This window comes from Allobosea sp. GW822-FHT03F07, from assembly GCF_058801345.1.
The window spans coordinates 1-111,282 of sequence record NZ_JBXAND010000009.1 but is presented as its reverse complement, the minus strand read 5'-3'; the positions used below and the strand labels follow the sequence as shown (position 1 = coordinate 111,282).

110 protein-coding genes and 1 tRNA gene (1 of these 111 only partly in view) are annotated in these 111,282 nt (G+C 66.3%); 63 read left to right on the top strand and 48 right to left on the bottom strand.

Annotation, left to right across the window (positions count from 1 at the left end; translation table 11 throughout):
• A protein-coding gene (locus AC1RMY_RS21735) for a metal-dependent hydrolase family protein (protein WP_492868068.1) crosses the window boundary here: on the top strand, positions 1-167 show its end. The gene continues 1,069 nt to the left of window position 1, outside the view; the window shows 167 of its 1,236 coding nt (coding positions 1,070-1,236); the start codon falls outside the window, past its left edge; it ends in the stop codon at positions 165-167.
• A gap of 90 nt (positions 168-257) precedes the next feature.
• Here AC1RMY_RS21735 and AC1RMY_RS21730 read toward each other — a convergent pair whose 3' ends face one another.
• Genes AC1RMY_RS21730 through gloB form a run of 3 tightly spaced genes read right to left on the bottom strand, consistent with a single transcriptional unit; the run spans position 258 to position 2,291 of the window.
• Positions 258-1,055, bottom strand: coding sequence for a GNAT family N-acetyltransferase (locus AC1RMY_RS21730; protein ID WP_492868066.1), 798 nt, complete (start codon positions 1,053-1,055; stop codon positions 258-260).
• Positions 1,055-1,519, bottom strand: coding sequence for a cupin domain-containing protein (locus tag AC1RMY_RS21725; protein WP_492868064.1), 465 nt, complete (start codon positions 1,517-1,519; stop codon positions 1,055-1,057). The genes AC1RMY_RS21730 and AC1RMY_RS21725 overlap by 1 nt, the downstream gene beginning before the upstream one ends.
• A gap of 7 nt (positions 1,520-1,526) precedes the next feature.
• On the bottom strand, positions 1,527-2,291 hold the full coding sequence (gene gloB, locus AC1RMY_RS21720; RefSeq protein ID WP_492868062.1) for a hydroxyacylglutathione hydrolase: 765 nt from the start codon (positions 2,289-2,291) through the stop codon (positions 1,527-1,529).
• A gap of 129 nt (positions 2,292-2,420) precedes the next feature.
• Between gloB and AC1RMY_RS21715 the strand changes: the two genes are divergently transcribed.
• From AC1RMY_RS21715 to AC1RMY_RS21700, 4 genes are all read left to right on the top strand, one after another.
• Positions 2,421-3,176 carry a class I SAM-dependent methyltransferase gene (locus AC1RMY_RS21715; protein ID WP_492868061.1) on the top strand — a complete coding sequence of 252 codons (756 nt, stop codon included), beginning with the start codon at positions 2,421-2,423 and terminating at the stop codon, positions 3,174-3,176.
• Positions 3,177-3,283: 107 nt separating this feature from the next.
• On the top strand, positions 3,284-4,237 hold the full coding sequence (locus tag AC1RMY_RS21710; protein ID WP_492868059.1) for an acetyl-CoA carboxylase carboxyltransferase subunit alpha: 954 nt from the start codon (positions 3,284-3,286) through the stop codon (positions 4,235-4,237).
• A gap of 201 nt (positions 4,238-4,438) precedes the next feature.
• Positions 4,439-5,857, top strand: coding sequence for a L,D-transpeptidase family protein (locus AC1RMY_RS21705; protein ID WP_492868058.1), 1,419 nt, complete (start codon positions 4,439-4,441; stop codon positions 5,855-5,857).
• A 221-nt stretch (positions 5,858-6,078) separates the two neighbouring features.
• Entirely contained in the window at positions 6,079-6,996 is a 918-nt protein-coding gene (locus AC1RMY_RS21700) for a TorF family putative porin (protein ID WP_492868056.1), read from the top strand.
• A 114-nt stretch (positions 6,997-7,110) separates the two neighbouring features.
• Here AC1RMY_RS21700 and AC1RMY_RS21695 read toward each other — a convergent pair whose 3' ends face one another.
• Entirely contained in the window at positions 7,111-7,590 is a 480-nt protein-coding gene (locus AC1RMY_RS21695) for a MarR family winged helix-turn-helix transcriptional regulator (protein ID WP_492868055.1), read from the bottom strand.
• Between the two features lie 45 nt (positions 7,591-7,635).
• Between AC1RMY_RS21695 and AC1RMY_RS21690 the strand changes: the two genes are divergently transcribed.
• Positions 7,636-8,628, top strand: coding sequence for an alpha/beta fold hydrolase (locus AC1RMY_RS21690; RefSeq protein ID WP_492868054.1), 993 nt, complete (start codon positions 7,636-7,638; stop codon positions 8,626-8,628).
• On the opposite strand, the gene hemH is transcribed toward AC1RMY_RS21690, so the two are convergent.
• The gene (gene hemH, locus AC1RMY_RS21685) at positions 8,544-9,608 is read right to left on the bottom strand and encodes a ferrochelatase (RefSeq protein WP_492868203.1); all 1,065 of its coding nucleotides are present in this window, start codon (positions 9,606-9,608) and stop codon (positions 8,544-8,546) included. The genes AC1RMY_RS21690 and hemH overlap by 85 nt on opposite strands.
• 157 nt (positions 9,609-9,765) lie before the next feature.
• On the opposite strand from hemH, the gene AC1RMY_RS21680 reads away from it, so the two are divergent.
• The 3 genes from AC1RMY_RS21680 (at position 9,766) to ung (ending at position 12,783) form a co-directional block, all read left to right on the top strand.
• Positions 9,766-10,476: a hypothetical protein gene (locus AC1RMY_RS21680; protein ID WP_492868052.1), complete on the top strand. Its 711-nt coding sequence runs from the start codon at positions 9,766-9,768 to the stop codon at positions 10,474-10,476.
• A gap of 91 nt (positions 10,477-10,567) precedes the next feature.
• Positions 10,568-12,088 carry a bifunctional metallophosphatase/5'-nucleotidase gene (locus tag AC1RMY_RS21675; RefSeq protein ID WP_492868051.1) on the top strand — a complete coding sequence of 507 codons (1,521 nt, stop codon included), beginning with the start codon at positions 10,568-10,570 and terminating at the stop codon, positions 12,086-12,088.
• A complete protein-coding gene (gene ung, locus AC1RMY_RS21670) occupies positions 12,085-12,783 on the top strand; it encodes a uracil-DNA glycosylase (RefSeq protein WP_492868050.1) in 699 nt (232 codons plus the stop codon). The genes AC1RMY_RS21675 and ung overlap by 4 nt, the downstream gene beginning before the upstream one ends.
• A gap of 186 nt (positions 12,784-12,969) precedes the next feature.
• On the opposite strand, the gene AC1RMY_RS21665 is transcribed toward ung, so the two are convergent.
• The 8 genes from AC1RMY_RS21665 to AC1RMY_RS21630 all read right to left on the bottom strand — a co-directional run bounded on the left by AC1RMY_RS21665 (position 12,970) and on the right by AC1RMY_RS21630 (position 22,716).
• On the bottom strand, positions 12,970-14,202 hold the full coding sequence (locus AC1RMY_RS21665; protein WP_492868049.1) for a phenylacetate--CoA ligase family protein: 1,233 nt from the start codon (positions 14,200-14,202) through the stop codon (positions 12,970-12,972).
• 45 nt (positions 14,203-14,247) lie between these two features.
• Positions 14,248-15,096, bottom strand: a complete 849-nt coding sequence (locus AC1RMY_RS21660; RefSeq protein ID WP_492868047.1) for an ABC transporter ATP-binding protein — start codon at positions 15,094-15,096, stop codon at positions 14,248-14,250.
• Between the two features lie 149 nt (positions 15,097-15,245).
• Positions 15,246-16,571, bottom strand: coding sequence for an ABC transporter substrate-binding protein (locus AC1RMY_RS21655; RefSeq protein WP_492868045.1), 1,326 nt, complete (start codon positions 16,569-16,571; stop codon positions 15,246-15,248).
• A 115-nt stretch (positions 16,572-16,686) separates the two neighbouring features.
• Entirely contained in the window at positions 16,687-17,766 is a 1,080-nt protein-coding gene (locus AC1RMY_RS21650) for a branched-chain amino acid ABC transporter permease (protein WP_492868044.1), read from the bottom strand.
• Positions 17,767-17,776: 10 nt separating this feature from the next.
• Positions 17,777-18,691 (bottom strand): branched-chain amino acid ABC transporter permease, encoded by a 915-nt coding sequence (locus AC1RMY_RS21645; RefSeq protein WP_492868201.1) that lies wholly within the window; start codon positions 18,689-18,691, stop codon positions 17,777-17,779.
• 340 nt (positions 18,692-19,031) lie between these two features.
• A complete protein-coding gene (locus AC1RMY_RS21640) occupies positions 19,032-19,847 on the bottom strand; it encodes an ABC transporter ATP-binding protein (RefSeq protein ID WP_492868042.1) in 816 nt (271 codons plus the stop codon).
• A complete protein-coding gene (locus AC1RMY_RS21635; RefSeq protein ID WP_492868040.1) occupies positions 19,844-21,829 on the bottom strand; it encodes an AMP-dependent synthetase/ligase in 1,986 nt (661 codons plus the stop codon). The genes AC1RMY_RS21640 and AC1RMY_RS21635 overlap by 4 nt, the downstream gene beginning before the upstream one ends.
• 212 nt (positions 21,830-22,041) lie before the next feature.
• Complete coding sequence (locus AC1RMY_RS21630) at positions 22,042-22,716, bottom strand: Crp/Fnr family transcriptional regulator (RefSeq protein WP_492868038.1); 675 nt, start codon at positions 22,714-22,716, stop codon at positions 22,042-22,044.
• 386 nt (positions 22,717-23,102) lie between these two features.
• Here AC1RMY_RS21630 and AC1RMY_RS21625 point away from each other — a divergent pair, with 386 nt between their 5' ends.
• The 4 genes from AC1RMY_RS21625 (at position 23,103) to AC1RMY_RS21610 (ending at position 28,118) form a co-directional block, all read left to right on the top strand.
• Positions 23,103-23,756, top strand: coding sequence for a DUF1007 family protein (locus AC1RMY_RS21625; RefSeq protein ID WP_492868037.1), 654 nt, complete (start codon positions 23,103-23,105; stop codon positions 23,754-23,756).
• A 7-nt stretch (positions 23,757-23,763) separates the two neighbouring features.
• Complete coding sequence (locus AC1RMY_RS21620) at positions 23,764-24,786, top strand: nickel/cobalt transporter (protein ID WP_492868035.1); 1,023 nt, start codon at positions 23,764-23,766, stop codon at positions 24,784-24,786.
• Positions 24,787-24,929: 143 nt separating this feature from the next.
• Positions 24,930-26,423: an amidase gene (locus AC1RMY_RS21615; protein WP_492868034.1), complete on the top strand. Its 1,494-nt coding sequence runs from the start codon at positions 24,930-24,932 to the stop codon at positions 26,421-26,423.
• A 114-nt stretch (positions 26,424-26,537) separates the two neighbouring features.
• Complete coding sequence (locus AC1RMY_RS21610) at positions 26,538-28,118, top strand: ABC transporter substrate-binding protein (protein WP_492868032.1); 1,581 nt, start codon at positions 26,538-26,540, stop codon at positions 28,116-28,118.
• Positions 28,119-28,276: 158 nt separating this feature from the next.
• Here the strand turns inward: AC1RMY_RS21610 and AC1RMY_RS21605 are convergent, their stop codons facing one another.
• The 7 genes from AC1RMY_RS21605 to AC1RMY_RS21575 all read right to left on the bottom strand — a co-directional run bounded on the left by AC1RMY_RS21605 (position 28,277) and on the right by AC1RMY_RS21575 (position 36,966).
• Positions 28,277-29,875 carry a gamma-glutamyltransferase gene (locus AC1RMY_RS21605; RefSeq protein ID WP_492868030.1) on the bottom strand — a complete coding sequence of 533 codons (1,599 nt, stop codon included), beginning with the start codon at positions 29,873-29,875 and terminating at the stop codon, positions 28,277-28,279.
• Positions 29,876-30,053: 178 nt separating this feature from the next.
• Positions 30,054-30,185, bottom strand: coding sequence for a cytochrome bd-I oxidase subunit CydX (gene cydX / locus AC1RMY_RS21600; RefSeq protein ID WP_492868028.1), 132 nt, complete (start codon positions 30,183-30,185; stop codon positions 30,054-30,056).
• Positions 30,186-30,205: 20 nt separating this feature from the next.
• Positions 30,206-31,363, bottom strand: a complete 1,158-nt coding sequence (gene cydB, locus AC1RMY_RS21595; protein ID WP_492868026.1) for a cytochrome d ubiquinol oxidase subunit II — start codon at positions 31,361-31,363, stop codon at positions 30,206-30,208.
• Positions 31,364-31,370: 7 nt separating this feature from the next.
• Positions 31,371-32,948 carry a cytochrome ubiquinol oxidase subunit I gene (locus AC1RMY_RS21590; protein ID WP_492868024.1) on the bottom strand — a complete coding sequence of 526 codons (1,578 nt, stop codon included), beginning with the start codon at positions 32,946-32,948 and terminating at the stop codon, positions 31,371-31,373.
• Between the two features lie 69 nt (positions 32,949-33,017).
• Positions 33,018-34,712, bottom strand: coding sequence for an amino acid ABC transporter ATP-binding/permease protein (locus AC1RMY_RS21585; protein WP_492868022.1), 1,695 nt, complete (start codon positions 34,710-34,712; stop codon positions 33,018-33,020).
• Positions 34,709-36,388 (bottom strand): thiol reductant ABC exporter subunit CydD, encoded by a 1,680-nt coding sequence (gene cydD, locus AC1RMY_RS21580; RefSeq protein WP_492868021.1) that lies wholly within the window; start codon positions 36,386-36,388, stop codon positions 34,709-34,711. Before cydD ends, AC1RMY_RS21585 begins: the two co-directional genes overlap by 4 nt.
• Positions 36,385-36,966, bottom strand: coding sequence for a GbsR/MarR family transcriptional regulator (locus AC1RMY_RS21575; RefSeq protein WP_492868019.1), 582 nt, complete (start codon positions 36,964-36,966; stop codon positions 36,385-36,387). Before AC1RMY_RS21575 ends, cydD begins: the two co-directional genes overlap by 4 nt.
• 251 nt (positions 36,967-37,217) lie before the next feature.
• Here AC1RMY_RS21575 and AC1RMY_RS21570 point away from each other — a divergent pair, with 251 nt between their 5' ends.
• Positions 37,218-38,474 carry an aminopeptidase gene (locus tag AC1RMY_RS21570; RefSeq protein WP_492868017.1) on the top strand — a complete coding sequence of 419 codons (1,257 nt, stop codon included), beginning with the start codon at positions 37,218-37,220 and terminating at the stop codon, positions 38,472-38,474.
• 76 nt (positions 38,475-38,550) lie between these two features.
• Here the strand turns inward: AC1RMY_RS21570 and fliP are convergent, their stop codons facing one another.
• The 11 genes from fliP to AC1RMY_RS21515 all read right to left on the bottom strand — a co-directional run bounded on the left by fliP (position 38,551) and on the right by AC1RMY_RS21515 (position 45,574).
• Positions 38,551-39,273 (bottom strand): flagellar type III secretion system pore protein FliP, encoded by a 723-nt coding sequence (gene fliP, locus AC1RMY_RS21565; protein ID WP_492868016.1) that lies wholly within the window; start codon positions 39,271-39,273, stop codon positions 38,551-38,553.
• Between the two features lie 11 nt (positions 39,274-39,284).
• Positions 39,285-39,794, bottom strand: a complete 510-nt coding sequence (locus AC1RMY_RS21560) for a flagellar basal body-associated FliL family protein (protein WP_492868015.1) — start codon at positions 39,792-39,794, stop codon at positions 39,285-39,287.
• Entirely contained in the window at positions 39,794-40,498 is a 705-nt protein-coding gene (flgH, locus tag AC1RMY_RS21555) for a flagellar basal body L-ring protein FlgH (protein ID WP_492868013.1), read from the bottom strand. Before flgH ends, AC1RMY_RS21560 begins: the two co-directional genes overlap by 1 nt.
• On the bottom strand, positions 40,495-41,040 hold the full coding sequence (locus AC1RMY_RS21550; protein WP_492868011.1) for a MotE family protein: 546 nt from the start codon (positions 41,038-41,040) through the stop codon (positions 40,495-40,497). The genes flgH and AC1RMY_RS21550 overlap by 4 nt, the downstream gene beginning before the upstream one ends.
• A gap of 111 nt (positions 41,041-41,151) precedes the next feature.
• A complete protein-coding gene (flgI, locus tag AC1RMY_RS21545) occupies positions 41,152-42,270 on the bottom strand; it encodes a flagellar basal body P-ring protein FlgI (RefSeq protein ID WP_492868010.1) in 1,119 nt (372 codons plus the stop codon).
• Positions 42,270-42,707, bottom strand: a complete 438-nt coding sequence (gene flgA / locus AC1RMY_RS21540; RefSeq protein ID WP_492868008.1) for a flagellar basal body P-ring formation chaperone FlgA — start codon at positions 42,705-42,707, stop codon at positions 42,270-42,272. Before flgA ends, flgI begins: the two co-directional genes overlap by 1 nt.
• A 38-nt stretch (positions 42,708-42,745) precedes the next feature.
• Positions 42,746-43,534, bottom strand: coding sequence for a flagellar basal-body rod protein FlgG (flgG, locus tag AC1RMY_RS21535; protein WP_492868007.1), 789 nt, complete (start codon positions 43,532-43,534; stop codon positions 42,746-42,748).
• Positions 43,535-43,546: 12 nt separating this feature from the next.
• Positions 43,547-43,858, bottom strand: coding sequence for a flagellar hook-basal body complex protein FliE (gene fliE, locus AC1RMY_RS21530; protein ID WP_492868006.1), 312 nt, complete (start codon positions 43,856-43,858; stop codon positions 43,547-43,549).
• Positions 43,858-44,277 carry a flagellar basal body rod protein FlgC gene (flgC, locus tag AC1RMY_RS21525; protein ID WP_492868004.1) on the bottom strand — a complete coding sequence of 140 codons (420 nt, stop codon included), beginning with the start codon at positions 44,275-44,277 and terminating at the stop codon, positions 43,858-43,860. Before flgC ends, fliE begins: the two co-directional genes overlap by 1 nt.
• 55 nt (positions 44,278-44,332) lie before the next feature.
• The gene (gene flgB / locus AC1RMY_RS21520; RefSeq protein WP_492868003.1) at positions 44,333-44,713 is read right to left on the bottom strand and encodes a flagellar basal body rod protein FlgB; all 381 of its coding nucleotides are present in this window, start codon (positions 44,711-44,713) and stop codon (positions 44,333-44,335) included.
• Between the two features lie 171 nt (positions 44,714-44,884).
• Complete coding sequence (locus AC1RMY_RS21515; RefSeq protein WP_492868002.1) at positions 44,885-45,574, bottom strand: response regulator transcription factor; 690 nt, start codon at positions 45,572-45,574, stop codon at positions 44,885-44,887.
• A 430-nt stretch (positions 45,575-46,004) separates the two neighbouring features.
• On the opposite strand from AC1RMY_RS21515, the gene AC1RMY_RS21510 reads away from it, so the two are divergent.
• The 13 genes from AC1RMY_RS21510 (at position 46,005) to AC1RMY_RS21450 (ending at position 56,407) form a co-directional block, all read left to right on the top strand.
• A complete protein-coding gene (locus AC1RMY_RS21510) occupies positions 46,005-47,270 on the top strand; it encodes a flagellar hook protein FlgE (RefSeq protein ID WP_492868000.1) in 1,266 nt (421 codons plus the stop codon).
• Positions 47,271-47,301: 31 nt separating this feature from the next.
• Complete coding sequence (gene flgK / locus AC1RMY_RS21505; RefSeq protein WP_492867999.1) at positions 47,302-48,783, top strand: flagellar hook-associated protein FlgK; 1,482 nt, start codon at positions 47,302-47,304, stop codon at positions 48,781-48,783.
• 4 nt (positions 48,784-48,787) lie between these two features.
• Entirely contained in the window at positions 48,788-49,840 is a 1,053-nt protein-coding gene (locus AC1RMY_RS21500; RefSeq protein ID WP_492867998.1) for a flagellar hook-associated family protein, read from the top strand.
• 139 nt (positions 49,841-49,979) lie between these two features.
• Positions 49,980-50,327, top strand: coding sequence for a flagellar biosynthesis regulator FlaF (gene flaF, locus AC1RMY_RS21495; RefSeq protein WP_492867997.1), 348 nt, complete (start codon positions 49,980-49,982; stop codon positions 50,325-50,327).
• A 21-nt stretch (positions 50,328-50,348) separates the two neighbouring features.
• Positions 50,349-50,816 carry a flagellar biosynthesis repressor FlbT gene (flbT, locus tag AC1RMY_RS21490; RefSeq protein ID WP_492867996.1) on the top strand — a complete coding sequence of 156 codons (468 nt, stop codon included), beginning with the start codon at positions 50,349-50,351 and terminating at the stop codon, positions 50,814-50,816.
• Between the two features lie 35 nt (positions 50,817-50,851).
• Complete coding sequence (locus AC1RMY_RS21485; protein WP_492867994.1) at positions 50,852-51,124, top strand: flagellar hook capping FlgD N-terminal domain-containing protein; 273 nt, start codon at positions 50,852-50,854, stop codon at positions 51,122-51,124.
• A gap of 10 nt (positions 51,125-51,134) precedes the next feature.
• Positions 51,135-51,401, top strand: coding sequence for a flagellar biosynthesis protein FliQ (gene fliQ / locus AC1RMY_RS21480; protein ID WP_492867993.1), 267 nt, complete (start codon positions 51,135-51,137; stop codon positions 51,399-51,401).
• 51 nt (positions 51,402-51,452) lie between these two features.
• Positions 51,453-53,558 carry a flagellar biosynthesis protein FlhA gene (flhA, locus tag AC1RMY_RS21475; RefSeq protein WP_492867991.1) on the top strand — a complete coding sequence of 702 codons (2,106 nt, stop codon included), beginning with the start codon at positions 51,453-51,455 and terminating at the stop codon, positions 53,556-53,558.
• Positions 53,558-54,307, top strand: a complete 750-nt coding sequence (gene fliR / locus AC1RMY_RS21470; RefSeq protein ID WP_492867990.1) for a flagellar biosynthesis protein FliR — start codon at positions 53,558-53,560, stop codon at positions 54,305-54,307. The genes flhA and fliR overlap by 1 nt, the downstream gene beginning before the upstream one ends.
• Before the next feature lie 6 nt (positions 54,308-54,313).
• Positions 54,314-54,727: a hypothetical protein gene (locus tag AC1RMY_RS21465; RefSeq protein WP_492867988.1), complete on the top strand. Its 414-nt coding sequence runs from the start codon at positions 54,314-54,316 to the stop codon at positions 54,725-54,727.
• 85 nt (positions 54,728-54,812) lie between these two features.
• Entirely contained in the window at positions 54,813-55,454 is a 642-nt protein-coding gene (locus AC1RMY_RS21460) for a rod-binding protein (RefSeq protein WP_492867987.1), read from the top strand.
• A gap of 6 nt (positions 55,455-55,460) precedes the next feature.
• Positions 55,461-55,955: a hypothetical protein gene (locus AC1RMY_RS21455; protein WP_492867986.1), complete on the top strand. Its 495-nt coding sequence runs from the start codon at positions 55,461-55,463 to the stop codon at positions 55,953-55,955.
• Positions 55,952-56,407, top strand: coding sequence for a hypothetical protein (locus AC1RMY_RS21450; protein WP_492867985.1), 456 nt, complete (start codon positions 55,952-55,954; stop codon positions 56,405-56,407). The genes AC1RMY_RS21455 and AC1RMY_RS21450 overlap by 4 nt, the downstream gene beginning before the upstream one ends.
• 219 nt (positions 56,408-56,626) lie before the next feature.
• Here AC1RMY_RS21450 and fliI read toward each other — a convergent pair whose 3' ends face one another.
• Genes fliI through AC1RMY_RS21435 form a run of 3 tightly spaced genes read right to left on the bottom strand, consistent with a single transcriptional unit; the run spans position 56,627 to position 59,823 of the window.
• Positions 56,627-57,949 (bottom strand): flagellar protein export ATPase FliI, encoded by a 1,323-nt coding sequence (gene fliI / locus AC1RMY_RS21445; RefSeq protein WP_492867983.1) that lies wholly within the window; start codon positions 57,947-57,949, stop codon positions 56,627-56,629.
• 57 nt (positions 57,950-58,006) lie between these two features.
• Positions 58,007-58,729 carry a flagellar basal-body rod protein FlgF gene (flgF, locus tag AC1RMY_RS21440; protein ID WP_492867981.1) on the bottom strand — a complete coding sequence of 241 codons (723 nt, stop codon included), beginning with the start codon at positions 58,727-58,729 and terminating at the stop codon, positions 58,007-58,009.
• 2 nt (positions 58,730-58,731) lie between these two features.
• The gene (locus AC1RMY_RS21435; RefSeq protein ID WP_492867979.1) at positions 58,732-59,823 is read right to left on the bottom strand and encodes a DUF1217 domain-containing protein; all 1,092 of its coding nucleotides are present in this window, start codon (positions 59,821-59,823) and stop codon (positions 58,732-58,734) included.
• Between the two features lie 192 nt (positions 59,824-60,015).
• Here AC1RMY_RS21435 and motA point away from each other — a divergent pair, with 192 nt between their 5' ends.
• The 6 genes from motA (at position 60,016) to flhB (ending at position 64,836) form a co-directional block, all read left to right on the top strand.
• Positions 60,016-60,915 carry a flagellar motor stator protein MotA gene (gene motA, locus AC1RMY_RS21430; RefSeq protein WP_492867978.1) on the top strand — a complete coding sequence of 300 codons (900 nt, stop codon included), beginning with the start codon at positions 60,016-60,018 and terminating at the stop codon, positions 60,913-60,915.
• Positions 60,915-61,862 (top strand): flagellar motor switch protein FliM, encoded by a 948-nt coding sequence (locus AC1RMY_RS21425; RefSeq protein WP_492867976.1) that lies wholly within the window; start codon positions 60,915-60,917, stop codon positions 61,860-61,862. Before motA ends, AC1RMY_RS21425 begins: the two co-directional genes overlap by 1 nt.
• Positions 61,843-62,157, top strand: a complete 315-nt coding sequence (locus tag AC1RMY_RS21420) for a hypothetical protein (RefSeq protein ID WP_492867974.1) — start codon at positions 61,843-61,845, stop codon at positions 62,155-62,157. Before AC1RMY_RS21425 ends, AC1RMY_RS21420 begins: the two co-directional genes overlap by 20 nt.
• Positions 62,158-62,267: 110 nt before the next feature.
• Complete coding sequence (gene fliN / locus AC1RMY_RS21415) at positions 62,268-62,600, top strand: flagellar motor switch protein FliN (protein ID WP_492868199.1); 333 nt, start codon at positions 62,268-62,270, stop codon at positions 62,598-62,600.
• A 14-nt stretch (positions 62,601-62,614) separates the two neighbouring features.
• Positions 62,615-63,676, top strand: coding sequence for a flagellar motor switch protein FliG (locus AC1RMY_RS21410; RefSeq protein WP_492867973.1), 1,062 nt, complete (start codon positions 62,615-62,617; stop codon positions 63,674-63,676).
• Between the two features lie 95 nt (positions 63,677-63,771).
• Positions 63,772-64,836 (top strand): flagellar biosynthesis protein FlhB, encoded by a 1,065-nt coding sequence (gene flhB / locus AC1RMY_RS21405; protein ID WP_492867972.1) that lies wholly within the window; start codon positions 63,772-63,774, stop codon positions 64,834-64,836.
• A gap of 24 nt (positions 64,837-64,860) precedes the next feature.
• Here flhB and AC1RMY_RS21400 read toward each other — a convergent pair whose 3' ends face one another.
• Complete coding sequence (locus AC1RMY_RS21400; protein WP_492867970.1) at positions 64,861-65,253, bottom strand: VOC family protein; 393 nt, start codon at positions 65,251-65,253, stop codon at positions 64,861-64,863.
• Between the two features lie 178 nt (positions 65,254-65,431).
• Between AC1RMY_RS21400 and AC1RMY_RS21395 the strand changes: the two genes are divergently transcribed.
• The 7 genes from AC1RMY_RS21395 (at position 65,432) to AC1RMY_RS21365 (ending at position 73,533) form a co-directional block, all read left to right on the top strand.
• Positions 65,432-66,685: a flagellin N-terminal helical domain-containing protein gene (locus AC1RMY_RS21395; RefSeq protein ID WP_492867969.1), complete on the top strand. Its 1,254-nt coding sequence runs from the start codon at positions 65,432-65,434 to the stop codon at positions 66,683-66,685.
• Between the two features lie 184 nt (positions 66,686-66,869).
• The gene (gene fliF, locus AC1RMY_RS21390) at positions 66,870-68,498 is read left to right on the top strand and encodes a flagellar basal-body MS-ring/collar protein FliF (protein WP_492867967.1); all 1,629 of its coding nucleotides are present in this window, start codon (positions 66,870-66,872) and stop codon (positions 68,496-68,498) included.
• Entirely contained in the window at positions 68,495-69,163 is a 669-nt protein-coding gene (locus AC1RMY_RS21385; RefSeq protein ID WP_492867966.1) for a hypothetical protein, read from the top strand. Before fliF ends, AC1RMY_RS21385 begins: the two co-directional genes overlap by 4 nt.
• Before the next feature lie 36 nt (positions 69,164-69,199).
• Positions 69,200-70,480 carry a MotB family protein gene (locus tag AC1RMY_RS21380; protein WP_492867964.1) on the top strand — a complete coding sequence of 427 codons (1,281 nt, stop codon included), beginning with the start codon at positions 69,200-69,202 and terminating at the stop codon, positions 70,478-70,480.
• The gene (locus AC1RMY_RS21375) at positions 70,477-71,724 is read left to right on the top strand and encodes a chemotaxis protein (RefSeq protein WP_492867963.1); all 1,248 of its coding nucleotides are present in this window, start codon (positions 70,477-70,479) and stop codon (positions 71,722-71,724) included. The genes AC1RMY_RS21380 and AC1RMY_RS21375 overlap by 4 nt, the downstream gene beginning before the upstream one ends.
• Positions 71,721-72,980 carry a flagellar hook-length control protein FliK gene (locus AC1RMY_RS21370; RefSeq protein WP_492867961.1) on the top strand — a complete coding sequence of 420 codons (1,260 nt, stop codon included), beginning with the start codon at positions 71,721-71,723 and terminating at the stop codon, positions 72,978-72,980. Before AC1RMY_RS21375 ends, AC1RMY_RS21370 begins: the two co-directional genes overlap by 4 nt.
• Positions 72,928-73,533, top strand: coding sequence for a transglycosylase SLT domain-containing protein (locus AC1RMY_RS21365; RefSeq protein WP_492867959.1), 606 nt, complete (start codon positions 72,928-72,930; stop codon positions 73,531-73,533). The genes AC1RMY_RS21370 and AC1RMY_RS21365 overlap by 53 nt, the downstream gene beginning before the upstream one ends.
• Before the next feature lie 114 nt (positions 73,534-73,647).
• Here the strand turns inward: AC1RMY_RS21365 and aptA are convergent, their stop codons facing one another.
• On the bottom strand, positions 73,648-74,997 hold the full coding sequence (aptA, locus tag AC1RMY_RS21360) for an omega-aminotransferase AptA (RefSeq protein ID WP_492867958.1): 1,350 nt from the start codon (positions 74,995-74,997) through the stop codon (positions 73,648-73,650).
• Between the two features lie 138 nt (positions 74,998-75,135).
• Here aptA and AC1RMY_RS21355 point away from each other — a divergent pair, with 138 nt between their 5' ends.
• From AC1RMY_RS21355 to AC1RMY_RS21325, 7 genes are all read left to right on the top strand, one after another.
• Entirely contained in the window at positions 75,136-75,687 is a 552-nt protein-coding gene (locus AC1RMY_RS21355) for a cupin domain-containing protein (protein ID WP_492867956.1), read from the top strand.
• 79 nt (positions 75,688-75,766) lie between these two features.
• The gene (locus tag AC1RMY_RS21350; protein ID WP_492867955.1) at positions 75,767-76,213 is read left to right on the top strand and encodes a MerR family transcriptional regulator; all 447 of its coding nucleotides are present in this window, start codon (positions 75,767-75,769) and stop codon (positions 76,211-76,213) included.
• A gap of 130 nt (positions 76,214-76,343) precedes the next feature.
• The gene (locus tag AC1RMY_RS21345) at positions 76,344-77,231 is read left to right on the top strand and encodes an alpha/beta fold hydrolase (protein ID WP_492867953.1); all 888 of its coding nucleotides are present in this window, start codon (positions 76,344-76,346) and stop codon (positions 77,229-77,231) included.
• A 417-nt stretch (positions 77,232-77,648) separates the two neighbouring features.
• On the top strand, positions 77,649-81,032 hold the full coding sequence (locus AC1RMY_RS21340) for a helicase-related protein (protein ID WP_492868197.1): 3,384 nt from the start codon (positions 77,649-77,651) through the stop codon (positions 81,030-81,032).
• A gap of 92 nt (positions 81,033-81,124) precedes the next feature.
• Positions 81,125-81,436: an RNA-binding S4 domain-containing protein gene (locus AC1RMY_RS21335; RefSeq protein WP_492867951.1), complete on the top strand. Its 312-nt coding sequence runs from the start codon at positions 81,125-81,127 to the stop codon at positions 81,434-81,436.
• Positions 81,437-81,609: 173 nt separating this feature from the next.
• A complete protein-coding gene (gene fdxA / locus AC1RMY_RS21330) occupies positions 81,610-81,948 on the top strand; it encodes a ferredoxin FdxA (RefSeq protein ID WP_492867949.1) in 339 nt (112 codons plus the stop codon).
• A gap of 387 nt (positions 81,949-82,335) precedes the next feature.
• On the top strand, positions 82,336-82,938 hold the full coding sequence (locus AC1RMY_RS21325) for a CarD family transcriptional regulator (protein WP_492867947.1): 603 nt from the start codon (positions 82,336-82,338) through the stop codon (positions 82,936-82,938).
• 81 nt (positions 82,939-83,019) lie between these two features.
• Here the strand turns inward: AC1RMY_RS21325 and AC1RMY_RS21320 are convergent, their stop codons facing one another.
• The 3 genes from AC1RMY_RS21320 to AC1RMY_RS21310 form a co-directional block, all read right to left on the bottom strand.
• Entirely contained in the window at positions 83,020-83,244 is a 225-nt protein-coding gene (locus tag AC1RMY_RS21320; protein WP_492867945.1) for a dienelactone hydrolase family protein, read from the bottom strand.
• 81 nt (positions 83,245-83,325) lie between these two features.
• The gene (locus tag AC1RMY_RS21315; RefSeq protein ID WP_492867943.1) at positions 83,326-84,765 is read right to left on the bottom strand and encodes a M48 family metalloprotease; all 1,440 of its coding nucleotides are present in this window, start codon (positions 84,763-84,765) and stop codon (positions 83,326-83,328) included.
• Positions 84,766-84,814: 49 nt separating this feature from the next.
• The gene (locus AC1RMY_RS21310; RefSeq protein WP_492867941.1) at positions 84,815-85,618 is read right to left on the bottom strand and encodes a hypothetical protein; all 804 of its coding nucleotides are present in this window, start codon (positions 85,616-85,618) and stop codon (positions 84,815-84,817) included.
• A gap of 28 nt (positions 85,619-85,646) precedes the next feature.
• Between AC1RMY_RS21310 and AC1RMY_RS21305 the strand changes: the two genes are divergently transcribed.
• Positions 85,647-85,723 (top strand) — tRNA-Arg (locus AC1RMY_RS21305).
• A 425-nt stretch (positions 85,724-86,148) separates the two neighbouring features.
• Here AC1RMY_RS21305 and AC1RMY_RS21300 read toward each other — a convergent pair.
• Entirely contained in the window at positions 86,149-87,450 is a 1,302-nt protein-coding gene (locus tag AC1RMY_RS21300) for a calcium-binding protein (protein ID WP_492867939.1), read from the bottom strand.
• Between the two features lie 831 nt (positions 87,451-88,281).
• On the opposite strand from AC1RMY_RS21300, the gene AC1RMY_RS21295 reads away from it, so the two are divergent.
• From AC1RMY_RS21295 to AC1RMY_RS21280, 4 genes are all read left to right on the top strand, one after another.
• Positions 88,282-90,021 carry a type I secretion system permease/ATPase gene (locus AC1RMY_RS21295; protein WP_492867937.1) on the top strand — a complete coding sequence of 580 codons (1,740 nt, stop codon included), beginning with the start codon at positions 88,282-88,284 and terminating at the stop codon, positions 90,019-90,021.
• Positions 90,021-91,424, top strand: coding sequence for an HlyD family type I secretion periplasmic adaptor subunit (locus AC1RMY_RS21290; RefSeq protein ID WP_492867935.1), 1,404 nt, complete (start codon positions 90,021-90,023; stop codon positions 91,422-91,424). The genes AC1RMY_RS21295 and AC1RMY_RS21290 overlap by 1 nt, the downstream gene beginning before the upstream one ends.
• 126 nt (positions 91,425-91,550) lie before the next feature.
• Positions 91,551-92,603, top strand: coding sequence for a helix-turn-helix transcriptional regulator (locus AC1RMY_RS21285; RefSeq protein WP_492867933.1), 1,053 nt, complete (start codon positions 91,551-91,553; stop codon positions 92,601-92,603).
• On the top strand, positions 92,551-93,612 hold the full coding sequence (locus tag AC1RMY_RS21280; protein WP_492867931.1) for a M23 family metallopeptidase: 1,062 nt from the start codon (positions 92,551-92,553) through the stop codon (positions 93,610-93,612). The genes AC1RMY_RS21285 and AC1RMY_RS21280 overlap by 53 nt, the downstream gene beginning before the upstream one ends.
• Positions 93,613-93,671: 59 nt before the next feature.
• Here AC1RMY_RS21280 and AC1RMY_RS21275 read toward each other — a convergent pair whose 3' ends face one another.
• The 4 genes from AC1RMY_RS21275 to AC1RMY_RS21260 all read right to left on the bottom strand — a co-directional run bounded on the left by AC1RMY_RS21275 (position 93,672) and on the right by AC1RMY_RS21260 (position 98,095).
• Positions 93,672-94,550: a metallophosphoesterase family protein gene (locus AC1RMY_RS21275; protein WP_492867930.1), complete on the bottom strand. Its 879-nt coding sequence runs from the start codon at positions 94,548-94,550 to the stop codon at positions 93,672-93,674.
• A gap of 88 nt (positions 94,551-94,638) precedes the next feature.
• On the bottom strand, positions 94,639-96,207 hold the full coding sequence (locus AC1RMY_RS21270; protein ID WP_492867928.1) for an ABC transporter substrate-binding protein: 1,569 nt from the start codon (positions 96,205-96,207) through the stop codon (positions 94,639-94,641).
• A 56-nt stretch (positions 96,208-96,263) separates the two neighbouring features.
• Positions 96,264-97,166 carry an ABC transporter permease gene (locus tag AC1RMY_RS21265; protein WP_492867926.1) on the bottom strand — a complete coding sequence of 301 codons (903 nt, stop codon included), beginning with the start codon at positions 97,164-97,166 and terminating at the stop codon, positions 96,264-96,266.
• Between the two features lie 5 nt (positions 97,167-97,171).
• Positions 97,172-98,095, bottom strand: a complete 924-nt coding sequence (locus AC1RMY_RS21260; RefSeq protein WP_492867924.1) for an ABC transporter permease — start codon at positions 98,093-98,095, stop codon at positions 97,172-97,174.
• A gap of 192 nt (positions 98,096-98,287) precedes the next feature.
• On the opposite strand from AC1RMY_RS21260, the gene AC1RMY_RS21255 reads away from it, so the two are divergent.
• The 4 genes from AC1RMY_RS21255 (at position 98,288) to ppk2 (ending at position 101,244) form a co-directional block, all read left to right on the top strand.
• The gene (locus AC1RMY_RS21255) at positions 98,288-99,046 is read left to right on the top strand and encodes an HAD-IIA family hydrolase (RefSeq protein ID WP_492867923.1); all 759 of its coding nucleotides are present in this window, start codon (positions 98,288-98,290) and stop codon (positions 99,044-99,046) included.
• Complete coding sequence (locus AC1RMY_RS21250; RefSeq protein ID WP_492867921.1) at positions 99,043-99,969, top strand: MurR/RpiR family transcriptional regulator; 927 nt, start codon at positions 99,043-99,045, stop codon at positions 99,967-99,969. Before AC1RMY_RS21255 ends, AC1RMY_RS21250 begins: the two co-directional genes overlap by 4 nt.
• A 137-nt stretch (positions 99,970-100,106) precedes the next feature.
• On the top strand, positions 100,107-100,286 hold the full coding sequence (locus AC1RMY_RS21245; protein WP_492867919.1) for a hypothetical protein: 180 nt from the start codon (positions 100,107-100,109) through the stop codon (positions 100,284-100,286).
• A gap of 43 nt (positions 100,287-100,329) precedes the next feature.
• Positions 100,330-101,244: a polyphosphate kinase 2 gene (ppk2, locus tag AC1RMY_RS21240; RefSeq protein ID WP_492867917.1), complete on the top strand. Its 915-nt coding sequence runs from the start codon at positions 100,330-100,332 to the stop codon at positions 101,242-101,244.
• A 274-nt stretch (positions 101,245-101,518) separates the two neighbouring features.
• Here ppk2 and AC1RMY_RS21235 read toward each other — a convergent pair whose 3' ends face one another.
• The 3 genes from AC1RMY_RS21235 to AC1RMY_RS21225 all read right to left on the bottom strand — a co-directional run bounded on the left by AC1RMY_RS21235 (position 101,519) and on the right by AC1RMY_RS21225 (position 104,175).
• Positions 101,519-102,349 (bottom strand): ABC transporter substrate-binding protein, encoded by an 831-nt coding sequence (locus tag AC1RMY_RS21235; protein WP_492867916.1) that lies wholly within the window; start codon positions 102,347-102,349, stop codon positions 101,519-101,521.
• 107 nt (positions 102,350-102,456) lie between these two features.
• Complete coding sequence (locus AC1RMY_RS21230; RefSeq protein WP_492867914.1) at positions 102,457-103,359, bottom strand: polysaccharide deacetylase family protein; 903 nt, start codon at positions 103,357-103,359, stop codon at positions 102,457-102,459.
• 204 nt (positions 103,360-103,563) lie between these two features.
• Positions 103,564-104,175: a cupin domain-containing protein gene (locus AC1RMY_RS21225; protein WP_492867912.1), complete on the bottom strand. Its 612-nt coding sequence runs from the start codon at positions 104,173-104,175 to the stop codon at positions 103,564-103,566.
• 231 nt (positions 104,176-104,406) lie between these two features.
• On the opposite strand from AC1RMY_RS21225, the gene AC1RMY_RS21220 reads away from it, so the two are divergent.
• From AC1RMY_RS21220 to AC1RMY_RS21190, 7 genes are all read left to right on the top strand, one after another.
• The gene (locus AC1RMY_RS21220) at positions 104,407-105,306 is read left to right on the top strand and encodes a polysaccharide deacetylase family protein (protein WP_492867910.1); all 900 of its coding nucleotides are present in this window, start codon (positions 104,407-104,409) and stop codon (positions 105,304-105,306) included.
• A gap of 5 nt (positions 105,307-105,311) precedes the next feature.
• Complete coding sequence (dctP, locus tag AC1RMY_RS21215; RefSeq protein WP_492867908.1) at positions 105,312-106,274, top strand: TRAP transporter substrate-binding protein DctP; 963 nt, start codon at positions 105,312-105,314, stop codon at positions 106,272-106,274.
• A gap of 2 nt (positions 106,275-106,276) precedes the next feature.
• Positions 106,277-107,344 (top strand): arginase family protein, encoded by a 1,068-nt coding sequence (locus AC1RMY_RS21210; RefSeq protein ID WP_492867907.1) that lies wholly within the window; start codon positions 106,277-106,279, stop codon positions 107,342-107,344.
• A 54-nt stretch (positions 107,345-107,398) separates the two neighbouring features.
• Entirely contained in the window at positions 107,399-107,587 is a 189-nt protein-coding gene (locus AC1RMY_RS21205; protein ID WP_492867905.1) for a hypothetical protein, read from the top strand.
• 142 nt (positions 107,588-107,729) lie between these two features.
• Complete coding sequence (locus tag AC1RMY_RS21200) at positions 107,730-108,563, top strand: amino acid ABC transporter permease (protein WP_492867903.1); 834 nt, start codon at positions 107,730-107,732, stop codon at positions 108,561-108,563.
• Positions 108,564-108,574: 11 nt separating this feature from the next.
• On the top strand, positions 108,575-109,393 hold the full coding sequence (locus AC1RMY_RS21195) for an amino acid ABC transporter ATP-binding protein (RefSeq protein ID WP_492867901.1): 819 nt from the start codon (positions 108,575-108,577) through the stop codon (positions 109,391-109,393).
• A gap of 84 nt (positions 109,394-109,477) precedes the next feature.
• Positions 109,478-110,353, top strand: a complete 876-nt coding sequence (locus AC1RMY_RS21190; RefSeq protein WP_492867900.1) for a polysaccharide deacetylase family protein — start codon at positions 109,478-109,480, stop codon at positions 110,351-110,353.
• A 69-nt stretch (positions 110,354-110,422) separates the two neighbouring features.
• Here AC1RMY_RS21190 and AC1RMY_RS21185 read toward each other — a convergent pair whose 3' ends face one another.
• On the bottom strand, positions 110,423-111,172 hold the full coding sequence (locus tag AC1RMY_RS21185; RefSeq protein ID WP_492867898.1) for an SDR family NAD(P)-dependent oxidoreductase: 750 nt from the start codon (positions 111,170-111,172) through the stop codon (positions 110,423-110,425).
• Between the last annotated feature and the right edge of the window lie 110 nt (positions 111,173-111,282).

The window sequence follows — 111,282 nt, the reverse complement described above, 5'->3', positions numbered from 1 at the left end:
TGAAGCTGGAAGGCAAGATCGGCACGGTCGCAGCCGGCGCCCATGCCGACCTCATCGTCGTCGATGGCGACCCGCTCAAGGACCTCTCGCTCTTGACCCGCCAGGGCAAGCACATGCCGCTGATCATGAAGGGCGGCGCCTTCATGAAGCGCGCCAGCCTGGGTTGAGGCAGAAGGCCTTCGACCGCACTGCACGCGGGAACCGCATCGTCATTCCGGGCTCAGGCCTACGGCCTGCCCGGGAATGACCAAAAAGGCTCACGCCGTGATGTCGAGCACCCGCGTCTCATAGGCGTAGAGTTGGCGGAAGCCGAGGCTGCGATAGAGCCCGATCGCGACCTCGTTCGTCTGGTCGACCTGGAGATAGGCGCTGTCGCACTCCATCGCCCGCGCCCAGCCCATCAGCCCGACGATGAGCCGCCGGCCGAAGCCATGGCCGCGATGGGCGGGATCGACCACGACGCTGCCGATCTCGGCCATGCCGCGCTCGGCCACGCTCATGCCGAAGGCGACCGGCTCGCCCGCAACCAGCCAGGTCGCGAAGGCCGCCGGCAGGCGCACCGCGTCGACGATAGCCGCAAGCTTGTCCGGATCGGCCTTGATCCCGGTCTGGCGGGACGCGACGCCTGCAATCCACTCCTGGCTCGGGCGCGCCTCGATCTGGAGATCGGGCTCGACCTCCGGCACGATATCGGCCAGCGGCCTAATCAGTCCGAACGAGGCGTCCTTGACCCTGTAGCCGCGCGCCAGGACCATTTCACGCGTCGAAGCGGCGACGAGCGGCGTCAGCCGGATGCAGGGTGGTAGCCCGTCAGCCCGATAAAGTTCCTCGACCAGCGCCAGCGTTGCCTCGTCCAGCGCAGCGTCCTGCCTCAGCGGCGAGGCCGAGTTCGCGCGGCCGGAATAGCCGCTGGCGAAGCGCACAACCCAGTCGCCGATCAGCAGAGTCGCCGGCGACGGCCAGGCATTGACGATGCGCCGCTCGCAATCGAGCACCAGGTCGAGACCATCCTGCTCGACGGCATCCTGGCCTAGCCCCTTCTGTAACTCCGCCATCAAGCTGATCCCCCAGGTTTGCGCGGCGTCGGCCGCCAGTTCGGCGGCGCCATTTCAAAGGCCTCGAAGACGAAGCCCGGCGCCACCGTGCAGCCGACCAGCGTCCAGGCGCCGAGCGAGGTCGCGCTTTGCCACCAGCCCGCCGGCACGACGAATTGCGGCCGCTGCCCCGCGGCCAGATCAGTCCCGAGATGATGCGCCGAGGCGTCGTGGCCATTGGGAGAGACGCTGATCACCAGCGGCGCCCCGGCATAATGGTGCCAGATCTCGGCCGCATCGACACGGTGCCACTCCGAGGTCTCGCCGGTGTCCAGCAGATAGTAGATCGCCGTCGAGACGCTGCGGCCGTCAGTTTCCCGCGGATCGCGGAACGTCTCGCGGTAATGCCCGCCTTCGGGATGGGGCTTCAGTTCGAGCAGCCGGATCACCTCGGCAGCGGTCAGGCCGTTCAGCGACTGCGTCATGGCGCCCTCAGAACCTGTTCTTGGCTTCGCGCAGCGCAGCGAAGACATCGCCCGCCAGCGCCCCGACGAGCCCGACGGCAGCCGCCAGTGCGCCCTCTCCGGCTCGGAAGAACGGATTGGTCGCCGCCTCATCCGCCACCGTGGTCAGGGCCCAGAAGCGTCCCTCGGCCTTGGCCGCCTCCGCTTCGGCCAGCCGCGCGACCAGTGCCGCATTGGCCGGATCGACCGAGACGGCGAAGCGCGCATCGGAGAGGGTGTAGTCATGGCCGCCGAGCAGGCGGGTGTCCCCGGGCAGCGCCATCAGCCGCGACAGCGAGGTCCACATCGCCGCCATCTGGCCGGGCTGCACACGCCCGCAGCCCATCACGAAGACCACATCGCCGACGAGAGCGAGCTTCGCCCCGCGCGAGACGAAGCTGAGATGTCCGTCGGAATGCCCCGGCGTATGCCAGATCTCGAAGCTCTCGCCTCCGAGCGAAACCCTATCGCCCTCGCCGACGATGCGATCGAGCGGCGCCGAGGCCACCGCATCGGCCGGGCCGCAGACCTTGGCCCCGGTCGCCCGCTTTACCTCGGCCACGCCTTGCGTGTGGTCGTGATGGGCATGGGTGACGAAGATGTCGGTAATCGCCCAGCCCTTCGCTTTCGCGGCAGCCAGGACCTGCCCGGCATCGGGCACGTCGACGGCCGCGCAGGCCCCGGTCACGGGGTCATGGAGCAGGGCGCCCGCATTGTCGCTGAGCGTGCGGAAGACATGGAGATCGAGCGGCATGGGAAGCTCCGGAACGCGGCTGTTCCCTCGCGCATAGCGAAAGGCGCCGGCCAAGGCCAGTCTGGCGGGGGCGGCTCCGCCCTATCCGGCCCTTGCGCGTATCGGCGCAGCACCACATCTTGCGGCTCCATGTCCCTCGACGTCGCCGATCTGCGAGCCTTCTATGCCAGCCCGCTCGGCCATGTGGCGCGGCGCTTCATCGGCACGGCGATGCTGCGCTTCTGGCCTGATTGCGCGCGCCAACGGGTGCTCGGCCTCGGCTTCTCGACCCCCTATCTCTCGGTTCTCGGCGTCAATGCCGAGCGGGTGATCGCCTTCATGCCGGCAGCGCAAGGCGTCGTGAACTGGCCGTCCGACGGGCTGTCGGCCTCCGCGCTCGTCGAGCCGACGCTGCTGCCGCTGCCGACCGCCTCGATCGACCGCGTCGTGCTCGTCCACGCGCTGGAGGAGACCGAAAGCCCCGACGACCTGATCGAGGAGGTCGGGCGCGTGCTCTCGCCCGGCGGCCGGATGATTCTGGTGGTGCCGAACCGGCGCGGGCTCTGGGCTCGGATGGACGGAACGCCCTTCGGCCAAGGTCGCCCGTTCAGCCGCACGCAGCTCGAGGCGCTGATGCGCGCCGGCGAGTTCGCCCCGGAGAACTGGACCGAGGCGCTCTATGTGCCGCCGTTGCGTCGCCGCCTGCTGATGCGCTCGGCTGCCGCATGGGAACGCGCCGGGGCCGGGCTCGCGCTGCCCTTTGCCGGCGTGCATGTGATCGATGCGACCAAGCAGGTCTATCGCCGCATTCCGTTGCGCGCGACGCGCCGCAGCTTCGCCTTCCGGCCGATCCTGCTGCCGCAGCCAACCCCGTCCCCGCGCACCGACGCCTCGCCTCCGGGTTGACAAAAAAGCCGGGGCGCGACCAAGGTCCGCCGCTTTTCGCAAGCCCGGTTCCATAGACGCTCTCGCGCGCAGGGACCAGCCCGGCGCGGAACCTGAACTGGATCACGATGCGTAGCTATCTGGATTTCGAGAAACCGGTCGCCGAACTGGAGGCGAAGGCGGATGAATTGCGGGCCCTGGACGCCAAGGGCGACGGCTACGCGCTGTCCGACGAGATCGACAGGCTCGAGGCCAAGGCCGGCCAGGCGCTGAAGGAACTCTATGCCGCGCTGACGCCCTGGCAGAAGACCCTGGTCGCGCGCCACCCACAGCGTCCGCATTTCAAGGACTACTGCGCCGCGCTGATCGAGGAGTTCACCCCGCTGGCGGGCGACCGCACCTTCGGCGAGGACGAGGCTGTCGTCGGCGGCTTCGGCCGCTTCCGCGGCGAGCCGATCTGCATCATCGGACAGGAGAAGGGCGATTCGACCGAGACCCGCATCCGGCACAATTTCGGCATGGCCAAGCCCGAGGGCTACCGCAAGGCGGTCCGGCTGATCGAACTGGCCGACCGTTTCGGCCTGCCGGTGCTGAGCTTCGTCGATACCGCCGGCGCCTATCCGGGCATCGAGGCCGAGGAGCGCGGCCAGGCCGAGGCCATCGCCCGCTCGACCGAGGCCTGGCTCGGCCTGCGCACGCCCAGCGTCGCCCTGGTGATCGGCGAGGGCGGCTCGGGCGGCGCCATCGCGATCGCAGCCGCGAGCCGTGTCATGATGATGGAGCATGCGATCTATTCGGTGATTTCGCCGGAAGGCGCGGCCTCGATCCTCTGGCGCGACACCGGCCGGGCGCAGGATGCCGCCACCGGCATGAAGATCACCGCGCAGGACCTGCTGAAGTTCGGCATCATCGACCGGATCGTGAACGAGCCCACCGGCGGCGCGCATCGTGACCGTCAGACTGCGATCGGACGCGCCGGCGATGCGATTTCGGCGTCGCTGTCGGAGCTGGCAGGGTTGTCGAAGGATGAGATCGTGGATCGGCGAGCCGAGAAGTTCCTGGCGATCGGGCGCAGCCTGTGAAGGTAGGCGCGAAGGCGCCTGCCGGCGTGGCGAAGGTGCGAGAATTTAACCCGCCCTTGACCATGTGGCCATAAGCGCGGCGCCTGTGGTAAGGAAGCTTCAAGGCTAACGCTTCCAGAATATGACGGCGGGCACAATTTGGCCGCCTTGCGAAGTCACAGGTCGCGCTCCTCCGGCCGACCCATCGATGGGATTGACGACGTGGCAATCAAGCAACTCGCGCTCCTGGCTTTTGTTGCATTGTCCCTGGGCGCCTGCGAGGAGGACCGTTATCGCGGCTCCGCCCGCCACAACATCCCGATCCCCTCGGCAACCTACGCCCTGATGTCGAGCAAGGGCATGACCAAGGATCAGCCGATCCTGATCCGCTCCTACAAGAAGGAGTCGGAGCTCGAGATCTGGAAGCGCAAGGCCGACGGCCAGTATGCCCTGCTCAAGACTTATCCGATGTGCCGCTGGTCCGGCCAGCTCGGCCCGAAGGTCCGCGAGGGCGACCGCATGGCCCCCGAGGGCTTCTACGCCATCACCCCGGCGCAGATGAATCCCAACTCGTCCTATTACGTTTCGTTCAACATGGGCTACCCTAACGCCTATGACCGCTCCCATGGCCGCACCGGCGCGCATCTGATGGTGCATGGCGCCTGCTCCTCGGCCGGCTGCTACTCGATGACCGACGACCAGATGGGCGAGATCTACGCACTCGTCCGCGAGGCCCATAGCGGCGGCCAGCGTGCCGTCCAGATGCAGGCACTGCCCTTCCGGATGACGCCGGAGAACCTCGCCAAGCACCGGCTCGATTCGAACATCGCCTTCTGGAAGAACCTGAAGGAAGGCACCGACTATTTCGACGTCACCGGGGCCGAGCCGCAGGTCAGCGTCGCGGGCGGCCGCTATGTCATCAACGGCGGCAGCGGCGGATCGGCGATCCCCGCCGTGCAGCAGAAGCGCCAGCAGGACGAGGCGCAGGTCGCCGCGCTGGTTGCCAAGGGCACGCCCGCCGTCAAGCTGGTCTATGACGACGGCGACCAGCACTCTTCCTTCAAGAGCATCCTCGTCGCCAGCGGCTCCGAGTCGCTGAACCGCTCGGTTTCGTGGGCCTCGCGCGACGTCGGCGTCAGCCGGTCGGAAGCCCTGACCACCGGCCCGCGCGTCGCCGTCCTCGACGACAGCGGCAAGATCAAGGCGACGGTGCGGGCCAGTTCGGCCGACAACGACGCCGTGCTCGCCGCCGTCTCCTCCGCCGCTGCGGAGCCGGCCGCAAAGCCGGAGCCGGCCAAGGCACAGGCCGCGCCGAAGCCGGCAATGGCCCCGGCCGCGACCCGGGTCGCCAAGGTCCTGCCCGGCAACGCCGCGCCGCTCTCAGCCTCTGCCGCCGCTTCAACGGGCTTCGCCACGGCGTCCGAGGAAAGCGTGCCGTTCTATCGCCGCGCCCTCAGCTTCGTGCCGCTGATCGGCGGGTCCGCTGCGCCGGAGCCCCAGGCCTCCGCGCCGGTCGCCTCGGTCGTCCCCTCGGCGCCGACCAATGTGCGTGCGCCCCTGCCCCCGCGCCGCGCGGAGAAGCTGCGCACGACGCAGCTAGACCAGCCCACCGCCTCCGCGAGCCAGCCGGTCACCCGCTAGGATCGTCTGAGAGACGGCGCGCGACGTGATGGAAATACAACATCGCATCGCTTTGTCGGCTTAGACCATTTCTGAGGCGCAAAGGCTCCGCTCCGCGGGGTCTTTTGCTTAAAGACTGAGCATGCTGCCAAAAAGCTCGCCTTGCCGAGAATCGAAAACACCCGCCTAGATTGTGGCGGAAACGCGCCGAAATGCGCGGCTTGATTGGCATGGAGCAACTAATGGCTTTCGATTTCGTCCGCTCTTCGGTCACTGGCATCGCCCTGTCGCTCGCTGCCTTTGCCGGCTCCGCGCAGGCTGCCGATCTTCCCAGCCGCAAAGACGCTCCGGTCGCCCCGATCCCGCCCAGCATCACCTGGATCGACGTCGCCGTCAGCATCAAGGGCATGACGGACTACAATTTCCGCGGCATCTCGCAGACCGACCGCAAGCCCGCCATCCAGGGCGGCGCTGAGCTGCAGATCTACGACAACCTGTTCTATCTCGGCGTCTACGCCTCGAACGTCGATCTCGCGACCCGTCCGGATGCCGAGATCGACTTCTACGGCGGTATCCGTCCGAAGTTCGGCAACCTCACCGTCGATCTCGGCATCTGGCAGTACTACTACCCGGGCGAGCGCGCCTTCATCGACACGACCGGCGTGTTCTGGACGCCGAAGAATACCGACTACACGGAAGTCTACGGCAAGCTCTCCTACACCTTCAACGAAAGCCTGACGGTCGGCGCCAACGTCTTCTACGCGTGGGACTGGCTCGGCACCGGCGCGCAGGGCACCTACGGTTCGATCACCGCGAAATACGCCCTGCCCTTCCTCGAAGGCCTGTCGGTCTCCGGCGAACTCGGCCGCTACTGGCTCGGCACCACCAACCTGGCAATCTGGTCGACCAATCCGCCGACCAACCTGCCCGACTACACCTACTGGAACGCCGGCGTCTCCTACACCTGGAAGAACATCACCGCGGATGTTCGCTACCACGACACCGACCTCTCCAAGGCCGATTGTTTCCTCCTGACGGCCGATCCGCGCGGCGTCAACGCAGGCACGGGCCGATCGAAGTGGTGCGGCGCGACCGTCGTCGGCACGCTGTCCTTCGACATCACGGCGAGCAGCCTCGGCATCTTCGCCCCGGCCAAGTAAGCCGCGTACAAGCAGGCTGCGTACAAGTAACACGCACTCGGCCACGCCGAAGTAGAACTCAGAAGGCCGCTCGCAAGAGCGGCCTTTTTGCTGTCTGGACCGGCGCTCCCTGGCTTATTTCTCCAGCGAAGCCGCGATCCGGCGCATCATCTCGCCGATCGAATCGCATTCGGCGTCGCTCAGCACCGTCATCATCGCTTCCAGCCGGGCGACATGGATGGCCATGGCCTTCTCGGTGAGCGCGTCGCCTTCCGGCGTCAGCCAGAGCCGGCGGAGGCGACGGTCGGTCTCGTCGCTGCGCCGCTCGATCAGCCCGCGACGCTCGAGTTCAGGCAGGAGCATGCTCATGGCGCTGCGTCCGACCAGAAGCTTCTCGGCGAGCGCCTGTTGGGTCAACCCCGGCACATGCGCGATGTTGGCGAGCACGTCGTAATGCGCGAGCTGGATTCCCAACGGGGCCAAAGCCTCGCCGAAAACCTTCTTCCAGAGCTGATGGACGCGCGCCACCGCGATCCAATTGCGAAAGCGCGGCAAGTCCCAGGGCAGCATGCGGGCCTTCCCTTCCGGCAGCGAAGTCTCTTGCTTTCTGTTCATGAATGAACATACTCGTTCAAGGCTGAACAAATCAGGATTGGCGCCATGGCCACCTCGCTCCTCCGCCTGCTCAGACCGGTCGTCCGCGTCTCCGGCCTGATCGCACCGGGCCTGACCGGCCGACTCGCCTTCAGGGCCTTCTGCACGCCGCCCCGCCGCAAGCAGGGAACCAATCGCGCGCCCGCGGTCAAGTCCGTCGCGTCCCGTCTGGACCGGGCGACCCGGATCTCGGTGCCGTATCCCTGCGGCTCCGTCGCGGCCCATCTCTTCGAGTCGATGGCCGATGGCAGGGGCGAACCTGCCCCAAGCGTGATCCTGCTGCATGGCTGGACCGGCGAGGCGGCCTTCATGAGCGCCTTCGTCGCGCCCCTGCAGCGGGCCGGCTTCCGCGTCATCGCCTTCGATCTGCCCGCCCATGGCCAATCGACCGGGGTCGAGCTCAACCTGCCGATCGGGGTCGCGAGCCTGGCCGCGGTTGCGCGCGCCTTTGCGCCCGTTCATGCGATCGTCGCCCACTCCTTCGGCGGCTCGATCGCGCTCGCGGGGCTCGCCGGTACGGTCCCGGCGCAGCCGCGCGTGACTGCGGAGCGGCTGGCGCTGATCTCGCCGCCTTCGTCGATGGCGGAGGTCACGCGCTGGTTCGGCACGACGATCGGACTCGGCCGGAGCGGGCAGAGAGCGCTGGAGGCGCGCATCCACAACGTCGCCGGCGTGCCCGTCACCGCCTTCGAGGGGGCCGATCAGCTCGCACGCTTCGGCAAACCGACCCTGCTGCTTCACTGCCGCGACGACCGGGAAGTGCCCTTCGCCCATGCCGAGGAACTCGCAGGTGCCGGCCCCTTCGTGCGGCTCGAAGCCCTGCAGGGTCTCGGCCATCGCCGCATCCTGCAATCACGCCAGGTCGCAGCGGCCGTCGCGGATTTCGTCGCCGGACGGGCGGATCGAAGATCGGCTCAGATCCAGCCCATCAGCTCGCGCCTGACGACCGCCTCGATCGTGTCGATGCCCTCGGACGAAGCGTTGAGGCAGGGCAGATAGGCGAACTGCTCGCCGCCATTATGCAGGAAGATCTCGCGGTTCTCGACATCGAGTTCCTCGAGCGTCTCCAGGCAATCGGCCGAGAAGCCCGGCGCGACGATCGCCATCGATTTGGTGCCGGACTGGGCCAGCGCCTTCACCGTCTCGTCGGTATAGGGCTGCAGCCATTCATCGGGCCCGAAGCGCGACTGGAAGGTCATCTTGAAGCGCTCGGGGCTGAAGCCGAGCTCCTCGCGCAGCAGCCGCCAGGTCTTGGCGCATTGACAGTAATAGGGATCGCCCTTGAGCAGATACTCCTTCGGCATGCCATGGAAGGAGCACAGGACTACCTCCGGCTCGAAATCGAGCTTCGCCAGCGACGCCCGCATCGAAGCCGCCAGCGCCTTGATATGCGCAGGATCGTCGTAATAGGGCGGCGCGACCCGAACCGCCGGCTGCCAGCGCATCTCCATCAGGGCGCGGAAGGCCTGATCGCAAGCCGTGGCGGAGGTCGGAGCCGCATATTGCGGATAGAGCGGCACCATCAGGATGCGGTCGCAGCCCTGCTCGAGCAGCGCCTTCAGCCGGCTCTTCACATCGGGGAAACCGTAGCGCATCGCCCAGTCGAAGACGACGCGCTCGCCCAGTTCGGGAGAGAGCCGCGCCTCGAGTTGCTCGGTCTGCGAGCGCGTGATCGTCTTCAGCGGGCCCTCGTCACGCTCGGTGTTCCAGATCGAGGCATAGTCCTTGCCCTTGCGGCCCGGACGCGTCGTCAGGATGATCAGGTTGAGGATCGGCCACCATTTCCAGCGCGGCTCCTCGATGACGCGCCGGTCAGAGAGGAACTCCTTCAGATAGGCCCGCATCGGCCAATAGCTGGTGCCCTCGGGCGTACCGAGATTCATCAAGAGGACGCCGATGCGCCCCATCCGGATCACTGGGTGATCGGCAGGCTTCGCCAACTCGGGTTGCGGAACGGCCGGCTTGGCCTCGAAGGGCATATCTGGAGCTTTCATGGAGCTGTGATTTAGACGAGTTCCGGGCTCCGTCCAATGCCGGCGCGGCGGGTGCGACACTGGCGTTCCGTCTTGCGCAGCGGCCGGAACCGGCAGAGCATCGACCGGCCAGCACGACACCCGATGCAAAGGGAGGGATGCCATGCCGCCGCCCACAGCCAAGGGTCCCGCTTTCGAGATCAAGAGCCGGATCATCCACGCGAATTCGGTGGTCGTGCCGAAGGGGCGCTATGCCATCAAGCCGCCGAAGGGCCTGACCGCCAGCGACCTGCGCCTGCCGAAATTCGTTCGGCGCGAGGATATGATGAAGCTGCTGAGCGGCTCGCAGAAGAATAATCCAGGGAAACTCGCCTCGGTCCATGGCCTGGTCACTTCGGAGCTCGCAGTGGTCTTTCCCGATATCGACAAGCAATGGCAGCGCAGCGCCGATGTCCAGAACCGCGTGTCATGGCGCTTCCTGGGCGGAGACGTCGTTCTGGAGGTGACGATCACGGTCCATGTGCTCGAAGATGATCGCCCCCTCGAGAAGGACCGCCTGAGCCAGAAGCTGTTCACCGTCATCTGGGAACACGAACTTCTCCATGTCCTCGACGACATCGAGATCATCAGAGACTGGTTACCCGCCCAGGTGCGCGAGGACGAGTGGACTCGCAAATACGTGGTCGAGGCGCGGGAAATGCCCGATCCGACCTTCGACCACTACATCCGGAAAGGTCATCTCACCGCCTGGTTCAGGGATGGGCCCTGGCTCACCGAGCGCAATCGTCGCGCCGGTATCCGCGATTCGGCCGCGAACTACGCCCATCTCAGCGACGAGATCAACGGCATCCGCGCCGAGATGACCAATCGCTAGGACGCGGCTGCGAGCCGCTTGATTGGAACGCATCGACACTGCGATATTGCAGCGAAGGCTCATCGCCGCCAGCCCTTCGAGGAAAGCACCCATGACCAAGCTGACCCGCCGCAACGCCCTGGGTGTCATCGCCGCGCCGGCCGCGCTCGCCGCGACCGCGCCGGCCGCCGTCGCCCAGACGCCGGCGCCCGCGTTCACGCTTCTGCTGGTCAACGACATCTACAAGATGAGCGACGACAAGGGCCGCGGCGGCTTCGCGCGCGCCGCCGGCATCGCCAGGGCCGAACGAGCCAAGGGCGTGCCGGTGCTGTTCTGCCATGCCGGCGACTGCTTCTCGCCCTCGCTGATGTCGGGCTTCGACCAGGGCGCCCATATCGTCGCGATGCAGAACAAGATGGGCCTCGACGTCTTCGTCCCCGGCAACCACGAATTCGACTTCGGCAAGGAGAACTACCTCAAGCTGACCGCCGCCCAGACCTATCCGACCTTTGCGGCCAATCTGCGCGACGCCGCCGGCCAGCCCCTGCCCGGCCACAAGGACAGCCAGATCTTCGAACTCGGCGGCTTCAAGGTCGGCGTCATCGGCACGGCCTATGACCCGACGCCGCAGATCTCCAATCCCGGCGACCTGAAATTTTCCTCGACCATGGAGGCGCTGCGCCGCGAGGCCCGCGCGCTGAAGAGCCAGGGCGCCGACATCCTCGTCGCCGTCGTCCATGCCGACCGCGCCATGGACAACGAAATCGTGCGCTCGCGCGTCGTCGACATCCTGCTCACTGGTCACGACCACGATCTCGCCATCGCCTATGACGGCAAGGTCGTGATGGTCGAGTCGAACGAGGAGGGCAATTACGTCACGGCGATCGACATCGCCGTCAGCGTGCGCGGCGAGGGCGCCGCACGGCAGGTCTCCTGGACGCCGACCTTCCGCGTCAACGATTCGCGCGCCGCCACGCCCGACCCCGAGGTCGCGGCGCTGGTGAAGGGGTATGAGGGCGAGCTGTCGAAGGAACTCGACATCGACGTCGCGGTGCTCGCCGCTCCGCTCGACTCGCGCACCGGCGTCATCCGCACGCAGGAAGCGGCGATCGGCAACCTGATCGCCGATGCGATCCGCTCCGCCACCGGCGCGCAGCTCGCCATCACCAATGCCGGCGGCATCCGCGCCAACAAGCAGTACCCGATCGGTCACAAGCTGACCCGCCGCGACGTGCTGAGCGAACTGCCCTTCGGCAACGCCACCGTGATGGTCGAGATCACCGGCAAGGACGTGAAGGACGCGCTCGAGAACGGCCTGCGCGACGCGCCCCAGGGCGCCGGGCGCTTCCCGGTCGTCTCGGGCCTGAAGTTCGAGGCCGATTTGAAGCAGCCACAGGGCTCGCGCGTCACCGCCGTGACGGTCGACGGCAAGCCCATCGACCCGGCCGCCAAATACACCGTCGCCTCGAACAACTTCATGCTGGAGGGCGGCGACGGCTATACTGCGCTGGCCCGCGGCAAGACCCTGATCGGCCTCACCGACGGCAAGCTGATGGCCAATGAGGTCATGGTCTATCTGCGCAGGCTGGGCACGATCGACGCCAAGGTCGAGGGCCGGGCCGTCCTGAAGTGAGCAGTCGGAAGGCGCTCGCCGCCTTTCTCGCGGGCGATCAGCCAGGTGGCTGGCGAAACCTCTCGGTCTTCACACCCAATGCGCAGGCCGAACGCGCCTGCGCCGCCGTCGATGCCGAACGCGAGGCCGGCCATGTCGTCGCGCCCGCGCCCGAGCGCATCTTCGCGGCACTGGCGCTGACGCCGCTGGACACGGTCCGCGTCGTCATCCTTGGCCAGGACCCCTATCCGACGCCGGGCCACGCCAACGGCCTCGCCTTCTCCTATGTCGGCCCGCCGCCGCTGCCGCGCTCGCTGGTAAACATCCATCGCGAACGCGGCGACGATCTCGGCCTCACCGCGCCCGCCGACGGCGACCTGACGCCTTGGGCGAAGCAGGGCGTGCTCTTGCTCAACACCGCGCTCACCGTGCGCGAGGGCGCCTCGAAAGCGGGCTCGCATCTGCTGCTGGGCTGGGGCGCCGTGACCGACGCGATCATCGCCGCGGTCTCGCGCGAGCGGCCGCATGTCGTCTTCCTGCTCTGGGGCAATCCGGCGCAGGCCAAGCGGCCGCTGATCGACGAGACCCGCCATCTGGTGCTCGCCAGCGCCCATCCCTCGCCGCTCTCGGCGCGGCGCGGCTTCTTCGGCTCAAAACCGTTCTCGAAGGCGAATGCGTGGCTAGAGGCGAAGGGGCAGCAGGCGATCGATTGGTAAAGGGCGCGGGGAACCCCTCTCCTGTAAGGAGAGGGGCAGGGGTGAGGTGTGGGTCCTTAGACCAGTTCGTATTGCCCTTACGGCAGCGGCGGGCAGGTCTCGGCTACGGTGTCCAACGGCCTACCCCTCACCCTGCCCTCTCCCTCCGGGAGAGGGTTCCCCGCGCCTTTTCTTGACGGGACAGCTTCAACCGACAGGCCGCTCGTCGGCGATGACCTTTCCATCGTTCGGCAAGGCCCCCAGCGGCAGTATCTCGACGGCGCCGCGCAGCTTGGTGATCTGCTGCAGGCTGGCCGACACGGCATCGACCAGCCCGGCCGGCTCGGCATAGATCTCCGCCTTCAGCGTCATCGTATCGACCTCGTCGGCACGGCCGACCACGAGCCTGAGCTTGTGGATCTCGCTATGGCGCCTCGCGATCTCCGCGACCTGCTCGGGTCGCACGAACATGCCCTTGATCTTGGCGGTCTGGTCGGCGCGGCCCATCCAGCCGCGGATGCGGGCATTGGTCCGCCCGCAGGCGCTGGCGCCGGCCATCACCGCCGTGAGATCGCCGACCGCGAGGCGGATCTGCGGGTGATGCGGGTCGAGATTGGTGACGACGATCTCGCCGACCTCGCCCTGCTCCACCGGATCGCCGGTGCCCGGCCGGACGATCTCGACGATCAGGTTCTCGTTCAGGACCATGCCCTCGCGGGCAGATGTCTCATAGGCGATGATGCCGACATCGGCGGTGGCATAGAGCTGATAGGCATCGACGCCGCGCTCGCGCACCCAGGCCTGCAGCGAAGGCGGGAAGGCCGCGCCCGACACCACCGCCCGCTTGATGCAGGAGATGTCGACGCCGCGGCTCTCGGCCGCCTCGATCAGGATCTTCAGGAAATCGGGCGTACCGGCATAGGCGCTCGGCCGATAGGCGGAAATCACCTCCATCTGCTGCTCGGTATTGCCCGGCCCGGCCGGAATCACCGCGCAGCCGAGCGCGCGCGCGCCCGAATCCATGATGAAGCCGCCGGGCGTCAGATGGTAGCCGAAGGTGTTGAGCACGATGTCGCCGGCCCGGAAGCCCGCCGCGAACAGGCCGCGCGCCGCGCCCCAGGGATCGGCATCCGTGCCTTCGGGCTCGAAGATCGGCCCGGGCGAGGTGAAGAGCCGTCCGAAGGCCCCGGGCTCGCCCGGAACGAAGCCGCCGAAGGGCAGAGCCTGCTTCTGCAGGGCCGGCAGATCGGCCTTGCGCAGCACCGGCAAGGTCGAAAGCGCGTTGCGGTCGGTGATCTCGGCCGGATCGATCCCGGCCAGCCGCCCGGCATAGGCGGGAGTCTTCAGCGCGGCGGCGAGCACCGCCGGCAGCCTCGCGAAGAGATCGGCCTCGCGGGCATCCGGCGAGCGGGTCTCGAGAGCGTCGTGATGCTCGGTCATCGGTCTCGTCCTCGGATCACGCATTCACGTCGTTGCGCTCGGGCATCACGACAGCCACCGCTTGCGGCGCTTATAGCTCTTGACCTCGCGGAACGACTTCTTGTTGCCCTCGGCGACGCCGAGATAGAACTCCTTCACATCCTCGTTCTCGCGCAGCATCTTCGCCTCGCCGTCCATCACCACGCGGCCGGTTTCCATGATGTAGCCATAGGTCGCGTAGCGCAGGGCCATGTTGGTGTTCTGCTCGGCGACGAGGAAGGACACGCCCTCCTCCGCATTGAGCCTGCGGACGATCTCGAAGATCTCCTCGACGATCTGCGGTGCCAGCCCCATCGAGGGCTCGTCGAGCAGGATCATCTTCGGCTTCGACATCATGGCGCGGCCGACCGCGCACATCTGCTGCTCGCCGCCCGAGGTGTAGCCGGCCTGCGAATTGCGGCGCTGCTTCAACCGCGGGAAGAGTTCGTAGATCTTTTCGAGATCGCGCTTGATCGCGGCATTGCCGTCCCGGCGGGTGAAGGCGCCGGTCAGCAGGTTCTCCTCGATCGAGAGATGGCCGAAGCAGTGCCGGCCTTCCATGACCTGGATGCAGCCGCGCCGGACCAGCTCGTTCGGCGACATCTTGTCGACGCGCTCGCCCTCGAACACGATCGAGCCCTTGGTGACCTCGCCGCGCTCGGCCTTGAGCAGGTTCGAGATAGCCTTCAGCGTCGTCGTCTTGCCGGCCCCGTTGGCGCCGAGGATCGCGACGATGCCCTTGCGGGGAACGTGCAGCGAGACGCCCTTGAGCACGAGGATGACGTGATCGTAGATCACCTCGATGTTGTTCAGCGACAGGATGTTGTCGCTGGCAGGCGTGGTGGCGGTCGGCTGGTCGAGTGTTGCGGTGGACATCTCGCGCTCCTTCCTTCTCCCCTCCGGGGGGAGAAGGTGGCCCGGCGTCAGCCGGGTCGGATGAGGGAAGGACGGATGAGGGGAGTGCGAGACTTCCCTCATCCGTCTGCTTCGCAGACACCTTCTCCCCCGAGGGGAGAAGGGTCAGATCACGACGACTTCTCGCAGGCTTCCGTCCGCTTCGGCCAGTTGCCGGCCTTATCGGCATAGTCCTTGGCGTTGGCTTCGATCAGCGGCCGGACCTCGTCCTTCAGCGGATCGAGCCAGTCGCCCTTCTTGGTCCATTTCGTGCCGTCCCACTCGGCGACAAAGGCCTTGTGGTGGCCGTTGTGATCGCCGCAGGCGACCTTCACCGGCGCGGCGAAGCCCTCCATGCCAAGCTCCTTGAGCCGCGCATCGGTGATGTTGAGCGTCTCGAGACCACGCCGGACGTCCTCGCCGGTGACGACCTTCTTGCCGCTGATCGTCTGCGCGTTGCGGATCGCCTCGGCGACCAGCATCGAGTTGTAGACGCCGCGATTGTAGAGGTTCTCGCCGACCTTCTCCTTCGGCGCCAGGCTCTTCCCCTTGTCCACGACATGCTTGATGATGTCCTGGATGACGGGGAAGTTCGCTCCGGCCTGATGGAAGTTGAGCGACTTGTAACCCTTCGCCTCGGCACCGCCTGCGCGGGCGTCGTCATCGCCGCCAGCCCACCAGACGCCGACCAGCTTGTTGATCGGGAAGTTGTTCTTGATCGCCTCCTTGACCGCGGTCGGGTTCATCGCGCCCCAGCCCTGATTGTAGAGGAAATCAGGCCGGTCGCGGCGGATCGAGAGCCAGAGCGAACCCTGGTTCTGCATGTCGGCGGCCGCGACGGGGTAGAGCTTGACCTCGAAGCCGTACTTCTTGGCAAGGTTCTCGAGCACCGGGATCGGCTCCTTGCCGAAGGGTGCGTCGAGATGGATCAGGCCGAGCTTCTTGCCCTTGAGCTTGTCCATGCCGCCGAGCTCGTTGGCCATGTGGCGGACCATGATCGAGGCGCCGTCCCAATAGGTCAGCGGCGGATTGAACACCCACGGGAAGGTGTTGCCGTCGGCCGAGGCCGAGAGGCCATAGGCCATCGACAGGATCGGGATCTTGTCGATATGGGCGCGCGGGATCGCGGCGAGCGTCGCGCCCGTCGACCACGGCGAGTAGATCACCGTGTTCTTCGACTTGGCCTGCTCGTAGCACTCGATCGACTTCTTGGTGTCATAGCCGGTCTCGCATTCCTCGAAGACGATCTTGACGCCGCCAATGCCGCCGTCACGCTCGTTGATCATCGCGAAATAGTCGCGCATGCCGTCGCCGATCGGCGTGCCGGAGCCCGAGAACGGGCCGGTGCGATAGGCGTTGTTGGCGACATAGATCGAGTCCTGCGCGTTCGCCGGAACGCTCGCCGCTGCGAGCAGTGCCCCGAGAGCCGCGCCCTTCATCAGATGGCTTGTCTTCATGGGTGTCATCCTCCGTTCGTTTCCCCCGGTGGTGGCGTCAAGGCCCCTCCGGTCTGCTCTTGTCCGCGTCCTTGAAGGCTGACGCGGATCGTTTCTTGGGCGCGTTCCCCTAGCCTCAATAGGGAAACGGCCACGTCCGCAATTTCTGCTTCCCGATCTGCCAGAGCCGCGCCAGACCATGCGGCTCGACGATCAGGAAGATGATGATCAGCGCGCCGACCAGCATGAAGGTGACATGTTCGGCGGTGGCGCCCGACATCGGCACGCCCAGCGCGGGCAAGCCGAATTTCATGATCGTCGGCAGGCTGGCAATGAAGGCCGCGCCGAAGAAGGAGCCGATCAGCGAGCCGAGCCCCCCGATGATGACCATGAACAGGATGTTGAAGGAGAGGCGGATGGTGAAGACATCGTTGGCTTCGCCGCCGCCATACCAGAGGAAGATCATCATCGCCCCGGCGACGCCGGCATAGAAGGACGAGACCGCGAAGGCGAGCAGCTTGGCGTTGAGCAGCTTGATGCCCATCAGTTCGGCCGCGATGTCCATGTCGCGCACCGCCATCCAGGAGCGGCCGATCTTGCCGTGGACGAGGTTCGAGGCGAACCAGGTCATCACGATGACCAGGCACAGGCAGACGAAATAGCGTGTCTCAGGCGCGGCCGAGGCGCCTGTCACGGGAATGCCGAACAGCAGGCGCTGCGGCACCTCGATCGCGCCCGAGGCGTTGTAGTTGAACAGCCAGGGCACGCGCACGAAGGCCCATTGCAGGAAGAACTGCGCGGCCAGCGTCGCGACCGCGAGATAGAAGCCCTTGATGCGCAGCGACGGCAGGCCGAACAGCACGCCGATCGCTGCCGAGAACAGGCCCGATACCAGGATCAGCACGATGATGTTCACGCCGGGGAAGGCCGTCGTCATCTTGTAGCAGGCATAGGCGCCGACCCCCATGAAGGCAGCCGTGCCCAGCGAGATCAGCCCGGTATAGCCGGTCAGGATGTTGAGCCCGATCGCCGCCAGCGAGAAGACGAGGAAGGGGATCATCACCGAGGTGATGAAGAAGTCGTTGCCGATCAGTGGGATGCCGATGAAAGCGATCAGCAGGATCACGGCGATGCCGATCCGGTCCTGCCGGATCGGGAACACTGCCATGTCGGCCTGGTAGGTGGATTTGAACTGGCCGGCCTCGCGGTAGAACATGTCCCGGCCCTCAAATCCGCTCGATGATCTTGTCGCCGAACAGACCCTGCGGCCGGAACAGCAGGAAGCCCAGCGCGATGAAATAGGCCAGCCAGCTCTCGATGCCGCCGCCGACCAGCGGTCCCCAGTAGAACTCGCCCATCTTCTCGCCGATGCCGATGATCAACCCGCCGATGATCGCGCCGGGAATCGAGGTGAAGCCGCCGAGGATCAGCACGGGCAGCGCCTTCAGGGCGACGATCTCGAGCGCGAAGGAGACGTCCGAGCGCGCCCCCCACATGATGCCGGTGATCAGCGCGACGATGCCTGCGGTGAACCAGACGATGACCCAGATCTGGTTCAGCGAGATGCCGACCGAGAGCGCCGCCTTGTGGCTGTCGGCGACCGCGCGCAGCGCCCGCCCGATGCGGGTGTACTGGAAGAAGGCCGCGAGCACCGCGATCATCACCGAGGCGATGATGGCCGCCGCAATGTCGATCTTCTGCAGGGAGACGAGCCCGCCGAGGATCTTCAGGTCGACGGCGCCCTTCGGCAGCCAGAGCTGGTCGGCGATCATCTGCTTCGGGTTGCCGCCGAAAACGGATTCGCCGAACCCGATCAGGAAATAGGTGATGCCGAAGGTCGCCATGAACAGGATGATGTCGGGCTGGTTGACCAGCGGCCTTAAGACCACGCGCTCGATCGCCACCGCCAGCAGGAACATCACGCCCAGCGTCAGGATCACCGCCAGGAAGGCCGGCACACCCTTTTCGTAGAGCCCGACCAGCGTCAGCGCCGCGAACACCACCATGATGCCCTGGGCGAAGTTGAAGACGCCGGACGCCTTGAAGATCAGCACGAAGCCGAGCGCGATCAGCGCGTAGAGCACGCCCGAAACCAGCCCTTCCCAGACCGTCTGGGCGAGGAGATCGGGGGCGGCGACCATCTGGTCGAACGGATCGATGAAGATCTTGTGGAGCGTACCTGAGCCGTCGAGCCGCGCGCCGAGGGTCGCTGCGACGACGATGGCGGCGAGGATCAGCCCGGCCTTGATCCAGCCGTTGGCGAGGAGGTTCGGCACGGGCCGCACGGCGACGTCGCTCATGGCTGAAAGCCCTCACCTGGAATGAAGCCCCCAGCGTCATTCCGGACAAGCGGCGAAGCCGCGCCGATCCGGAATCCATCGAAGGGCGCCAGCGCTCTCGGATGGATTCCCGGTCTCCGCTGCGCTGCGCCCGGAATGACGGCGGGCATTTGCAAGGTACGCGGGAATGGGAGGGTCGCCATCAATGCGCCACTCCCAGATAGGCATCGATCACCTTCTGGTCGGCCTTCACCTCGCTGGGCGTGCCGTCGGCGATCTTGCGGCCGTATTCGAGCACGACGACGCGGTCAGAGAGGTCCATGACCACGCCCATATCGTGCTCGATCAGGGCGATCGTCGTGCCGAACTGCTGGTTCACGTCGAGGATGAAGCGGCACATGTCCTCTTTTTCCTCGAGGTTCATGCCGGCCATCGGCTCGTCGAGCAAAAGCAGTTCCGGCTCCATCGCCAGCGCCCGGCCGAGCTCGACGCGCTTCTGCAGGCCATAGGGCAGCTTGCCCACCGGCAGCTTGCGGATGTGCTCGATCTGCAGGAAGTCGATGATGTCCTCGACGACCTTGCGATGCTCGATCTCCTCGTTCATCGCCGGGCCATGGCGCAGCGCCTGCCAGAAGAAACCGCGCTTCATCTTGAGGGTGCGCCCGGTCATGATGTTGTCGAGCGTCGACATGCCCTTGAACAGCGCGACGTTCTGGAAGGTCCGGGCGATGCCGGCGGCAGCGGCGCGATGCGGCCTCATCTTGTGACGGCGCTCACCCTTGAAGGTGATCTGGCCTTCCTGCGGCTGGTAGAAGCCGTTGATGCAGTTCAGCATCGAGGTCTTGCCGGCTCCGTTGGGTCCGATGATGGCCCGCACCTCGCCCTTGCGGATGTCGAAGGAGACGTCCGAGATCGCCTTCACGCCGCCGAAGCGCAGCGAGACGTTCTGGACGGCGAGCAGCACCTCGCCCTTCTCGCGGATCGGCTCGCCGGTCACGTTCATCGGTTCCGCGTTCATGCCGCCCTCGCTGGAATCGGGCGCTCGGGCGCGTTCACTGGATAGGTCTTGGCGTCGCGCACTTTGACGCGCGCCGAGATCACGCCCTTGCGGCCGTCCTCGAAGGTGACTTCGGTCGAGATGTCGGCGGCGTCCGAGCCGTCATAGAGGGCGTTCACCAGCGGCGCGTAGCGTTCGGCGATGAAGCCGCGCCGGACCTTCTGGGTCCGCGTCAGCTCGCCGTCATCGGCGTCGAGTTCCTTGTGCAGGATCAGAAAGCGCTTGATCTGCGCCCCGCCCATCAGGGGCTCGGCGGCGAGCGAACGGTTCACCTCGTCGACATGGCCAGCGATCATGTCGTAGACGAGATCGTGCCCGGCGAGCTCCTGGTAGGAGGCATAGACGACGTTGTTGCGCTCGGCCCAGTTGCCTACGGCCGTCAGGTCGATGTTGATCGCCACCGTCGCGAAGTCGCGACCCTGCCCGAAGGCCACGACCTCCTTGATGTTCGGATAGAACTTCAGCTTGTTCTCGATGTATTTCGGCGGGAACAAGTCGCCGTTGTTGAGCTTGCCGACATCCTTGGCGCGGTCGATGATCTTGAGGTGGCCCTCCTCGTCGAAGAAGCCGGCATCGCCGGAGCGGACATAGCCGTCGGCCGTCATCGTCTCGGCGGTCTTCTCGGGGTCCTTGTAATAGCCGCCGAAAATCGAGGGCGAGCGGTAGAGCACCTCGCCATTGTCGTCGATCCGGATCTCGACCAGCGGCGCCGGGCGCCCGACCGTATCGGCCCTGATCTCGCCGTTCGGCTGCATCGTGATGTAGACGCCGGCTTCGGTCTGACCGTAGAGCTGCTTCAGGTTGACGCCGATCGAGCGGTAGAACCGGAAGAGCTCGGGCCCGATCGCCTCGCCGGCGGTGTAGCCGACCTTGATGTTGGTCAGGCCGAAACGGTTGCGCAAGGGTCCGTAGACCAGCACGTCACCGAGCATGTAGAGCAGCCGCCCGCCGAGCGGGACGCTCTCGCCGTTCAGGATCTTCTCGCCGTATTTCTTCGCCACGCCGAGGAAGTAGTGGAACATCTTCCGCTTCAGCGCGCCGGCATCCTCCATGCGGACCATGGTCAGCGTCAGCATGGTCTCGAAGACGCGCGGCGGGGCGAAGGCGTAGGTCGTGCCGACCTCGCGCCGATCGTCGATCACCGTCTCCGGCCCCTCGGGGCAATTGACGCAGAAGCCCGCGACGATCGCCTGCGCATAGGAGAAGACATGGTCACCGACCCAGGCGATCGGCAGATAGGCGATGATCTCGTCGCTCTCGTTCAGCCCGTCGAACTGGCAGCCGATCTCGGCGGCCGTGATGACGTTGTAGTGGCTGAGCATGACGCCCTTGGGCCGGCCGGTCGTGCCCGAGGTGTAGAGGATGATGCCGAGATCGGAACCTTGGCCCGCCTCCATCTCACGCTCCAGCGCAGCCGCGGCGCCGGGATCCGTTGCGAGGTCCTTCCGGCCGGTGGCGATGACCTCGTCGATCGCATGCAGCTTGCCGTGGTCGTAGTCGCGTAGGCCCCGCGGCTCGTCATAGAGCATGTGGCGGAGCTTCGGCAGGCGCTCGGCAATCGAGAGGATCTTGTCGACCTGCTCCTGGTCCTGCACCACGGCGAAGACCGCCTCGGCATGATCCAGCACATAGGCCATCTCGTCGGCGACGCTGTCGGCATAGACGGGCACCGGCACGGCGCCGAGCCACTGCGCCGCCGCCATCGACCAATACAGGCGCGGACGGTTGTAGCCGATGATCGCGACCTTCTCGCCGCGCTTCAGCCCGAGCTTCTGCAGACCGCGTGCGAAGCTGCGGATCTGCTCCGCGACCTCCGCCCAGTTCCAGGATTGCCAGATGCCGAGGTCCTTGTGGCGGAACGCCACGCGGTCTCCCCGCTCTCGTGCATTGCGCAGCAGCAACCTCGGAAAGGTATCCGCCTGGCCGGCGCTTCCGCTTGCCATCGTCCGTCTCCACCCTGAGCGGCCGGCGTACATCGCACCGGCCTTCGTTCGGGCCATTCGGCCCTTGTCGTTGATGCAAGCCTCGCAGCCACGCATGAGCTTTGCAAGGGTGGGCTTGACAGACAATTCGCCTTTTGACGACTATCGTCTTGCGGAGGTGTGCTTGGCGGAATGTCGCACCGAATCGTGATCGTGCCCTGCGGCCCTCGCTGTCATCCCTCGTAGCGCGCCAGCCTCTCGACATCGAGGATCGTCACGCTGCCATGCCCGATCTCGAGCAGGCCGAGATCGGCGAGCTTTTGCAGCCCCTGATTGGCGATCTGGCGCGACATGCCGGCGAGCAGGCCGAGTTCCTCCTGGCTGACCTCGAGCGTGCGGCCCTCATCGGGATAGAGCGTCGGGTTAAACAGCCAGGCCAGGTTGCGCGCCAGCCGCCCGGTCGAGTCGAGCGTGCGCTCGGTTTCGGCGAGTGCGATGAACTGGGCGAGGCGCTCGTTGAACTGGTGGACGAGGAAGCGGTTGAACGCAGCCGAATGCTCGAACAGCCACAGAAAGGTCGAACGCCGCATCAGCGCGAGCTTCGTCTCGCGCAGCGCCACCAACTCGTAGCGGCGTAGCTCGCCCTTGATGACCGTCCCCTCGCCGAACCAGGCGCCGGCGCGCATCCCGGCGAGCGTCGCCGATTTGCCGGTCTTCGAGGTCGTCGACATCTTGACCAAGCCTTCGGCGACCCCGGTCCAGGCCTCCATCCGATCGCCGACATGGCAGATATTGGCGCCCTTGCCATAGCTCCTGAACGAGATGCCGCGCCGGGCCTCTTCGAACTCCTCCTCGGTCAGGCCTCGTGACCAGGCGGCGATGCGTCGCAATTCCTCGGGCGAGATCACAAGCTGCTCATTACCAATTGGCGGGGCCGTGCGGCGGAAGTGAGAGGACACCATGCCGGGCTGCCGGGGCAAGAGCGACTTTTGCCGACGGTTAGCCTGAAGCCGGCGACGCGGTGGCCTGCCGCACCTTACCGTCATGGTCGGGCTTGTCCCCACCATCCACGTCTTCCTCCGACGAAACCTGAATTCGCGACGTGGATGCTCGCCACAAGGGCCAGCACGACGGTGCCGCTTCGCCCTGGCATTGCAACGCGCCGGCTCACGCCGCGATTTGGCCTCGTTTTCGGGCGACGCAGGGCCGCCCGATGGCGCACCGGGACGGCTTGGTTCACCATCCGTTAACCACGTCGCATCAGCTTCGATACATGCAAAGGATGTCTGTCTCCATGCAGCGGCTCGTCCGTCACGCTCTGCTCGGGCTCGCCGGCTGCCTCGGCCTCGCGGGTTTTTCAGCGCCGGCCGCCGCGCACCCGCATGTCTTCGTAACCGCCCGCGCCGAGATCCTCTACGCGCCGGACGGCACGGTGCGGGCGCTGAAGCACATCTGGAGTTTCGACGAGGCCTATTCGGCCTATATCACGCAGGGCCTCGACAAGAACGGCGACGGCAAGCTGACCCCGGACGAACTCGCCGAGCTCGCCAAGGTCAATGTCGAATCCCTGCCCGATGTCGGCTTCTTCACTACGGCCAAGGCCAATGGCAAGACGCAGGAATTCGGGACACCCGCCGAGGCCGGCCTCGTCTTCGAGAACAAGACCCTGACCTTGACCTACACGCTGCCGCTCAAGGTGCCGGCCCATGCCAACCGCTCCTTCGGCATCGAGATCGGCGACCCCAGCTATTTCGTCGCCTTCGACATCGTCGATGCGCCCGACGCCGTGATCACGCGCGACGCCCCGAAGGGTTGTATCGTGCGCGTCGCCCGCCCGCCCAAGCTCGATCCCACCATCCAGCAGAAGCTGGCGCAGGAGGACGTCACCGCCACCCCCGACACCAGCGGGCTGCAGGTGACGACCCGCGCGCTCGTCGCATGTCCTTGAGCTGAAGATGTCGCTGAGCGCGCCGCGTAACGCCATGATGCCCTGGCCCGCATTGTCGCGCCGGCTGATCATCATGGCGCTCGCTATCGCCGTCGTGGCCGGCGGTTTCGCGCTCCTTGCTGCCGCGATCGCCGCCTGGAGCCCGCCACCGCCCCCACCGCCGCGCAACCCCTTCGGCGTTCCGCTGCCGCGCGAAGCCGCACCCGCGACGACCGGCATCGCCGGAATGATCCTCGCCTGGCAATCGGCCTTTTACCGCGAGCTGACAGCGACCCTGAAGGCGGTGACCGCGAATCCCGCCGCGCTCTGGGGCCTGCTCGGCCTCGCCTTCGGCTATGGCGTCTTCCATGCCGCCGGCCCCGGCCACGGCAAGGCGGTGATTTCCGGCTACATCGTCGCGGACGACCGCAGCCTGCGGCGTGGGCTCGCCTTGAGCTTCGCCGCCGCCATTCTGCAGGCGCTGGTCGCGATCGCGCTGGTCGGCACACTGACGATCCTGCTGCGCCAGACCGCCCAGACGATGGCCGTCGCCACCGACATCGTCGAGCGCGCGAGCTTCGCCCTGGTCGCACTCGTCGGCGCCTTCGTGCTCTGGCGCAAGGCCGGCGCATTGCTGGCGCTGGGCCATGGCGCGCAGGTGCATGACGCCTCCTGCGACCATGTCCATATGCCAGGTCCGGACGAGATCGCTGGCTTGCGGAACTGGCGCGAAATGGCCGGCGTCGTCGTTGCGGCCGGTCTGCGCCCCTGCGCCGGCGCCCTCATCATCCTGGTCTTCGCAGCATCGCAGGGTCTGCTCTGGGCCGGCATCACCGCCACCTTCGCCATGGCGCTCGGCACGGCCCTGACCACGGGAGCACTGGCTGCGTTCGCCGTCTTCTTCAAATTCGCGGCGCTCAGGCTGGCGGGAGGCTCCTCGCTCAGCGCCGCAAGGATCATCGCCGGTCTGGAACTCCTCGCCGCCGCTTTCGTCGCCGTGCTCGGCGCGGCCCTTTTCCTCGGCCTGGCGCTGAGCGGGCAGGGAAGCTGAGCCTCCCTGCGTCAGGCGCACTGCGCAGGCGCGATGCCCGCGCCGCCGGCACTTCACGGCGGCCGCCTTTTGCTTAGACTGCCCCGCGCCGGATCGAGGCACGCCTCTTGCGTCGCGCGGCCGTCAACGAAAGGCCTACCCACTTGACCGAACCCTGCGAACTCAGCGCCGTCGAGGCTCGCGCCTTGATCGGCACCAAGAAGCTTTCCGCCACCGAACTGCTCGAAAGCTGCATCCGACGCATCGATGCCGTCGATCCCGCCGTCAACGCCATGGTCGCCCGCGACGACGAACGCGCCCGCGCCGCTGCGAAGGCGGCCGACGCTGCGACCATGCGCGGCGATCCGCTGCCCGCCCTCCACGGCCTGCCGCTGGGCGTCAAGGATCTGGAGAACGTCGCCGGCCTGCGCACCACCTATGGCAGCCAGCTCTACGCCGACCATATCCCGGCCGAGGACCAGCTCATCGTCGCCAAGACCCGCGCCGCCGGCGCGATCGTCATCGGCAAGACCAACACGCCCGAATGGGGCGCCGGCGCGAACACCCGTAACGCCGTCTATGGCGCGACCGGCAACCCGTTCGACCCGATGAAATGCGCCGCCGGCTCGTCCGGCGGCTCGGGCGTTGCGCTGGCGACGGGCATGGTGCCGATCGCGACCGGCTCCGACACCGGCGGCTCGCTGCGCAACCCTGCCGCCTATAACGGCATCGTCGGCTTCCGGCCGACGCCGGGGCTGGTGCCGAGCGACAAGCGTCCGCTCGGCTGGAACCCGCTCTCGGTGCTCGGCCCCATGGCCCGCACCGTGCCGGATCTCTGCCTGCTGCTCTCGACCATGGTGGGCGACGACGCGGCCGATCCGCTCTCGACCACGATCCACGGCAAGACCGTCCGCCGTGCCGAGGATTTCGCGCGGCCCGCGGCGATCGACCTCGCTTCGCTCAAGGTCGCGGTGACGCCGGATTTCGGCTTCGCCCCGACCGAAAAGCACATCCGCAAGGTCTTCGCGCAGAAGGTCGGCGCCTTCTCCGCGCTCTTTGCCGCCGCGGAGGAAGCCACCCCCGACTGCTCAGGCACCGACGAGACCTTCGAGGTGCTGCGCTCGGTCTCCTTCCTCGCCGGCATGTATGAGCGGGTGCGCGACACGCCCGAGCTGGTCGGCCCCAATGTCCGCGCCAATGTCGAGGAAGGCCTGCGTTACGGCGCGCTCGACATCACCCGCGCCCTGAAGCAGCAGACCGCGATCTACCTGAAATGGCAGAGCTTCTTCGAGGACTACGACGTCGTCCTGTCGCCAGCCGTCACGCTGAGCCCGCGCCCCTGGTCCGAGCTCTATCCCGCCGAGATCGACGGCAAGCCGACCCGGACCTATTTCCATTGGCTCGCTTTGGCCTATGCGCCGACGACGGTCGGCCATCCCGCGATCTCGCTGCCCGTCGGGCTCGACGATCACGGCATGCCCTTCGGTCTGCAGATCGTCGGGCCGCGCGGCGGCGACGCCAAGGTGCTGGCGGTTGCGGCTGCTCTGGAGCAGGCTCTCGCCGGCGATCCGCTGACCGCGAGGCCCGTGCCCGACATCGCCAAGCTCGTGGCCGGGCCGCGCATCAGCGACACGCCGGGTTTCATGGGCTTCGACTGAGCCGATTGCGCCGCGCGCAGGGGCCGCAGGCCCGGACGACAGAAACGTCCAAGACAGGCGTCGCTGCGCGCGCGTCCCATGCCGTCATCATGCAGAACACAGGGGGTTAAGTCGATGAAGCGTCGTACATTTCTGAAGGGGGCGACTGCCTTGGCCCTGGCCGGGCCGGCCGCGATCGGGCGCGCCTCCGCACAATCGGCGACCACGCTGAAATTCGTGCCGCAGGCCAATCTGACCGCGCTCGATCCGGTCTGGACGACGGCGACCGTGACCAGCAATCACGGCTACTACGTCTACGACACGCTCTATGGGCTCGACCTCGCCGGCAAGCCGCAGCCGCAGATGGTCGAGAGCCATCTCGTCGCCGCCGACGGCAAGAGCTGGCGCTTCAAGCTGCGCGACGGGCTCGCCTTCCATGACGGCGCCCCCGTGAAGGCCTCCGACGCCTTGCAGAGCCTGAAGCGCTGGGTCCAGCGCGACCCCTATGGCCAGCTTCTCGCCAAGGTCATCGAGTCCTCGGCCGCCGTCGATGACAAGACCCTCGAGATCAAGCTGACGCGCGCCTTCCCGATGATGCTCGATGTGCTCGCGAAGGCGGATTCGCCGCTCTTCATCATGCCGGAGCGCCTGGCGCAAACCGAGGCGACCAAGCAGATCACCGAGGTCATCGGCTCGGGCCCCTATCGCTTCATTCCGGCCGAATACGTCTCGGGCAGCAAGGTCGCCTATGAAAAGTTCGAGGACTACAAGCCTCGCAGCGAGCCCCCCAGCCGCAATGCTGGCGGCAAGGTCGCGAACTTCAAGCGCATCGAGTGGCAGATCCTGCCCGACCCGGCGACGGCCGCCAACGCCCTGATCAAGGGCGAGGTCGACTGGTGGGAGCGCCCGCTCAGCGACCTCCAGCCGATGCTGGCCAAGAGCCCCGACATCACCCGCGAGGTCACCGACGAATCCGGCCGCGGCGCGATCATGCGGCTCAACCACCTGCACCCGCCCTTCAACAATCCGAAGGTGCGCGCCGCGGTCCGCATGGCGGTGAACCAGGAGGACTACATGCGCGCCACCCAGGGCGACGACACCTCGATCTGGAAGACCTCGCGCAATCTCTGGTTCCGGGGCACGCCCTATTACGACGGCGAGCTTGAGGACCTGATGCCGCAGAGTGTCGACAAGGCCAAGGCGGCCTTGAAAGAGTCCGGCTACAACGGCGAGAAGGTCGTCATCATCAGCCCGACCGATTTCCCCGATATCGGCCCGCTCGGCGACGTCACCTACGAGCTGCTCAAGAGCATCGGCATGAATGTCGACTTCGTCGCGAGCGACTGGGGCACGGTGATCCAGCGCCGCAACAGCCGCGAGCCGGTCGAGAAGGGCGGCTGGAGCATCTTCCACACCACCGGCTCGGCGATGGGCTGGAGCAACCCGGCCCTGTCCTATCTGGTGCGCGGCCAGGGCGCCAAGGGCTGGTTCGGCTGGTATGACAGCGCCAAGGCGGAGGCGTTGGCCGAGGAGTGGCTCTACGCCCCCGACGAGGCCTCGCAGAAGAAGGCCGCCGCAGCGCTGGGCCGTCTGGCGCTCGAGGACACCGCGACGATCCCGCTCGGCGTCTTCATGATCCGCACGGCCTATCGCAAGAGCCTGACCGGCATGCAGAAGGGCTCCGCGCCCTATCCGTGGGGCCTGAAGCGGGTGTGAGGAACATCGCCTGAGTTCGGAACCGCGCCGTCATCCCGGATGGAGCGCAGCGGAACTCCGGGATCCATCGTAGAGAACTGAGCTCTATGATGGATCCCGGGCCGACCGATGGCCGCCCGGGATGACGGCGCGTTCACGCGCTCGATGTTGAGACGCTCTCACCCCTTCGCCGCCACCGCCGCCGACCAGGGCGAGATCACGTCGCTGATGCCCTCGGCGCCATCGGCATCGACGCGGATCAGGTTGGGGCAGGCGAAATTGATCGGCAGCACGCCATGCTCGACGACGACGAGCGGGCCGGCCGCCTCCAGCGCAGCCAGAGTCTGCGCCGGTAGCCGCAGATCGGCGCTGGTCTGGTCCGGGCCAGATACATCGATCCGCGGCAGATGCGCCGCCTGTTCGAGACCGAACTCGCAATCCACGGTCCAGGCCAGCATCTGGTAGACGCTCGCGAGGATGCGCCGCCCGCCGGAGGAGCCGCCGGCATAGCGCGGCCAGCTTCCATCCTTCGGGGTCACGATCACCGGGCACATATTGCAGAGCGGCCGGGCGCCGGGCGCGATCGCATTGGCGCTGCCGGGCCGCGGATCGAACCACATCATGCCGTTGTTCATCAGCACGCCGGTGTCGGGCAGCACGACGCGGCTGCCCATCGAGGAGAGCAGCGTCGTCGTGACGCTGACGAGATTGCCTTCGCCGTCGACGACGGTCAGATGGGTGGTACAGGTGTCGCCCGGCTCCTTCGCGGCCTGAGCCGCACCCAGACCTTCGAGGCGGCTGGCATAGGCCTCGCGCATCACCCGCGAAAGCGTCGCGAACCACTCGGCATCGGGGCCCGCGGGGCCGGGCTTGTCCGACGCCATGCCGGCGACCACCGCCTCCAGCGTCGGCGCGGCGGTCAAACCGCCGGCGGTGTGGACAAGGTGAGTGCCGCGCCAGTCGATCGTCGGCGCGTCTCGAACGATAGCCCGGCAAGCGGCGAGATCCTCGGCATCGACCACGCCGCCCATCGCCTTGATGTCGGCCGCAAGCCGCCCGGCCAGTTCGCCGCGATAGAAATCGTCGAGCCCGGCCGAGGCGAGGCGCTCCAGCGTCGCGGCGAGATTGCCCAGGCGGAAGAAGCCGGGCTTGCCCTGATAGGGCGGCACCGGCGGCAGGCCGTTCGGCAGATAGATCCGCGCGCTCTCCTCATAGAGCCGCAGCACCGATGCCGAGGAGGCGATCTTCAGCGTCGTATACCAGTCCTGCGCGAGGCCCCGCCTGGCCAGCGCGATCGCCGGCGCCAGCAGATCGGCGACAGGCATGGCCGTGCCGAAGCTCTCCTTCAGCGCGGCGTAGCCCGCGACTGAGGACGGTATGACGAAGGAGAGCGGGCCGTGGATGTTCACGTCGCCGACGACCTCGGGCCAGGTGAACAGGTCCTTCTTCATCTCGCCGGTCAGCGGATAGTCGGCCGGGTTTGCCCGACGCGGCGCGACCGGCCCGAAATCCACCACCTTGGCCTGCGTCTCGTTCGCCTTGAGCACGACCGCGAAACCAATACCACCGATGCCGCTGTTCCAGGGCTCGACAGCGGCGAGTGCGAAACAGGCAGCGACGGCAGCGTCCGCCGCATTGCCCCCGGCCTCGAGGATCGCTGCGCCGGCCTCGGCCGCCTCACGGTTCTGCGACACGACGATGCCGTTGCGCCCGCTCGCCATCGGCTTGCCGAGGTTCCAGTTCTGCGTTCGGTAAGGCACCTCTTTGACAACGCTCATCGGCGACAGCTCCCCATTAGGCCCGAGCGCGCCGCGACGCCGCCGGACATCGGCGGGGCCGCGACGCGATTTCGAAGATATATGACAGAGACCAAGGACGATTGCGCCCGCCGGATTGGCCGGGGGGCATGTCGAAGTGGCATGTCGGCACGGCGCTGGTTAGGCGCGGCGCGCTGCCTCAGCGCCGGTTCTGAGCCGCCGCCTCCTGTTTGCGCTTCGCCTCATCGTCCATCAGCTCGTACCACATCGCGTTCAGCACCGCGAAAGCGGCGGCGAGCGGCAGGCCGAGCAGCCAGGAAAAATACCACATAGCGTTCGTCCCTTCCGGTTTCAGTAAGCGTGGCCGGATTCGTCGCGGATCGCCTGCTCCTCGACCTTGCCCCACAGCACCCGGTAGACCCAGCTCGTGTAGGCCACGACGATCGGCAGGAATATCGCGGTCGCGACCAGCATGATGAACAGCGTCAGATGGCTGGAGGATGCGTCCCACACCGTCAGGCTCGCCTTCGGCTGGGCCGAGGAGGGCAGGATGAAGGGGAACATCGAGACGCCGACGGTCGAAATGATCCCAAAGATCGAGATCTTGCTGGCCATCAGTGTCGCAACCTCGCCGCGCCCGCTGCGCTGGCCGAGATAGGCCCCGGCCGCGCCCAGGAAGCCCAGCGCGGGCGCGATCAGCAGCCAGGGCCGGGCGGCGTAATTGGCGAACCACGCCTTGCCATCGAGCGCGACGGACTTCAGCAGCGGGTTGGAGGGCCCCGTTGTGGTGACGGGGCTGGTGATCCTGTAGCCGTCGACACCGAGCCAGAGCCACAGGCCGCCCAGCGCGAAGAGCACGATCGTCGCCAGCGCCGCCAGGCTGCCATAGCGCCGGGCGCGCACCGAGATCTCACCCGAGGTCTTCAGCATCAGCCAGCCGGCGCCATGCATCGTCAGCATCGCCACCGACAGCAGCCCGCAGAGCAGCGCGAAGGGATTGAGCAGGCCGAAGAACGTGCCGTCATAGAAGATCCGCAGATCGTCATCGAGCCGGAACGGCACGCCCTGCAGGACATTGCCGACCGCGACGCCGAAGATCAGCGCCGGCACGAAACCGCCGATGAACAGCGCCCAGTCCCAGTTCCTGCGCCAGGCCGCGCTCTCGCGCTTGGAGCGATACTTGAAACCGACCGGCCGCAGGATCAGCGCGGCGAGGATCGCGAACATCGCGAGATAGAAGCCCGAGAACGACACCGCATAGAGCGGCGGCCAGGCGGCGAAGATCGCCCCGCCCCCGAGGATGAGCCAGACCTGATTGCCCTCCCAGACCGGGCCGATCGTGTTGATCACCACGCGCCTTTGCACGTCGCCCTCGCCGACAAAGGGCAGGAGGATGCCGACGCCGAGATCGAACCCGTCTGTCACGGCGAAGCCGATCAGCAGGATGCCGAGCAGCAGCCACCAGATCAGGCGCAGCGTATCGTAGTCGATGAGCTGATGAAGGATCATGATGACATCACTCCGCCGCGACGAGGTTTGCGGGAACGAGGGCTGCTTCCGGCTCGTGGTCAGGTTCCGGCCCCTTGCGGATGGCGGCCAGCATCAGCTTCATCTCGATGATCAGCAGCACGGTGTAGATCGCGACATAGCCGATGATGGTGGCGAGCACCGTGCCGGCGCCGAGGCTGGAGACGGCCGCCGCCGTCGGCAGCACGCCCTCGATGACCCAGGGTTGGCGCCCCACCTCCGCGACGAACCAGCCGCATTCGATCGCGATCCAGGGCAGCGGGATCGACCAGACCGCGATCCGCAGCAGCATGGGATAGCGGTCGAGCATGCGCCGCGCCGAGAGCACGAAGAACACGGCCGTCAGCAGGATGAAGAACATCCCGAGGCCGACCATGATGCGGAAGGTCCAGAACAGCGGCGCGACCATTGGCACCGTATCCCAGGCGGCCTTGTCGATCTGCTCCGGCGTCGCCTTGCGGGGATCGTCGACATAGCGCTTGAGCAGCAGCCCGTAGCCGAGCTGCGCGCCGTTGTCCTCGAAAGCCTTGCGGACATCATTGGGAACCGCCGCCGTGCTGCCTGCCGCCCTGATCTTCTGGAGCGCGTCGAAAGCGGTCACGCCTTGACCGATCCGGACCTTGGCGAGTTCGACCAGTTCCTTGATGCCCGGCAGTTCCTGCGTCAGCGAGCGCGTCCCGATCAGCCCCATCACGGCGGGGATGCGCACGGCGAAATGCGTCTCGCGCGCCTTGTCGTCGGGGAAGCCGAATAGCGTGAAGGCAGCGGGAGCAGGCTCGGTGTGCCACATCGCCTCGATTGCGGCGAGCTTCATCTTCTGATGCTCGGAGGAGAGATAGCCGCTCTCGTCGCCGAGCACGACGACGGACAGTGAAGCCGCCAGCCCGAAGGAGGCAGCGACCGTCATCGAGCGCTTGGCGAGTTCGAGATGGCGCCCCTTCAGCAGGTACCAGGCGGAGATGCCGAGCACGAAGAGCGAGGCCGCGACATAGCCGGCCGAGACGGTATGGACGAACTTGGCCTGCGCGACGGGGTTGAACAGCACCGCGGCGAAATCGGTGATCTCCATCCGCATCGTCTGTGGGTTGAAGGCCGCGCCGACCGGGTTCTGCATCCAGCCATTGGCGATCAGGATCCACAGCGCCGAGAAGTTCGAGCCCAGCGCCACGGCCCAGGTCGCGGCGAGATGGCCGATCTTCGAGAGCTTGTCCCAGCCGAAGAAAAACAGCCCGACGAAGGTCGCCTCGAGGAAGAAGGCCATCAGCCCTTCGATGGCGAGCGGCGCGCCGAAGATGTCGCCGACATAATGGCTGTAATAGCTCCAGTTCATCCCGAACTGGAATTCCATGACGATGCCGGTGGCAACGCCGAGGACGAAGTTGATGCCGAACAGCGTGCCCCAGAACTTGGTCATCTGCCGCCAGATCACCCGGCCGGTCATGACATAGACCGTCTCCATGATCGCCAGCAGGACCGAGAGGCCCAGCGTCAACGGCACGAACAGGAAGTGATAGAGCGCCGTCAACGCGAATTGCAGGCGCGATAGCGCGACGATATCGAGGTCCATCTGTGTCCTCCCCTGCCACCCATATCCGCCAGCGCCGCGGGACTGCAGCGCCGGCAAGGAAATCCGCTCTCAATCCGGCCGCAGGGCGGCGAGAGCCGCCGCGTAAGCAGGCTCGCCACGCCGCAACACACTCAGAATCTGCCCGCGATCCATGACGATCAGCCGGTCGGCATGCTCGGCCTCGCGCCGGATATGGGTCGCGATGACGACGCAGCGCCCTTCACCGGCGATGCGCAGCCGGGCCATCACGTCGCGCGCCGTCGCTCCGTCGAGACCTTCGGTCGGCTCGTCGAGCAGCCAGAGCGGCGTGTCGCGCAGGAACAGCCGCGCCAGCGTCAACCGTCGCGCCTGGCCGCCGGATAGCCCGAGCCCGTTCTCGCCCAGGCGCGCAGCGAGCCCCTCGGGCAGCGCCTCGACATCGGCTCGCAGGCCGGCGGAGGCGAGGGCAGCCAGCAGCCGCGCATCATCGGCCGCCGGATCGGCCAGCCTCAGATTGTCGCGCAGGCTGTCCTGGAAGAGTTCGCTGCGCTGCGTCAGCAGCGTCGCCGGCAGGGCCTCGACCCCTCCGCCCGCCGGCTTGATCTCACCGGCGATGACGCCGAGCAGCGTCGATTTGCCGGCGCCGCTCGGCCCGACGATCGCGACGGTTTCGCCCCGCCGCAGCGAGAGCGAAATCTCGGCGAGAACGGGGAGCACCGCGCCGTCCGGCCGAACCGCGACACCATCCAGCCGGGCAGCCAGGCCCTGCACGGACGGAGGAACGCCGACCGGGGACGCCTCGGCAGGCGCCAGCCTCGGCCCGAGCCGCCGTGCCGAAAACAGCGTGCGGCCGAGTTCGAGCGCGCCCCGGCGCAACGCCGCGAAGGGTTCCAGCGCCGCCAGCGCGACCAGGACGGCGAGCGCCGCGACCGGCGCCCCGATCCGCCCTGTCTCGGCCAGCGCCGCCACAGCCAGCAGCGTGCCCGACAGGAGCGAGGCCGAGGCCAGGCCGAAACCAATGCCGACCCCGGTCTCGATCCGATTGAGGGCGTCGTCGCTCTCGGCCTGCCGCCGGTCGTCCAAGGCCAGCGCTGCGCATTGGGCCGGGAGGCGCCCCGCCATGGCGAGGTCGGTCTGCCCCGCGACGAGATCGATCGCCCGCGCCCGCAGCGCTTCGCCCGCATGGGCCCGCCGGCGCGCCGGCTTCAGCGCCCATACCGCCGCCGTGATGGGAAGCCCGAGACCGGCGAGCAGCAGCCAGGCGCCCGCAGCGAGACCCAGCGCCGGATGCAGCAGCGCCAGCGCCAGCGCGACCATGGCCGCCGTGCCGAGCGCCGCGGCCATCGGCACCAGGACGCGCAGATAGAGCGAATCGAGCGCATCGATATCCGCCGTCAGCCGGAACAGCAGCCGCGCGGGGCGCCTCAGCAGAAGGCCCGCCGCCCCGCGCCCGGCCCAGCCGCGGAACAGCCGTTCGCGCAGCCCCGCCAGCAGGCGCAGGGTCGCGTCATGCGTCACCAGCCGCTCGCCGTAGCGCGAGGCCGTGCGGCCGAGCGCCAGCAGGCGGATGCCGGCCGACGGCGCGAAGACGTCGAAGGCCAGCGCCGTCGCCGAGGACAGCCCGGCGATCGCGGTTGCCGTGATGAACCAGCCCGCCAGGCCAAGCAGCGCGACGCCGGCCAGCACCGTGACAGTGGCGAGCAGCGCGCCGCCCAGCAATGCGCCGCGGCGCTCCGCGACGAAGACCGCGAGGATGGGCCGGAGATGCCGGAACGCAGCCGTCATGCCGCGCCCTCCAGCCTTTCGAGATCGAGCCGGACGACCCTGTCCATCCGTGCCGCCAGCACAGGATCATGGGTCGCGACGAGAAGCGTGCGCCCGGCCGCGAAGGCGAGCAGCCGCTCGGTGATCTCGCGCGCCGTGCCGGCATCGAGATGGGCCGTCGGTTCGTCCGCGAGGATCAGCCCGGCCAGGGGATTCGCCACGCCGCGCGCCAGGGCGAGCCGCAGCCCCTCGCCGCCGGACAGGCCAGCGCCGCCTTCACCGATCGGGGCGCCAGGCTTTGCGGCCGCGAGGTCGTCGAGCGCCGCCATGCGCAGCGCAGCGCCGACATCCGCAGCCCCGGCTTCCCTGCGCCCGAGCGCGACATTGCCGGCCAGCGTTCCAGCGAAGAGATGCGGACGCTGGCCGACCCATGCCATCCGCCGCCGCAGCCCTCCCGCGCTCTCCGGCCCGAGCCTGGTCCCGCCAACGCTGATCTCGCCGCTATCCGCCGGCGCGAGGCCGGCAACGAGGGCGAGCAGCGTCGATTTGCCCGAACCGCTGGGCCCGAGGATCGCGACATGCTCGCCGGCCGCGACCCGGAGATCGAAGCCGTCGAGAACGGGCTCGTCCGTTCCAGCATGACGAAAACACAGATTCTCGATCCGCAGATCGACGGCGCCGCCTGCCGCTTCGCGCTCCATCCCGGTCGCGCCGACCAATGCGAGCCCATCACGCGACAGGCCATCAAGCGCCGCGATCGCGGCTTGCCCCGCGGCGCGATCATGCCAGACCGAGGACAATTCGCGCAGCGGCTCGAAGAAGGCCGGCGCCAGCAGCAGGATGAAGAGCCCCTCGCTCAGGCCGAGCCGCCCGCCCCAGGCGCCGAAAGGCAAGGCATCGAGCAGATGGAAGCCGACATAGACCGCGACCAGGGCGACCCCGAGCGCGGAGAACAGCTCCAGCACCGCCGACGACAGGAAAGCGATGCGCAGCACCGCCATGGTCCGAGCGCGCAGATCCTCCGCATTCGCCCGCAGCCGCATTGCCGTGGCATCGACGGCGTCGAGCGCGCGGATCGTGGCGAGCCCCCGCAGGCGGTCGAGCAGGAAGGCGTTGAGGTTGCCGGTTTCGGCAAGCTGGGCCTCGCTCGCCGCCTTGGCGCGCCAGCCGATCAACGCCATGAAGATCGGTATCAGCGGCGCCGCCAGCAGCAGCACCAGCGCCGCGACCCAGGACAGCGGCAGCACGGCACAGAGGATGACGAGCGGCACCGCCGTCGCCTTGAAGCGCGCCGGGGCAAACCGCGCCAGATACGGCACCACCGCCTCGGCCTGTTCTGCAACGACGCTGGCCGCGAACCCAGAGGCAGGCCGGTCCCGGTCGAGCGGCGAGCCGGCAGCCAGCGCCGCGACCGCCTCCTCGCGGCGCCGGGACAGGCTGGCCCGCGCGATCAGGAAGGCCTTTCGCCCGCCGAGGGCTTCAAGCGCAGCGCGCGCGCAACCGAGCATCAGCACCCCGGCTGCCGGCAGCAATGCGTCCCGCCAGCCGGCCCCCTCGGCGATGCCGCCGATGACGAAGGCGATCAGCGCGGCCTGCGGCAGCCAGAGCAATGCGCCCCCCGTCTGCATCAGCATGGCGGCACGGCTGCACTGATCCGCAGCCATCGGGGCGGAAGCGCGCGCGACCGCTGCCGTCATGACGCCGGAGCCTTCTCGGTGGGCCGGCGTGGACGGCCGATCGAGACGATCCTGTCCTTGACCTCAAGCAGCTTGGTGACGCGTGCACCGAGCCCCAGCAGCATGGCGAGTCGATCCGTTTCGAGCGTCTTGACGTCGTCATACCACGTCGTTAGCTGTTCAATCAGCCCGTGCATCTCCGCCATCCGGGCCTGGGCGTGCCGCTCAGCCTCGTCGGTGGGATGTTGCATCAGGATTTCGCGCAGCACCGACAGCGTCGGGTCAACCTCGCGCTTCTTCCGCTCCTCGGCCAGCGTGCGCAGGATCTGCCAGACATCATCGGGTGTCGTGAAGAAGTCGCGGCGGTCACCCGGCAGATGCTTCAGCAGCACGAGGTTCCAGGCCTGCAATTCGCGCAGGCCCATCGAGACATTCGAGCGGGAGACGCCGAGGCTTTCGACGATGTCGTCCGCACAGAGCGGCTCGGAAGAAAGATAGAGCAGCGCATAGATCTGCCCCACAGTCCGGTTGATGCCCCAGCGACTGCCCATCTCGCCGAAATGCAGAACGAAGGCCTGGGTGAGCGGCGAAAGTTTCATCGACGTTCCGGTCAATCTGAATTTTCAGAAATTTCTGAAATTCATGTACGCTCAGAAATGGCGCATCGCAAGCTGGAACAGCCATGCAAGCCGGGCATTGTGATGGATCAAGCAATGGGCCTGGCGCGCGTCTGCCGCGCGTCTGCACGGAGGCGCGCGGCGCAATCGCGCATGGGGGCAGTCGGTCGGCGCATTGGCGCACGGCTCGCTCTGCACTAGATTCGCCTGACAGCATCACCTCAGGCGTTCCCATGACCATCCATCAGCGCAGCATCCCCGCATCGATCGACCCGGAAAAACTCGACCGGCTGGCGCAGGCCGCGGTCCGCGTCGGGCTGAATCTTCAGGCCGGCCAGGATCTCTTCCTGACCGCTCCGGTCGCGGCGCTGCCGCTGGTGCGCAAGATCGCCGAGCACGCCTACAAGGCCGGCGCCGGCCTCGTCACGCCGATCCTCTCCGACGAGGAGGTGACGCTCGCCCGCTACCGCTACGCCTCGGACGACGGCTTCGACCGCGCGCCGGGCTGGCTGCACGAGGGCGTCGCCAAGGCCTTCGCGAACAACACTGCACGCCTCGCCATCGTCGGCGACGATCCGATGCTGCTCTCCGAGCAGGACCCGGCGAAGGTCTCACGTGCCAGCAAGGCCAATTCGATCGCCTATCAGCCGGCGCTGGAGAAGATCGCCGGCTTCGACATCAACTGGAACATCCTGGCCTATCCGACGGCGGCCTGGGCACGGCGGGTCTTCCCGGGCGATGCCGAAGACATTGCGGTGGCGAAGCTCGCCGACGCGATCTTCGCGGCTTCCCGCGTCGATGCCGGCGATCCCGTCCCGGCCTGGGCCACGCACAACGCGGCGCTCCGCACCCGCACGCAATGGCTCAACGGCCAGCGCTTCCAGGCGCTGCATTTCTCAGGTCCCGGCACCGACCTGACCGTCGGCCTCGCCGACGGCCATGAATGGCAGGGCGGCGCCTCGACCGCCAAGAACGGCGTCACCTGCAACGCCAACATCCCGACCGAAGAGGTCTTCACCACGCCGCATGCCCGACGCGTCGAGGGCCATGTCTCCAGCACCAAGCCGCTCTCCTATCAGGGCACGCTGATCGACCAGATCCAGGTGCGCTTTGAGGCCGGCCGCATCGTCGAATCGAAGGCGGCGCGAGGCGCGGACGTGCTGGCCAAGGTGCTCGACACCGACGAGGGTGCGCGCCGGCTCGGCGAGGTCGCGCTGGTGCCGCATTCCTCGCCGATCTCGCAGAGCGGCATCCTGTTCTACAACACGCTCTTCGACGAGAACGCCTCCTGCCATATCGCGCTGGGCCAGTGCTATTCGAAGTGCTTCCTCGACGGCGCCTCGCTGACGCCGGAGCAGATCGCGGCGCAGGGCGGCAACAAGAGCTTCATCCATATCGACTGGATGATCGGCTCCGACCAGGTCGACATCGACGGCGTCCACGCCGACGGCAGCCGGGTTCCGGTGTTCCGCAAGGGCGAATGGGCCTGAGCGACGGAACCAGCCGCATCATTCCGGGGCGCCCGCAGGGCGAGCCCGGAATGATGGGGGGAGAAACCCAGCGTCGCTAACTGAACGATCTGACCAGCCCGCCGATCAGCAGGTTCCAGCCGTCGATCAGGACGAAGAAGATCACCTTGAACGGCAGCGAGATCACCGTTGGCGGCAGCATCATCATGCCCATCGACATCACGATCGTCGCCACGATCATGTCGATGACCAGGAAGGGCAGCGCGATCAGAAAGCCGATCTCGAAGGCCCGCCTGAGCTCCGAGATCATGAAGGACGGGATCAGCACCCGCAGATCCACCGCCTGCGCCGGGTCGACCGGGCGGATGCTCTGAGGCGCGATGTCGGCAAAGAGGCGCAGGTCCTGCGGCCGCGTCTGCGCCAGCATGAAGTCGCGGAACGGCGCGGTGATCCTGGTATAGGCCTCGCCCTCGCTGATCCGGCTCTCGACCAGCGGCAGCACGCCGTCCTGCCAGGCCTTGTCGAAGGTCGGGGCCATCACGAAGAAGGTCATGAACAGCGCCAGGCTGATCAGGATCAGATTGGCCGGCGTGCTCTGCAGGCCGAGCCCCGAGCGCAGGAAGGACAGCGCGATCACGAAGCGGCTGAAACTGGTCACCATCATCAGCAGGCCGGGCGCCACCGAGAGCACGGTGAGCATCGCGACGATCTGGACGATGCGCCCCGACGCCGAGGCCCCGCCGGGCGGCAGCAGGCCGTCCAGGCCGAGCGACTGGGCCTGCGCGCCGACGACGCCAGCCAGCAGGATGAGAAGCGTCAAAGGGAGCTTGATCACTGCACGACCAGGGTTTCGATGACGATGTCGCGCACGAGGCCCTTCGAGCGGATCGCGACGCGTTCCAAAAGGTCCTCGCGCAGGTTGCGCAGGCCGGCCGCCCCTTCCATCTGGCGCGCCGTGACGCTGCGCAGGAAGCCGAGGATGTCCTCGGTGATCGCGCCGACCAGAGGGTCGGCCGTCGCCGCGGCCTTCTGCTCCAGCAGCAGCGCCGCCTCGAGCCGCACCCAGGTATTGGCCGGCGCGGCAAGATTGGTCACGATCGGCGAGAGCTTCTTCAGCACCAGCGTCCCGGTCATCTGCGCGTTGACGGCGAGGTCCGGCGTCGCGGCTTCCATCCGCTTCATCACCGTGCTTTCGACCGTGCCGATGACGCGCAAGCCCCAGAGCGTGCCCGCCCCTGCCGCCAGCGCGGTCAGGATCACGACGGGAGCGGCGGCCAGCAGCGCCTTTCGCGAGGCGCCGCGACGCTTGCGCGCGCCCGGCAATTTCAGAGGCGCCGCCATCAGAAGGGGGTAACCTTGTCGTAGATCTGCTGGCCCCAGGCCGGCTGCTGCACTTCCATGCCGCGGCCCCGACCGCCATAAGCGATCCGCGCCTCTGCGATCTTGTCGTAGGACACCGTATTGTTGCCGGTGATGTCCCGCGGCCGCACGATGCCGGTCACGTTGAGTACGCGCATGTCGTAGTTCACGCGCACCTCCTGCGAGCCGTTGATGACGAGGTTGCCGTTGGGCAGGATCTCGGTGACGACGGCGGCGACCGACAACTCGACCTCTTCCGAACGATCGGTCAGACCCCGGCCGCGTGACGAGGAATCCGAAGTCGCACTCGCGCTCGCCGAAGCGTCGCCAGAGGCGCCGTTGAAATTCGCGAGGAAGTCGAGCCCGAACTTCGCCGCGGAATTGCGCGAACGATCCGACTTGTTGTCGAGCTTGGCCTTGTCGTTGATCGAGATCTTGACCGTGACGACGTCACCGGTCCGCATCGCGCGGGTATCGCGGAAGAGGTCCTCGCTCTGGCGCGTATAGATCGAGTTGAAGGCGACATCGACGCCACGGCCGGGCGGAGTGCCCAGCGGGATCGCGTCGCGCTGCTTCACGAGGCCGCTGCCGACGCGCGAGAGCTGCGGCTCGCGATTGAGTTCCGACATATCCATGCCGCAACCGGCGAGGGTGACGGCACAGGCTGCGAGGATGATGGCCTTCATCGGGTCTGGACTCCGGTTGTGGGCATTCTGTTGTTCGCTTGGGGCCGCCGGCCGCCCATCGCCTCCGCGAGTTGGGCGGCGCGCGAGGCTTCCATCTCGTTGAGGACGGCGCTGGCGGCCCGTGGCGGCAGCTTGCCGAGCACCGCGACGGCGAACGTCTGGTCCATGGCGGCAAGCTGCAGGGCGGCGGCGTCGGGGCGCATCCGCGAGAAGATCTCGGTCATGCGCGCCTCGGCCTGCTTGACCTCGGCGGCGCGCTGGTCGGTCAGCAGCTGGAGCTCGACCTTGCGCTCCTCCAGCTTCTTGAGCGTATCGGCGAGCTTTGCTTCGAGCCCCTTCAGCGTGTTCGCCTGCCAGGCGAAGCGAGCCTCCGCCGCCGGATCGCGGAGCGCCGCACAGAAATTTGCCGCATCCGAGGTTGAGGCCGCCGCTGTGGCCGGTACCGTCTTCGGTGTCTGCGTCTGCGCCCCGGCCTGGCCGACGCCGAGCGTCAGCAGCGTGGCCGGCAGCAACGACAGGACAAGAGTGCTCTTCGGCTGCATTCTTCCAAGACTCGCCTGAGTGATCTCTAGGTCTTCTACTTGGCGATGCTTTCGCGGGGCTGACGCGGCCGGGCAGCTTCCAGCTTCCCGGCCTTCGTCACGAGGAGCCTGCTACTGCACCACCAGGTCCGCCTGCAGCGCCCCGGCCGTCTTGATCGCCTGCAGGATCGCGATGATCCCCGCCGGCTTCAGCCCGATCTGGTTGAGGCCGCGCACCAGCGTATGCAGGTTGGCGCCGTTGATGATGGCGAGCCGTCCATTGCCCTGCTGCGCCTCGATCGTGGTGCGCGGGATTTCCGTCGTCTGCCCTCGTGCGAAGGGCTCCGGCTGCGAGACCATCGGCGACTCGGTGACACGGACCGTCAGATTGCCATGCGTCACGGCCACGGTGGAGATCTTGACGTCGCGACCGATCACGACCGTGCCGGTGCGCTCGTCGACCACGACCCTGGCCGGCGAATCCGGTTCCAGCGTCAATCGCTCGATCTCGGCGATGAAACGTGCGGTCGACATGTTCGCCGGCCGCGTCAGGCTGATGGTGCGATGGTCGAGCGCGAAGGCGACCGTCGACTTGTAGCGCTCGCGGGTGAAGGCATTGATCGCTCCGGCGACGCGTTCGGCCGTGACGAAATCCGGATTGCGCAGCTCGAGCGAGAGCACATGCAGCGTCGAAAGTTGATCGGCGATCTGGCGCTCGACCAGTGCGCCGCCCGGAATGCGTGCCGCCGTGGCGACGCCCTGCGTTAGCCGCTCCGCCTCGCCCTGGGCCGAGAAGCCCGAGACGTTGAGGCGCCCCTGCGCCAGAGCGTAGGTCTGCCCGTCCGCTGCGAGCAGCGAGGTCACGACCAGCGTTCCGCCGAGCAGCGAAGTCGCATCGCCCATCGAGGCGACGCTGACATCGATGCGGCTGCCGCGCCCGGCGAAAGGCGGCAGGTCCGCCGTCACGATCACCGCCGCGACATTGCGGGTGCGCAGCGCCGAATTGCGGACGTTGACGCCGAGCCTGTCGAGCATCGACTGCAGCGCCTGGCCGGTGAAGGGGGAGTTGCGGATGCTGTCGCCCGTGCCCTGCAGGCCGATGACGAGGCCATAGCCGACGAGCTGGTTGTCGCGCACGCCCTGCAGGCCAGCGATATCCTTGATCCGCACCGAGGCCTGCGCCGGCAGCGCGCATTGAAGCGCCATCGCCAGGGCACAGGCGAAGACGAGCAGTCGCGATGTGAACGCCATCATTGGCTCCCGACGCGGATCGTGCCGTCCGCCTGGACAACGCCGACGACCATGAGCCCGGTATCGGGGTTGCGCGCCTTGACCATTTCGTTGACGGACGCCGACGCCATCGGCTCGACGATGCCGGTGATGACGAGATCGTTTTCGCGAAAGACGACCTGAGTCGGCACGCCGCGCCGCACGACCTTGGCGTCGTCGACCGCGTTCAGCGGGATCGGCTGGCCCGGCAACAGGGTCCGTCGCGCCACCTTGCCGACGATCGCGAGGCGATTGTCGATCGACACCCGCGCGGCCGACCGAAAGGCGCGGTCGACCAGGTGGGCGTCGCTGATGACGTCTCCCGGGTAGAGCGTCACCGCCGGCACCGGCAGCATGAGGGCCTCTGGCGCGGCCTGCGCCGGGCCAAACGCGCAAAGCCCGAGCCAGGCGGCGAGCAACGAAAAGCGAACCGGCGGAAGGGCCATGCGCAAGTTCCTCAGCGGATGCCGTTGGAGACGGTGCCGGCCATCTGGTCGGCGGCGGTGATGACCTTGGCGTTCATCTCATAGGCACGCTGCGCCGCGATCAGCGCCGTGATCTCCTTGACGGGATCGACGTTCGACGCCTCGAGATAGCCCTGCCGCAGCTTGCCGAAGCCGATCGCGGTCGGATTGCCGTCGCGCGGCTGGCCTGAGGCCACGGTCTCGCGATAGAGGTTGCCGCCGAGTGGCTCGAGCCCGGCGTCGTTGGCGAAATTCGCCAGGCTCATCTGGCCGAGTTGACGCGGCTGCACCTCTCCCGGGATCTTGGCCAGGACCAGGCCGGATTCGTTGACGGTGACGTCGACCGCATCCGCCGGCACCCGGATCACCGGATCGAGCAGGTAGCCGTCGGCGGTGACGATGTCGCCATCGGCATTGGTGTTGAAGGTGCCGGCGCGGGCATAGAGCGTCTCGCCTTCGGGGGCCGTGATCTTGAACCAACCACGCCCGTCGATGGCGAGATCGAGCCGGTTGCCGGTCTGGGTCATCGCGCCCTGGATGTGCAGGTTGCGGATCGCGGCAGCGCGCACGCCGAGGCCGAGGGAAGCGCCTTCCGGGATCGAGCCGTCGCCGCCGCGATTGGGTACGCCGCGCGAGCGCTCGGTCTGATAGAGCAGGTCCGTGAACTCCGGCCGCGCCCGCTTGAACGACGTCGTGTTGATGTTGGCGATGTTGTTGGCGATGGTTTCGACATTGAGCTGCTGCGCACTCATGCCGGTCGAGGCGATGGCGAGGACTTTCATCGGAAGCTTTCCTCAGACCTGCATCTGCACGAACTGCTGATAGGCGGCGACGACCTTGTCGCGCATCGCCATCGCCAGCTGCAGCGACTGCTCGGCCGACATCACGGCCTGGACCACGTCCTGCACGGCCGCCTTGCCCTGCACGCCGGCGACGGCCTGGGCCTCGCCCTGGGCGAGATTGTCGACGAACTGTTGGGCGACACCGGCGAAGACGGAGCCGAAATCGGCACCCGGATTGGCCGAGGCAGTTGCATTGCCGAGACCCTGCAGCCCCTTGGCGACCTGGCCGGCGACGGGGGCGAGAGCGGAAATCGCGTTGAGCATCAGCCGTTCCTCAAAAGATCGATGGTCATGGATTGCATCGAGCGCGCCTGCTTGATCATCTGCAGGTTGGCCTCGTAGGAGCGGTTGGCCTCGCGCATGTCGGCCATTTCCAGCAGCATCGAGACGTTCGGCATCTTGACGTAGCCCTTCTCGTCGGCGGCCGGATGGCTCGGCTCGAACTCGACGCGGAACGGCGCCTTGTCGACGCCGACGCCCTTGATCTTGACGAGCGAGGCGCCCAGCGCCCGGTTCATCGTGTTCTCGAAGGTCACCGTCTTGCGGCGATAGGGATCGGCGCCCCGCGTCGTGCCCGTGGCCTGGGCGTTGGCCAGGTTCTCGGAGACGACGCGCACGCGCGTCGACTGCGCCTGAAGTCCGGCGCCTGCGATCCTGAGCGAAGCATCAAGTGGGTCGATCATGGCCTATACTCACCTCTGGCAAGATTTAGACGTACGAAGACTTGCGCGGGGCTGGTCAGCCCTTGATCGCCGTCATCATCATGCGGTGGAAGCTTTTCACGATGTTGGTCGTGAAGGCGTAGTTGCGGCTGATGTCGCCAGCCTTGAGCATTTCCTGCTCCAGGCTGACCGAATTGCCGGAATGAACAGTGGACCAGCTGTCGGATTTGCGTGGCCGGGCCGTCAGCGCCTCGGCGGGTGTCGAGGTGATGTGGTTCGGCGCGGTCGCAGCGACCGAGAGGGTCGTCTTGCGGACGATGGCCTCGAAGGGCTCGACATCGACGGCCGTATAGCGCGGCGTATTGGCATTTGCGATGTTCTGCGAGACGGCGTTCTGGCGAACGGCAAGCCAATGCGACTGCTTGGCGGCTAGATCGAAGAGATGTACTGGCTCCACTTGAAGCCTCCGTGGTCGTTGCAATGCAACACTAGGAGGATTGACTTGCGTGAAGCTGTCGTCGGCGATTGTCGTAATGATCTTTTAGCGAAATGCCTGCGCTGCCGAAACGCAAGCAGCCGGCGTTACCGGCGGCGCGGCGCTCCCGGCGTTGTCGCCGGGACCGGAGCGTCAGGAGATCGTGTAGCCGAGGTAGCGCTTGGAATCGATCGGGTCATAGCCCAGCTTGGCGCGCAGCTTCTTGCGCAGCTTGCTGACATGGCTCTCGACCACGGCTTCATCGACTTCGGCGTCGAACAGGCCGTAAACCGCGTTGAAGACCTGTGTCTTCGTCACCCAGCGGCCGCGGTTGCGCATCATGAATTCGAGGATGCGGCGTTCGCGGCGCGGCAGCGCCATCAGCTCGCCGGCGACCTCGGGGTCGCTGCCATCGAAATGGACCTTGATCTCGCCGACCGTGACCTCGTCATCGCTTGAACGGCGCTTCTCGGAGCGGCGTTGCATGGCGTTCACGCGGGCCAGAATTTCGCGGACATGGACGGGCTTGCGGACCACGTCGTCGACGCCGGCAGCGAACAGCTCGAGCGTCTTCTCGAGCGAGCTGGCCTCGTTCATCGCGATCACCGGCGCCTGCGAGCGGCGGCGGATCATCGTCGGGAAAGTCGAGCGCTCGGCACAGTCGCCGATCAGAAAAGCTTCGACTGTCTTGAGGTGGTCGGCCGGCGTATCCTCGACCCACTCCTGGAAACGTGACGGAGTAAAACCGATGGCGGGAACGCCTTCGCCAGTAAACAGGGACTGATAGCCCTCTGTCACCAAGGCACGATCGTCGATCACGATATACATAGAACCCCCCAGCATCGGAATTGCTCCGCCTCGGACGAGTTGGAAGCAGAGTAACGCTATGGAACGTTTTCGTCAGGGTCAACGCTGGATTATTGCAACGCGACATGAGTTGAAACACTGCGGAAACCTCGATTAAAGACCGTTATACGGATTTATTTGAATACGTATATCTTTCATTTACCATATAAAATTAGCCGGAAACGGACTGCATTTTTAGGAGACCGTCGCACCGCACAGGAGGTCGGCGAGAGCACGGACGAGATGCTTTTGCGAGAGATCGGGTGAACCGATTCCGGCCCCTATAGTATAATGAGTGAAACGGCACCTGAAATCGCATTCGCCAAGATGTGGATTTTACTAAACGTTTACGCGCTGTATTCCGACAGCTTCACGCAAGCAAATCAATGTCGAATGCCAATCGAAAGCTTCGCTTGGAGATTGGCAGATGAGCATTTTTGGTATCATGCGGACCGGCGTCTCGGGCATGGCAGCCCAGGGCAGCAAGCTGGGCGCAGTCAGCGACAACATCGCCAACGTCAATACGGTCGGTTACAAGCGCGCCTCGACCGAATTCTCGTCGCTGATCTCCGAAGGCAATCACAGCGAATACAATTCCGGCGGCGTCGAGACCACGACGCGCTACGCGATCTCCGACGAGGGCCTGATCATGGGCTCGACCTCGACAACCGACCTCGCCATCCGCGGCAACGGTTTCTTCGTCGTCAGCGACGCCGGCGGCACGCCCTACATGACCCGTGCCGGCGCCTTCGTGAAGAACGGCAGCCAGGAACTGGTCAATTCGGCTGGTTTCTACCTGATGGGCTACCCGATCCAGAACGGCGAGCCGACCGTCGTCGCCAACAGCCTCGACGGGCTCGAGCGCATCAACCTCGCCAATGTCTCCTACGAGGCCAACCCGACGGTCTCCGGATCGTTCAAGGGCGTGCTCGATTCCAATTCGACGGTCATCGCCGCGGGCACGCTGCCCTCCGACAACGTCGCCGGCAGCACTTACTCCAGCAAGGCTTCGATCGTCAGCTACGACAATCTCGGCAACAAGAAGATGCTCGACGTCTACATGGCGAAGACCGGTACTGCCCCCGATACCTGGCAGGCAGTGGTCTTCGACCAGTCGACCGCCACGGCGGGCGGCTTCCCCTATGGCGCCGCGGGCTCGCCGGCTTTGGCGACCGTCGCACTGGCTTTCGGGCCCACCGGCCAGCTCACCACCGCGCCTGCGAACTTCACGGTGGCGATCCCCGGCGGCGCGACCGCGACCATCGATTTCAGCCAGGTCTCGCAGGTCGCGACCGGCGAGACCGCGCTCGAACTGGCCGTCGACGGCAATGCGCCGAGCGCTGTCGAGACCGTCGAGATCGCCGACGACGGCACTGTCTATGCCGTGTTCGAGAACGGCGCGCGCCGCGCCACCTACAAGGTCCCGCTTGCGACCGTGCCGAGCCCCGACCAGCTGACGCCGCAATCCGGCAATGTCTACTCGGTCAACAACAAGTCCGGCGACGTCATCGTCGGCTTCCCCGAGACCGGCAGCTTCGGCTCGATCCGGGCCGGGGCGCTGGAGCAGTCGAACGTCGATCTCGCCACCGAGCTGACCGCGATGATCGAGTCCCAGCGCAGCTACACGGCGAACTCGAAGGTCTTCCAGACCGGGTCGGAAATCCTCGACGTCCTGGTCAACTTGAAGCGCTGAGCCAGGGCGCGAGAGAGACGGGGACGAACCCATGAGCCTTTCATCAGCCCTGAACGTGGCGCAGTCCTCATTGACGGCGACCTCGACGCAGACTTCCGTTCTCTCGCGCAACGTCGCCGGCGCCGACGACCCCAACTACAACCGCAAGTCCGGCACGGTGATCACCACCTATGGCGGCGCGGTGAAGGTCGCCTCGATCAGCCGGGCGATGGATTCGGTCCTGTTCGCCGCAAAGCTCGGCTCGACCGCCACGACCTCGGGCCAGCAGGCGATCGTCGATGCGCTCGACCAGCTCGAGGCTACGGTCAACGACCCCGAGCTCGACCAGTCTCTGGCGGCCAAGCTCGGCGATCTGACCAACGCGCTGCAGCAATATGGCGTGACGCCGGACGACCCGCTGCTCGCCCAGAACGTGCTGACCAAGGCGACCGAACTGGCGCGCACGCTGAACGAGGCGAGCGAGACCGTCCGCACCGTGCGCCAGCAGGCAGATGCCGACATGCGCCTCGGCGTCGAGCGGGTGAACGGTCTGCTCGCCGAGTTCGAGGCCGCCAACAAGGCCATCGTCAAGGGCAGCCAGTCCGGTGCCGACATAACCGACCAGCTCGACACGCGCGACCGCATTCTCTCCCAGCTCTCCGAGGAGATGGGTATCAGCGTGGCGACCAGGCCGAACAACGACATGGTCATCTACACCGATGGCGGCGTGACCCTGTTCGAGACCGTGCCGCGCACGGTCTCGCTGGCGCCGAGCTTCGCACTGGGCGCGGGCACCTCCGGCAACGCCGTCTATGTCGACGGCGTGCCGGTCACTGGTCCTGGCGCGATCATGCCCCTCAAATCCGGCCAGATCTACGGCTCCGCCATCGTCCGCGACGAGATCACCGTCACCTATCAGAGTCAGCTCGACGAGATCGCGCGCGGCCTGATCGAGGTCTTCGCCGAGAGCGACCAGGCCGGCGTCGGGCCCGACCAGGCCGGCCTGTTCACCTATGGCCCGGCGCCCGGCCCCGCCACGATTCCGGCAACCGGCGTGATGGTCGCAGGCCTCGCCAGCACGATCCGCGTCAACGCCAATGCCGACCCCTCGCAGGGCGGCGACCTCGATCTCCTGCGCGACGGCGGCATCTCCGATCCGCTCGATCCCAATTACAACTACAACACCTCCGGCGCGGCAGGCTTCCCCGACCGCATCCAGGGCCTGCTGACCGAGCTGGGTACCGGCCGGAATTTCGATCCGGTCACCGGCGCGGATCCGACCGACACGCTCGTCGGCTTCGCCGGCTCCTCCGTCGGCTGGATCGAGGCCAGGCGCCAGAGCTCGACGCAGACGCTCGGCTACGAGACCGCGCTGCTGCAGCGGACGACGGCCGCGCTGTCCAACGTGACCGGCGTCGACATCAACGAGGAGATGACGCTGATGATGGAGCTGGAACGCTCCTTCAACGCCTCCTCGACCCTGATCACCACCATCGACCGGATGCTGGCGGCACTGCTCGACGCTGTGAGGTAAGACGATGAAGACGAGCTTCATTTCCAACTATTCACTGTCGGGCACGCTGCGGAACGCCGTGGCGAAAGCCCGCGACAGCCTGGCCGACGCGACCAAGGAATCCGCCTCCGGCCGCTACGCCGATATCGGCCTCACGCTCGGCGGCAGCACCGGCAAGACGATCGGCCTGCGCGACCAGTACAACCGCCTGAACGGCATCGTCGACACCAATGCGCTGGTTTCCTCGCGCCTCGAGGTCACGCAGAAGGCGCTCGATGGCATGCGCGAGACGGCGGAGAAGTTCCTGGCCACCCTGATCAGCGTCCGCGACGGCGACAAGGGCGCGGACGTCCTGAAATCGGAAGGCAAGAACAATCTCCAGGCGATGACCGCCTCGCTCAACGCCTCGACCAGCGGGCAGTTCATCTTTGCCGGCATCAACACGCAGCAGCGTCCGGTGACAGACTATTTCGCCACGCCGACCGCGACCAACAAGGCCGCGATCGACGCAGCCTTCCTCGGCCATTTCGGCTTCGCACAGGATGCTCCTGCCGCCGCCAACATCACGCAGGCGGACATGACGACCTTCCTGCAGACGGTGCTGCCGACTGAGTTCGCCGATCCCGCCTGGGGCGCGAACTGGTCCTCGGCGCTCGACCAGAACATGACCAGCCGCATCTCGCTCAGCGAGGTCGTCGAGGTCTCGACCAACGCCAACACGCAGGCGACGCGCGACCTGGCGATGGCCTATACGATGGCCTACGACCTCGGTGTCGAAAACCTCAACACCAACGCCTTCCGCGCGGTCGTCGATGCCAGCATCGACAGCATCAACAAGGCGATCCTCGGCCTGACCGCCACGCAGGCGCAGCTCGGCGCCATCGAGGAACGCGTTAAGGTCTCGAGCGATCGGCTGACGATCCAGCGCGACATCATGGTCAAGCAGATCCAGGCCTTCGAGAATGTCGACCCCTACGAGGCGAATGTGCGCGTCACCGATCTCACGACGCAGCTCGACACCGCCTATGCGCTCACCGTCAGGATCCAGCAGCTGAATATCCTGCAGTACATGCGTTGACCACGATCCCCGGCCGCGACCGCCGCCGGGGCCCCTCATAGAGCCGCATCGAACCGCCGCCCGGCCGCCTGGCCGAGCGATCGGACAGGCGCGCGCCCGCTTCGACGACATCCCGTTCCAACCAGTCCGGAGACGCTTCATGTATCACAGCTCCTATGCGGCCGTGGCCGAGGACAACTTCGCCCAGGCGCGCGCCAATGAATGGCGTGCGCTCGACCGCGCCGTCGTCCTGCTCGAGGAAGCCCGGCCGACCGGCTCCGCCTCGCCTGAGACGATCGAGGCGGTGACTTTCCTTCGCCGGCTCTGGACCCTGCTGATCGAAGACCTCGCCAGCGCCGAGAACGCCTTGCCGGAGGCGCTGCGGGCCTCGCTGATCTCGATCGGGATGTTCGCGCTGCGCCAGGGCGAGGCGCTTCGCCTCGGCCAGTCCGACGACTTCGAAACGGTCATCGACGTCAACAAGATGATCCGCGACAGCCTGGCCTGATCAGGAAGGACGAGAACGACGATGAACCTTTCCCTGCGCGCCAACGAAAAGATCTACATCAACGGGGCGATCCTCAAATTCGATCGCAAGGTCAGCCTCGAGCTGATGAACGATGCGACCTTCCTGCTGGAGACCCATGTCATCCAGCCCGACGAGACGACGACACCGCTGCGCCAGCTCTACTTCGTCGTCCAGACCATGCTGATCGAACCGCGGAACGCCGGCACCGCCCGGCTGCTCTTTGACCGTATGCTGATGACCACCGCCTGCATCTTCGAGGACGCCACCGTGCTCCTCGGCCTCCAGCACATCGACAAGTTGATCGCCGAGGAACGCTACTTCGAGGCGCTCAAGCAGTTGCGCGCGCTCTACCCGGCCGAGGCCGCCATCCTCGCAAGCCCCGGGCAGGCTCGGGAGCCTATTCTCGAGAAGACGATGCCGAAGAAGATCGCGATCGTCGCAACGAGGCTCGACGCGCACGTCGCTTGATGCGGCGCGCTGTTTCCAACATTCGAGAGGCGATCATGGACGTCAGCAGCATTGCGAGCACATCGACGAGCACCAGCACATCGACCACCAGCTCCACCACCAGCGCGATGGGCGACTACAACACCTTCCTGCAGCTCCTGATCGCGCAGGCGAAGAACCAGGATCCGACCAATCCGACGGACCCGGCCCAGTATGTCCAGCAGTTCGCCGCCCTGTCCCAGGTCGAGCAGTCGGCGAAGGCCAATGCCAAGCTGGACCAGATCATCGCCGGCATCGCCGCGCTGAAGCCCACGACGACCGAAGCGTGAGCATCGGGCCATGAACGAGGCCGATGCTCTCGACATGATGCGCGACGCCGTCTGGGCGATCGTGCTGGGCGCCGGGCCGGCGGTGGCCGCCGCCATGGCGATCGGCATCGCGATCGCCCTGATGCAAGCCCTCACGCAGATCCAGGAGGCGACGCTGACCTTCGTGCCGAAGATCGTCGTTATCCTGATCGTGATGGCGACCACCGGCACCTTCACCGGCGCGCAGATCTTCGCCTTCACCGAGCGCGTCTACGGGCGGATCGAGCGCGGCTTCTAGAGCCGCATCCCGCCCCGACCGCATTTTCCGACGACAGGACACAGGCCCGGCATGGCGACGCAGAACCTGATTACCGGCAAGGTCGCACCCAACGCCGGCACGCCACCGGCGAGCCGTCGCGACATCGGCTTCGCGATCGGCATCGTCGCCATCCTCTCGATCCTGTTCCTGCCGATCCCGGCCTTCCTGATCGATCTCGGCCTGGCGCTCTCGATCGCACTGTCCGTGCTGATCCTGATGGTCGCGCTGTGGATCAACAAGCCGCTCGAATTCTCGTCCTTCCCGACGGTCCTGCTCGTCGTGACGATGCTGCGGCTCTCGCTCAACATCGCCACGACGCGCGTCATCCTCTCGCATGGCAATGAGGGCTCGCATGCGGCGGGCTACATCATCGACGGCTTCGCTAGGCTGGTCATCGCGGGCGATTTCGTCATCGGCCTGATCGTCTTCATCATCCTCGTCACGGTGAACTTCATCGTGATCACCAAGGGCGCGACCCGCATCGCCGAAGTCGGCGCCCGCTTCACGCTCGACGCCATTCCCGGCAAGCAGATGGCGATCGACGCCGATCTCTCGGCCGGGCTGATCGACGCACCCGAGGCTCAGCGCCGGCGCCACGAGCTGGAGGAGGAGAGTTCCTTCTTCGGCGCCATGGACGGCGCCTCGAAATTCGTGCGCGGCGACGCGATCGCCGGTCTGATCATCACCGCCGTCAACATCCTCGGCGGCATCATCATCGGCGTGACCCGCCATGGCCTGTCGCTGGGACAGTCGGCCGACGTCTTCGTCAAGCTCGCGGTCGGCGACGGCCTCGTCACCCAGATCCCGGCCCTGATCGTCTCGCTCGCCGCCGGCCTGCTCGTCTCGAAGGGCGGCACGCGGGGCACGGCTGAGCAGGCCATACTCGGCCAGCTCGGGCACTATCCGCGCGCGCTCTTCGTCGCCGCCGGCCTGATGTTCCTGCTTGCGCTGATGCCCGGGCTGCCGCTCCTGCCCTTCGCCATGCTCGGCGGCATGATGGCCTTCGTCGGCTACACCATTCCCAAGCGCCTGGCCGAGCGCGCCGCGGCGGCCGAAGAGATCCGCGCGATGGAGGCCGAGGAGGCCGCCCGCGAAACCCAGGATACGATCAAGGAATCGCTGAAGACCGCCGAGATCGAACTCGGCCTCGGCAAGCAGCTCGCCGCCGAGATGCTGAACTCGCACAGCGAGCTGGCCCACAGGGTCAGCAAGATGCGCAAGAAGTTCGCGCAGCAATACGGTTTCGTCGTCCCCGAGATCAAATTGACCGACAGCCTGCGGCTGTCGCCCAAGAGCTACGAGTTCCGCATCCACGGCACGGTAGCCGCCACCGGCGAGATGCGCCCGGGCAGCATGCTCGTCGTCGTCGGCGACGGCCGCATGCCGGATCTGCCGGGCGAGGAGGTCCGCGAGCCGGCCTTCGGCGTCAAGGCGATGTGGGTCTCCGAGAGCTATGCCAACGAGGTCAAGCGCGAGGGCATGCAGCCGGTCGACCGGCTCTCGGTCCTGCTCACCCATCTCAGCGAGACCATCCGCAAGAATCTCGGCCAGCTTCTGTCCTACAAGGACATGCGCGCTCTGCTCGACCGGCTGGGGCCGGAATACAAGAAGCTCCTCGACGAGATCTGCCCGGCCCATATGTCGCTGTCGAGCCTCCAGGCCGTGCTGCGCCTGCTGCTGGCCGAGCGGGTCTCAATCCGCAACCTGCACCTGATCCTCGAGGTCATCGCCGAGATCGCTCCGCATGTCCGCCGCGCCGAGCAGATCGCCGAACATGTCCGCATGCGCATGGCCCAGCAGATCTGCGGCGACCTGACCGAGGGCGGCACGCTGAACATGCTCAGGCTCGGCAATCGCTGGGATCTCGCCTTCCACGAGAGCCTGCGCCGCGACGCCAAGGGCGAGGTCGTCGAATTCGACATCGACCCGCGCCTGATCGAGGAATTCGCGGCGGAGGCGACGACCGCGGTCCGCGCCCGCATGGACCAGGGCCAGCATTTCGTGCTCGTCACCAGCCCCGATGCGCGCCCTTACGTCCGCATGATCGTCGAGCGCATCTTCCCGGCGCTGCCGGTCCTCTCCCATGTCGAGATCGCGCGCGGGCTCGAGGTCAACCTGCTGGGCACCATCTCCTGATGCCGGTCACGCCCGACACGGTGCTGCACGCCTTCCTGATCTTCTGCCGCATCGGCGCCTGCCTGATGCTGATGCCGGGTTTTTCGAGCCCGCGCGTTCCGGTCCGGGTCAGGCTCTTCATCGCGGTCGGCGTCACCCTGGCGCTGGCGCCTTTCGTCCTGCCGGCCTTCGCGCCCTTCACCGAGCCCGGCCCCGCCACGCTGCTGCGGATCATCGTCTCGGAGACGATGACCGGCGCCCTGATCGGGCTGATGGCACGCCTCTTCTTCCTGGCCTTGCAGACGATCGCGACCGCCATGGCGACGACGGCCGGTCTCGGCCAGTTGCCGGGCCTGCCGATCGACGAGGCGGAAGCCTCCGCCCCCTTCGTCACGCTGATCACCATGACGGCGGTGACGCTGATGTTCGTCACCAACCAGCATGCCGAGGTCATCCGCGCGCTCGCCGGCTCCTATACCCGCATCGCGCCGGGCACGGCTTTCGAAGCCCAGGCCGGCCTGATCCAGATCGCCGACCGGGCTTCGGAAACCTTCTACCTGGCGCTGCGCATCGGCAGCCCCTTCATGATCTACGGCGTGGTGGTCAATCTCGCGATCGGCATCATGAACAAGCTGACGCCGCAGATCCCCGTCTACTTCATCTCGCTGCCCTTCGTCATCGCCGGCGGCCTGTTCCTGCTCTATTTCTCAGGCCCCGAGACGCTCAGGCTGTTCATGACAGCCTTCTCGGCCTGGCTCGCGCGGGGCTGAGCCGCCATGCAGGGCAAGCGCCTGAAATCGATCGAGCGGATGCTGGCGATCCAGTCGCGCATCCGCAAGCTCGCGGAATGGCGCCAGAAGGCGATCGAGCTCAGGGCCGCCGCAGCCCGCGACGAATCCCGCGCGCTCGTGCACTCGCTCAACGGCGACGGTCCGACCGGAGGGCTGTTCTCCGACATGACGGCGAGGCGTCTGCACCGCGTCGCGGTCGCGATCGGCGAGCTCGACGCCGCCGCAACCGAACAGGCCCGGCACGTCCTGACCGAAACGGGGCGCGAGAAACGCACCGCCCGCCTCGTCGACCAGATCCGCAAGGTCAAGCTGCGCGCCGACCAGGACGGCGCGCTCGTCGAGATCATGGATGCGCTCGAAGGCAAGCGGGCCGCCGGAAGCGAAACCTCGGCGCTCTGACCGCAAGGCTGGGATAAGCCTGATCGGGCAAGCTCGCTCCAGATCGTTCAACGACCCGCTTCATCCACGAACATGGAAGGTGCCAATGGCGATTTCCCCTCCGTCGGACATCGTTCTCGACGTCGCGCGCGCCGCCGATCCGAACCGTCAGCAGGTTGCCTTCGAACGGCTCCAGCGCATGGGCAACGGCGTTGCCGGAACCCAGTTTGCAGCGGCCGTCGATGAGGCGGCGCCAGCAACGGCCGCGCCGGGCTTGGCCGGAGCGCGCGAGAAATTCGCCAGCCTTGCGCCGGCTAAGTTGAGCAGTGCGCCCAATGCTGCGCAGACGAAGAGCGCCAAGACAATGCAGCAGTTCGAGGCACAGGTGATCTCGACCTTCATCGAACAGATGCTGCCGGAAGCTTCGGCCAACAATTTCGGTAGCGGCACGGCGGGCGGCGTCTGGCGCTCGATGCTCTCCGAGCAGATCGCCAATCAGATCGCCAAGGCAGGCGGGCTCGGCATCCGCGAGAAGGTCGAAGCCGCCATCGCCGCGCGCAACAACGCCGGCACGGAGGCCGCCCCCGGTAGCGCGGTCGCCGCGGCGACGAAGCTTCTCGACGGCAAGCTCGCCGGAGCCAATGCCCGCGATCTTGCCATCCCGCTCGCCGCCGAACAGCGCTTCCTCAATCTGACGCGCCCCGCCACCAGCGGTGGGGTCACGCGCGCCAACTTCCGACAGGCCTGACCCATCATGAGCGACCACAACGACCTTTCGAACGCCGTCGAAGCACAACCATCCGGCCTGCCGGCCCTCGTGCCCCAGCTCGTCGCCATGACCGAGGAACACCCTGTCGAGCTGGAGGCACCATCGGGCGCAGCGCGCGCGATGTGGTCGGTTCTCGATCGCCTCGAACAGGCGCTGGATCACGAGACCGCCGAGCTGATGGCTCTGCGCAGAGCCGACTTCAACCGCCTCAACGAGATCAAGAGCCGGCTGCTGCTCGACGCCAGCCGCGCCATGCGTGCCATGCGCGACGAGGTCGGCGACGGCAGGCTGATCGCGCGACTTTCGACGCTGCGCCTCAAGCTTGAGCACAACCGCCTCGCCATCGGCATGCATCTCGACGCGGTCCGCGAAATCGCCGCGGCCATGACGAACACGCTGATCGACGCGGAATCGGACGGCACCTACTCGGCGAGCTCGCGCCTCGCCGGGGCGCAGGGCGCCAAGGCCCATGCCTCATGACGAATGCACGGCTCCTCGTCCTCGGCGTGTGGATCTGCGGCGTCACCCTGCTCTCGGGCCATCTCGCCCTGACCTGGCGGGCCGAGGCGCCACCGGCGTCGGAGGCCCCGTTCTTCGAAGGCCTCGAATATGAGGAGACGGCCCTGATGCACGTCCCGATCATCGCCAATGGCGAGGTTCAGGGCTATGTCGCCGCACAGTTCGTCTTCACCGCCGACGCGCGCACCCTGCGCCAGATGACGGTGAAGCCTCATGCTTATGTCCGCGACGAGGCCCTGCGGGCGATCTATTCGAATGCGCGGGTCGACTTCTCCCGCCTCGAACGCGTCGACATCGACACCCTGCTCAAGGCCGTCAAGACCGGCGTCAACGGCCGCCTCGGCGGCGAACTGGTCAAGGACGTGCTGGTCAAGGAATTCAACTACGTCCGCAAGGACCAGCTCCGCGGGTGATCCGATCTTCGGTTCGCCGAGTAACGCCCTGCGCACTCCCTCGCATTTGACCGATCTCTCGGAAACACACCGTCATCCCGGACGAGCCGCGTAGCAGCGCAGCTCCGGGATCCATCGGAAGGCTCCAGCGCTCTACGATGGATCCCGGCGCTCCGCTACGCTTCGGCCGGGATGACGGTTGCGTTTAGACGACCCAACAGCGAGCAGGACGGATAGGGCTTACCCTTGCAGCGTGCTCGCCAGGTCCTTGAAGGCGTCCTGGCTCAGCGCCGCGCTCATCTCCTGATGCAGCGCCTCGTAGATCTTCGGCACCAGCACGATCGCCTTGTCGAGTTCGGCGTCGGCCCCCGCCTGGTAGCCGCCCATCAGGCGCAGGTCGCGCGTGTCCTCGAAGCGGGCGACAAGCGCCTTCATCCGCGAGGCCAGGCCGCGCTGCTCGGGCGTCCAGACATGATGCGCCAGACGCGAGACCGAGCCGAGCACGTTGACCGCCGGGTAGCGGCCCTGGTCGGCGATCGCCCGGTCGAGCACGAGATGGCCGTCGAGGGTGCCGCGGATCGAGTCGGCGACGGGGTCGTTGTGGTCGTCGCCATCGATCAGGACCGAGAAGATTCCCGTGATCGTGCCCGTGCCCTCGACCCCGGGCCCTGCCCGCTCGAGCAGCTTCGGCAAGGTACTGAAGACGCTCGGCGTATAGCCGCGCGCCACTGCCGGCTCGCCCGCCGCCAGCGCGACATCGCGGGCCGCATGGGCAAGGCGGGTGACGGAATCGATGATGAGCAGCACATCCTCGCCCTGGTCGCGGAAGTACTCCGCAACCGCCATCGCGGTATTCGGCGCGAGCCGGCGCATCATCGCGCTCTCGTCGCTGGTCGAGACGACCGCGACGGCATGAGCCCGCATGGCGCCCAGCGTATCGTCGAGGAATTCACGCACTTCGCGGCCGCGCTCGCCAACCAGGCCGATGACGATCGTCGTGAAGCCCGGCGCCCGCGCCAGCATCGAGAGCAGGCTCGACTTGCCGACGCCCGAGCCGGCGAAAACGCCGATGCGCTGTCCGGCGCAGAGCGGCGTGAACAGGTCGATCACCTTGACGCCGGTGCGGATCGGCCGCGTCACGCGCGCCCGCTTCATCGCCTCCGGCGGCGGGCCCTCGGCCGGCATCGCGACCTCGCCTGGGAATAGCGGCCCCCCTTCGTCGATCGGCTCGCCGAAGGCATTGATTACGCGCCCCTTCCAGCTCTGGGCCGGGCGCAGGCTCAGCGGGCCGGCGACGCTGGCGCGCGCGCCCAGGCCCACGCCGACCGTCGTCGCGAAGGGCTTCACCAGCACGCCGTCACGGTCGATCCGGATGGCTTCGCCGAGTTCCTCCCGGCCATTCGTCGAGAGCGCGATGCGCTCGCCCAGCCGCACGAAGCGCGACAGACCCCGCACGCGCAGCGCCGCCGGCGTGACCTCGGAGACGCTGCCACTGACCTGGACGAGATCATGCGGCAAGGGGCCGCCGGCGAGCGAGTGTTCGAGACGTGTCAGCGCGTTCATTGCAATCCGGTCTGATGGCTATCCGGCAAGGCCGGTGGGCAACGGAAAGGCGGCGGCTCAGCTCTCGCCGAGCGAGCGAATCGCGCCGTCCACGGCCTTCTCGCCCTTGTCGATCGCGTTGGCGGCGCTCTCGAAAGCGCGGGTCACCGCAATCAGTTTGGTCATTTCGCGGATCGGATTGACGTTCGAGCCCTCGACATAGCCCTGGCGCACGCCATTGACGACGAAATCGAGGATCGGCGTCGCCGGCCGGTCGGGCACCACCCCGGAATTCTCATGGCGCTGCAGCTTGGCGGCCGGATCGATCGAGAACAGCCCGATCGCACCGACCTGCTGGTCGCCCTGCCAGATCATGCCGTCCTTCGCGATCGTTGGCGGTCCGCCCTCCGGGTCGAGCTGCATCGGCGCTCCGCCGGCATCCAGCACCGCATGGTCCGACAGCGTCCGCAGCTCGCCCTGCGGCGACATCTTCATGCGCCCGTCGCGGGTGTAGACCGTGCCGGCGGGCGTGTTGATGGCGAGCCAGCCCTCCCCCTCGACGGCGACGTCTAGCGGGTTGCCCGTCTTGTCGAGGCCGCCCTGGACCCGGCTGATATAGGTCTCGCCGGGCGAGGCGAAGCTGACGGCATCGGGCCCCTTCTTCGACAGGAAGGTGCTGAACTTGACCTCCTCTGCCCGGAAGCCGGCCGTATTCATGTTGGCGACGTTGCGGGCCAGCGTCTCCATGCGCTTCTCGAGCACGAGCTGCGAGGACAGGCCGACATAGATGGACGACTGCATGGTCAAAGGCCCCCGAGGCGCAGATTCTGAATGCTGAACAGCACGTCCATGCTGACGCCGGCCGCAGTCGGCGGTCCGACGAGGATGGAGACGGCCGACGCCGCGGCCGAGCTGCCGTTCTGGGCATCGGCAAGCGCGGTGAAGCGCGTGATGAACGACTGCAGCTTCACCGGATCCTTGAAATCCTCGAAGTCGATCCGCGACGTGTAGATCTCGGCTTGCTTGTCGATGTCGATCGCACCGATTTCCGTCGGCAGGCCGAGGGCCGTCTGGACGACCTTCAGCAAGGCGGGATCGGCCATGATCTGGTAGGCATCGGAGATGTCGGGCGCCTTGCGCTGGAAATACAGCGCGAGGCGGACGCTCTCGTTGCTGGCTCCGGCGTCGAGTTCCAGCTTCTGGCGCGTGTATTTCTCGACCGTGACCTTCGCCTGATCGGTCCTGACGACGCTATTGTGGCGCTCGACGACATGCTCCATCGTGCCCGCATCGCTGGTCGCCTTCAGGCCCTTGCCGGCAAAATCAAAGGCCTTCAGGAACTCGCGGAAGCGCGTGTCGATCGCCGGGTCCGCGAAGCGCAGCGGGGTTTTCGTGCCGATATGCAAGGCCTCGGCGATGGCCGCCTTCTCTTCCGACGTATCCGCGATCGATTCCAGCCCGAAAGCCTCGATCGCATAGTCGAACATCCGCGTTGCACTGTCTGAAGTGAAAGCGGTGACCGTCTTCACCTTGGCGATATTGGCCTCGAAATAACTCGTCTCCGTCTGCTCAGCGGCAAAGTCGAAGGTTGCGGCGAATTCGCGATAGCGCTTATCCGAGAGCTTGTTGGCGAAGCTGTTGGACGAGCTCACGCCGCCCTCGAGTACCTTGCGCATGAAGGCCTTAGCATAAGCCATCTCGCCCAGGCCGAAAGCCTCGACCGCATAGCGGTAGAGCCGGTCATCCTTCATGAAGTCATCGAGAGTCTTCACCTTGCCGATGTTCTTCTCGAAATAAGCCGCACTGGCAGCGACATCGGGCTTGGCGGCTGTCCGCGCCAGCGATTGCGTCATGTTGCGCGTGACCGCCTGATAGCTGATCATTGTCGTGGTCATCGGGGCCTCCGCGGCAACAAGATCGATCCGAATCGTCTTGGGGCATGCTCCCGCGCAAGGCTTGCGTGGACCTGACGCAGTGCAGAGCCGCCCTTTTCAGCTTCACGCAAGCCAGCTCGTCTACGTCTCAACTTGCAGTGTGTGAGCCAGCAGCTCGCGAGCCATCTGCAGTTTGCGAGAAGGAGCAGCGCGTTGAGCGTACTGATCGGATTGTTGATTGCGGTGGGCTCGCTCATCGGCGGCTTCGCCGCGATGGGCGGCCATGTCGCGGTGCTCTGGCAGCCCTGGGAACTCGTCATCATCCTCGGCACGGCGATCGGAACCTACATCGTCGCCAATCCGATGAAGACGGTCGCCGACACGGGCACGGCGGTGGTTGAGGCGATGCGCAACGCGGCGCCCAGCCAGGCCCACTACTTCGAGGTTCTCGGCGTCCTCTATGCGCTGATGCGCGAGCTGCGCAACAAGGGCCGCGCCGAGATCGAGCAGCACATCGAGACGCCCTATGAATCGGCGTTGTTTGCGGCCTATCCGAGTGTGCTCGCCGACCGCGTCCTCACCACCTTCATCTGCGACTATTTCCGGCTGATCATCGTCGGCAAGGCTCAGGCTCATGAAGTCGAGGCCCTGCTCGACGAGGAGATCGACAGTCACGTCAAGGACGCCCTGAAGCCCTACTACGCGCTCGGCACCGTCTCAGAGGCCCTGCCGGCGCTCGGCATCGTCGCCGCCGTGCTCGGCGTCATCAAGGCGATGGGCGCCATCGACCAGTCGCCGGCGCTGCTCGGCGGCTTCATCGGCGCGGCCCTGGTCGGCACCTTCGCCGGCATCTTCTTCTCATATGCGGTGATCGGGCCGATCTCGCTGAAGATCAAGGCGACGCGCGAGAAGCAGGCACGCGTCTACATAGTCGTGAAGCAGACTCTGCTCGCCTTCATCAACGGCGCCGCCCCGCAGGTCGCGCTGGAATATGGCCGCAAGGTGATCTCGGCCGCCGAGCGGCCCTCCATCGACGAGGTCGAGGACAAGACGATCAGCGGCTCCGGGCAGCGCACCCCCGCCAATGACCGCGCCCAGAAGGAAGCCGCCTGATGAGCACCGCCGCACAAGCGATCCGAGAGGACAAGCTCCTCGAATCGACGGGCATCTCGATCGACCGCCTGCCGATGCTGCGCATGGTCTTCGACCGGCTCGCCACCGGCTGCGCCGACGCGCTGCGCCAGATGTCGACCTCGCCGACCTACATCTCCGTCGCCAACGTCCAGAGCCAGCGCATCGGCGACGCCCTGAACGCCCATGCCCACAACACCATCGCCGGCATCTTCCACTCTCCGGAATGGGATGCCCGCATCCTGATCGGCTTCGACCGGGACTTCATCTTCACCCTGATCGAGGTGCTGTTCGGCGCTGACGGCAGCGAACGCCCCTACAAATACGAGCCCGACTTCCCCGACGACGAGCGCCCCTATACCCCGATCGAGATCCAGGTGGCGCAGGCGCTGTTCGAGCTCGCCGCGAAGAACCTGCAGGCAGCCTTCAGCCCGGTCTGCGATGTGACCTTCCTGTTCGAGCAGGTCGAGACGCGGATGTATTTCGCCGCCATCGGCAGCCGCAGCAATCTCGCGGTGAAGTCGCAGCTCCTGGTCCAGGGGCTCGACAATTGCGGGCAGATGTTCCTGATCATCCCGCAGACCGCCCTCAACCCGATCCGCCAGAGCCTCTCGCGTGTCGTCTCGGGCCACACCACGGTCCGCGACCAGCGCTGGACGAAACAGATCCAGACCGAGGTCCACAAGACGGAGGTCAAGCTGAAGGCGATCCTCGAGGAGCGCCCGATGACGCTCGGCGAGATCAGCGAGCTGAAGATTGGCCAGGTCATCGAGCTGCAGGCCTCGCCGCGCTCTCCCATCCAGCTTCAATGCAATGACGAGACCGTCTTCTGGTGCCAGCTCGGCCAGCGCGACGGGTCCTATGTCCTGCGTGTCCAGGACAGCGCCAACCAGGAACAGGAGTTTTTCGATGATCTTCTATCTCGGTGAAACGGTCCTTTTCGCCGCCCTGCTGCTGACGAGCCTGCAGGTCCTGCGGATGCGCAGCGAACTGAAGCGCATGCGCGCCTATCACGCGGAATTCCAGCAGGTCTTCGGCAAGACCGAGGCTGCGCTCGGCGCGATCCAGGCGACGGTCCGCGATCTCCAGGCTAGCGGCCGCGACGTCGTCGAGGAGCTGGGCGTACGCATCGATGCCGGGCGCCGCCTCGTCAGCGACATCAAAATCATCTGCGCGAACATCGAAACGCCCGCCCGAGCCGGCCGCAAGGCCAACGCAGCCTGAGACGGCCGCTTTCGCGCCACCATTCTTGCCAGGAGACCGCCATGAAGAAGCCGACCAAGCCCGTGAAGCTCGCCGACCTCGCCATCGAGCAGGCGTCCGCGGACGCCGCAATGATCGAAACCGAAGCCGCAGCGTCCGAGACCGAGGAAGCCGGCGAAGCGCCGGCCACCGCCAATGACCCGCTCAATCTCGACGCCGTGCTGCGCATCCCCGTGACGATCCAGGTCGTTCTCGGCAGCGCCACGATGCAGGTCGCCAATCTGATGAAGCTGCGCCGCGGCGCGGTCGTACCGCTCGACCACCGCGTCGGCGAGCCGGTCGATGTCGTCGTCAACGGCCGCATCGTCGCGCGCGGCGAGGTCGTGATCGTCGAGGACGACAACAGCCGCTTCGGCGTGTCGCTGACCGAGATCGTCGGCGTCCAGGCCAAGTTCGAAGAGTGAGGCAAAGACAGTCGATGACGGTGACCGCGAAAGACAACCGGGGCGGCGCGGCAACAGCCTCCGTCGCGACGGGACGACCGTCGCAGCTCGGCGGCGCCGGCAAGGCGGCCGTGCTGGTGCTGGCGATGGGCAAGCCGCTCGCCGGGCGCATGCTGAAGCATCTCGATACGGCCGAGGTCCGCGCGCTGATGCGCCGTGCGACCGAACTCGGGCCGGTCGGCGCGGCCGACATCGCCGATCTCGTCGACGAGTTCAGCGACCAGTTCTCGCGCGGCATGAACCTGATCGGGTCACCGAGCGAAGTCCAGAAGCTGCTCACCGGCGTGCTTCCGCCCGAGGAGATCACCGAGATCATCGGCGAGACGGCCGAAGCGGCCAACCGCTCGATCTGGGACCGCATCTCGCAGATGCCCGAAAGCGCGCTCGCGGGCTACCTCGCCAAGGAACACCCTCAGACGGCGGCCTTCGTGCTCTCCAAGCTCAAGCCCTCCTGCGCCTCCCGCGTGATGACGCAGTGGCCCGCCGACAAGCGCCACGAGCTGATGCGCCGCATGCTCAACCTCAAGCCCGTGGCCGAGCAGCCCGCCGCGATCGTCGAGAAGGCGCTCTACGAGGGCTTCACCCTCAATCTGTCGCGCAACAAGGGCGCCGACACCCATGCCCGCATGGCCGACATCCTCAACAAGATGGACAGCCACGACATGGAGGAGGCGCTCGGCAGCCTGCAGCGCGTCCGGCCGGAATCGGCGGAGATGCTCAAGGGTCTGCTCTTCACCTTTGACGACATCGTCAAGCTCTCGGCCCGGGCCCGGATGGCGATCTTCGACCAGGTCCCGACCGACCGGCTCGTGCTCGCCCTCAAGGGCACCGAGGCCGCTTTCAGGGACCAGATCCTGTCCTCGCTCGCCGCCCGCGCCCGGCGCATCGTGCAGCAGGATCTCGAGAACGGCGAGCCGGCGCTCCAGCGCGAGGTCGTCGATGCCCGCCGCGCCATCACCGACGTCGCGCTCGAAATGGCGAGCCGCGGCGAGATCGAGCTCAATCCCGAGCGCGAGGAAGGCGCCTACTTCCAGTGAGCAGCCGATCTCCGGAGCATGGCGCGAGAAAGTGGGAACCGGTTTTTCGCGAAGGCCATGCGCCAACTCTCGATCTCACGAACAGGTAACGCGCCGTGTCCGAGCAGGACCAGGAAAGCAAAACCGAAGAAGCGACCGAAAAGAAGGTTCGCGACGCGGTCGAGCGCGGCAACACCCCCTCCTCCAAGGAGGCGCCGATCTTTGCCAGCATCGCGGCGACGCTGATCGGGAGCGTCTTCCTCGTCCGCGCCGGCGCCGGCGAGATGACGCGCTTCCTATCGGAGTTCCTAGCGGACCCGGCAGGCTTCGACATCTCGACGCGCTCCAACACGACGTCGCTGCTCAACCATATCGCGATGCAGGCGGGCCTGTTCCTCTGGCCGCTCTTTGCCCTCTTCCTGGTCTTCGGCCTGAGCGCGGCCTTCCTGCAGCACCCACCCCAGCTCACGCTCGAGCGGATCCAGCCGCAATGGTCGCGGCTGTCCCCCGCCAAGGGCTTCACACGGATCTTCGGAAAGCAGGGCCTGGTCGAGTTCGGCAAGTCCCTGGCCAAGCTCGCCGCCATCACGGTGACCGTCTGGCTCATCCTCAAATCGGACAAGAACACGGTGGTGACAGCCATGCTGCGCGATCCCGGCGCGATACCCGAGCTGATCCTGACGATCGCGATCCGGCTGCTTTCCGCCACCTGCGTGGCGACGATCGTCATCGTCGCGATCGACCTCGTCTGGACGCAGAAGTTCTGGCGCCGCTCGCTGCGCATGACCAAGCAGGAGATCAAGGACGAGCACAAGCAGGCCGAGGGCGACCCGATCCTGAAGTCGCGCCGGCTGTCGCTGGCCCGCGACCGCGCTCGGAACCGGATGATGGCGGCAGTGCCGCGCGCGACCGTGATCATCGCCAACCCGACCCATTACGCGGTCGCGCTGCGCTATGTGCAGGAGGAGGGCGGCGCCCCGCTCGTGCTCGCCAAGGGCACCGACCTGATCGCGCTCAAGATCCGCGAGATCGCCGAGGCCAACGACATTCCGGTGATCGAGGACCGCATGCTCGCCCGCTCGCTTCACGCCGCGGTCCAGCTCGACCAGATGATCCCGACCGAATTCTACAAGGTCGTCGCCGAGCTGCTCTGCATGGTCTACGCGAAGAAGGTGGCGTGAGGCGCCGCTTCCGCTCTGCCCGGATCAGTATTCCGCGTAGATCTCGATGATGTTGTCTTCGGGGTCACGAAAGAACAGCGTCCGGTGCCGCCAGTTGGGCAGATCGGTCGGGCCCCTCAAGATCGGTACGCCCTTGGCGACCAGTTCCGCATGGCAGGTATCGACCGCGGGTAGCGAAACGCGGAAGGCGAGCTGGACCGCGGCCGAACCGGACTGCGACGGCCCGTCGTCGCATACGCTCCAGACGCCCCGGGGCCGCAAGGCGAGCAGCGCCGCGCCAACGCGGAAGCTCACCCAGTTCTCCAGATCGACCTCGATCGGAAATCGCATGATGTCGCGGTAGAAGGCACGCGTCTGCGCCATCCTGCTACAAAGGATCACCGCGTAGTCGAGATTGCCTATTCCACCCAGGCTCATATCACTTCCCTCAGCGCAGTCAGCCCCGCGCAAGCTTCGCCAGCTACACCCAAATGCATGGAAGGTTGACCAATCCGATGGGTGCGTCCCACGCGGTCAAAGGCATGAAGCCGCCCTGCCATCCCGGTTAAAATCCGGAATGTTCCCCAACAATCCCTTCAGATTGAGGAACATCATCATGACCAGCCTGCTCACCAACACCTCCGCTATGACTGCGCTGCAGACGCTGACGCAGACCAACAAGAACCTCGCCCAGTCGCAGAACCGCATCGCCACCGGCCAGCGCGTCTCGACCGCCTCGGACAACGCCGCGTATTGGTCGATCGCCACCACGATGCGTTCGGACAACAAGGCGCTCGGCGCGGTGCAGGACGCTCTCGGCCTCGGCGCCGCGACGATCGACACGATGTATACCGGCCTGAACGGCACGGTCGAAGTCGTCTCGGAGATCAAGGCCAAGCTGACCGCCGCTCGTACGCCGGGCGTCGATCGCGACAAGATCCAGAGCGAAATCAAGGAGCTCCAGAGCCAGCTCAAGAACACCGGCGACTCGGCCGTGTTCAACGGCGAGAACTGGATCTCGGTCGACTCCTCCTCTGCGAGCTACAACTCTACGAAGTCGGTCGTTTCGTCCTTCTCGCGTGCCGGTGGCGTCGTGCAGATCGACACGGTTCTGGTCGATCTCGAGGCGATCAAGCTCTACGACAAGAAGGCCGACGCGGCGCCTGCAACCAACGTGGTCACCGGCGCCAGCACCGGCACCTTCGTGGCTGCGGCCGGCAACATCACCGTCCAGGTCGGTACCGGCGCCACGCTGAACGTCGCGACGACGACCAGCTCGACACTGGAAAGCATCGCCAAGGACATCATGAAGCTCGGCATCGAGGGTCTGACCGTCGCTGTCGATACCGCCGCCGGCCAGCTCCAGTTCGCCAACCGTGCTCAGGAGAACGGCGCGCCGGTCGGCGTGACGATCACGCTGAACAGCGGCCTGACCGCTCCGGCAGCGCTCGCCACGGCGCCGACGACGGAGACCGGCAAGGGCATCCTGGACAAGTCCTACGATGCCTTCAACGGAACGGCCTGGGAAACCTTCAGCGTCGCCGATCTCGACATCAGCGCCCTGACCGACAACGCCGCGGACCTCTCCAAGCTCGAGACCTATATCTCGGCCGTCGACGATGCCCTCGGCACGATCACCGATGCCGCCACCAATCTCGGCGCCATCAAGAACCGCATCGGCCTGCAGCAGGACTTCGTGAAAGCCCTGAAGGACTCGCTCGATCGCGGTGTCGGCCAGCTCGTCGACGCCGACATGAACGCCGAATCGACCCGCCTCCAGGCTCTGCAGACACAGCAGCAGCTCGGTATCCAGGCGCTGTCGATCGCCAACTCCGGAAGCCAGAGCATCCTCTCGCTCTTCCGCGGCTGACGCGAAAGGCACGAGGCTACGCCAGACCGGGCCACGCTCCTCACGGGGCGTGGCCTTTTCCCATTCGGCCCGAGCGCGCTAGGCAGAAGCCCCGCGCCGCGCAGGCACCGTCCACCGCGCAATGCTCGCGCAAGGCTCCGCAAGCACACTCCCGTCATAACGTCTCACCCTCAAAGGAACGACGATGCCGGGCCGCCAATACGCCGAAGAGATCTGGCTCAACCTCCAGCAACTCGGCCACAAGAGGCTGGCAGCACTGGCCGCGATCGGGCTCTTCGTCTTCGCCGCGATTGGCGTCAGCGCCTATTACCTCAGCCGCCCCGAGATGTCGGTACTCTATAGCGGCCTCCAGCGGGAGGACGTGAACCGCATCGGCGCAGCCCTGCAGGAGGCCGGCGTCGTCTTCGACGTCAACGCCGACGGGTCGCAGATCCTGGTCAAGCCCGCCCAGACGGCGCAGGCGCGCATGCTGCTCGCCGAGAAGGGCCTGCCGCGCAGCGCGAGCGGCGGCTACGAGCTCTTCGACAAGCTCGGATCGCTCGGCCTGACCTCCTTCATGCAGGAAATCACCCGCGTCCGCGCCATGGAGGGCGAGCTCGCCCGCACGATCCAGCTCATGCGCGGCGTCAAGGCGGCGAGCGTCCACCTCGTCCTGGCCGACAAGGGCTCCTTCCGGCGCGACCAGCAGCCGGCCTCGGCCAGCGTCGTCGTTCGTACCGAGACCTCCGGCGCCGGCAATGTCGCGCAGGCGATCCGCCATCTCGTCGCATCCGCCGTGCCCGGTCTCTCGGCCGAGAAGGTCACCGTGCTCAACACCGACGGCACCCTGCTCGCCACCGGCGGCGAGCCCGGCCAGATGGCCTCCTCCAAGCTCGCCGGCCTGCAGCAGAACGTCAACCGCGAGATCCAGGACAACGTCCGCAAGGCGCTGACGCCCTATCTCGGCCTCGAGAATTTCGAGATCAGCGTCGCCACCGACCTGAACACCGACCGCAGGGAAACCAGCGAAACCGTCTTCAACCCGGACTCGAAGGTCGAGCGCTCGGTGCGCGTCGTGCGCGAGAACGACACCTCCCAGAACGCCGCGACGCAGGAACCGACCACGGTCGAGCAGAACGTGCCGGAGCGCGCCGTGCGCGCCGATGGCGGCCAGCGTTCGAGCGAGGAAAAGCAGCGCCGTGAGGAACTCACCAATTACGAGATCTCCTCGAAGAAGACGCAGACCATCAGCGACGGCTATTCGATCGCGAAGATGTCGGTCGCGGTCCTGATCAACCGGCCGCGCCTAGTCGAATCGCTCGGTGCTGCGCCGACACAGGAGGCCATCGACGCCCGCCTGGAAGATGTCCGCCAGGTCGTCGCCTCGGCGGCCGGCGTGAACGGCCAGCGCGGCGACAACATCAAGGTCCTCGCCGTCGACTTCCTGCAGGGCAGCCGCAGCCTCGAACCGGCCGCTCCGATCGGCATCGGCGAGGCGCTGCTGCGCCAGTCCGGCACGCTGATCAACGCGGTCACGATCCTCGGACTGGCCGCGCTGATCATCTGGTTCGGCCTGCGGCCCTCGATCAACGCGATCCTGAAACGCCCACCCCCCCCCGCCGCCGCGACGACGCTGGTCGAGGATGCCAGCGCCACCGCCGTCGATCCGCAACTTCAGATCGCCGGCACCGAGATCGGCCTCAACCTGATCGGCGATCTGACCAGTGCCTCGCAGCGCTCGCCGCTGCGCAAACTGGAACAGCTCATCGACTTCGACGAAGCCCAGGCCGCCGCGATCCTGAAGCAGTGGATCCATGAAGGAGAGCGCGCGTGAAGCATCGCCCGGCCGGAGACTTCATCCCGAGCTTCGACTTCGAGGAGGTCGAGCTCGCCGACATTGCCGAGGCGGTGACGGGCGCGGCCGACGCCGACGAGATCGAGCTGCCCTCGTTCCTGCCCAAGACGCCGCGCGAGCCGCCTCCGGATATCGATGCGATCTTCGAGCGCGGCAGGCAGGCAGGCCTCGCCGAGGCGCAGGCCGAAACCGAGGCTCAGCTCGCCCGCCAGAGCCAAGTGGCTGGCGAGGCTCTCGAACAGGCCCGCCAGGTCTGGGCTGACGAGGTCGCTGCACGGCTTTCCGCGCAAATCCCCGAGGCTTTCCAGGCGCTCGGCGAAAGCCTTGCCGACGCGACCGGGCGGCTGCTGCGCCCCTTCCTCGATGCTGAGCTCTACGACGCCGCCAGCCGTGCGCTGATCGACCAGATCCGGCCGCTGCTCGCCGGCGAGGATGGCGCGCTGATCCGCGTCAGCGGCCCGGCCCGACTTCTCGACACGCTACGCCAGGTCTTCCCCGCCGGCTGCGCGGTCGAATTCACCGAGAACGATGCCACCGATGTCAGCATCGTGGCTGGCGAAACCACCATCGAGACCCGCATCGAGGCCTGGGTCGCCAGGCTCGAAGGCAGGGGTCCCGACCGGCGCCGCCGCCGCGCCGCCTGAACCAGCAGCCCTCCTGCAAACCCGGAAACGAGCGTTATGGACAACGACCGTCAGGATTTCATCATTGTCCGGCGCAGCGCGAGCCGACAGACAGACCAGATCAAGACCGGCGTCTGGAAGATCGCACATGCCGACTTCATGACGGCGATGATGGCGCTGTTCCTCGTGCTCTGGCTGGTCAACTCCACCAACCGCGAAACCCGCCAGACGGTTGCCCAGTACTTCAACCCGATCAAGCTCTCGGACACGACCTCCGACCGCAAGGGCGTCCGCAACCCGCAGGATGCCGAGCCCGGAGAGGTCGACAGCACGAGCCGTCATGACGGCGACCAGGTCGGCGCCGCCAAGACGGGCTCGGACCGGCGCCCGAGCGCCACGCTGAAGGATGCCAACCAGGGCAAGGCCGCCTTCGAGGACCCCTATACCGTCCTGGCCGAGATTGCCGCCGCCAGGCCGGAGCCGGGCTCCGACCGGGCCTCGACCCTGACGCTGGGTGCAACCGGCAAGCCAGGCATGAATGGCGGCGAGGCGTTGCGCGACCCCTTCGACCCGAACTTCTGGCGCCAGACGCCCCAGACCGACAAGCCGAGCAAGCAGGAGGCCTTCGCTGGCGATGCCGCGCCGGCTCCGGCGACGGCGACCGCCCCGGTGACGCAGCCAGCTTCCCCGGCCGTAGTTGCCACGGCAGCCGTCGCGATCCAGAACGCCGAGACCGCCGCGGCCGAGCCCCCTGCGCCGGCGCAACAGGCCAATGGCAGCGCGTCGACGCAAGCCTCAGCCATGGGCCCGTCAACATCGCCGATGTCGCCGCGCCCCGCCGCAATGGAGATGGCTGCGCCGAAGGCTCGCACCGACGAGGCCGTCGCCTCGGCGATCGCCGCCGCCATCGCCGGTGGCAAGGGCGCCGGCCAGCGCAGCGACCAGCCCCAGGTCGATGTCCGCCAGACCGATGAAGGCGTCCTGATCAGCCTGACCGACAACGCCAATTTCGGCATGTTCGGCATCGGCTCGGCCGAGCCGCATCCGCAGACAGTCGAAGCGATGAAGCGCGTCGCGGCCGTGTTGAACCAGCGCGAGGGCGCGATCGTCATTCGCGGCCACACTGATGCGCGGCCCTTCCGCGACGGGCGCAGCGACAACTGGCGGCTCTCCACCGCGCGCGCTCATACCGCGCAGGATCTGCTGATCCAGGGCGGCATCAACGAGACCCGCATCGAGCATATCGAGGGTCATGCCAGCCGCAGGCCGCGCGCCGTCGACCGCAATGCCGCCGAGAACCGGCGCATCGAAATCCTGATCCGGGAGAAGCGGACATGAAGCGCCTTCCGTTTCGCCTCTGCATCGCCGCAGCGGCCTTCTGCCTCGTATCGCCCCTTGCCCGAGCGCAAGCGGAACCGGCTCCGACGGCAGCCGCGCCCGCGCCGCCCTATCAGCTCGTGCGGACCCTGCAGTCGCTCCAGAACGAGGCGGCCTCGGGCAATCGCGCGGCCCATGCGGCCCAGGGCAAGCTGCTGCGCGATCTCGAGCAGGCCATGACGGCGCAAGCTTCCGAAATCTGGGACGATCCGCGTAATACGCGCGCCGCCGTGCAATACGTCCTCAGCGGCGGCCAGCCCGGCGTGCTGGCCGAACTCCTCAAGCGCGGTGAACCGGCCGGGCTGCCGAAGGGACTGGGCGAAGGCGCATTGGCCTATGTCATGGGCGACAACGGCCAGGCGCGGGCGCTGCTGATGCCGCTCGATCCGGCCAGCCTGCATGAATCGCTGGCAGGCCATCTCGCCCTCGTCCAGGCCACGCTCATCCAGCGCAACGACCAGAGGCGCTCCCTGCAGCTGCTCGACCAGGCGCGGCTGTCGTCGCCGGGTTCGCTCGTCGAGGAAGGCGCGCTCAGACGCGCTGTCTTCATCGCCGCCGAGATCAACGATCTCGACCGGCTGGAGAAGGCGACCGCCCAGTACATGCGCCGCTTCGACCGGTCGGTCTATGCCGAGAATTTCCGCCAGGCTTTCGCGACCGGACTCGTACGTTTCGACATCGGCCGAGACCCGGAGAAATTTCCCCGCCTCGTCGCCACGCTGCGCGCCTTCGACCGCGAGCAGCAGCGCGCCGTCCTCCTGATCATCGCTCGCGACGCGCTGATCCGCGGCCGCTTCGAGCAGGCGCGCCGCGCCGCCGAGGAGGTCGCGCGAATTCCCGGGGCCGACCAGGCGACGATCGCGCGCGCATCCCTCTACAGGGCGGCCTCGCGCATCGGCGGCGACAAGGCCGACGGCGCGCTGGAGACGCTGAAGAAGATCGATGCGCAACGCTTGCCCGCCGAGGAGAAGGAGATCCTGCAGACGGCGCTGCGAGTCGCTTCACACATCGTCGATGTCCCTGCCGGCGCGACGCAAACGCCGACCGCCGTCACGCCCGAACCCGCCGATCTCGATCCGCGCGTGAAGCGCATCGTGGCGAACGCCGAGCGCAGCCTCGCCGCGGCTCAGGCGCTGCTGGACGAATCAGCGCAGGTCGAAGGTAAGCACACAGACGGCAAGCAGCCGGGAGACGCCACACCATGAGCAATCTGGAAACACCCTTCCTGCCGCCGGGCCGGGCGCCCGGAGCAGCGGGCGCGGCTACGGCGAAGGACCCGAAGGCCCGTCTGACGCCGGGCGGCCGTGACGAGCGCAGCCAGGCTTTCCGCAATCTGCTTCAGAACCTCGACAAGGCGACCGGCAAGGAAGCCGGAAAGGCCGCTGCCGCAACACAAGCTAAAGGCGCGGATGCCAACCCGATCAAGGACGGCGAGGCTGCCGAGGCAAGCGCTGCCGGGTTGATGCTGGATGCGATGGCCCCGGCCACGCAGCCCGAACCCACTGTCGCCACGAGCGATGCGGCCCGCCTGCTGCTCGGCGGCTTGCAGGCGCCGGCACGCGAAGCGCAGCCCGATGGCCGCAAGGAACCCGGTACAAGGCGCGACGCCTTCGCGACCTTGAACAGCGCCCTCGCCAAGGCCGGAACCGAGCCAGCATCCGACACTGCGACAGCAGCGATTAAGTCGGCGGCCGGCGAAGCAGGCATCGCCATGCCCGGCGATACCGCCGCGCCGGCCGATCTCCCCGGCCTCACAGACCTGACCAAGCTTGCGACCCTCGTCGAGACGAATGAGGGAGCCCCGGGCAAATCCGAAACTGCCGCCAAAAGCGCCGAGCCCGAAACGCCGATGTCGATCACCGTGATCAGGCAGGAGACCCATCTCCCGCCCGTCATGCGCCTGTCGCCGCTACAGCAGGTCGCCGAGCCGATCCGCCAGGCCGCGACCGAACTCGGTCTCGCGCGCTCCGATGCCGTGCCGGATCTCGGCTCGGACAAGCCGGCCAACATCGCCGAGCCGACAAAGATCCTTCATCTCCAACTCACCCCGGTCGAACTCGGCAGCATCACCGTGAAGATGCGGATTTCGCAGGGCGGCATGGAGATCCGACTCGAGGCGAGTCGCGCCGAGACTGCGCAGATGCTCGCCAGTGACCGCGAGGCGCTGCGCGAGATCGTCAAGGCAAGCGGCTATGCGCTCGATCAGGTCTCGGTCGAGACCGTCCATGTCGACACGGCAGGGGCCGATCCTCGCCCCGGCGGACAGGACGGCGCCAGGGACGGGGGCGCCGAAGACCGCTCGGGCGCCCGCGAGGGCCGCAGCTTCGAACAATCCCGCGAGCGTCAGGAACGCGAGCCACAGCGCCGCGACTGGCAGCAGGATGCGACGACCAGCAAGGAGGAATCCCATGAGCCGCGCGATAGCGCCCGCCTTGGCCGCGATCCTTATCGCTATCTGTAGTTTCGCTGCGCCGGCTGGTGCGCAGACCGTGTGCGAGGAGCACATGATCCGCATCTCCAAGGCCTACGACATCCCTGTCGGCGTGCTCTATTCGGTGGGCCTGACAGAAAGCGGCCGCCGCAACTCGCTGCAGCCCTATGCGCTCAACATCCATGGCCGCGCCTTCTTCGGCGCCAGCAAGCAGGAGGCCCTGGCCGAATTCGAGGCCTCGCGCGCCAAGGGCAAGAAGCTGATCGACATCGGCTGCATGCAGATCAACCACCACTACCACCGCGACCAGTTCCCCAGCCTCGACGCCATGTTCGAACCGGCGCTGAACGTCGAATACTCCGCCAAGTTCCTGAAGCGGCTGAAGGCGCGCCACGACACCTGGACCATGGCGGTGGCGCGCTACCATGCCGGGCCGCACAACAACCCGGCCCAGCATCGCTATGTCTGCACCGTCATCCGCAACATGGTCGCGACCGGCTTCGGCCAATGGACCGACAACGCCCGCAATTTCTGCGGCGCCAAATACGCGGCGTCGCAGGGCACGCGAAACATCAACGAGTGAGGCATCGGCCCGAAAAGTGGAACGCGGTTTTCGGAGAAGCCGATGCAACATCGAAAGCCTACAGCATCCAACCGAACATGAGGTTCGGTTGGATGCTGTAGCGGGCAGACCGGCTCAGGCGACGCGGTCGAGAGCGGCCCGCAGGAGCGAAATGATTTCATCGATATGCGAGGGCTCGCAGATCAGCGGCGGCGACAGTGCGATGATGTCGCCGGTGACGCGGATCAAGAGCCCCTTCTCGAAGCAGTCGACGAAGGCCTCATAGGCGCGCGCGCCGACGGCGCCCGGCCGCGAGGCGAGTTCGACGCCGGCGACAAGGCCGATCGTGCGGATGTCGACGACATGTGGCGCACCCTTCAGCGAATGCAGCGCCTCCTCCCAGAGTGGGGCGAGCGTGGCGGCGCGGGTCAGGAGACCTTCATCGGCATAGATGTCGAGCGTCGCGATGCCGGCCGCGCAGGCCGCCGGATGGCCGGAATAGGTATAGCCGTGGAACAGCTCGATGGTGGCTTCCGGCCCGGCCATCAGCCCGTCATGCACCTTGCGACTCGCGAAGACCGCGCCCATCGGGATCGCGCCGTTGGTGATGCCCTTCGCCGTCGTCATGAGGTCGGGCATGACGCCGAAGAACTCGCTGGCGAACGGGGTGCCCAGTCGCCCGAAGCCGGTGATCACCTCGTCGAAGATCAGGAGGATGCCGTGGCGCGTGGCGATCTCGCGCAGACGCTGGAGATAGCCCTTCGGCGGCACGAGCACGCCGGTCGAGCCGGCCATCGGCTCGACGATCACGGCGGCGATCGTCTCCGCGCCATGCAGCGCCACGATCCGCTCCAGGTCGTCGGCCAGTTCGGCGCCGTATTCGGGCTGGCCCTTGCTGTAGGCGTTGCGCTCCAGGTCATGGGTATGGCGCAGATGGTCGGCGCCCGGCAGCAGCGGGAAGACGCGGCGGTTGTTGACGAGGCCGCCGACGGTGATACCGCCGAAGCCGACGCCGTGATAGCCGCGCTCACGGCCGATCAGCCTCGTCCGCGTACCCTGCCCGATCGCCCGCTGATAGGCGATGGCGATCTTGAGCGCTGTATCCACCGATTCCGAGCCCGAGCCGGTGAAGAAGATCCGGTCGAGCTTCGCCTCGCCTTCGCCCGGCGCGATTCCCGCCAGCCGCTCGGCGAAATCGAAGGCGATCGGATGGCCCATCTGGAATGACGGCGCATAATCCAGCGTCGAAAGCTGGCGCTCGACGGCCTGCGTTATCTGCTTGCGGCCATGGCCGGCATTGACGCACCACAGCCCGGCTGTGCCGTCGATCACCTTGCGCCCGTCCTCGGTGGCGTAGTGCATGCCCTGCGCGGATGCCAGCAGGCGCGGCGACGCCTTGAACTGCCGGTTGGCGGTGAACGGCATCCAGAAGCTCTCGAGCGAGCGGGCGTTTTGCAGGGCTTTCGGGGGCGTGGCGATGGTCATGATGATCTCCTCTGCCCGGCAGGGGAGCACCGTTTTGTCATGCGCAACAAGTCTGTTTCAGCATGAGCGCAAGAAGCTGTTTTTACAGATACCGTATGGCATAATGTTGCGGATATCGAACAAGGAGAACGCCCCGCGATGAGCGACACCGATGTCGGCGCGCGGTTGCGCTATCTGCGCATGCGCCATGGCCTCTCGCAACGGGCGCTGGCCAAGCGCGCCGGCGTCACCAATTCGACGGTCTCGCTGATCGAATCCAATGGCGTGAACCCTTCCGTCGGCGCCCTCAAGCGCATCCTCGACGGCATCCCGATCGGCCTCTCCGAGTTCTTCGCCCTGGAGCCCGAGCGCCCGCGGCAGGCTTTCTATCAGGCGCAGGAACTGGTCGAGATCGGCAAGGGTGGCATCTCCTATCGCCAGGTCGGCGAAAACCTGTTCGGCCGTGCGCTGCAGATCCTGAAAGAGCGCTACGAGCCAGGTACCGACACTGGCCGTGTTCCCTTGACCCATGAGGGCGAGGAGGGTGGCATCGTGCTCAACGGCCGCCTCGAGGTCACGGTCGATGACGAGCGGCGAATCCTGGGGCCCGGCGACGCCTATTATTTCGAGAGCCGCCGACCGCATCGCTTCCGCTGCGTCGGACCGGTCGCCTGCGAAGTCGTCAGCGCCTGCACGCCGCCCTCGTTCTGAACGCGCGCGACACGGCTTGTTGGCGCCGCCATCCGCACCATCTATGATCTGTAGCGGCTAGAGGTTCGGAGCGAAGATCATGCAGCCGGCATCGACTATCGAACGCGTCGTTCCGATCGGCACGCTGGCCGAGCGCACCGGCGTCAAGGTCGAGACGATCCGCTATTACGAGCAGGTCGGGCTGCTGCCGCCACCGGAACGCTCCGAAGGCAATCAGCGTCGCTACAGCCGCCGCCACGTCGAGCGCCTCGCCTTCATCAAGCATGCCCGCGATCTCGGCTTCGCCGTGGACGCCATCCGCACACTGCTCAAGCTTTCCGACAATCCGGCGATGGCCTGCGACGACGCCCATGCCATCGCCGTCGCCCATCTCGACGAGGTCCGCCACAAGATCGCCCGGCTGCGCTCGCTCGAAAGGGAGCTCGAACGCATCGCCGCGACCTGCTCGGGCGGCGTTGCAGCCTGCGATTGCGCCATCATCGAGGCATTGGCCGATCACGGCCAGTGCAACAACTCATCGCACTGAATCGCGCCCGGCCACAGGACCGGCTGCTGTGGAGAAACATCCCTGCATCACCCTCATGCGCCCGACGGCGATTGCAGCAGCGGTGGGGCAGGCGCTAGCCTTCCGCCGGAATCGATTTGCCGGAGACATCATGTCCAGCGACTTCGCCACTCCGCCCGGTCTGCGCCATCGCCAGATCGCGGTGCGCGACACGACGCTGCACGTCGCCGAGGTCGGCTCCGGGACGCCCGTGCTCCTTTTGCATGGCTGGCCTGAATTCTGGGCGACCTGGCTGCCGCTGATGAACCGGCTGCACGGCGATTTCCGCCTGATCGCACCGGATCTGCGCGGCTTCGGCGACAGCACCAAATCCACCACGCCACGCAGCGATGTCGGCGCCAACAGCCATGCCGACGACATGGCCTCGCTGATCGCGGCGCTCGGTCTCGATGCCGTTGGCGTCGTCGGCCATGATGTCGGCGCCTATGCGGCCCAGGCACTGGCGCGCCGCCATCCGCAGCTCGTCGACCGGCTGCTGTTCTTCAACTGCCCGACCCAGAGCATTGCCGAGCGCTGGGTCCATGAGGGCCACGTCAACGAGGTCTGGTATCAGTCCTTCCAGCAGCTCCCGCTGGCCGAGGCGCTGATCGGCCTGAGCCGGCAGAGCTGCGCGCTCTACTTCTCCCATTTTCTGACGCATTGGTGCCACCGCAAGGAAGCCTTCGACCCTGCGCTCGATCTCTGGATCGACAACTTCATGAAGCCTGGCAATCTGCGCGGCGGCTTCGACTGGTATCGCAGCCAGAACGCGGCACGCCTCGCAGCGATCGACGGGCACCCCACCCCCTCCGTCCGCATCCATCAGCCGACACGGGTGCATTGGGGCCGGCATGACCCGATCCTGAAATCCGAATGGGCAGCCTTCGTGCCCGAGCATTTCGACGAGGCCGAAGTCAGCTTCTGCGAAACCGCTGGACACTTCGTGCATGTCGAGGCGCCCGACGAGGCGGCCGAGGTTTTCGCGGCGTTTTTCGGCTGATCGGCGAGGCACCCTTCAGCCTTGAGAACGCAGGCCCTCGTTTCGCGGCAAAAAGCGCTTAGATAGTCTCGCGCGCGGGATGCGGCCGGTCGCCGTCGATCCCCGTGCAGAAGAGGGCAGGCCATGCCGATGTTCCGATTCCAGACAGGCTGGCGCCGAAGCGCGCCGCCGCAAGACCCCACCGGCCAATCTTCGACCGAGAACGAAACCCGATTCTGCCGGAGTCAGCGATTCGGGCCCGCTTCGTTCCGGACTCGTTCTGTTCTCCGGAGAGCGCCGCGACAATGGGCAATTCCGTTCTTCGCTGAAGCCATGCTCCCGCTCTAATCTCACAGTCACTCCGCTTGCCATCGCGGGACGCCTTGATCGGCGTCCCGCGATGGCAAGCGGCGACACGTCACGATCGGCTGCGACTTGATTCCTCCGCGCTCCCTACCCCCCTCGGTCCGCGCCAACGGCGTCACCGCGGTGCTGGGCCCGACCAATACCGGCAAGACCCATCTCGCGATCGAGCGGATGGTCGCCCATCCAACCGGCATGATCGGCCTGCCGCTGCGCCTGCTGGCGCGCGAGGTCTACCAGCGCGTCGTCGAGAAGGCCGGCGTCGATGCGGTCGCGCTCGTCACCGGCGAGGAAAAGATCAAGCCGGCGCGACCACGATTCTGGGTCTGCACCGTCGAGGCGATGCCGCGCGACCTTGCCGTCGACTTCGTCGCCATCGACGAAGTCCAGCTTGCCGCCGATCTCGACCGCGGCCATGTCTTCACTGACCGGCTGCTCAACCGGCGCGGCCGGGCCGAGACCATGCTGATCGGCGCCGGCACAATGAAGCCGGTGATCGAGCAGCTCATTCCCGGCGTCAATGTGGTGACGCGGCCGCGCCTGTCGCAGCTCATGTTCGCCGGCGACCGCAAGATCACGCGGCTCGCGCCGCGCTCGGCCATCGTCGCCTTCTCGGTCGAGGAGGTCTACGCCATCGCCGAGCTGATCCGGCGGCAGAAGGGCGGCGCGGCCGTCGTGCTGGGCGCGCTTTCGCCGCGGACGCGAAATGCCCAGGTCGAGATCTACCAATCCGGCGATGTCGACTATCTCGTCGCCACCGATGCGATCGGCATGGGGCTGAACCTCGATGTCGATCACATCGCCTTCGCGGCCGACAAGAAGTATGACGGCCATCATTTCCGCAAGCTCAACCCGGCCGAATTCGGCCAGATCGCCGGCCGCGCCGGGCGCCATCTGCGCGACGGCACCTTCGGCACCTCGGGCCGCTGTCCGCCCTTCGAGGCCGATCTCGTCGAGGCGATCGAGAACCACCGCTTCGAGCCGGTGCGGCAACTGCAGTGGCGCAATACCGATCTCGATTTCCGGTCCGTCGCACAACTTCTCGACAGCCTGAACCTGCAGCCGAGGGAAGCCGGCCTGACCCGCGCCCTGATCGCCGAGGACCAGACGACGCTCGAAATCCTGGCCCGGGATCCCGACGTGACGGCGCTGGCGCAGGGCCGGCCGGCCACCGAGCGGCTCTGGGAGGTCTGCGGCCTGCCGGACTATCGCAAGATAGCCCCACAGCAGCATGCCGACCTCGCGACGACGCTCTATCTGCGCCTGATGCGCCATGGCCGGCTCGATATCGACTGGTATCGGACGCAGCTTTCGGCGCTCGACCGCACCGATGGCGAGATCGATACCCTCTCCGCGCGCATCGCGCAGGTCCGTACCTGGACCTTCGTCGCGAACCGTCCGGACTGGTTGCCCGATCCTGAGCATTGGCAGGGGGTGGCGCGTCTTGTAGAGGACAAGCTCTCGGACGCTCTGCACGAGCGTCTTGCGAGCCGATTTGTCGACCGGCGCACCAGTGTGCTGCTGCGCCGTTTGCGGGAGAATGCGATGTTGGAGGCTGAGGTCACCGCGACGGGCGACGTGCTCGTCGAGGGCCAGCACGTCGGAATGCTGCAGGGCTTCCGCTTCACGGCGGACCCGAAGGCCGGCGGGCCGGAGGCGAAAGCCTTGAACATGGCCGCGATGAAGGCGCTCGGGGCCGAGATCGAGGCGCGTGCCGCGCGCGTCGTCCTCGCCGGCGACGATGCCTTCGTGCTGTCGCATGACGGTCTGCTGCGCTGGGTCGGCGAGCCGGTCGCGCGTCTGGTCGCCGGCGAAAAGGCGATCGAGCCGCGCCTGCGCCTGCTGGTCGAGGAGCATCTCGCCGGCCAGGCCCGCGAGCAGGTCGAGGGCCGGCTCCAGCTCTGGCTGAAGAATCACGTCACGCGCCTGCTCGGCGCGCTGCAATTGCTCGAGGATACGACCACGCTGACCGGCATCGCGCGGGGCATCGCCTATCAGGCGGCCGAATCGCTCGGCGTGCTCGAACGGACCAAGGTCGGCGAGGAGATGAAGGCGCTCGACCAGGAGGGCCGTGCCGCCCTGCGCCAGCTCGGCATCCGCTTCGGCGCCTTCCATCTCTATGTGCCCGCGTTGCTCAAGCCCGCGCCACGCGCGCTCGCCGCCCAGCTCTGGACCCTGAAGCACGGCTCACCCGAACAGGCTGGCCTCGACGACATCGCCCATCTCGCCGCCTCGGGCCGGACCTCCTTCCCCGTCGACAAGGCCGTTCCCAAGGGGCTCTACCGCGCCGCCGGCTACCGGGTTTGCGGCGAGCGGGCCGTGCGCGTCGACATCCTCGAACGCCTCGCCGACCTGATCCGCCCGGCGATCGCCTATCGCCCCGGCCTCACTCAAGGCGTGCCACCGACCGGCACGGCCGACCAGGACGGCTTCGTCGTGACCGGCGCGATGACCTCGCTCGTCGGCTGCGCCGGCGAGGATTTCGCCTCGATCCTGCGCTCGCTCGGCTACATCTCGACCAAGCGCCCCGGCCCGGCCATCACGGTTCCGCTGGCCGCGGCTCCGGCCAAGCCCGTCGCGGCAGAGCACGCCAAGGTGGAGGAAGAAGCCCGCGAGCAGCCTGCCGCCGATGCGGCGGCATCGAGCGAGGCGCAGCCGGAAGAAACCAGAGCCGAACCCGATGCCGCCGCACTGCTCGACCAGACGGCCGAGCCCGCATCGGCGGAAGAGGCGCCGGTGGCGGACGCCACCACCTCGGAAACGTCTGACGCCCCGATCGTGACGCAGGCGGAACTGGAGCCGGCACGCGAACCTGTTCCCGCCGATCTGATGTCCTCGCTCGCCCCGGCTCTGGCCGAGGCGGCGGCGGAAACGGACAGCGCGGAAGTGGCCGCCGCAGTCAGCACCGCTTCCGCCACGCCGGCCGAACCCGAATTGATCGAGGTCTGGCGCCCGCATCGTCATCAAGGCGGGCGCAGGCCCGAGCAAGGCCATCGCGGCCCGCGCGAGGGCGCAGGCGTGCCAGGCGAACGGCAGCCAAGCGGTCGCCGCGGCGACAGGCCCAATCGCGGCCCGCGTCCCGGCGGTCCGCGTCGCGACGGAGAGTCGCAGGTTCCCGCCACGGCGGCAGTCGAAGGCGGCGCGCCTCCCGCAGCTCGCCCCGAACGCGAGCCACGGCGCGACGAGCGGCCCCGTTCGGGCCAGCGCGGTCCGCGCCCCGAGGGCCCAGGTCGCTCCGAGCAGGCTCGTCCCGAACAGGGCCGCGGTCCCCGGCCGGACTTCAAGCGCGACGGCCGCCCCGGCGGCGGCGGCGGTGGCGGAGGACGCCGCGACGACCGTGGCGGCGAGCGCTTCCAGCAGCCGCCTCGGCCACGCCCGGCCGACCGCGAGCCTGATCCGGATTCGCCTTTCGCCAAGCTCGCCGCCCTGAAGGCGCAGCTCGAGGGCCGCAAGAACTGAGGACATGACCGTGCCCGGAGCCCGCACCGGTCGAATTTGCCGGGCAATCGGAACGGATCGGGCTCCGGGCGCATTCAGACAGCAGGCCGGATATGCGGGACGATCGGCAGCGCCTCGACAAATGGCTCTGGTTCGCGCGCTTCGCCAGGACGCGCACCGCCGCCGTGCGCCTGGTCGAGGACGGTCATGTCCGTGTCGAAGGACGCCGGATCGACAATCCGGCCCAGCCTCTGAAGCTCGGGGACGTGCTGACCCTCGCGCTTGCGCATGCGACCATCGTAGTGCGCCTGCTGTCGCTGGGGGAGCGACGCGGCCCTTACGAGCAGGCGAGACTGCTCTACGAGCGGCTGGACGAAGGCGGGCGCGGCGATCAGTCGCTTGCGGAGGACGACGGCGATGGCTAAAAATGCCTTTCGTTTGTATACAAATGAATTGCCTGCCCGGGGCAGCGAAACGTCCTTCTCCGGAACGCCTGATGAAGAGAAGCAACTGCTACTCGCCGGAGCCTAAACGGCCTTGAAACCTGAGCCCGCCAAGGGTTTATGGGGCCGGCGAGCAGACTGGAAGGACCTGCGACATGGCCTATGTGGTCACAGACAACTGCATCAAGTGCAAATACATGGATTGCGTCGAGGTTTGTCCGGTTGACTGCTTCTACGAAGGTGAGAACATGCTCGTCATCCATCCGGACGAATGCATCGATTGCGGCGTCTGCGAACCGGAGTGCCCTGCCGAAGCGATCAAGCCCGACACCGAACCGGGGCTGGAAAGCTGGCTGCAGCTCAATGCGAAGTATGCAGCGAGCTGGCCTAATATCAGTCAGAAGAAGGAGGCGCCGGCAGACGCCAAGGCTTTTGACGGTGTGCCTGGAAAGCTCGAGGCTCACTTCTCGCCAAACCCCGGCGAAGGCGATTAAAAATCAGGCAAAAAGACCGGCCAAGCCTGCGAAACAGTGTTAACCATTCCTGTGCCGCCGAGCACACGCTTGCCTGGAGCTTGCGTTTACCTTTGATTCGGCGTGTTTTTTATGCTACATAATAGCCTCAGTCGCATTCGTTCCGCATGCCCCTGCGAGGTTTCCACAATCGGGGCGCCCCCTAGAAAAGGATGACGAGAGCCGCCGGCATCAGTGCCGGAGCAATCGATGTCTTTGCTTGGCGGAGTGCAAGAGACGATCGGCTGAGGGAAGCGTGAGGCAGTGGGTGAAAATCCGCCTGCGTCAGGCGGAGTGTCTCCGGTCATCCGGCCAGAGATTGAGAATCGCGAGCCCGCGTCAAGCGGTCCGATCAGGAGTCGTAACGGCATGTCCACGGTGAAGAAAGCTGTTGTGCGCCAGGGGTTCAAGACCGGCGAGTACGTCGTCTACCCGTCCCATGGCGTCGGTCAGATCACGGCGATCGAGGAGCAGGAAGTCGCTGGCTTCAAGCTCGAGCTGTTCGTCGTCAGCTTCTCCAAGGACAAGATGACGTTGCGCGTTCCCACCGCCAAGGCCGCCAGCGTCGGGCTGCGCAAGCTCGCCGATGCCGAGAGCGTCGCCAAGGCCCTGACCACGCTGACCGGCCGCGCCCGCGTCAAGCGCACCATGTGGTCGCGCCGCGCCCAGGAATACGAGGCGAAGATCAACTCCGGCGATCTCGTCGCCATCGCCGAGGTCGTGCGCGACCTTTACCGCTCCGAGGCCCAGCCCGAGCAGTCCTATTCCGAGCGCCAGCTCTATGAGGCGGCTGTCGATCGCATGACCCGTGAGATCGCCGTCGTCGACGACGTTACCGAGACCGAGGCGCTGAAGAAGATCGAGGCCCAGCTCGCCAAGTCGCCGCGCCGTCCGGCCAAGGGCGAGGTTGTCGAAGCGGTCGATGGCGATGTCGAGAGCGACAACGACGATATTCAGGAAGAGGCCGCCTGATCCGGGCGACGTCTTTCAAAACCAAAAAGAACCCGGCGGGGACAACCGCCGGGTTCTTTCGTTCCGGCATCGCCCCCGATCCTAGACCGCTCCCGTCTCCGCCGCGAGGAAAGCGACCGAGCGCTCCCAGGCTTGCTTGGCAGCGGCGGCGTTGTAGCGCTCCGCGCTCGTGTCATTCAGGAAGGCGTGGTCGACATCCGGATACACGATAGCCTCGTGGCGGATTCCCGCGGCCTTCAGCGCGGCCTCGCATTCCGGCAGCGCCTGCACCAGGCGCGTATCGCGCGCCTGGTGCAGGATCAGCAAGCGCGGCTGCGATCGACGGCGGAGGCCTCGGCATCACTCATCGCGCCTTCGTGAAAAACACGCGCTTTGGGCCGGTGGGGATTACTCGGCAACGATCTTGTAGCGCTGGCCCGGCACGATCACGCCGCCGCGTTCGATGCCGTTCAGCACCATGAACAGCTCCTGCGCGCGATCCTGCTCCGGCATCCGCGCCGCCATGGTCGCGGGCGTATCCCCGGCGGCGGCCACCACCACCCGGACCTGCATCGGCCTCACCGTCTGCGCTTCCTCCGGGCTCAGCACGCGGAAGCTGGAAAGCAGCGCGCGCATCGGCCGCTCCGGATCGCCGCCGCCACGCGCCGCCAGGATGAAGCGGTAAACCCGGTTTCCGGCCTGGATGGCGGCGAGACGGAAGGTCCAGTCAGTGCCCTTGCCGACCGCGATCACCGCCGGCTGCCCGGCAATGTCGAGCGTCTCGACGGCCGTGGTCTCGACCCCGTCGATCCAGCCCGCCGCGACATAGGATTGCAGCGTCTGGTCTGGTTTCAGCGTCACCGAGTCGAAGCGCAGCGCCTGGGCCCCGTTGGCGCTGACGCCGATCACCATGTCGCGCGCGGCCTCCAGTCCGAAGCCATCGGGCGCCGTGAAGCCGATGCGCAGCGCGCTGTTCAGATAGCGCCGGCCGCGCACGACCCCGTCGCGGGGATCGTCGCCATAGGCGATGCCGTCGATCGCCGACAGCCAGCGGCCGGCATCGCGCTCGCCGATCCCGGGCGCACCGATCTGGCGCGCCGCAGCCGTGACGGCAGCGATCCGCTCGGGTGTCTGCGGGTGGCTCGACAGGATATCGAGACGCTTGTCGTCGGGGCTCTGGTTCTGGCCAGTGTTGCGAAAAGCGGTGTTGCGCCCGAGCGCGACCAGAAAGCGACCGGCGCCGTAGGGATCATAGCCGGCGCGCGAGATATTTCGGACACTGATCTGGTCGGCGGTCAGTTCCTGCTGCCGCGAGAACTTGGCGAGCGAGAGCTTCGAGCCGGCCTGAACGGCCGCGCCCTGCGCCGGATCCTTCAACACCTGCGAGACAACCTGGCTTACCAGCGCCGATTCCAGCTCGCGCTCGGCCCGCTCGACGGCATGCTGCGCCGTGACATGGGCGATCTCATGGGCGAGGACGGAGGCGATCTCGGCGGTATCGTTGGCCAGCGTCAGCAAGCCGCGCGTTACGTAGAGCCGGCCATTGGGGAGCGCGAAAGCGTTCACGGCAGGCGAATTGAGGATGGTGATCTCGTAGGAGCCGATCTGGCCCTCGCCGGCCTTCGACAGCCGCTGCACGACCTCGTCCAGCGCCGCCCGCGCCCTCGGCGCCCGGTACTCGCCGCCGAAGGCGGAGAGCAAGCGCTGATGCTCGCTCTCCGAGGCGCGCTGCATCGTGCTGACACGCGGCGCGATCTCGCCACCGGCCGCGTTCTGCGAGGGCAGCAGCGGGCTCTGGTCGCTGGTGCAGGCAGCAAGCAGCAGGGCGTGAAGCGCGAGCGCAGCCAACCTCTGGGAAGAAAATGGAAATCCGTGTCGCCGGAACACCAGCATGCCGTCAGTCGACCAGTTCCAGCGCGAGCTTCGATGTCACGTCGAGCAGCAGCCCGTCCCCGCCGGAGAGGACGCCGCGCGCCCGCAAGCGTTTACCGCTGACCCCGCTCGCGGTCCAGCCATCATCCTGCATCTCGCGCCACAGCCTCTTAGACAGCACGATCGACGCGGCCTCCCCACGCCGGCGCGAAAAATTCAGATAGGTCCGTTGCGCGCGCTCGCCGACGGAGGCGATCCGCCCCTCCAGCAGCACGAGACGCCCCTCTTGCGCCTTGAGCGCGGCAATATCATGACCAGCGATGGCCGGTTCGTCCGCCGCAGCGACCGGCGCCGGCGGCGTTGCCCGGGGCGGCATTTTTCCCCGCTGCACGCCGGCTTGCGCAATGCGCGCTCCGCCGCAGCGGGCCGGCCTCGGCTCCGGCAGCGGCAAGGCCATCCCCTCGCTCAAGAGCGCGGCTGCAAGCTCGCGCGGCGCCGGACTGGTCACCTCGACGGCATCATAGAGCCTTGCCGGCAGGCGACCCCAGCGATCGGGCTCGCCGAGCAGGACAAGGCGCAGATCACGCTCGCGCCAGCGGCCGATCCCGACCGCGAACCGAACTGCCTCGGCATCGTCCTGTCGCGGTGCGATGCCGACCAGGCGAAGCCGCCGCCCATCCGCGAGCACGAGGTCGCCGGACCCGTCCAGTCCCGACAAGCGCACGAGCGGGCTGTCGGGCCCAAGCTCGGAACAGACATCGCCCGCAGCAACCGCCCCGACGAGGAGCGGCAACACGAGAAACGACACAAGAAGAGGCTTCACCGGCATGGCGTTTATGCTACACGGTTTGGCGCACGTCCCGGTAGCTCAGCAGGATAGAGCAACGGTTTCCTAAACCGTAGGTCAGGGGTTCGAATCCCTTCCGGGACGCCAATACTCTTTTCGAGAGCCTTGCGTGGTGGCCGGGCAGCGGGCCTTCCTGGGCCGATGCGAGCACTGCCTCGGCCATGCCCACACCGGCAGGCCGCTCGCGACCGGCTGACTTCGTGCAGGACCCGGTGTGCAAGGCCCGGCGCGACAGATATCGATGTGCCCGAGGGCGCGCGCGACCACCGCGTTGCGGTTGCCATGAGCCACCTCGGGCACTGACCTACTTGAAATACCAATATGATCTCTGCACCCAAGACCGGGCGCCAAATACCAGTAAGCGGATAATTCTCGCCAGGACGGCAATTCGAGCGTTTCCTGGCCAAAACAATATTACGCGCCGCCGAAGCGCTGGGCCCAGCGCGCCGCGCGCCATTGCAGCCTTCAGGGGTGCGAGGTGGTGACGCACCACCGCCTCGCACCGTCAGACCTCAAACGAGGGTGATGGCCTCGTATCCGAGTGCGGCGTTGATGTCTGCGATCGAGGTGAACGTGTCACCGCCGGACACGCCATCGATCTGGATCGCGCCGAAGCCGAAATCCAGAACGACGCTCGGGCCGGAATCATCGACCGTCACCACCACTGTCGTCGGATCGACGACATCGACGACGATCACGTCTTCATCGCCGACATCGAGATCGGTGACCTCGTCATCGCCGAATGGATTGTCGGCACCGTCGCCGAAATTGAAGGTGTCGGTGCCGTCACCACCGGTCAGCAGATCGTCACCGGCCTCGCCATAAAGGTCATCGGCACCGGCGCCGCCGTCGAGATCGTCATCACCTTCTCCGCCGTGGATCTCGTCGCCTCCGGCGTCGCCCGCGATCTCGTCGTCGCCGGCATCGCCCCACAACGTATCGGCAGCGGCGCCGCCAGTGATGGTGTCGTCTCCATCACCGCCATTGGCCGTATCCGCGCCGGCCCCGCCGTCGATCGTGTCGTCGCCGGCATCGCCGTCGAGCGTGTCCGCGCCCGCGCCACCAGCCATCACGTCGTCGTCATTGCCGCCCTCGAGGGTGTCGTCGCCGTCGCCGCCATCCATGGTATCGTTGCCGTTGCCGCCGCTCAACGCGTCGATCCCGGCTCCGCCATTCAGGGTATCATCCCCCGCGTTGCCTTCCAAGGTGTCGTCGCCGTCGCCGCCGTTCAACTCGTCGTCGCCGGCGTTGCCTTCCATGGTGTCGTTGCCGGCATCGCCGTTCAGCGTGTCGTCGCCGGTGCCGCCATTCATCGTGTCGTTGCCGTCGCCGCCGTTCAGGGTGTCATCGGCGAAGCCACCACTCATGACGTCGTCACCGGCGTCCCCGTTCAGCGTGTCGGCCCCGGCGCCACCATCCATGGTGTCGTTGCCCGCACCGCCGTTCAGGGTGTCGAGGCCTGCGGCGCCGGTCAGGACATCGTCGCCATCGCCACCATTGACGATGTCGTCGCCGGCGCCGCCATCGACGGTGTCGTTGCCGGCATCGCCCGACAGGTCGTCATCGCCGGCATTGCCGTTGACGATATCGTCGTCGTCGCCGCCGCTCATCGTGTCATCGCCGGCATTGCCGTTCAGCGTGTCGGTGCCGACGCCGCCGAGAACAGAGTCGTCGCCTGCTCCGGCATTGACGACATCGTTGCCGCCATCGGCGTCGATCGTGTCATTGCCGGCGAAACCGCTAATGATGTCGTCGCCACTGGTGTCAGGAGGGGGGATGACGTCGGGGCCGGCCGTACCATTGATGATAGCCATAGCGGTACTCCCTGATTAGACGTGGACCTCGCAGAGGCACAGTTCCGCGATTGCGCGGAGTCATGCGCATCGAGATCGATCAGCACGGATCGAAAAACCTGCGAAGGTGATGGACGCTAGGGAGAGGCTGGGGGGTGGCGCAATCCCCATTTGGATACAAAAAGCTCATGCATGCAGAGGTTATTCTGCCGAGATCCCGCAAAGCTCATCGATTTACCTTTAGGAAAGCATAGAAATACACCTGACTGATGGCGTAGAAGGCCATTCGGACAAACTCATCTGAACAGGCTCGGCGCAGCTATCCGCCTGAGCGCCGAAGCCGTCGGACGCCTGGAAACCGGACCGTTGCGCCGCGTCGGGCCCTGCGCTCGCCAAACGCCGGACTCCATTTCTGTCACCAAATGGGGATTATGATGGAGGGTGACCTTCCCTAGCTTCGCTTGCCTGCGTTCACGCTGGCCCCGGCCGGCCGCGACGCGCCACAGCTTCGATGACTGTGGCCATAAACAATGGGGCAGGCCGAAACCACGGGAGGCGAAGTCATGGCGACGATGGCGCGGGCAATGTTTCGATTGCCGATATCAATGCGATTGCGAGTTCCGAAGAGATGCAGATCGCTTTGAAATCAAAAATTTTCTCAGAAGTGAGTCGGGGCATGATTACGTCCGAAAATTGATTCTAAGCTTTCGGCATCATGCTCTGGTGACGTGGAATCGATAATTTTTCCAGTCCCGAGGATACATGTCCGACGCGTCTGCAGGTCGTACGACTTCAGGGGGCAATCGCAGAATCGCTGCCGAGACCGCCAGATTGAGAGGTCGCACTCTCTTCATGGCGCTCCCGGGACGGCCGGCGTTGCTGTGGGTGGTCGTCTTCAGCGTCGCCATCAACGCGCTCCTGCTGGTCCTGCCATTCTACTCGATCCAGGTTTTCGACCGGGTCATCACCAGTGGCAGCATCGAGACGCTGGTTGGATTGACGCTTCTTGCCGTCGTGGCGCTTGGCTTCAGCTCGTGCTTCGAGGTGCTTCGCAATCGATTGCTTGGCCGCTTTGCTGTTGGCTTCGAGCAGTTCCTCGCCCCTCTCGTGCTCAAGGCATCGATCATCGACCCGGCCAGGCGGAGCGAGGCCGGCAGCCATGACATGGTCCGGGTGCGCGAACTCAGGAACATTCTGTCGAGCGGCACCGTCGTGACCCTGATCGACGCGCCATTCCTGCCGGCCTTCATCGTCGTGTTGTACCTTGTCCATCCCTGGTACGGGTCGATTGCGCTGATCGGCTCCCTGATCCTGGTGCTGCTGGCAGTGGTGAGCGGGCGCGTGGCGCGCTCCGAACTGGCGCAGGCATCCGGCACTGCGATCCGCGCTCAACGTGCCCTCGACGGCATCGTCCGGCATGCCAATCTCGTCCGCGCCATGGGCTGGACCCATGGAGCCGTCCGCGAATTCGTCCGGCTCAACGACGAGGCACTGGTGCCTGTGGTCAAGGCGAATGAGCGCGTCGCCCTGATTGCCTCCGTCGCACGCATGGTCAGGGTCGTCCTCCAGGTTGCAGCCATCGGGGCCGGCGCCTGGCTCGTGCTGCAGAACGAGGTTCTCAGCGGCAGCATGATGGCGAGTTCGATCATCATCAGCCGCACGCTCGCGCCGATGGAGCACCTCGTTGCGGGATTGCGCACATTGACCTCGGCGCGGGAAGCCTGGGCTCATGTCTGCGGGGCGACTGCTTCCGCTCTGAGGAGCCAACGCAGGACGCTGCTGCCGCCGCCTCTGGGCGCGCTCGATCTCAGCGCGGTCACCTTTCGCAACCAGAACGCCAGGCGGCCGGCACTGGCCGGCATCACCTTCCGCTGCGCTCCGGCGAGCGTCGTCGTGGTCATCGGTCCCACAGGGGCCGGCAAGTCGACGCTTCTGCGCATGATCGCGGCCCTCGACAAGCCGACCCTGGGCACGATCCGGCTGGATGGCGCCTCGCTCGAGAATTGGGACCCGGATCAACTCGGACGCTATGTCGGCTACCTGCCGCAGGACGTCGAACTGCTGGGCGGCACGGTCGCCGAAGCGATTGCCGGCTTCGATGAGATGGCGACGGATGACGACGTGGTCGCCGCCGCCGAGCAGGCCAATGCTCACCAGATGATCCTGGCACTGCCGAACGGCTATGACACCGAAATCGGCCGGGATGGCAGCAAGCTGTCGGGCGGACAGCGCCAGCGCATCGGATTGGCCCGCGCCCTCTTCGGCAAGCGCAAGCTGATCCTGCTCGACGAACCCAACTCCAATCTGGACCCGGATGGCGAGGAGGCCCTGTGCGCGGCGATCAGGCAGGCGAAGGCCCGCGGAACGACCCTGATCATCGTCACGCATCGTCCCCGTCTCTTTACCGTCGCGGATCTGGTCCTGTTCCTGCGGGACGGGGTCCAGGTCGCCTTCGGGCCGCCCGGCGAAGTGCTGCCGCAGACCATGGCCGGCGCCACGCCAATGCGGCACGCGCGTCCGGCTGCCGACGAGAAGCCCAAGACGATAAAGCGCAGCGCAATCACGCCCGAGATCATCGAGAGGAGGCGCTGATGCCGGGCCTCAACCTCCAGCCCCGGTCGCGATGGGTGCCGAGCGTCGTGCATGGCGGCCTGCCCGCCCCGGCAGACAGGGGCACGCTCGCCCACCTCGAGGAGACGCCGGAACGCCCTCGGGCCGCCACGAGGCCGCTCGTCCTGTGGGGATGCGCGCTCGTGATCCTGCTTTTCGGCATCTTCGGCATCTGGGCCGGAACCGTGCCGCTCGCCAGCGCGGTCATCGCGCCGGGTGTGGTCAAGGTCGTGTCGCAGCGCCGCTCTGTGCAGCACCTCGAAGGCGGAATCGTCAAGTCCATCCTTGTCCGCGAAGGCGATCAGGTCGAACAGGGTCAACTCCTCGCACGGCTCGACACCACACAGATCGAAGCCAACCTCGGCGTGCTCGAAACCAAGCTCTTCGCCGACCTCGCCATGGAGGCTCGTCTCGAGGCGGAACAAGCCGGCGCTGCGGCGGTTTCGTTCTCCCGCGAACTGCACGTCGATCCGGCAAACCGGGAGGCGCAGGCGTCGATGGCGACCCAGCTCTCCGAATTCGCTGCGCGGGCCGCTTCGCTCCAGGGGCAGCGCAACCTGATCGACCAGCAGACGCTGCAGCTCGACGATGCAATCCGTGGCCTCCAGAGCAGTTCCAGAGGCCTGGAACGGCAGCTCGCCTATCTTCGTGAGGAGATCAAGGATTCGGACTTTCTTCTGTCGAAGGGCCTCGCCCGGAAGCCCAAGGTTCTCGCTCTCAAGCGCGCCGAAGCCGACGCTGAAGCGCAGATCACGACGAACGCCTCCTCCATGGCCCAGTCAAAGGGCAAGATCGCCGAACTCGCCGACAAGCGCCGCCAGCTCCTCTATGATTGGCTCCAGGATATCGCCAGGCAGCGTCACATGGCACGCGAACGCATCGCCGACACACGGCATCGTATCGCGGCAGCGCGGGACATCCTCCTTCGGAGCGAGGTCAAGGCACCCGAAAGGGGGATCGTGGTGGGGCTCAACACAAGGAGTTTGAATGCTATACTGGCGCCCCGTGAAACCCTGCTCGACATCGTTCCGACGCAGGATCGCCTGATCGTGGAGGGCGAGGTCAAGCCAGTCGATCGCAACGAGGTGCGGCTCGGGCAGCCGGCTCGCATCCGTATCGTCGCTTTCAACGCAAGACGCACCCCCATGCTCGCCGGCTCGGTCACCATGGTTTCAGCCGATGCGCTCACCGAACCAAGATCGGGCAAGTCATTCTACAAGGCCGAGGTCGATCTCCAGCAAACGCCGGAACTCGCCTCCTACATCACCTCGCTTCAGCCGGGCATGCCGGTCGAAATCTTCATCGAGACCGGTCAGCGGACTTTCGCGGAATATCTGCTGCAGCCGCTGATGGTCCGTATGCATCGCGCTTTCAAGGAGGGCTGAACAAGCCGACTGGCGATCAAACCAGCGAGGGAGGAACCGATGTTGCGGGACGATTCCACCACCCCGGCACAGCCGGGCAGGGCGGGGGCGGCGATGCTTCTCGCCCTCGAAGCCTTCGGACGGGCGATGCTCGGGCTGCTCGAGTGCAAGCGATGCTTCGTCCTCACGCTGTCCCGATCCAGCGGATTCGCCGGGCAGGCGGTTCGCGTCGGCTTCGACAGCAAGGTGCAGCCGTCCGCGGATGTGATCACGCGTCTGGCACATCGGTCGCAGTGGCAGAGCGGCAGCCTGTTCGCCATCGACCCTGCCGATACGCTGGTCACGGAACTGCTCGGCAGGGAGCCGGACGAGCCCGTCCACGCGCTGGCGGGGCGCCTGCCTGCGGGTGACGGGAACGATCTGGTTTTCCTGGCCGGCTGGCGATCGCTCCCCTTCTCGGCCACGGAGATCGCCTGCGTCTCACGGGCGGCGAGCATCATATGGGCAACGACCCAGGGCTTCACGCAGCATCGATCCGAGGATCTGAGTCTGGACAAGATCGTGGACGAACTGGCCTTTCCCGCATTCACCGTGGATCACAAGATGCGGGTCCTCGAAACCAACGACGCCGGGCGACAATTGCTGATGGCGAAGAGTCCGGTTCGCCTAGACCACGGCGCCCTCACCGGCCCGAACTCGCTCGTCAACAGCCTGATGCAGCAGGCGCTTCGCGACACCGCGGCGTCTCGCTCCGAGCGGACCTGGGCGAACACTATCATCCCGCTGTCGACGGACCACCGCTCCTTTGCCTTCGCCTGGATCGGCGCCGCGCCGACCGAATGGCATATGGACCGATTGCTCGTCATCATCCCGCAGATCGATCCGGCCGCTGGAGCCAAGCGCATCGCCACCGCCTTTCGCCTGCCCTGGGCGGAGGAAAGGATCGTGCTGCGTATTCTGCGCGGCGAACCGCCCTGGCGGATCGGGCGGAGCCTCGAGCTGACCGAGGCGACGGTCAGGACCTATATCAAGCGCATCATGCTCAAGCTCGGCATCAATCGCCAGATCGAGTTCTTCCTGCTCTATATTCTAACGCTGTCGCCCTTTGTCGATGGCTTCCGGGATCAGCTTCTTCCGGATGAGATGAGTGCCCGCGATCCGTGCGCCAGGCTGGATCGGTCACGCCATGACGGAGCTTGATCGCACGACCGGGCCCAGTAGCTTGCGCGCAGCCGGGCCCGCCTTCCTGCTCGTTTTAGCAACCTGCGCGATGGGGCAAGAGCCGCCCCTTTTCGGGATGCCGGTCGCATGCGAGGTGGGGCGTAGCTGCTTCATCCAGAACTATGTCGATTCCGATCCCACACCCTCGGCCCGCGACTATGCCTGCGGCAGCCGGTCCTATGACGGTCACAACGGCACGGATTTCCGCCTGACGACCATGGCCGCGCAACTCGCCGGGGTCGATGTGCTGGCCGCCGCCGATGGCCGGGTTCTCCGGCGCCGCGACGGGATGGCGGACGTGTCCGTCCGCGAAGCCGGCAGGGCCGCTGCGATACAGGGTTCCGAATGCGGCAATGCCGTCGTCCTGGAACACAATGATGGCTGGCAGACGCAATATTGCCATATGGCGCGCGACAGCCTGCGCGTGCAGCCGGGCGATCGGGTCAAGGCAGGCCAGGCCATCGGGCGGATCGGCCTCTCCGGCCAGACCGAATATCCGCATCTGCACTTCATCGTCCGCCATCGCGGAGAGATCGTCGACCCCTTCGCCTTCGGTGCCCCGCCCGGCTCCTGCGGGGGTGGCCGGAGCCTTTGGCAGCCCTCCCTGCGGCCCCATCTCGACTACAGGCAACGGGCAGTCCTGAATGAGGGGTTTGCCACCGCCGCGGTGACGATGGCGATGCTGGAGGCGGGTGATGCCGAGCGGCAGCAGCCCGGCATGGATACGCCCGCGCTCGTTGCCTATGTCCGCGGGATCGGCCTCAGAATCGGCGACGTCCAGTCGTTGATCGTAAAAGCGCCTTCGGGCCAGACCCTCGTCGAGAAACGAGCCCAGCCGCTCGAGCGCGACCAGGCGCAGACGCTCATCTTCGCTGGGTCCAGGAAACCGGCCGGCGGCTGGGATCGAGGCACTTACCAGGCCAGCTATGTAGTTCTCAATGAAGGCAAGCTCGTTCTGGAGCGAAGCTTCGACATCCATCTTCGATAGAACCGCGAGGCGCAATCCGTCGCCAGGCCGTCGCTCCTCGCAGTGCATCGCCTCGGCGCTTACTCGGCGGCCAGCGGCAGGCGCTGCTGACGCAGCTCGGGATGTTCGTGAAACGGCTGCAGCGGCGTCATCCAGCGGCGCATCGTCTCCGCCGCATCGATCCTGGCCGAAAACGGGTCCCGGCCATGCACCGTCCAAGCGATCGCGCTGTTCAGTTCGAGCAGGCCCCAGGCACCCGCCGCTTCCGGCAGCGTCGTGAAGCTCTCGGTCAGTGACTGCAGCGTCAGATGCGGAATGCCGTCGACGGTCGTGAGGGTGTTCCAGTGGACATGGCCGGAGAGGCAGACCACCGGCACGCGAGCCCGTCGCAGCACGGCGCGAGCTCGTTCCGCGCCCGGATAGGTCGAGAATTCGGGATTGCGCTCGAAGTAATAGTTCCCGGTCTGGGCGTGCCCCGAGATCGGAACATGGCTCACGATCGCCAGGGGGCGATCGGCCGCCTCGACCGTGCCGGCGAGCCAGAGCAGGTCCGCCTCGCGCAGGATGAAGCCGCCGGGCCGATGGATCTTGGAGTCGGCCGCCCAGATCACGAGGCGCCAGTCGCCGAGATCGACGACCCGATGGCCGAGCCCCTGACCCAGGATCGCCTCGTTTTCGGCGACGGACAGATGATCGCGGTCATGGTTGCCGCAGAGATGGAAGCGCGGCGCCGCGATCGGTGCAAAGGCTTCGGCGACCTCATGCTCCAGCCTCAGATCGGTCGCGTGATCGCGATCGGAGATGCGGTCGCCGAGATCGATGACGGCATCGGGCCTGGCGTCCGCGACGAAACGACGGAATTCCGCCATGAGCGGCAGCGCCTGTACGCCGACCTTGGTGAAGCTGTTCTCGCCATGATGGATATCGGCGACGAAGGCGAGGCGAAGGGCTTTGCTCATGGCGAGGCTCGGCAGGGTTGAGTAACTTGGAAAGGTGAGTGGAAAGGACGATGGGAGGCCGGCCTGCGCCGGCCCCTCTCCGGTCGGGTCACCGGGCGGCGAGCGTCACGCGGCCGGCACGGAAGTCGAGCACATAGGGGATGTGCCCCGGCAGCGGCCGCCAGGCGAGCGAGCGCTTCATGCCGTAGGACTCGTAGGGCTGGTAGAGCGGCAGCACCGGCGGGTCGTTCTTGATCGCCTGCATCAGCTCCGCATAGGCCTGCTTGCGCGTCGCCAGGTCGGTGGAGAAACGGAATTTCTCCCACAGCGCGATATAGGCGTCGTCGGCCTTGAAGCGCCCCTCGGACGCCGAATTACCCGTTGGCGCCCACATGATGCCGAAGGCACCGGCGGGATCGGGGAAATACATCGGGTTCGACCATCCGCGCGCCATCATGGTCGGGTCCGAGCCGGTCCATTGCTCGGTGACGTTGAGCTGGGTCTTGACGCCGACGGCGCCCCACATCTCCTGGATCGCCTGCGCCGCCAGGAGCCCATTGGTGTAGTAGGCAGCCTGGATGTCGTAGCGGATCGGCGAGCCGTCATAGCCGGCTTCCTTGAGCAGCGCCTTCGCCTTGGCGGGGTCGAACTCGAAGGTATTGAGTTCGGGCATGTAGAGGGAGCCGAACTGGGCGAAGCTGTGCGTGGTCGGCACCTTGGCCTTGCCGAACCAGAGCGCCTCGTTGAGCGTCTTGCGGTCGATGGCGTAGGACAGCGCCTGACGCAGCTTGGGATTGGCCATCTTCGGATTCTGGGTGTTGAAGATGACGACGTGGAAGAGCGGCGTCTGCATACCCTCGACCTTCAGCTTCACGTCGGAAGCGATCGGATCGAGCTGGTCTGGCGGAATGTTGGTGACGAGGTCGACCTCGGCGTTCTTCAGAGCGGTCAATCGGCCCGACAATTCCGGGATGCGCTGGACGGTGACCTTCTGGAACGGGGCCTTCTCGCCCCAGAAACCATCGAAACGCTCATAGACGAGCCGCTGGTTGGGCACGAATTCGCTGATCTTGTAGGGACCTGTGCCGACAGGCTTCAGGGCGAAGGCTTCGAAATCGGCCGGCTCGGCGATGTTGGGGTCGCCGGTCAGCGCCATGATGTATTTCTTCGGTACGATCATACCCTGCTGCACATTGAGCAGGGTCTCGAACAGCGGCTCCGGCTTCGTTGCGGTGATCCGGATCGTCTCGGCGTCCACGGCTTCGATCTTGGCCATGTTGGGCAGGGTGTCGCGCTTGCGCACGGTGTAGGGCGCGAAGGTCGAGTTGATGATGCGGTCGAAGGAGAAGACCACATCCTCGGCGGTCATCGGATCACCGTTATGGAAGGTCACGCCCTGGCGGATCTTGAGCTCGATCTGCGTCGGGGAAACCTGGGTCCAGCTCGTGGCAATGCCCGGCTGCCAGACACTTTCGGCCCGGTTGGCGTCCTTGCCGATCAGCGGGTCGAAGGCATTGAAATAGAACTGCGAACCGACATTGGAGAAGTCGCGGCCCGGATCGAGCCACGGCGCCATGTTCTGGACGCCCACCTTCAGTTCCTGTGCGGCAGCGAGCCCGGTCATGGCGGTGGTGGAGAGCGCGGCTGCGAGTGCGGTCTTCAGCAGGGTCGAGAGCATGGTTTCAGCCCTTTCGGTTGGAGCGAAGGCGTTTCGAGAGAGGGGCGGCAAAGGCTTCAGCGCTCGCGCAGGCGAACGTCGAGGTAATCGCGCAGGGCGTCGCCGAGCAGCATCGCGGCAAGGCTGACGAGGACGACGAGCAGCGCGGGAACCGCCACGATCCACGGCGCGGAGGCCATGTAATCCCGGCCCTGGCCGACCATGGAGCCGAGCGTCGCGGTCGGCGGCTGGACGCCGAGCCCCAGAAAGGAGAGCGCGGATTCGAGCAGGATCAGGTTGGAGAAGTTCAGGCTGGCCATCACCACCACCGGCGAGACGATGTTGGAGAGCATGTGGACGGCGGCAATGTGCCAGCGCGTGGCGCCGGCGGCGCGCGAAGCCTCGACGAAAGGAAGCTCGCGCAAGCCCAGAACCTGCGCCCGGACAAGCCGGGCGAAATGCGCCCAATAGGCAATGCCGAGTACGCAGATCAGCACGGCGACGTCGGTTCCCGCCAAAGCGATCACGAGCAGGGCGACGAGGGTGAAGGGCAGCGACAGCTTGATGTCGACCAACCCCATGATCAACGCATCGGTCCAGCCGCCATAGAGACCCGCGACGAGCCCGAGCGACACTCCGAGAACCAGGCCGATCATCGTGCCGAACAGAGCCAGCACCAGCGTCAACCTGAGGCCATGAAGGCAGCGCGAGAGCAGGTCGCGGCCGAGCTGGTCGGTGCCGAACCAGTGCGCCGGACTGGCGCGCTCGAATCCGAACGGGGGCCGCAGCCGGACCAGCAGCTTCTGCTGGTCCGGCTCAAAGGGAGCAATGACGGGCGCGAAGATCGCCAGAAGCACCAGCGCAACGGCCAGCAGCGCGGCCATGATGACGAGAGGGTTGACCTCTTGCGGCCACTTGAATGCGCCAACCGGCTTATGGGCCGGAGAGAAAACCAGCTTGCCGTGCTGTGTGTCCGCCATGGCGCTCAGGCTCCCGCCAGGCGAATGCGCGGGTCGACCAGTGCATAGGCGAGATCGACCAGAAGATTGACGGCGATGACGGCCGAGGCGACCACGAGCACGCCGAATTGCAGGACCGGGTAGTCGCGCCGCAGCGTCGCGCCGACGAGGAGATCGCCGACCCCGTTCCAGGCAAAGACGGTCTCGACCACCACCGCGCCGGAGACCAGCGTGGTGATTTGCAGGCCGAGCACCGTGATCACCGGGATCAGGGCGTTCCGCAGGCCGTGTTCGAGAATGATCGCCGGCTCGGCCAGCCCCTTGGCCCGGGCCGTTCGCATATAGTCCTGCGACAGGACGTCGAGCATGGCGTTCCGGGTGTAGCGCACAAGCGAGGCGACGAAATAGGCGGACAGCGCGACCGTCGGCATGACGTAATGCAGCAGCGTGCCGGAACCGGCGCTCGGCAGCCAATGCAGCGTGTAGGAGAAGACCAGCAGCAGCAGGATGGCGAGCACGAAATTCGGGATGGCGTAGCCGAGGAAGGCCGCGAACAGGATACCCGATCCGCGCGCCTGCCCGCGCCAGACCGCCGCCATGATACCCATGGGCACGCCGACGCCGATCGTCAGGGTCAGCGTCGCCACCAGAAGCGAAGCGCTCTGCCAGAGCCGTTCGGTGAAGATCGTCGCGACCGGCCGGCGCTCCATCAGACCGAGCCCGAAATCGCCCGAGAGCAGCGAACGCCAGAACAGAAAGTACTGCTCGATGGCAGGTCGATCGAGACCCCAATAGGCAATCATCTCGCGGCGCGAGGCGGCATCCAGACCTTCGGGCATCAGAAAGTCGATCGGATTGCCGGTCAGCCGCGTGGCGAGAAAAACCACCGATACGATCGCCCAGAGCGTGATCGTCATCCGGAGCAGGCGGCCGGCGAGGAATTCGAACATGCGGCCCTCCTGCCCCTGCAACCAAACCCATCGGAAAGCGCGCCGCCTCGGGCAAACCCCGGCGCTGATGCCCTTTTGTAGGCAGCGCTTCATGACAGGGATGTGAACTTAGCTCAGCCGTTCTGTTATTTGACACTGAGCTTATCTCAGTTCATGGATTCACTTCTGCCCTCTCCCATCTGGATTCGCGCGGTGCGCTCGTATCAGGACATTCGCGGCTGGCTGATCGACCTCGATGGCACACTCGTGCGCGGGAGGCAGCCGCTGTCCGGCGCCGCCGCCTTTCTGGATGCGCTCGACGGGCGCTTCGTCATCGTCTCCAACAATGCCGAGCACACGCCTTTGGAACTCTCGCGCGGCCTGAAGCGCATGGGCCTCGGCGTACCGCCGCGCAAGATCGTGCTCGCGGGCACGACCGCACTCGACGAGATCGCTCGCCGGCGGCCGCGGGCGCGCATCACCGTCATGGCGAGCAGGAGCCTGATGGTTCATGCGCGCGACCAGGGTCTCAACCCCGTGCGCGAGCGGCCCGACATCGTATTTCTCGGGCGCGACCGCTCCTTTTCCTATGCGCATCTGATGCTGGCGGCGAATGCGGTGCGTGATGGCGCCGAGCTCGTCGTCGCCAACCCCGATCTGGTCCACCCTGGCCCCGACGCGACCGTGGTGCCCGAGACTGGAGCCCTCCTGGCGGCGCTGCTTGCCTGCACCGGCCCTGTGCCCCATCGCATCGTCGGCAAGCCGGAGCCTGCGCTGTTCGAGGCTGGGCTGAAACTGCTCGGGCTGCCCAAGGATACCGTCATGATGATCGGCGACAATCCGGCAACCGATGGTGCGGGAGCGCGTCGCTTCGGACTGCGCTATCTTGAGGTTCGCGACGGTCGGTTTCCGCGCGGTGGCCCGGATTGGTTCTGCCGCGAGGAGGCCGCCTTGCTGGCTACCGCATCATGACCTCGCCAAACCGCAAATCGGACGATGCCGGCCCGGCGGAAGCCGTTGCCGAGAAGCGCAAAGGCACCGCAGCCTTGGGAATGGAAGGCGCGCTCGACCGCGTGCGGGCGCTGCGCGGGAACCTGCCCCCGACCGCCGCCCGCATCGCCGATTTCTTCGTCGCCCATGCGGCCGAGGTCGTGCACATGTCCGTCACCGAAGTGGCCGAGCGAACCGGTGCAAGCGAGGGCAGCGTCATTTCCCTGTGCCAGCAGCTCGGCGCGCGCGGCTTCCAGCAGGTCAAGATCGCCTTGGCGCGCGATCTCGTGCAGCCGGTGCAGTTCATCCATGAGGACCTCGCCCGCGCGGACGAGACGGCGACGGTGATCGAGAAGATCTTCCGAAGCGATCTCCAGGCCTTGCACGACACCATGAAGGCGCTCGACACCAGCGCGATGGAAGCGGCGGTAGCCGCGATCCGCCGGGCTCGGCGCGTCGAGCTCTATGGCGTCGGCAGCGCCGCCCCGATCGCCGAGGATGCCAACTACCGCCTGCTTCGCATCGGGATCGAGTCGAAGGTCGTGGTCGATTCCCATGTTCAGGCGATCAGCGCCTCGCTGACCGGGCCCGACGTGGCGACCATCACCATCTCTCATTCCGGCAGCACGCACGAGACGGTCGCCGCGACAAAGCTCGCCCGGGAGGCCGGGGCGACGACGATCTGCATCACGAATTTCGGCAAATCGCCCTTGTTGGCCTTCGCCGACATCGTGCTGCACACCATGGCCCGCGAGACCCATTTCCGGACCGAGGCGATGACCAGCCGCATCGCCCAGTTGGCGATCATCGACGCGTTGATCGCCTGCCTTTCGCTCGCGGATTACGAGAAGGCCGTGGCGACGATCGGCAAGACTTTCGACGTCCTGTCTACGAAGCGCTTCTAGCGCACTGCCATCGGCACTGCCTGCGGGTTGCAATCGCCGGCATCCAGGACGCCGCGGTGAGTTGCCGCCGGGCCCGTGTCCAGTCGCGAAACTGACATAGAACGGCAGCTAGAAGGCCTCCATCCGCGGAGATGCCGATGACGCTGCACCAACGAGTTCGGATAAATACCGAAGCCGATTATGAAAGCGCCATGCGCAGGATCGACGAACTTGCCGCTGCGTCGGTCGGCTCGCGCGAGGAGGCCGAGCCGTTGCCCCGGCTCGAAGTCGTCGATCGGTGGGGCAGCCACGAGGAATGCTGGGCGGCTTGGCCCTGACGCCAGGTGGGCAACCCGAGTTTTTGCACGAAGGTTCAAGCACATGATCACGGATCTGGATCGTCTCAAGGCGGAGATCGCCGACAGTTTCGACGAAGAGCTGGAGATGCAGCTGGAGGAGGACCGGCTCGACGAACTCGTTGCCAAGGGACTCGGCCCGGCTGGCTCGACGCTCGATCGCAAGCTCTATTTCCGCGAGCTGTTCCGTCTCCAGCACGAGCTCGTGCGACTGCAGGACTGGATCCAGCACAAGAAGCTCAAGGTCGTCGTGCTTTTCGAAGGACGGGATTCGGCAGGCAAGGGTGGCGCGATCAAACGCGTCACGCAGCGCCTCAATCCGCGCATCTGCCGGGTCGTCGCACTCCCTGCCCCGACCGAGCGCGAAAGACACCAGTGGTATTTCCAGCGCTACGTGCCGCACTTGCCCACAGCCGGCGAAATGGTGCTGTTCGACCGCAGCTGGTACAACCGCGCCGGCGTCGAACGCGTCATGGGCTTCTGCACGAAGGACGAACTCGAGGAGTTCTTCCGCTCCGTCCCGGATTTCGAGCACATGCTCGTCCGCTCCGGCATCATCCTGATCAAGTACTGGTTCTCGATCACCGACGAGGAGCAGGAGTTCCGCTTTCAGATGCGGATCGCGGATCCCCTGAAGCAGTGGAAGCTCTCGCCCATGGACATGGAGAGTCGCGTGCACTGGGAGGACTACACCCGGGCCAAGGAGGAAATGTTCGACCGCACCCATACCGACCATGCGCCGTGGTGGGTCGTGCAGGCCGTCGACAAGAAGAAGGCGCGGCTGAACTGCATCGCCCATCTTCTTGCCCAGATTCCCTATGAGAGCGTGCCGAAGGCCGAGATCACCCTGCCGGAACGTGTGCGCCATCCTGACTATGCCCGGCAGGCCGTCCCGCCGGAACTCCACGTTCCGGATCTCTACGGGGATGAGACCGGCTGAGGCAGCGACCCTGCAAGGGATGGCGACGACAGGCCGCTGAGCCTGACGAGACGCCATGCAGGGCTTTCACGGTCGGTCGAGCCATCGAAGCAGATCGAAATCGGAGAACGACTTCCGGCGTTCCGCGAACGTCCGCATATCGCGGATTCGAGCCGCCGAAGCGAATACGAGATTGCAGCGTATCAATCGCCAACGATGGCTGCCCGGCAATTCGGGCAACCATCAGGCTGCCATTGCAGCCGTCTCATTTCGGCGGCCTGCATCGTGCCGTTGATCAGCGCGGCTTGCTGTTGACGAGGATGTTCGGCAGGGCGGATTCGGTCAGGTTCCACTTGGCGAATATCTTGGCATAGGTGCCGTCGTCGACCAGGCTCTGCATGGCGTCGGCGATAGCGTCGCGGAAGGCGGCATCGGTCTTCTTGAAGGCCGCGCCGTAATAGACGGTCGTCAACGGCTTGCCGATCAATTTGAAGACATTGCCTTCCTGCGTGTTGATGAAGGGGATGGTCTCCCCGCCCTGAACTGCGGCCTCGACGCGCTTCTGCTTGAGCTGCAGACGAGAATCCGGAGAGTTTTCCGTGCCGATGACTTCGATCGCGGGTTTGCCGGCCTTGACGCAGTTCTCGTCGCTGTAGTCCTTGATCTGGCCGGGATAGGTGGTCGAGCGCACCGTCGCGACCTTCTTGCCGCAGAGCTCGATCGGGTCCTTGATGGCGCTGTCGGTCAGCACATAGAACATGGCGCCGGCACGCATGTAATTGACGAAATCCATCGACTCCTGGCGCTGCGGCGTATCGGTCATGCCGGAGAGAATGAAGGCCGTCCGGCCCGTGGTCAGCGCCGGGGCGAGCTGCGCGAAGGCGCCGTCCGTTCGCTCGACCCTCAGGCCGAGCTTCGCCGCTATCGCGTCGACCAGATCGATGTCGAGTCCCTTGAAGGTATTCGTCGTGGTGTCGACGTATTCCATCGGCGGATAGGTGGCGTTGATCTGGAGCTTCAGGACGCCGGAATCCTTGATCTCCTTGGGGATCTCGCCCGCGCCGGCGGCGGCGGGCAGCAGGGTGAGGCCAAGAAGCGCGGCGCGGCAGACGAATTCTTTCAGCATGAGTACCTCCACTAAGACGGATCGGACGGTACCAGCGGCTTCCTCGTCCGCTCGGCACCGGATGGGCAACGTCGTTCTGGTCTTCCGGCACCCTTCGGCGCCGGAAGCTAGGCCGTGACGGCTGCGCGCTGCGCGTCGAACAGACGCTTGGCCGCACGCGGCGTGACGAAATGGGCACCATGCGCCGCCACATAGGAGAGGATGCCGATGAGCCTCTCCTCATACTCGGCCTGGCCCATCGTGAAGGTGTGGCAGACCATCGAGACGATCTGCGGCTCTGGCGTCCGCGCGGCGCGAGCCACGACCGCGTCCCAGACGCGTTGCATTGCCGGCAGGTTCGAGAACTCATTGATGATGTAATTCTCGCCAACGACGCGCGGCCGCGCGATGCCCGCAGCCACGGCGTCCCAGGCCCAGGGAATCTCGAACAACGCACCGGCCTCGTCCGCTCCCGCAGATCGTGCCGGCGCCGTCGCCGACATGTAGTAGGCGCTGAGCGGCGCGCCTTCCCAGGCGGCGGCCTTGTCCGGCCAGACGATTCCGGGCGCACAGGAGAGCTCGATGCCGATGCCGGCATCCTTCACGGCGGCCCCGATCTCGGGGGTGAAGCCGTGATAGCCGCCGCGATAGGCCGCGAACGGGATGCCGAGATCCCGCATCGCCTGCGCCTTCCGCAGGATCAGCGGGCGCATGTGGTCGATGTCGTAATAGCTGCAGGTGCCGGGCTCCCGGCCGGGAGGCGGTCCATACAAATCCTCCTCGGGATGCAGCACGAGATCCGCGCCCGCCGCCGTCAGCTCGCGCCAGAACCCGGTGAAGGGCGGCTCGAAGAAGCGGTCGCGGCAGACAGGCCCGGTCAGAACGGTCCAGGCCGCGGCGCCGCCGGCCTTCTCGGCAAGGATCTCGCGCATGCGACTGTACTTCTTCAGCAGCGACGCATCCTCTTGATAGACCGAGACCGGATCCGGATCGCTGTCGACATTGATGACGAGGTGGACATTCGAAGGCATCGGTTATCCGGCTCTCAGCGATTGCGCGGCACGAAGACCGCATCGCTGCGGCGACACCGGCTAGCGAGGCGGATGTAGGCAACCTCAGTGGTGCGGACCATCGTTTTCCCCTCAACTCCCAGTCTGCGCCCAACAATGAGCCCGGCATGATTACTAATCAAGTAACTTGCCTAGCCAACACATGACTTGAAATTGAGCACCCGATTAAAAGGTCGGCGGCGTATTCACCCACAGGACGCGAGCCAGCACCTCGCCCGGATTGGCGTAGCCATGCGGCTCTTCGGACGGGAAGGAGAAGGAGTCGCCGGCGAAGAGACGTCGGGTCTGATCGCCGACCGTCAGATCCAGCATGCCTTCGAGCACATAGCCCATCTCTTCTCCGACATGAGAGATCAGCCCGTGGCTGCCGCCGCCGGCGACAACCTGGTGGATATTGACCTGAAGCAGCGAGTTGCGCGTCTGCGGGATCAGCCGCTCGAGCACGACGCCATCGGCATTCTGGCGCAGGCGCGTATTGATGGTCGGTCGCTCACCCGCCCTCATTACGAAGAGCGGTCCGTTGCCCTCGGTCTCGTTGCTGAACATGGCTGCGACATTGATGCCGAGAAACGCCACCAGCCGGTGCAGTACGGCCAGGGACGGCTGAACCTTGTCGTTCTCCAGCTTCGAGATGAAGCTTTCCGACACGCCAATGCCAACTGCGACATCCTTCAGGCTCATGCCCTTCATCAGCCGGGCGTGACGCAGCCTGCCGCCGATCTTGATTTCCGCGCCCGCCTCGGCGTCGGCGGTCGCCGCCTTATCGTCGTTCGCCATCGCAATCCCAACTCCAAGCATCGACATCAGTTGCCGCGACTTTCCTGTTTGTCAATGAACTTGACAAACAGGAAGTGCAACGCAACAGTTCCGAGCGTCGGCTGAGGGTCGCCCGGTGGCAAGCAAGCGCTGTTCCAGTGGGGAGCACTGCGGGCCAACGGCGATGATGACACCTCCCGTCCCGAGCTGCCCGACGCATCCGTCCCTGCCAGACGAAAGGTGTGTTCCACGATGATAGAGAACCCGATCCCCTGGCCGGACGGCAAGCGTTGCGCCGTCTCCTTCAGTTTCGATGTGGACGCGGAATCGCTGCTTCACCTGAATTTCCGCGAGGCGGCACCGACCCGCGTCGCGATGTCCTCGATGCTGCGCTACGACGTGAATACCGCGGTGCCGCGCCTGCTGGAGATCTTCCGGCGCTACGATCTGCGCCAGACCTTCTTCGTTCCCGGCTGGTGCGCGGAGACCTATCCCGAGATGGTCGAAAAGATCGTCGCCGCCGGCCACGAGATTGGCCATCACGGCTACCTTCATAAGCGCCCGAACCTCCAGACGCGCGACGAGGAAGCGGAGAGCTTAGGGCTAGGCCTCCAGGCGCTGATCAAGGTCACGGGCCAGCGCCCGGTCGGCTTCCGCGCGCCCGCCTTTGCCTTCTCGAACAATACGCTCGAACTGCTTCAGGCCCAAGGCTTCTCCTACGACGCGTCGCTGATGGGCGGCGACGTGCCCTACCTCATCGGCAACGAGCAGGGTGACCTGATCGAGCTGCCATCCGACTTCGTGCTCGACGACTGGATGCAGTATGTCTGCCTCGGCGAGTTCAACTACATGCTGCCAATCGCCTCACCGCAGCGGGCGATGGAGGTTTTCCGGGCCGAGTTCGATGCCGCCTGGCGGCACGGCGGCCACTGGATCACGGTCTGGCATCCCTTCGTTTCGGGCCGGCTCTCCCGCGCCGACGCGATGGTCGAGCTGATCGACTACATGCATGAGAAGGGTGGTGTCTGGTTCGCTTCGTTGGACGAGATCGCCGCTCACGTTCGCAGTGTCACAGCAAGTGGCGCCTGGACGCCACGCCGCGACGAGATTCCCTACTGGTCGCAGCCACGCCCGGCCAACGCCCCGGTATGACCCTCATGCCGCGCCGACTGAGCGTCAGCCATTACATGCCGGAGGATCACGGCAGCCATGCCGACTTCATCGCCCCCTGGGCGAAGGCTGTCGAGGCGGCTTCCGCAGGCACGCTCTCGCTGGACGTGCATACGGGCGCGAGCCCCTTCGGCAAACTGGAGAAGCAATACGAGCAAGTCGTGACGAAGCTCGTCGATGTCGCCCATTCGCCGGCCGGCCTGCCGGAGGGCCGCTTTCCGCTGACGACGCTGATGAACCTGCCCTTCATGGCCGCCTCTTCCGCCGAAGGGACACGTCTCCTCAATGCGCTGCTCGACGACCATCTGGCGCCTGAATATGAGGGGCTGAAGGTGCTGGCGCTGCATGCCGATTCCGGCGGCGTGCTGCATACGCGCGACGAGCTCGTCACGCGCCTCGAGCAGTTGCGCGGCTTGCGCCTGCGCTGCCCGGCCGGGCCGATGGAAGCGGCGCTGCGCCTGCTCGGCGCCGAGCCCGTGCCGCTGACTCCGCCCAATATCCGCGCCGCCGCCGAGGAAGGGCGCATCGACGGCGCGGTGATGGCCTGGGACGTGCTGGCCTATACCGGCACGGATGCGGTCTTTCGCCATCACACCGAAACCAAGCTCTACGTTTCGCCGCTCTATTTCGTCATGAACGCGGAGAGCTGGCGCAGCCTCGACGATCAGCAGCAGGACGCGATCGAACGTTGCTCGGGGTCCGCGCTCGCCGAGCGCTTCCCAATCTGGTGGCAGGCCTGGGAGACGCCGGGCCGGGCGCTCGGCCTCGCTGAGGGTCAGGTCATGAGCGCGCTGGCGCCCGAGGAGCTCGCGCGCTGGCGCAGCGTCGCGGCCCCAGCCGTTGATTCCCATGTCGATCTGCTCGTGGCCACCGGTCATACCGGCGCCCGCGCGACCTACGAGGCGGCTGTCGCCTTGCGCGACGCCGATCCCGCTCAGAAGGAGTTCTGAAAATGCCCCATTATCCCGGCTGGGATGCGACCTTCCGTGGCAAGGTCTGGCGCACGACGCATTTCCCGCGCATCAAGGAGGATATGCCGACCTTCCTCGGCGTGCCGCATGCGGTGACGAAGAAGGACCTCGAAGGCGCAGACGTTGTGATCATCGGCGCGCCCTTCGTCGCCGGCTTCGGCCGCCAGTACAGCGGCGTCGACAAGGACGAGTGGATCGTCGCGACCAAGCATGTCCGGCAGCAGTCGATCCGCTACCGCTCCGGCTATATCCAGGATTTCGATCTCGACGTCTTCGAGCACCTGAAGGTCGTCGACTATGGCGACGCCAACATCCCGCCTGAGACGAGCTATGAGGGTACTGTCGAAAAAATCCTGGAAGCCCAGGAGGCGACGCTACGGAAGGTCAACGACGCGCTCGACGTCGGCGCGATCCCGATCGTCATCGGCCAGAACTCTCCCTGCGGTTCCTATGCCGTCGGCAAGCCGGTAGCCGACAGGACCAAGGGCCCCGTCGGCATGGTCAGCCTCGACACCCATTGGGATGCCTGGCCCTATGACTGGGCGACGATGAGCCCGCATATCGCCGGTTCGACCAACTGGAAGGACAAACTCTATCGCGACTGCCCGAACATGAGCATTCCTCATCTCGTCGAGATCGGCGAGCGCGGCATGCTCGAGGATCCGGCCACGATCCGGCGCTATGTCGGCGAGGGCGCCAATTTCATGCCGATGTGGAAGATCCGCACCGAACTCGGCATCGAGGGCTGCGTCAGGAATCTCGACCAGGCTTTCGCCGGCAGCGACGCCGTCTACTGCCATTTCGACATGGACGTGCTGGGCGGAGCGGGGCCTTCCGATGGCGATATGCTCGGCGAACTCGCCGAACCGATCGGCATGACCGACTACGAGGCGATCCGGCTCGGCCATGAATGCGGCAAGCGCGGCGCGAATGCCCTGTCCTTCATCTGCATCCCGCCGGGCTCGGCAGTGACCTACCGGGTCATCGTCTACGTCATGATGTATTTCATGGCGGGCCTGGCCATGCGGAAGATCGGCAAGGGCGCCTGAACCTGGTCCCATTGGCAGGATTATTGCTGCTCGAAGCCGTCCGGAGGTGCTCACATGCAATCCATTCTGACATCGCCGATGCGGTTTCTTGCACAGATCCTTTTGACCGGGCTTGTTGCGGGCATCCGTCACGCATTCGAGCGCGACCATCCACGAACATCCCGCGATCCCCATCGCGACGAGCCTTCATCCGAGGCCTCGGAGCGGCACCAGGCCGTGCTGGCCGCGATACGTCACTGGTGAGCACCGAAAGACGTCCGCAGCCGGTCGGCCCGCCTCTCGACTGCTGCCGTCGGATCCGAGCCGCGCACCGCTGCACAGATCGATTGAAGCCTCAGCGCCGACCACGACACATCGACACAAGCGCCATGCGGGCAGGAGCGTTATGACCACCGAGCCGGACCATCTCGTCATCGTTCAGCGACGCCATTATGGCCGCATGATCGGCGCTTGCCTCGTGCTCGTTGCCCTGGCGGGCATCGTCCACGCCTTCGTAGTCGGCCAGATCGAATGGAGCTATGTCGGACGCTTCCTGACCGTGCCGGCGATCATGCGGGGCCTCGCCAATACGATCATCATGGCCATTCTCGCCATGCTGGTTGGATTGGTTCTCGGCTTGGTCTTCGCGATCATGCGCCTGTCGGCGAACCCGGTGCTGTCGACCACGGCACTGGGCTATATCTGGTTCTTCCGGGCGATCCCGGCGCTGCTGCAGCTCCTGCTCTGGTACAATCTCGCCCTGATCTTCCCGACGATCGGAATTCCCGGCATCGTGAGCTGGAAGACGGTCGATGTGATGACGCCCTTCGTCGCCGCTCTGCTGGGCCTCGGCATCCAGCAGGGCGCCTTCACCGCGGAGGTGGTCCGCGCCGGCCTGCTTTCGGTGGATCAGGGGCAGTACGAGGCGGCACAGACCCTGGGCATGACGCGGCTGCAACTGCTGCGCCGGATCATCATGCCGCAGGCGATGCGCGTAATCGTTCCGCCGGTCGGCAACGAGTTCATCGGCATGGTCAAGCTCACCTCGCTTGCCAGCGTGATTCAGTTCGCGGAGGTGCTCCACAGCGCCCAGAACATCTACTACGCCAATTCGAGGGTCATCGAACTGCTGTTCGTCGCCGCATTCTGGTACCTGATCGTCGTGACGATCCTCAGCCTGATCCAGGGACGGGTAGAAGCCTATTTCGAGCGCGGCGTCGCCCGCTCGCCCGGCCGCTGAGGAGACGCGTGATGGATACCAATCTCCCCCCGGTCGCGACGCTCGATCCCGATCACCTCGCTCCTGGCGCGCCGCTCGTGCTCGCCCGGAAGGTGCAGAAGCAGTTCGGCGAACTCAAGGTGCTCAAAAGCATCGATCTCGCGGTGCACCGAGGCGAAGTGCTTTGCATCATCGGTCCCTCCGGCTCGGGCAAGAGCACCTTCCTGCGCTGCATCAACCAGCTCGAGCGGATCGACGGTGGCGCGCTCTTCGTGTCGGGGGAGCGCGTCGGTTTTCATCAGGCCGGCAACAAGCTCTATGAACTCGACGACAGGGCCATTGCCCGCCAGCGCCGCTCGATCGGCATGGTGTTCCAGCGCTTCAACCTGTTCCCGCACCTCACCGCGACCCAGAATATCATCGAAGGCCCGGTCCAGGTCCTCAAGCAGCCGGCGGCAGAGGCACGCAAGCGCGCTCACGCCCTGCTCGAACGCGTCGGCCTCGCCGACAAGCGCGACGCTTATCCCTCCCAGCTCTCCGGCGGCCAGCAACAGCGTGTCGCAATCGCGCGCGCGCTCGCCATGCAGCCCGAATTACTGCTGTTCGACGAGCCGACCTCCGCGCTGGATCCCGAGCTCGTCGCGGAGGTTCTGCTCGTGATGCGCGATCTCGCCCGCGACGGAATGACGATGATTGTCGTAACTCACGAGCTCGGCTTTGCCCGGGACGTCGCTCATCGCGTTGCCTTCATGGATCAAGGCCAGATCGTGGAGATCGGCCCCCCAAAGGCCGTCCTCGCCGACCCGAAGGAACCGCGAACCCGCTCGTTCATCAACGCCGTCCGGCACTGACCGGATTTGACCTTCGATCGTTGCCCGAACCGCGCTCCCGTCGGCCGAAGCTGTCGGGTGGCACAGATCTCGAAAGACCTCGCAATGGCTACAGAGTTTCCGCTTCGCATCGCCAATCTCGCCGATCCCGCGCCTGAATTTCCCTGGCCGGGCGGGAAGAGATGCGCGGTCCTTCCTGCCTTCGACGTCGATGGCGAAACAGCCTGGTTGCAATACGACGCCGCCAATACGGACCGGCTGGTGACGCTCTCCTTCGGCGGCTATGAGGAGCGCGTCGGTGTGCCGAAGATTCTCGACTATCTGCGTTCGGTCGAGATCAAGGCGACGTTCTTCATCCCCGGCTGGGTCGTCGAGGTCCATCCGAAGATGTGCGAGGCGATCGTCCGGGACGGCCACGAGATCGGCCACCACGGCTATTCGCACAAGCGCCCGGATCCTGCCGACTTCACGGTCGACAAGGAGGAGATCGACAAGGCGCTCAACGCCTACAAGCGCGTGCTCGGCGTTGCGCCGCTCGGGTATAGAGCTCCCTCCGGCGAGAACTACAACGAGCTGCTGGGCTACCTGCGCGACCGCGGGATCATCTATTCCTCATCCTTTAGGGACGACATCCGCCCTTACCGGCACAGGCTGCGGGACGGTTCGAAAGGGCCGGTCGAACTGCCCGTCAACATGTCCTTCGACGACTGGCTTTACGGCCTTTCGCAGCGCTTCAGCGCTCGCCCGATGTTCCCGAAAGAGCATGTGCTCTCGATCTGGAACGACGAGCTCGACCAGACCCGCGAATGGGGCGGGCTCGCCAGCATGGTGATGCACCCGCAAGTGTCGGGCCGGCCGATGCGGCTGGGCATCGTGCGCGACTTTCTGGCTCGCGCCCGTGGATTCGGCGATGTCTGGATCGCAACCGGCGCAGAAATCGCAGCGCATTTCATCGCGAGCGAGGCTGCGGCTGCAAACTGAGTGAACGCTTCCTGCGTGCTTGCGGCACAAACGGGTCGTGGCGCGCAGCGGCTCGTCGACGGCTTCGGATCAGGGTCCGACCAGTTGCCCGCCATCGACCACGATGGTCTGGGCGGTGATCCAGCTCGCCTTGTCGGAAGCGAGGAAGAGCACGACCTCGGCAACCTCTTCGGGCTTGCCCATCCGGCCGAAGGGGATGTTGGCCAGCGTCGTCTGGTAGAGTTCGGGGTTCGACGTCTTCCGATCCTCCCAGGTGCCACCCGGGAATTCGATCGAGCCGGGCGCGACGCAGTTCACCCGGATGCCCTTCCGCGACAGCACCTTCGCCTGGCTCGCCGTGTAGTGCATCACGGCGGCTTTGATGGCGCCGTAAGGCGCCGAGCGCGACGACGCCCTCAGGGCGGAGATCGACGAGACGTTCACGATCGACGAACCCGGTTTCATATGGGGGATCGCCGCACGGCTGGCGCGGACAACGGCCATCATGTCGACGTTGAGCGAGGCCGCCCACCCCTCCTCGTCATCCGAATGGCCAAAGCCGGAGGCATTGTTGACGAGGACGTCCAGCCCTCCGAGCGCTTTCACCGCCTCGGGCACATAAGCCTCGATCGCGGTCGGGTCGGCAAGGTCGACGCTGGTCCCGTGGGCCACGACGCCCAGTGCCTCGATCTCCCTACGTGTCGTCTCGAGGGGCCCTGGTCCTCGAGCACAGATCGAAACCGATGCGCCGCCCGCTGCGAAGCCGAGCGCGATAGAGCGTCCGATGCCACGGCTGCCGCCCATCACGATCACGCGCTTGCCGGTGAATTCATTGGTCATGCGGGCGTGCCCTTCCTGGATCAGAGCTGACAAAAAAAGCCGCCCTTTGGAGGGCGGCTTTTGGTGCCGAGAATCGGCGTTCGGTCAATTTGGTTGCGGGGGCCAGATTT

Excerpts from the sequence above, each read along its gene's own strand:
- AC1RMY_RS21345 (WP_492867953.1), top strand. The coding sequence starts at position 76,344 with ATGTCCAGCGACTTCGCCACTCCGCCCGGTCTGCGCCATCGCCAGATC.
- AC1RMY_RS21665 (WP_492868049.1), bottom strand. The coding sequence starts at position 14,202 with ATGACCGAGCATCACGACGCTCTCGAGACCCGCTCGCCGGATGCCCGC.
- AC1RMY_RS21625 (WP_492868037.1), top strand. The coding sequence starts at position 23,103 with ATGCAGCGGCTCGTCCGTCACGCTCTGCTCGGGCTCGCCGGCTGCCTC.
- AC1RMY_RS21640 (WP_492868042.1), bottom strand. The coding sequence starts at position 19,847 with ATGAACGCGGAACCGATGAACGTGACCGGCGAGCCGATCCGCGAGAAG.
- flgH (WP_492868013.1), bottom strand. The coding sequence starts at position 40,498 with ATGAAGGCCATCATCCTCGCAGCCTGTGCCGTCACCCTCGCCGGTTGC.
- gloB (WP_492868062.1), bottom strand. The coding sequence starts at position 2,291 with ATGCCGCTCGATCTCCATGTCTTCCGCACGCTCAGCGACAATGCGGGC.
- fliF (WP_492867967.1), top strand. The coding sequence starts at position 66,870 with ATGCCGGGCCGCCAATACGCCGAAGAGATCTGGCTCAACCTCCAGCAA.
- AC1RMY_RS21190 (WP_492867900.1), top strand. The coding sequence starts at position 109,478 with ATGGCTACAGAGTTTCCGCTTCGCATCGCCAATCTCGCCGATCCCGCG.
- AC1RMY_RS21195 (WP_492867901.1), top strand. The coding sequence starts at position 108,575 with ATGGATACCAATCTCCCCCCGGTCGCGACGCTCGATCCCGATCACCTC.
- AC1RMY_RS21265 (WP_492867926.1), bottom strand. The coding sequence starts at position 97,166 with ATGGCGGACACACAGCACGGCAAGCTGGTTTTCTCTCCGGCCCATAAG.
- AC1RMY_RS21660 (WP_492868047.1), bottom strand. The coding sequence starts at position 15,096 with ATGTCCACCGCAACACTCGACCAGCCGACCGCCACCACGCCTGCCAGC.
- AC1RMY_RS21570 (WP_492868017.1), top strand. The coding sequence starts at position 37,218 with ATGACCATCCATCAGCGCAGCATCCCCGCATCGATCGACCCGGAAAAA.
- AC1RMY_RS21310 (WP_492867941.1), bottom strand. The coding sequence starts at position 85,618 with ATGCCGGTGAAGCCTCTTCTTGTGTCGTTTCTCGTGTTGCCGCTCCTC.
- fliQ (WP_492867993.1), top strand. The coding sequence starts at position 51,135 with ATGAACGAGGCCGATGCTCTCGACATGATGCGCGACGCCGTCTGGGCG.
- AC1RMY_RS21335 (WP_492867951.1), top strand. The coding sequence starts at position 81,125 with ATGCGGGACGATCGGCAGCGCCTCGACAAATGGCTCTGGTTCGCGCGC.
- AC1RMY_RS21225 (WP_492867912.1), bottom strand. The coding sequence starts at position 104,175 with ATGGCGAACGACGATAAGGCGGCGACCGCCGACGCCGAGGCGGGCGCG.
- AC1RMY_RS21355 (WP_492867956.1), top strand. The coding sequence starts at position 75,136 with ATGAGCGACACCGATGTCGGCGCGCGGTTGCGCTATCTGCGCATGCGC.
- AC1RMY_RS21700 (WP_492868056.1), top strand. The coding sequence starts at position 6,079 with ATGGCTTTCGATTTCGTCCGCTCTTCGGTCACTGGCATCGCCCTGTCG.
- AC1RMY_RS21610 (WP_492868032.1), top strand. The coding sequence starts at position 26,538 with ATGAAGCGTCGTACATTTCTGAAGGGGGCGACTGCCTTGGCCCTGGCC.
- flgC (WP_492868004.1), bottom strand. The coding sequence starts at position 44,277 with ATGATCGACCCACTTGATGCTTCGCTCAGGATCGCAGGCGCCGGACTT.
- AC1RMY_RS21510 (WP_492868000.1), top strand. The coding sequence starts at position 46,005 with ATGAGCATTTTTGGTATCATGCGGACCGGCGTCTCGGGCATGGCAGCC.
- AC1RMY_RS21455 (WP_492867986.1), top strand. The coding sequence starts at position 55,461 with ATGAGCGACCACAACGACCTTTCGAACGCCGTCGAAGCACAACCATCC.
- AC1RMY_RS21300 (WP_492867939.1), bottom strand. The coding sequence starts at position 87,450 with ATGGCTATCATCAATGGTACGGCCGGCCCCGACGTCATCCCCCCTCCT.
- AC1RMY_RS21230 (WP_492867914.1), bottom strand. The coding sequence starts at position 103,359 with ATGCCTTCGAATGTCCACCTCGTCATCAATGTCGACAGCGATCCGGAT.
- AC1RMY_RS21450 (WP_492867985.1), top strand. The coding sequence starts at position 55,952 with ATGACGAATGCACGGCTCCTCGTCCTCGGCGTGTGGATCTGCGGCGTC.
- AC1RMY_RS21635 (WP_492868040.1), bottom strand. The coding sequence starts at position 21,829 with ATGGCAAGCGGAAGCGCCGGCCAGGCGGATACCTTTCCGAGGTTGCTG.
- flbT (WP_492867996.1), top strand. The coding sequence starts at position 50,349 with ATGAACCTTTCCCTGCGCGCCAACGAAAAGATCTACATCAACGGGGCG.
- flgF (WP_492867981.1), bottom strand. The coding sequence starts at position 58,729 with ATGCAGTCGTCCATCTATGTCGGCCTGTCCTCGCAGCTCGTGCTCGAG.
- AC1RMY_RS21590 (WP_492868024.1), bottom strand. The coding sequence starts at position 32,948 with ATGGACCTCGATATCGTCGCGCTATCGCGCCTGCAATTCGCGTTGACG.
- AC1RMY_RS21675 (WP_492868051.1), top strand. The coding sequence starts at position 10,568 with ATGACCAAGCTGACCCGCCGCAACGCCCTGGGTGTCATCGCCGCGCCG.
- AC1RMY_RS21220 (WP_492867910.1), top strand. The coding sequence starts at position 104,407 with ATGATAGAGAACCCGATCCCCTGGCCGGACGGCAAGCGTTGCGCCGTC.
- flgG (WP_492868007.1), bottom strand. The coding sequence starts at position 43,534 with ATGAAAGTCCTCGCCATCGCCTCGACCGGCATGAGTGCGCAGCAGCTC.
- dctP (WP_492867908.1), top strand. The coding sequence starts at position 105,312 with ATGCCGCGCCGACTGAGCGTCAGCCATTACATGCCGGAGGATCACGGC.
- flhA (WP_492867991.1), top strand. The coding sequence starts at position 51,453 with ATGGCGACGCAGAACCTGATTACCGGCAAGGTCGCACCCAACGCCGGC.
- AC1RMY_RS21650 (WP_492868044.1), bottom strand. The coding sequence starts at position 17,766 with ATGTTCTACCGCGAGGCCGGCCAGTTCAAATCCACCTACCAGGCCGAC.
- AC1RMY_RS21725 (WP_492868064.1), bottom strand. The coding sequence starts at position 1,519 with ATGACGCAGTCGCTGAACGGCCTGACCGCTGCCGAGGTGATCCGGCTG.
- cydB (WP_492868026.1), bottom strand. The coding sequence starts at position 31,363 with ATGATCCTTCATCAGCTCATCGACTACGATACGCTGCGCCTGATCTGG.
- AC1RMY_RS21460 (WP_492867987.1), top strand. The coding sequence starts at position 54,813 with ATGGCGATTTCCCCTCCGTCGGACATCGTTCTCGACGTCGCGCGCGCC.
- AC1RMY_RS21395 (WP_492867969.1), top strand. The coding sequence starts at position 65,432 with ATGACCAGCCTGCTCACCAACACCTCCGCTATGACTGCGCTGCAGACG.
- AC1RMY_RS21410 (WP_492867973.1), top strand. The coding sequence starts at position 62,615 with ATGACGGTGACCGCGAAAGACAACCGGGGCGGCGCGGCAACAGCCTCC.
- AC1RMY_RS21250 (WP_492867921.1), top strand. The coding sequence starts at position 99,043 with ATGACCTCGCCAAACCGCAAATCGGACGATGCCGGCCCGGCGGAAGCC.
- fliR (WP_492867990.1), top strand. The coding sequence starts at position 53,558 with ATGCCGGTCACGCCCGACACGGTGCTGCACGCCTTCCTGATCTTCTGC.
- aptA (WP_492867958.1), bottom strand. The coding sequence starts at position 74,997 with ATGACCATCGCCACGCCCCCGAAAGCCCTGCAAAACGCCCGCTCGCTC.
- AC1RMY_RS21365 (WP_492867959.1), top strand. The coding sequence starts at position 72,928 with ATGAGCCGCGCGATAGCGCCCGCCTTGGCCGCGATCCTTATCGCTATC.
- AC1RMY_RS21645 (WP_492868201.1), bottom strand. The coding sequence starts at position 18,691 with ATGGTCGCCGCCCCCGATCTCCTCGCCCAGACGGTCTGGGAAGGGCTG.
- AC1RMY_RS21325 (WP_492867947.1), top strand. The coding sequence starts at position 82,336 with ATGTCCACGGTGAAGAAAGCTGTTGTGCGCCAGGGGTTCAAGACCGGC.
- AC1RMY_RS21285 (WP_492867933.1), top strand. The coding sequence starts at position 91,551 with ATGCTCGGGCTGCTCGAGTGCAAGCGATGCTTCGTCCTCACGCTGTCC.
- AC1RMY_RS21730 (WP_492868066.1), bottom strand. The coding sequence starts at position 1,055 with ATGGCGGAGTTACAGAAGGGGCTAGGCCAGGATGCCGTCGAGCAGGAT.
- AC1RMY_RS21260 (WP_492867924.1), bottom strand. The coding sequence starts at position 98,095 with ATGTTCGAATTCCTCGCCGGCCGCCTGCTCCGGATGACGATCACGCTC.
- AC1RMY_RS21370 (WP_492867961.1), top strand. The coding sequence starts at position 71,721 with ATGAGCAATCTGGAAACACCCTTCCTGCCGCCGGGCCGGGCGCCCGGA.
- AC1RMY_RS21185 (WP_492867898.1), bottom strand. The coding sequence starts at position 111,172 with ATGACCAATGAATTCACCGGCAAGCGCGTGATCGTGATGGGCGGCAGC.
- AC1RMY_RS21200 (WP_492867903.1), top strand. The coding sequence starts at position 107,730 with ATGACCACCGAGCCGGACCATCTCGTCATCGTTCAGCGACGCCATTAT.
- AC1RMY_RS21400 (WP_492867970.1), bottom strand. The coding sequence starts at position 65,253 with ATGAGCCTGGGTGGAATAGGCAATCTCGACTACGCGGTGATCCTTTGT.
- AC1RMY_RS21425 (WP_492867976.1), top strand. The coding sequence starts at position 60,915 with ATGAGCACCGCCGCACAAGCGATCCGAGAGGACAAGCTCCTCGAATCG.
- AC1RMY_RS21375 (WP_492867963.1), top strand. The coding sequence starts at position 70,477 with ATGAAGCGCCTTCCGTTTCGCCTCTGCATCGCCGCAGCGGCCTTCTGC.
- fliI (WP_492867983.1), bottom strand. The coding sequence starts at position 57,949 with ATGAACGCGCTGACACGTCTCGAACACTCGCTCGCCGGCGGCCCCTTG.
- AC1RMY_RS21205 (WP_492867905.1), top strand. The coding sequence starts at position 107,399 with ATGCAATCCATTCTGACATCGCCGATGCGGTTTCTTGCACAGATCCTT.
- AC1RMY_RS21575 (WP_492868019.1), bottom strand. The coding sequence starts at position 36,966 with ATGAAACTTTCGCCGCTCACCCAGGCCTTCGTTCTGCATTTCGGCGAG.
- AC1RMY_RS21710 (WP_492868059.1), top strand. The coding sequence starts at position 3,284 with ATGCGTAGCTATCTGGATTTCGAGAAACCGGTCGCCGAACTGGAGGCG.
- AC1RMY_RS21275 (WP_492867930.1), bottom strand. The coding sequence starts at position 94,550 with ATGAGCAAAGCCCTTCGCCTCGCCTTCGTCGCCGATATCCATCATGGC.
- AC1RMY_RS21605 (WP_492868030.1), bottom strand. The coding sequence starts at position 29,875 with ATGAGCGTTGTCAAAGAGGTGCCTTACCGAACGCAGAACTGGAACCTC.
- AC1RMY_RS21210 (WP_492867907.1), top strand. The coding sequence starts at position 106,277 with ATGCCCCATTATCCCGGCTGGGATGCGACCTTCCGTGGCAAGGTCTGG.
- AC1RMY_RS21560 (WP_492868015.1), bottom strand. The coding sequence starts at position 39,794 with ATGGCGGCGCCTCTGAAATTGCCGGGCGCGCGCAAGCGTCGCGGCGCC.
- AC1RMY_RS21380 (WP_492867964.1), top strand. The coding sequence starts at position 69,200 with ATGGACAACGACCGTCAGGATTTCATCATTGTCCGGCGCAGCGCGAGC.
- AC1RMY_RS21270 (WP_492867928.1), bottom strand. The coding sequence starts at position 96,207 with ATGCTCTCGACCCTGCTGAAGACCGCACTCGCAGCCGCGCTCTCCACC.
- AC1RMY_RS21695 (WP_492868055.1), bottom strand. The coding sequence starts at position 7,590 with ATGAACAGAAAGCAAGAGACTTCGCTGCCGGAAGGGAAGGCCCGCATG.
- AC1RMY_RS21550 (WP_492868011.1), bottom strand. The coding sequence starts at position 41,040 with ATGCAGCCGAAGAGCACTCTTGTCCTGTCGTTGCTGCCGGCCACGCTG.
- fdxA (WP_492867949.1), top strand. The coding sequence starts at position 81,610 with ATGGCCTATGTGGTCACAGACAACTGCATCAAGTGCAAATACATGGAT.
- AC1RMY_RS21245 (WP_492867919.1), top strand. The coding sequence starts at position 100,107 with ATGACGCTGCACCAACGAGTTCGGATAAATACCGAAGCCGATTATGAA.
- AC1RMY_RS21515 (WP_492868002.1), bottom strand. The coding sequence starts at position 45,574 with ATGCTGGGGGGTTCTATGTATATCGTGATCGACGATCGTGCCTTGGTG.
- flgK (WP_492867999.1), top strand. The coding sequence starts at position 47,302 with ATGAGCCTTTCATCAGCCCTGAACGTGGCGCAGTCCTCATTGACGGCG.
- AC1RMY_RS21485 (WP_492867994.1), top strand. The coding sequence starts at position 50,852 with ATGGACGTCAGCAGCATTGCGAGCACATCGACGAGCACCAGCACATCG.
- flaF (WP_492867997.1), top strand. The coding sequence starts at position 49,980 with ATGTATCACAGCTCCTATGCGGCCGTGGCCGAGGACAACTTCGCCCAG.
- AC1RMY_RS21500 (WP_492867998.1), top strand. The coding sequence starts at position 48,788 with ATGAAGACGAGCTTCATTTCCAACTATTCACTGTCGGGCACGCTGCGG.
- AC1RMY_RS21235 (WP_492867916.1), bottom strand. The coding sequence starts at position 102,349 with ATGCTGAAAGAATTCGTCTGCCGCGCCGCGCTTCTTGGCCTCACCCTG.
- cydX (WP_492868028.1), bottom strand. The coding sequence starts at position 30,185 with ATGTGGTATTTTTCCTGGCTGCTCGGCCTGCCGCTCGCCGCCGCTTTC.
- cydD (WP_492868021.1), bottom strand. The coding sequence starts at position 36,388 with ATGACGGCAGCGGTCGCGCGCGCTTCCGCCCCGATGGCTGCGGATCAG.
- AC1RMY_RS21620 (WP_492868035.1), top strand. The coding sequence starts at position 23,764 with ATGTCGCTGAGCGCGCCGCGTAACGCCATGATGCCCTGGCCCGCATTG.
- AC1RMY_RS21295 (WP_492867937.1), top strand. The coding sequence starts at position 88,282 with ATGGCGCTCCCGGGACGGCCGGCGTTGCTGTGGGTGGTCGTCTTCAGC.
- flgI (WP_492868010.1), bottom strand. The coding sequence starts at position 42,270 with ATGGCGTTCACATCGCGACTGCTCGTCTTCGCCTGTGCCCTGGCGATG.
- AC1RMY_RS21465 (WP_492867988.1), top strand. The coding sequence starts at position 54,314 with ATGCAGGGCAAGCGCCTGAAATCGATCGAGCGGATGCTGGCGATCCAG.
- AC1RMY_RS21420 (WP_492867974.1), top strand. The coding sequence starts at position 61,843 with ATGATCTTCTATCTCGGTGAAACGGTCCTTTTCGCCGCCCTGCTGCTG.
- fliE (WP_492868006.1), bottom strand. The coding sequence starts at position 43,858 with ATGCTCAACGCGATTTCCGCTCTCGCCCCCGTCGCCGGCCAGGTCGCC.
- AC1RMY_RS21585 (WP_492868022.1), bottom strand. The coding sequence starts at position 34,712 with ATGACGGCTGCGTTCCGGCATCTCCGGCCCATCCTCGCGGTCTTCGTC.
- AC1RMY_RS21690 (WP_492868054.1), top strand. The coding sequence starts at position 7,636 with ATGGCCACCTCGCTCCTCCGCCTGCTCAGACCGGTCGTCCGCGTCTCC.
- hemH (WP_492868203.1), bottom strand. The coding sequence starts at position 9,608 with ATGCCCTTCGAGGCCAAGCCGGCCGTTCCGCAACCCGAGTTGGCGAAG.
- AC1RMY_RS21715 (WP_492868061.1), top strand. The coding sequence starts at position 2,421 with ATGTCCCTCGACGTCGCCGATCTGCGAGCCTTCTATGCCAGCCCGCTC.
- AC1RMY_RS21290 (WP_492867935.1), top strand. The coding sequence starts at position 90,021 with ATGCCGGGCCTCAACCTCCAGCCCCGGTCGCGATGGGTGCCGAGCGTC.
- AC1RMY_RS21680 (WP_492868052.1), top strand. The coding sequence starts at position 9,766 with ATGCCGCCGCCCACAGCCAAGGGTCCCGCTTTCGAGATCAAGAGCCGG.
- fliN (WP_492868199.1), top strand. The coding sequence starts at position 62,268 with ATGATCGAAACCGAAGCCGCAGCGTCCGAGACCGAGGAAGCCGGCGAA.
- AC1RMY_RS21435 (WP_492867979.1), bottom strand. The coding sequence starts at position 59,823 with ATGACCACGACAATGATCAGCTATCAGGCGGTCACGCGCAACATGACG.
- ppk2 (WP_492867917.1), top strand. The coding sequence starts at position 100,330 with ATGATCACGGATCTGGATCGTCTCAAGGCGGAGATCGCCGACAGTTTC.
- AC1RMY_RS21350 (WP_492867955.1), top strand. The coding sequence starts at position 75,767 with ATGCAGCCGGCATCGACTATCGAACGCGTCGTTCCGATCGGCACGCTG.
- AC1RMY_RS21655 (WP_492868045.1), bottom strand. The coding sequence starts at position 16,571 with ATGAAGACAAGCCATCTGATGAAGGGCGCGGCTCTCGGGGCACTGCTC.